The sequence below is a fragment of the Aurantimonas sp. Leaf443 genome (assembly GCF_001425575.1).
Lineage (GTDB): Bacteria > Pseudomonadota > Alphaproteobacteria > Rhizobiales > Rhizobiaceae > Leaf443.
This window is the reverse complement of sequence record NZ_LMRD01000001.1, coordinates 339,981-453,187: the sequence shown is the minus strand read 5'-3', so window position 1 is coordinate 453,187 and position 113,207 is coordinate 339,981. Positions and strand designations below refer to the sequence as shown.

102 protein-coding genes, 2 tRNA genes and 2 riboswitches (2 of these 106 cut by a window edge) are annotated in these 113,207 nt (G+C 70.1%); of the genes, 34 read left to right on the top strand and 70 right to left on the bottom strand.

The window, feature by feature from the left end; translation table 11 throughout:
* The 4 genes from ASG48_RS01980 to ASG48_RS01965 all read right to left on the bottom strand — a co-directional run.
* A protein-coding gene (locus tag ASG48_RS01980) for a hypothetical protein (RefSeq protein WP_055844377.1) crosses the window boundary here: on the bottom strand, positions 1-15 show its beginning. Its footprint begins 453 nt before the window's first position; 15 of the gene's 468 nt are visible here — the first part of the coding sequence; its start codon is at positions 13-15; the stop codon falls past the left edge of the window.
* Positions 16-121: 106 nt separating this feature from the next.
* Positions 122-1,342 carry a terminase family protein gene (locus tag ASG48_RS01975; RefSeq protein WP_244486733.1) on the bottom strand — a complete coding sequence of 407 codons (1,221 nt, stop codon included), beginning with the start codon at positions 1,340-1,342 and terminating at the stop codon, positions 122-124.
* A 92-nt stretch (positions 1,343-1,434) separates the two neighbouring features.
* A complete protein-coding gene (locus ASG48_RS01970; protein ID WP_055844371.1) occupies positions 1,435-1,848 on the bottom strand; it encodes a hypothetical protein in 414 nt (137 codons plus the stop codon).
* A 169-nt stretch (positions 1,849-2,017) separates the two neighbouring features.
* On the bottom strand, positions 2,018-2,512 hold the full coding sequence (locus ASG48_RS01965) for a YcgN family cysteine cluster protein (protein ID WP_055844369.1): 495 nt from the start codon (positions 2,510-2,512) through the stop codon (positions 2,018-2,020).
* Between the two features lie 159 nt (positions 2,513-2,671).
* On the opposite strand from ASG48_RS01965, the gene ASG48_RS01960 reads away from it, so the two are divergent.
* The 4 genes from ASG48_RS01960 (at position 2,672) to ASG48_RS01945 (ending at position 7,346) form a co-directional block, all read left to right on the top strand.
* On the top strand, positions 2,672-4,819 hold the full coding sequence (locus tag ASG48_RS01960; RefSeq protein WP_055844366.1) for a PBP1A family penicillin-binding protein: 2,148 nt from the start codon (positions 2,672-2,674) through the stop codon (positions 4,817-4,819).
* A gap of 140 nt (positions 4,820-4,959) precedes the next feature.
* A complete protein-coding gene (locus ASG48_RS01955) occupies positions 4,960-5,544 on the top strand; it encodes a DUF1214 domain-containing protein (protein ID WP_055844362.1) in 585 nt (194 codons plus the stop codon).
* A complete protein-coding gene (locus ASG48_RS01950) occupies positions 5,537-6,157 on the top strand; it encodes a hypothetical protein (RefSeq protein WP_055844358.1) in 621 nt (206 codons plus the stop codon). The genes ASG48_RS01955 and ASG48_RS01950 overlap by 8 nt, the downstream gene beginning before the upstream one ends.
* Positions 6,158-6,341: 184 nt before the next feature.
* The gene (locus ASG48_RS01945) at positions 6,342-7,346 is read left to right on the top strand and encodes a hypothetical protein (RefSeq protein WP_055844355.1); all 1,005 of its coding nucleotides are present in this window, start codon (positions 6,342-6,344) and stop codon (positions 7,344-7,346) included.
* A gap of 28 nt (positions 7,347-7,374) precedes the next feature.
* Here the strand turns inward: ASG48_RS01945 and ASG48_RS01940 are convergent, their stop codons facing one another.
* The 3 genes from ASG48_RS01940 to ASG48_RS01930 all read right to left on the bottom strand — a co-directional run bounded on the left by ASG48_RS01940 (position 7,375) and on the right by ASG48_RS01930 (position 10,343).
* Positions 7,375-7,710: a DUF1491 family protein gene (locus tag ASG48_RS01940; protein ID WP_055844351.1), complete on the bottom strand. Its 336-nt coding sequence runs from the start codon at positions 7,708-7,710 to the stop codon at positions 7,375-7,377.
* A gap of 94 nt (positions 7,711-7,804) precedes the next feature.
* A complete protein-coding gene (locus ASG48_RS01935; RefSeq protein ID WP_055844348.1) occupies positions 7,805-8,515 on the bottom strand; it encodes a peptidoglycan-binding protein in 711 nt (236 codons plus the stop codon).
* Positions 8,516-8,531: 16 nt separating this feature from the next.
* Entirely contained in the window at positions 8,532-10,343 is a 1,812-nt protein-coding gene (locus tag ASG48_RS01930) for a HAMP domain-containing sensor histidine kinase (RefSeq protein ID WP_055844345.1), read from the bottom strand.
* A 396-nt stretch (positions 10,344-10,739) separates the two neighbouring features.
* On the opposite strand from ASG48_RS01930, the gene ASG48_RS01925 reads away from it, so the two are divergent.
* A complete protein-coding gene (locus ASG48_RS01925; RefSeq protein ID WP_055844342.1) occupies positions 10,740-11,513 on the top strand; it encodes a DUF5330 domain-containing protein in 774 nt (257 codons plus the stop codon).
* Positions 11,514-11,610: 97 nt separating this feature from the next.
* Positions 11,611-12,033: a SufE family protein gene (locus tag ASG48_RS01920; RefSeq protein ID WP_055844339.1), complete on the top strand. Its 423-nt coding sequence runs from the start codon at positions 11,611-11,613 to the stop codon at positions 12,031-12,033.
* A gap of 3 nt (positions 12,034-12,036) precedes the next feature.
* Here ASG48_RS01920 and ASG48_RS01915 read toward each other — a convergent pair whose 3' ends face one another.
* Both ASG48_RS01915 and ASG48_RS01910 read right to left on the bottom strand, forming a co-directional pair.
* A complete protein-coding gene (locus ASG48_RS01915) occupies positions 12,037-12,540 on the bottom strand; it encodes a DUF6456 domain-containing protein (RefSeq protein WP_055844336.1) in 504 nt (167 codons plus the stop codon).
* On the bottom strand, positions 12,537-13,001 hold the full coding sequence (locus tag ASG48_RS01910; RefSeq protein ID WP_200939553.1) for a helix-turn-helix domain-containing protein: 465 nt from the start codon (positions 12,999-13,001) through the stop codon (positions 12,537-12,539). Before ASG48_RS01910 ends, ASG48_RS01915 begins: the two co-directional genes overlap by 4 nt.
* 207 nt (positions 13,002-13,208) lie before the next feature.
* Here ASG48_RS01910 and ASG48_RS01905 point away from each other — a divergent pair, with 207 nt between their 5' ends.
* The 8 genes from ASG48_RS01905 (at position 13,209) to ASG48_RS01870 (ending at position 23,294) form a co-directional block, all read left to right on the top strand.
* Positions 13,209-13,655, top strand: coding sequence for a hypothetical protein (locus tag ASG48_RS01905; protein ID WP_055844329.1), 447 nt, complete (start codon positions 13,209-13,211; stop codon positions 13,653-13,655).
* A gap of 135 nt (positions 13,656-13,790) precedes the next feature.
* Complete coding sequence (locus tag ASG48_RS01900; RefSeq protein WP_055845374.1) at positions 13,791-15,008, top strand: ABC transporter substrate-binding protein; 1,218 nt, start codon at positions 13,791-13,793, stop codon at positions 15,006-15,008.
* 224 nt (positions 15,009-15,232) lie between these two features.
* The gene (locus ASG48_RS01895) at positions 15,233-16,441 is read left to right on the top strand and encodes an ABC transporter substrate-binding protein (protein ID WP_055845372.1); all 1,209 of its coding nucleotides are present in this window, start codon (positions 15,233-15,235) and stop codon (positions 16,439-16,441) included.
* A gap of 79 nt (positions 16,442-16,520) precedes the next feature.
* Positions 16,521-17,285 carry an ABC transporter ATP-binding protein gene (locus tag ASG48_RS01890; RefSeq protein WP_055844326.1) on the top strand — a complete coding sequence of 255 codons (765 nt, stop codon included), beginning with the start codon at positions 16,521-16,523 and terminating at the stop codon, positions 17,283-17,285.
* Positions 17,278-17,991, top strand: coding sequence for an ABC transporter ATP-binding protein (locus ASG48_RS01885; RefSeq protein ID WP_055844323.1), 714 nt, complete (start codon positions 17,278-17,280; stop codon positions 17,989-17,991). Before ASG48_RS01890 ends, ASG48_RS01885 begins: the two co-directional genes overlap by 8 nt.
* Before the next feature lie 4 nt (positions 17,992-17,995).
* Complete coding sequence (locus ASG48_RS01880; RefSeq protein WP_055844319.1) at positions 17,996-18,883, top strand: branched-chain amino acid ABC transporter permease; 888 nt, start codon at positions 17,996-17,998, stop codon at positions 18,881-18,883.
* A gap of 2 nt (positions 18,884-18,885) precedes the next feature.
* Positions 18,886-19,878: a branched-chain amino acid ABC transporter permease gene (locus ASG48_RS01875; protein ID WP_082529166.1), complete on the top strand. Its 993-nt coding sequence runs from the start codon at positions 18,886-18,888 to the stop codon at positions 19,876-19,878.
* Positions 19,879-20,039: 161 nt separating this feature from the next.
* The gene (locus ASG48_RS01870) at positions 20,040-23,294 is read left to right on the top strand and encodes a DEAD/DEAH box helicase (RefSeq protein WP_156381400.1); all 3,255 of its coding nucleotides are present in this window, start codon (positions 20,040-20,042) and stop codon (positions 23,292-23,294) included.
* Positions 23,295-23,410: 116 nt separating this feature from the next.
* On the opposite strand, the gene ASG48_RS01865 is transcribed toward ASG48_RS01870, so the two are convergent.
* A complete protein-coding gene (locus ASG48_RS01865) occupies positions 23,411-24,055 on the bottom strand; it encodes a hypothetical protein (protein WP_055844313.1) in 645 nt (214 codons plus the stop codon).
* 141 nt (positions 24,056-24,196) lie between these two features.
* Positions 24,197-25,144 carry a ring-cleaving dioxygenase gene (locus tag ASG48_RS01860; protein ID WP_055844309.1) on the bottom strand — a complete coding sequence of 316 codons (948 nt, stop codon included), beginning with the start codon at positions 25,142-25,144 and terminating at the stop codon, positions 24,197-24,199.
* A gap of 126 nt (positions 25,145-25,270) precedes the next feature.
* Between ASG48_RS01860 and ASG48_RS01855 the strand changes: the two genes are divergently transcribed.
* Positions 25,271-25,903, top strand: coding sequence for a nucleoside/nucleotide kinase family protein (locus ASG48_RS01855; protein WP_055844307.1), 633 nt, complete (start codon positions 25,271-25,273; stop codon positions 25,901-25,903).
* Positions 25,904-26,063: 160 nt separating this feature from the next.
* Here the strand turns inward: ASG48_RS01855 and cobO are convergent, their stop codons facing one another.
* The 12 genes from cobO to ASG48_RS01800 all read right to left on the bottom strand — a co-directional run bounded on the left by cobO (position 26,064) and on the right by ASG48_RS01800 (position 37,892).
* Positions 26,064-26,696, bottom strand: coding sequence for a cob(I)yrinic acid a,c-diamide adenosyltransferase (gene cobO / locus ASG48_RS01850; RefSeq protein ID WP_055844304.1), 633 nt, complete (start codon positions 26,694-26,696; stop codon positions 26,064-26,066).
* Positions 26,693-30,463 (bottom strand): cobaltochelatase subunit CobN, encoded by a 3,771-nt coding sequence (cobN, locus tag ASG48_RS01845; protein ID WP_055844302.1) that lies wholly within the window; start codon positions 30,461-30,463, stop codon positions 26,693-26,695. The genes cobO and cobN overlap by 4 nt, the downstream gene beginning before the upstream one ends.
* A gap of 5 nt (positions 30,464-30,468) precedes the next feature.
* On the bottom strand, positions 30,469-31,548 hold the full coding sequence (cobW, locus tag ASG48_RS01840) for a cobalamin biosynthesis protein CobW (RefSeq protein WP_055845367.1): 1,080 nt from the start codon (positions 31,546-31,548) through the stop codon (positions 30,469-30,471).
* Between the two features lie 27 nt (positions 31,549-31,575).
* Positions 31,576-32,106, bottom strand: a complete 531-nt coding sequence (gene cobU / locus ASG48_RS01835; protein ID WP_244486690.1) for a bifunctional adenosylcobinamide kinase/adenosylcobinamide-phosphate guanylyltransferase — start codon at positions 32,104-32,106, stop codon at positions 31,576-31,578.
* Positions 32,103-32,867 (bottom strand): CbtA family protein, encoded by a 765-nt coding sequence (locus ASG48_RS01830; protein ID WP_055844300.1) that lies wholly within the window; start codon positions 32,865-32,867, stop codon positions 32,103-32,105. The genes cobU and ASG48_RS01830 overlap by 4 nt, the downstream gene beginning before the upstream one ends.
* Before the next feature lie 257 nt (positions 32,868-33,124).
* Positions 33,125-33,313 (bottom strand): CbtB-domain containing protein, encoded by a 189-nt coding sequence (locus ASG48_RS01825; RefSeq protein ID WP_055844298.1) that lies wholly within the window; start codon positions 33,311-33,313, stop codon positions 33,125-33,127.
* A 51-nt stretch (positions 33,314-33,364) separates the two neighbouring features.
* Positions 33,365-33,585: riboswitch (cobalamin riboswitch) on the bottom strand.
* Positions 33,586-33,737: 152 nt separating this feature from the next.
* On the bottom strand, positions 33,738-33,887 hold the full coding sequence (locus ASG48_RS18495; RefSeq protein ID WP_200939552.1) for a hypothetical protein: 150 nt from the start codon (positions 33,885-33,887) through the stop codon (positions 33,738-33,740).
* Positions 33,888-33,951: 64 nt separating this feature from the next.
* Positions 33,952-34,215: a cell division topological specificity factor MinE gene (gene minE, locus ASG48_RS01820; RefSeq protein WP_055844296.1), complete on the bottom strand. Its 264-nt coding sequence runs from the start codon at positions 34,213-34,215 to the stop codon at positions 33,952-33,954.
* Complete coding sequence (gene minD, locus ASG48_RS01815) at positions 34,212-35,027, bottom strand: septum site-determining protein MinD (RefSeq protein WP_055844293.1); 816 nt, start codon at positions 35,025-35,027, stop codon at positions 34,212-34,214. Before minD ends, minE begins: the two co-directional genes overlap by 4 nt.
* Before the next feature lie 53 nt (positions 35,028-35,080).
* Positions 35,081-35,854, bottom strand: coding sequence for a septum site-determining protein MinC (gene minC / locus ASG48_RS01810; protein ID WP_055844290.1), 774 nt, complete (start codon positions 35,852-35,854; stop codon positions 35,081-35,083).
* A gap of 302 nt (positions 35,855-36,156) precedes the next feature.
* Positions 36,157-36,972, bottom strand: a complete 816-nt coding sequence (locus ASG48_RS01805; RefSeq protein ID WP_055844286.1) for a ferredoxin--NADP reductase — start codon at positions 36,970-36,972, stop codon at positions 36,157-36,159.
* A gap of 191 nt (positions 36,973-37,163) precedes the next feature.
* Entirely contained in the window at positions 37,164-37,892 is a 729-nt protein-coding gene (locus ASG48_RS01800; protein WP_156381399.1) for a TetR family transcriptional regulator, read from the bottom strand.
* Positions 37,893-38,005: 113 nt separating this feature from the next.
* Here ASG48_RS01800 and ASG48_RS01795 point away from each other — a divergent pair, with 113 nt between their 5' ends.
* The 3 genes from ASG48_RS01795 (at position 38,006) to ASG48_RS01785 (ending at position 42,976) form a co-directional block, all read left to right on the top strand.
* Positions 38,006-39,352: an efflux RND transporter periplasmic adaptor subunit gene (locus ASG48_RS01795; protein WP_055844284.1), complete on the top strand. Its 1,347-nt coding sequence runs from the start codon at positions 38,006-38,008 to the stop codon at positions 39,350-39,352.
* On the top strand, positions 39,349-42,504 hold the full coding sequence (locus ASG48_RS01790) for an efflux RND transporter permease subunit (protein ID WP_055844280.1): 3,156 nt from the start codon (positions 39,349-39,351) through the stop codon (positions 42,502-42,504). Before ASG48_RS01795 ends, ASG48_RS01790 begins: the two co-directional genes overlap by 4 nt.
* Positions 42,505-42,643: 139 nt before the next feature.
* Positions 42,644-42,976 (top strand): hypothetical protein, encoded by a 333-nt coding sequence (locus ASG48_RS01785; protein ID WP_055844277.1) that lies wholly within the window; start codon positions 42,644-42,646, stop codon positions 42,974-42,976.
* 3 nt (positions 42,977-42,979) lie between these two features.
* Here ASG48_RS01785 and metH read toward each other — a convergent pair whose 3' ends face one another.
* A complete protein-coding gene (gene metH / locus ASG48_RS01780) occupies positions 42,980-46,774 on the bottom strand; it encodes a methionine synthase (RefSeq protein ID WP_055844276.1) in 3,795 nt (1,264 codons plus the stop codon).
* 217 nt (positions 46,775-46,991) lie between these two features.
* Between metH and ASG48_RS01775 the strand changes: the two genes are divergently transcribed.
* Complete coding sequence (locus ASG48_RS01775; RefSeq protein WP_055844273.1) at positions 46,992-47,471, top strand: hypothetical protein; 480 nt, start codon at positions 46,992-46,994, stop codon at positions 47,469-47,471.
* Between the two features lie 129 nt (positions 47,472-47,600).
* On the top strand, positions 47,601-48,083 hold the full coding sequence (locus tag ASG48_RS01770; RefSeq protein ID WP_055844270.1) for a DNA starvation/stationary phase protection protein: 483 nt from the start codon (positions 47,601-47,603) through the stop codon (positions 48,081-48,083).
* Positions 48,084-48,273: 190 nt separating this feature from the next.
* Here ASG48_RS01770 and ASG48_RS01765 read toward each other — a convergent pair whose 3' ends face one another.
* The 18 genes from ASG48_RS01765 to ASG48_RS01685 all read right to left on the bottom strand — a co-directional run bounded on the left by ASG48_RS01765 (position 48,274) and on the right by ASG48_RS01685 (position 66,082).
* Entirely contained in the window at positions 48,274-48,573 is a 300-nt protein-coding gene (locus ASG48_RS01765; RefSeq protein ID WP_055844267.1) for a DUF1289 domain-containing protein, read from the bottom strand.
* A gap of 81 nt (positions 48,574-48,654) precedes the next feature.
* The gene (gene rirA / locus ASG48_RS01760; protein ID WP_055844264.1) at positions 48,655-49,116 is read right to left on the bottom strand and encodes an iron-responsive transcriptional regulator RirA; all 462 of its coding nucleotides are present in this window, start codon (positions 49,114-49,116) and stop codon (positions 48,655-48,657) included.
* A gap of 125 nt (positions 49,117-49,241) precedes the next feature.
* Positions 49,242-50,261, bottom strand: a complete 1,020-nt coding sequence (locus ASG48_RS01755; RefSeq protein ID WP_055844261.1) for an energy transducer TonB — start codon at positions 50,259-50,261, stop codon at positions 49,242-49,244.
* Positions 50,262-50,271: 10 nt separating this feature from the next.
* Entirely contained in the window at positions 50,272-50,694 is a 423-nt protein-coding gene (locus tag ASG48_RS01750) for a hypothetical protein (RefSeq protein ID WP_244486687.1), read from the bottom strand.
* Positions 50,695-50,783: 89 nt separating this feature from the next.
* Positions 50,784-51,800 carry a quinoprotein relay system zinc metallohydrolase 2 gene (locus ASG48_RS01745; RefSeq protein ID WP_082529163.1) on the bottom strand — a complete coding sequence of 339 codons (1,017 nt, stop codon included), beginning with the start codon at positions 51,798-51,800 and terminating at the stop codon, positions 50,784-50,786.
* A gap of 232 nt (positions 51,801-52,032) precedes the next feature.
* Positions 52,033-52,206: a hypothetical protein gene (locus ASG48_RS18105; protein WP_156381398.1), complete on the bottom strand. Its 174-nt coding sequence runs from the start codon at positions 52,204-52,206 to the stop codon at positions 52,033-52,035.
* 148 nt (positions 52,207-52,354) lie between these two features.
* Entirely contained in the window at positions 52,355-53,428 is a 1,074-nt protein-coding gene (locus tag ASG48_RS01740) for an aldose epimerase family protein (RefSeq protein WP_055844254.1), read from the bottom strand.
* Positions 53,425-54,366, bottom strand: a complete 942-nt coding sequence (locus ASG48_RS01735) for a Gfo/Idh/MocA family oxidoreductase (protein ID WP_055844250.1) — start codon at positions 54,364-54,366, stop codon at positions 53,425-53,427. Before ASG48_RS01735 ends, ASG48_RS01740 begins: the two co-directional genes overlap by 4 nt.
* A gap of 59 nt (positions 54,367-54,425) precedes the next feature.
* A complete protein-coding gene (gene mmsB, locus ASG48_RS01730; RefSeq protein WP_055844247.1) occupies positions 54,426-55,625 on the bottom strand; it encodes a multiple monosaccharide ABC transporter permease in 1,200 nt (399 codons plus the stop codon).
* Positions 55,622-57,160, bottom strand: a complete 1,539-nt coding sequence (mmsA, locus tag ASG48_RS01725) for a multiple monosaccharide ABC transporter ATP-binding protein (protein ID WP_055844244.1) — start codon at positions 57,158-57,160, stop codon at positions 55,622-55,624. The genes mmsB and mmsA overlap by 4 nt, the downstream gene beginning before the upstream one ends.
* Before the next feature lie 117 nt (positions 57,161-57,277).
* A complete protein-coding gene (chvE, locus tag ASG48_RS01720; protein ID WP_156381430.1) occupies positions 57,278-58,327 on the bottom strand; it encodes a multiple monosaccharide ABC transporter substrate-binding protein in 1,050 nt (349 codons plus the stop codon).
* A gap of 72 nt (positions 58,328-58,399) precedes the next feature.
* Positions 58,400-59,176 (bottom strand): FadR/GntR family transcriptional regulator, encoded by a 777-nt coding sequence (locus ASG48_RS01715; RefSeq protein WP_055844231.1) that lies wholly within the window; start codon positions 59,174-59,176, stop codon positions 58,400-58,402.
* A 125-nt stretch (positions 59,177-59,301) separates the two neighbouring features.
* The gene (locus tag ASG48_RS01710) at positions 59,302-60,042 is read right to left on the bottom strand and encodes a FadR/GntR family transcriptional regulator (protein ID WP_055844230.1); all 741 of its coding nucleotides are present in this window, start codon (positions 60,040-60,042) and stop codon (positions 59,302-59,304) included.
* A gap of 106 nt (positions 60,043-60,148) precedes the next feature.
* On the bottom strand, positions 60,149-61,123 hold the full coding sequence (gene yjfF, locus ASG48_RS01705; RefSeq protein WP_055845357.1) for a galactofuranose ABC transporter, permease protein YjfF: 975 nt from the start codon (positions 61,121-61,123) through the stop codon (positions 60,149-60,151).
* Complete coding sequence (locus tag ASG48_RS01700) at positions 61,123-62,169, bottom strand: ABC transporter permease (RefSeq protein WP_156381397.1); 1,047 nt, start codon at positions 62,167-62,169, stop codon at positions 61,123-61,125. The genes yjfF and ASG48_RS01700 overlap by 1 nt, the downstream gene beginning before the upstream one ends.
* Positions 62,169-63,692 (bottom strand): sugar ABC transporter ATP-binding protein, encoded by a 1,524-nt coding sequence (locus tag ASG48_RS01695; RefSeq protein ID WP_055844229.1) that lies wholly within the window; start codon positions 63,690-63,692, stop codon positions 62,169-62,171. The genes ASG48_RS01700 and ASG48_RS01695 overlap by 1 nt, the downstream gene beginning before the upstream one ends.
* A gap of 357 nt (positions 63,693-64,049) precedes the next feature.
* A complete protein-coding gene (gene ytfQ, locus ASG48_RS01690; RefSeq protein ID WP_055844226.1) occupies positions 64,050-65,009 on the bottom strand; it encodes a galactofuranose ABC transporter, galactofuranose-binding protein YtfQ in 960 nt (319 codons plus the stop codon).
* 146 nt (positions 65,010-65,155) lie between these two features.
* The gene (locus tag ASG48_RS01685; RefSeq protein WP_244486685.1) at positions 65,156-66,082 is read right to left on the bottom strand and encodes a D-alanyl-D-alanine carboxypeptidase family protein; all 927 of its coding nucleotides are present in this window, start codon (positions 66,080-66,082) and stop codon (positions 65,156-65,158) included.
* Positions 66,083-66,360: 278 nt separating this feature from the next.
* On the opposite strand from ASG48_RS01685, the gene ASG48_RS01680 reads away from it, so the two are divergent.
* From ASG48_RS01680 to ASG48_RS01665, 4 genes are all read left to right on the top strand, one after another.
* Positions 66,361-67,560, top strand: a complete 1,200-nt coding sequence (locus ASG48_RS01680; RefSeq protein WP_055844223.1) for an aminotransferase — start codon at positions 66,361-66,363, stop codon at positions 67,558-67,560.
* Complete coding sequence (speB, locus tag ASG48_RS01675; RefSeq protein ID WP_055844219.1) at positions 67,557-68,591, top strand: agmatinase; 1,035 nt, start codon at positions 67,557-67,559, stop codon at positions 68,589-68,591. The genes ASG48_RS01680 and speB overlap by 4 nt, the downstream gene beginning before the upstream one ends.
* Positions 68,592-68,652: 61 nt before the next feature.
* A riboswitch (SAM-I-IV-variant riboswitch) is annotated at positions 68,653-68,760 on the top strand.
* A 43-nt stretch (positions 68,761-68,803) separates the two neighbouring features.
* Complete coding sequence (locus tag ASG48_RS01670; RefSeq protein WP_055844216.1) at positions 68,804-69,109, top strand: hypothetical protein; 306 nt, start codon at positions 68,804-68,806, stop codon at positions 69,107-69,109.
* A 205-nt stretch (positions 69,110-69,314) separates the two neighbouring features.
* A complete protein-coding gene (locus ASG48_RS01665) occupies positions 69,315-70,064 on the top strand; it encodes an aspartate/glutamate racemase family protein (protein WP_055844213.1) in 750 nt (249 codons plus the stop codon).
* Positions 70,065-70,092: 28 nt separating this feature from the next.
* On the opposite strand, the gene ASG48_RS01660 is transcribed toward ASG48_RS01665, so the two are convergent.
* Both ASG48_RS01660 and ASG48_RS01655 read right to left on the bottom strand, forming a co-directional pair.
* On the bottom strand, positions 70,093-73,221 hold the full coding sequence (locus ASG48_RS01660; RefSeq protein ID WP_055844208.1) for an efflux RND transporter permease subunit: 3,129 nt from the start codon (positions 73,219-73,221) through the stop codon (positions 70,093-70,095).
* Complete coding sequence (locus tag ASG48_RS01655; RefSeq protein ID WP_055844205.1) at positions 73,218-74,375, bottom strand: efflux RND transporter periplasmic adaptor subunit; 1,158 nt, start codon at positions 74,373-74,375, stop codon at positions 73,218-73,220. Before ASG48_RS01655 ends, ASG48_RS01660 begins: the two co-directional genes overlap by 4 nt.
* Before the next feature lie 307 nt (positions 74,376-74,682).
* Between ASG48_RS01655 and ASG48_RS01650 the strand changes: the two genes are divergently transcribed.
* Both ASG48_RS01650 and ASG48_RS01645 read left to right on the top strand, forming a co-directional pair.
* A complete protein-coding gene (locus ASG48_RS01650) occupies positions 74,683-75,720 on the top strand; it encodes a fatty acid desaturase (protein WP_244486683.1) in 1,038 nt (345 codons plus the stop codon).
* Between the two features lie 122 nt (positions 75,721-75,842).
* Positions 75,843-77,468: an alpha-amylase family protein gene (locus tag ASG48_RS01645; RefSeq protein ID WP_055844202.1), complete on the top strand. Its 1,626-nt coding sequence runs from the start codon at positions 75,843-75,845 to the stop codon at positions 77,466-77,468.
* Positions 77,469-77,502: 34 nt separating this feature from the next.
* Here the strand turns inward: ASG48_RS01645 and fixJ are convergent, their stop codons facing one another.
* The 3 genes from fixJ to ASG48_RS01630 form a co-directional block, all read right to left on the bottom strand.
* Positions 77,503-78,144, bottom strand: a complete 642-nt coding sequence (fixJ, locus tag ASG48_RS01640) for a response regulator FixJ (protein WP_055844197.1) — start codon at positions 78,142-78,144, stop codon at positions 77,503-77,505.
* On the bottom strand, positions 78,137-80,125 hold the full coding sequence (locus tag ASG48_RS01635; RefSeq protein ID WP_055844194.1) for a PAS domain S-box protein: 1,989 nt from the start codon (positions 80,123-80,125) through the stop codon (positions 78,137-78,139). The genes fixJ and ASG48_RS01635 overlap by 8 nt, the downstream gene beginning before the upstream one ends.
* A gap of 361 nt (positions 80,126-80,486) precedes the next feature.
* Positions 80,487-80,563: transfer RNA gene (locus tag ASG48_RS01630), tRNA-Met, on the bottom strand.
* A gap of 258 nt (positions 80,564-80,821) precedes the next feature.
* Here ASG48_RS01630 and ASG48_RS01625 point away from each other — a divergent pair.
* Entirely contained in the window at positions 80,822-81,772 is a 951-nt protein-coding gene (locus ASG48_RS01625) for a Gfo/Idh/MocA family oxidoreductase (protein ID WP_055844191.1), read from the top strand.
* 61 nt (positions 81,773-81,833) lie between these two features.
* Here ASG48_RS01625 and mnmA read toward each other — a convergent pair whose 3' ends face one another.
* Entirely contained in the window at positions 81,834-83,012 is a 1,179-nt protein-coding gene (gene mnmA, locus ASG48_RS01620; protein WP_055845346.1) for a tRNA 2-thiouridine(34) synthase MnmA, read from the bottom strand.
* Positions 83,013-83,317: 305 nt separating this feature from the next.
* Here mnmA and ASG48_RS01615 point away from each other — a divergent pair, with 305 nt between their 5' ends.
* Complete coding sequence (locus tag ASG48_RS01615) at positions 83,318-83,608, top strand: DUF1153 domain-containing protein (RefSeq protein ID WP_055844188.1); 291 nt, start codon at positions 83,318-83,320, stop codon at positions 83,606-83,608.
* Between the two features lie 268 nt (positions 83,609-83,876).
* Here the strand turns inward: ASG48_RS01615 and ASG48_RS01610 are convergent, their stop codons facing one another.
* Complete coding sequence (locus ASG48_RS01610) at positions 83,877-84,248, bottom strand: flagellar export protein FliJ (protein ID WP_055844183.1); 372 nt, start codon at positions 84,246-84,248, stop codon at positions 83,877-83,879.
* A 371-nt stretch (positions 84,249-84,619) separates the two neighbouring features.
* Here ASG48_RS01610 and ctrA point away from each other — a divergent pair, with 371 nt between their 5' ends.
* Positions 84,620-85,312, top strand: a complete 693-nt coding sequence (gene ctrA / locus ASG48_RS01605; RefSeq protein WP_055844181.1) for a cell cycle two-component system response regulator CtrA — start codon at positions 84,620-84,622, stop codon at positions 85,310-85,312.
* 98 nt (positions 85,313-85,410) lie between these two features.
* On the opposite strand, the gene ASG48_RS01600 is transcribed toward ctrA, so the two are convergent.
* Both ASG48_RS01600 and ASG48_RS01595 read right to left on the bottom strand, forming a co-directional pair.
* Entirely contained in the window at positions 85,411-85,791 is a 381-nt protein-coding gene (locus tag ASG48_RS01600) for a response regulator (RefSeq protein WP_055844179.1), read from the bottom strand.
* Positions 85,792-85,865: 74 nt separating this feature from the next.
* Positions 85,866-86,561: a histidine phosphotransferase family protein gene (locus tag ASG48_RS01595; protein ID WP_082529161.1), complete on the bottom strand. Its 696-nt coding sequence runs from the start codon at positions 86,559-86,561 to the stop codon at positions 85,866-85,868.
* A 451-nt stretch (positions 86,562-87,012) separates the two neighbouring features.
* Here ASG48_RS01595 and ASG48_RS01590 point away from each other — a divergent pair, with 451 nt between their 5' ends.
* Positions 87,013-87,597, top strand: coding sequence for a DUF1134 domain-containing protein (locus ASG48_RS01590; RefSeq protein ID WP_055844176.1), 585 nt, complete (start codon positions 87,013-87,015; stop codon positions 87,595-87,597).
* A gap of 281 nt (positions 87,598-87,878) precedes the next feature.
* A complete protein-coding gene (locus tag ASG48_RS01585; RefSeq protein WP_055844174.1) occupies positions 87,879-88,820 on the top strand; it encodes a hypothetical protein in 942 nt (313 codons plus the stop codon).
* Here the strand turns inward: ASG48_RS01585 and ASG48_RS01580 are convergent.
* The 3 genes from ASG48_RS01580 to ASG48_RS01570 all read right to left on the bottom strand — a co-directional run bounded on the left by ASG48_RS01580 (position 88,796) and on the right by ASG48_RS01570 (position 90,278).
* Positions 88,796-89,611 (bottom strand): RNA methyltransferase, encoded by an 816-nt coding sequence (locus ASG48_RS01580; protein ID WP_055844172.1) that lies wholly within the window; start codon positions 89,609-89,611, stop codon positions 88,796-88,798. The two genes, ASG48_RS01585 and ASG48_RS01580, sit on opposite strands and share 25 nt — an antisense overlap.
* A gap of 187 nt (positions 89,612-89,798) precedes the next feature.
* Positions 89,799-89,873 (bottom strand) — tRNA-Glu (locus ASG48_RS01575).
* A 63-nt stretch (positions 89,874-89,936) separates the two neighbouring features.
* Entirely contained in the window at positions 89,937-90,278 is a 342-nt protein-coding gene (locus ASG48_RS01570; RefSeq protein ID WP_055844170.1) for a hypothetical protein, read from the bottom strand.
* Between the two features lie 54 nt (positions 90,279-90,332).
* Between ASG48_RS01570 and ASG48_RS01565 the strand changes: the two genes are divergently transcribed.
* Both ASG48_RS01565 and rpoH read left to right on the top strand, forming a co-directional pair.
* Positions 90,333-91,349, top strand: a complete 1,017-nt coding sequence (locus ASG48_RS01565; protein ID WP_055844168.1) for an RluA family pseudouridine synthase — start codon at positions 90,333-90,335, stop codon at positions 91,347-91,349.
* A 137-nt stretch (positions 91,350-91,486) separates the two neighbouring features.
* On the top strand, positions 91,487-92,395 hold the full coding sequence (gene rpoH / locus ASG48_RS01560; protein WP_055845343.1) for an RNA polymerase sigma factor RpoH: 909 nt from the start codon (positions 91,487-91,489) through the stop codon (positions 92,393-92,395).
* A 146-nt stretch (positions 92,396-92,541) separates the two neighbouring features.
* Here rpoH and ASG48_RS01555 read toward each other — a convergent pair whose 3' ends face one another.
* Both ASG48_RS01555 and ASG48_RS01550 read right to left on the bottom strand, forming a co-directional pair.
* Positions 92,542-94,305 (bottom strand): hypothetical protein, encoded by a 1,764-nt coding sequence (locus tag ASG48_RS01555; RefSeq protein WP_156381395.1) that lies wholly within the window; start codon positions 94,303-94,305, stop codon positions 92,542-92,544.
* Positions 94,306-94,360: 55 nt separating this feature from the next.
* Positions 94,361-95,653, bottom strand: coding sequence for an adenylosuccinate synthase (locus tag ASG48_RS01550; RefSeq protein WP_055844164.1), 1,293 nt, complete (start codon positions 95,651-95,653; stop codon positions 94,361-94,363).
* A gap of 245 nt (positions 95,654-95,898) precedes the next feature.
* Here ASG48_RS01550 and ASG48_RS01545 point away from each other — a divergent pair, with 245 nt between their 5' ends.
* Complete coding sequence (locus tag ASG48_RS01545; RefSeq protein ID WP_156381394.1) at positions 95,899-96,831, top strand: DMT family transporter; 933 nt, start codon at positions 95,899-95,901, stop codon at positions 96,829-96,831.
* 60 nt (positions 96,832-96,891) lie between these two features.
* On the opposite strand, the gene serA is transcribed toward ASG48_RS01545, so the two are convergent.
* The 14 genes from serA to ASG48_RS01475 all read right to left on the bottom strand — a co-directional run.
* Positions 96,892-98,496, bottom strand: a complete 1,605-nt coding sequence (serA, locus tag ASG48_RS01540; RefSeq protein WP_055844159.1) for a phosphoglycerate dehydrogenase — start codon at positions 98,494-98,496, stop codon at positions 96,892-96,894.
* Positions 98,497-98,725: 229 nt separating this feature from the next.
* Positions 98,726-99,901, bottom strand: coding sequence for a phosphoserine transaminase (locus ASG48_RS01535; RefSeq protein ID WP_055844158.1), 1,176 nt, complete (start codon positions 99,899-99,901; stop codon positions 98,726-98,728).
* 199 nt (positions 99,902-100,100) lie between these two features.
* Entirely contained in the window at positions 100,101-100,967 is an 867-nt protein-coding gene (locus ASG48_RS01530) for an outer membrane protein (protein ID WP_162243890.1), read from the bottom strand.
* 221 nt (positions 100,968-101,188) lie between these two features.
* On the bottom strand, positions 101,189-102,109 hold the full coding sequence (locus tag ASG48_RS01525) for an outer membrane beta-barrel protein (protein ID WP_055844154.1): 921 nt from the start codon (positions 102,107-102,109) through the stop codon (positions 101,189-101,191).
* 127 nt (positions 102,110-102,236) lie between these two features.
* Positions 102,237-103,583 carry a phosphoglucosamine mutase gene (gene glmM / locus ASG48_RS01520; protein WP_055844152.1) on the bottom strand — a complete coding sequence of 449 codons (1,347 nt, stop codon included), beginning with the start codon at positions 103,581-103,583 and terminating at the stop codon, positions 102,237-102,239.
* 216 nt (positions 103,584-103,799) lie between these two features.
* Positions 103,800-105,728, bottom strand: coding sequence for an ATP-dependent zinc metalloprotease FtsH (gene ftsH / locus ASG48_RS01515; RefSeq protein ID WP_055844150.1), 1,929 nt, complete (start codon positions 105,726-105,728; stop codon positions 103,800-103,802).
* Between the two features lie 161 nt (positions 105,729-105,889).
* On the bottom strand, positions 105,890-107,185 hold the full coding sequence (gene tilS / locus ASG48_RS01510; RefSeq protein ID WP_055844148.1) for a tRNA lysidine(34) synthetase TilS: 1,296 nt from the start codon (positions 107,183-107,185) through the stop codon (positions 105,890-105,892).
* Between the two features lie 41 nt (positions 107,186-107,226).
* Positions 107,227-108,135, bottom strand: a complete 909-nt coding sequence (gene ybgF / locus ASG48_RS18900; protein WP_055844146.1) for a tol-pal system protein YbgF — start codon at positions 108,133-108,135, stop codon at positions 107,227-107,229.
* Between the two features lie 199 nt (positions 108,136-108,334).
* On the bottom strand, positions 108,335-108,901 hold the full coding sequence (pal, locus tag ASG48_RS01500; protein ID WP_055844144.1) for a peptidoglycan-associated lipoprotein Pal: 567 nt from the start codon (positions 108,899-108,901) through the stop codon (positions 108,335-108,337).
* A 212-nt stretch (positions 108,902-109,113) separates the two neighbouring features.
* A complete protein-coding gene (gene tolB, locus ASG48_RS01495) occupies positions 109,114-110,394 on the bottom strand; it encodes a Tol-Pal system beta propeller repeat protein TolB (RefSeq protein WP_244486725.1) in 1,281 nt (426 codons plus the stop codon).
* A gap of 187 nt (positions 110,395-110,581) precedes the next feature.
* Positions 110,582-111,730 (bottom strand): hypothetical protein, encoded by a 1,149-nt coding sequence (locus ASG48_RS01490; protein ID WP_055844140.1) that lies wholly within the window; start codon positions 111,728-111,730, stop codon positions 110,582-110,584.
* 7 nt (positions 111,731-111,737) lie between these two features.
* Positions 111,738-112,187, bottom strand: coding sequence for a protein TolR (gene tolR / locus ASG48_RS01485; RefSeq protein WP_244486724.1), 450 nt, complete (start codon positions 112,185-112,187; stop codon positions 111,738-111,740).
* 39 nt (positions 112,188-112,226) lie between these two features.
* Entirely contained in the window at positions 112,227-112,943 is a 717-nt protein-coding gene (tolQ, locus tag ASG48_RS01480) for a protein TolQ (RefSeq protein WP_055844137.1), read from the bottom strand.
* A 262-nt stretch (positions 112,944-113,205) separates the two neighbouring features.
* A protein-coding gene (locus ASG48_RS01475) for a YbgC/FadM family acyl-CoA thioesterase (protein ID WP_055844135.1) crosses the window boundary here: on the bottom strand, positions 113,206-113,207 show a 2-nt sliver of it. 460 nt of this gene lie beyond the right edge of the window; a 2-nt sliver of its 462-nt coding sequence is all that appears in the window; the start codon falls outside the window, past its right edge; the stop codon is cut by the window's right edge — 2 of its three bases fall inside, at positions 113,206-113,207.

The window sequence follows — 113,207 nt, the reverse complement described above, 5'->3', positions numbered from 1 at the left end:
GTCCAGTGTGTCCATTTCCGTCAGGGCACAACGAAACATTCGATCCCGACGTCCAGCCTCTGGATGTTCGCATTCTCACCCCGGCAGATAGAGCACTCTCCCTTAGGTTGCAACAACCCGCTCAAAGTCCCCGCACGCGCGGCTCGGGGACAAGTCCGGTCAGCGCCGTCACGGCCCAGACCAGGGCGTCGAGCCGGTCCGGCGAGCGGCCGCCGCTGAGGCCGTCGGGGCCGAAATCGGCCATTTCCTCCTCGAGTTCGGGAAAGGGCCCGACATGGCGCACGCGTCCCTGCTCGTAGAGCGCGGCCACCGGCTCGGCGCGCAGCCACTTGCCGCGCGTCGCCCGCACGGCGCGCACGGGCACGTCGGCGGCCCGCGCCCGGATCACCGCCTCCACCATGTCGCCGCCCTGGTTCACCTCGGCGACGATCCGGTCGGCCTGGAACTCGCGATAGAGCGCCACCGCCGCGTCCGCCCATTCGTGCGGCTTGGCCCGGGCCCGGCTGCGATCGGCCAGGACATGCGCCACGCCCTGCGCGCACAGGCCGGCGGCGACGATGCCGCAGGCGTCCGAGCGCGCCGTGGCGCTGGCCGGCGGGTCCACCGCCACCACGATGCGCCGGAGCTCGGGCGCCGCGCGCAGGCGGCGTCGCTCGATATCGGCGATGTCGAACAGCGCGTCCTCGCGCGCCTCGATCATCGCCCCGTCGAGTTCCTGGCGCCCGAGCCGCGTGCCGCCGTAGCGCGCCTCCATGGCGGCCACGAAGCCGCGGCCGAGATGGGCGGCGTTGTCGGCCGTGCGCATGCGCGTCACCGCCGTCGCCGGGTCCGAGAGGAGCCGGCGCAGCAGCGGCACGGCGCGCGGCGTCGTCGTGAACAGGGCGCGCGGACGCTCGCCCAGCCGCAGCGCCAGCTGCAGATTGTCGAAACAGTCCTGCCCGTGCACCCACTTGCCGAGTTCGTCGCCCCAGGCGGCGTCGAACTGGTAGCCGCGCAGCGCCTCCGGGTCTTCCGAGGAGAAGATCTGCGCGATCGCCCCGTTCGGAAACACCAGCCGGCGCCGGCTCGCCTCGAAGCTGGGCCGTCCCGGCCCTTCGAGCCCGAGGAGCCCGCTCTCGCCGTCGACCATCACCTCGCGCGCGTCGCCCAGCGTCTCGGCGAGAAGCGCGATCCGCCCGTGCGCGCGCTCGGCGAGCGGCGCGGCACCGAGCGCCAGCGCCCGGATCCATTCCGCCCCCGCCCGCGTCTTGCCCGAGCCGCGCCCGCCCAGGATCAGCCACTGCCGCCAGTCGCCCGGCGGCGGCAGCTGCTCGCGCCGCGCCAGCACCGGCCAGTCCGGCACCGAGCGCGCGACGACCGGGGCGGGATAGTCGTCGAGGACGGCCCGCACATCCGGCCAGAACCGGCCGGCGTCCTCTCCGGCCTCCGGCCCGCTCAAGCGCCCTCGCCCGTCTCGGCAGCCGCCGGGCCGAAGAGGCCCTGCGCCCCGCCGCGCTTGGCGTCGAGGCTGCGAAGGCGCGCCATCATCTCCTCGCGCAGCCGCTCCAGCGCGTCGGCCTCGCCGTCGGGCGAGGCGGTCCGGCGCTCCAGCCCGACGAGTTCGAGGAGCTTCTCGAGCGAGCGCGTCATCTGCCCGAGGGTCTCGATCCGCTCCTTGCTGCGACTCGCCGCGGTGCTTGCCGCCACCCTGGCGCCCTTGCGGGTGACGACCGTGTCGTCGTCCGGCGAGGCGCTCCCCGCCGCGTCCCGATCGCCCGCCCGCCGTCGCGGACTGAATTCCTTGCTCTCGGCCTCCAGATGCCCGATCTCGCGCTTCAGCACCACCATCAGGCGTTCGGCGAGCAGCATGGCATCCCTCCTCGATCCCGCCGGCCACCACGCTGAAAGGCCTCGCCTTCCGTCGATGGAGCCCTCGAAACGCGAGAGCGGCGAAGCACCGCTCTGCCGCTCTCGCAAGTCTCCGACTGTGGCTGAACCCTACCCGAGCACCGTCACGGCGTCAAGGAATATTTTCATATCAGCGATGTTTCCCGATCCTGCCGTCCTCACGGCCGCCCTCCATCGGGTCCTCGCCGGGCCAGGGCGCGAGGTGGTCCTCGAGCGCCTCGGGGTCCATGCCCTCTTCCGAGATCGTGCGCCCGCGCACCGAGATGCCGGCCTGGTGCACGGTCTCGGCGTCGCCCGAGACGAGATGGTGCCACCAGTAGAGATCGCGCCCCTCGCGCACGAGCCGGTAGCCGCAGGTCGGCGGCAGCCAGGTCAGCGCGCGCACCGCCGCCGCGTCGAGGCCGATGCAGTCGGGCACGGTGGCCTGCCGGTTGGCATAGTCCGAGCAGCGGCAGCTGTCCCCGTCGAGCAGCCGGCAGGCGACGTTGGTCCAGGCGATCTCGCCCGTGTCCCAGTCCTCCAGCTTGTTCAGGCAGCAGCGGCCGCAGCCGTCGCAGAGCGCCTCCCACTCGCCGGGCGTCATCTGTTCGAGCGTCTTCGTGCGCCAGTAGGGACTGTGGCCCAATTCACTCATCCATCTGTGAGATCATGCGAAAGGAGGGTGCTTTTTCAACCCTCGCGCCTATAGATTAAGACTGGCCGTCGCTGAAGGGAAATGGTGGCCGCTCTCTTTGGCAAAGCGCGGAGGCGCCACCGGTCGGACCGGCGGCGGCAGACAACGACCTTGGCAGACAAATCCCGTCCCCTTCCCCGCCGTCCCCGGCCGACCCGCCTCATCGAGGTGGATGCCTGGATCGATTCGAGCCTCTGGCGCTTCTTCCACGCCTTTTCCGGCTGGTGGGAGGGCGTCACCGTCTTCTTCCGGCGCTTTCGCGTGCGCGGCTTCAACCGCGCCCTCGTCGAACTCTCCTGCGAGGGTCTGACGCTCGGCCTCGTCGGCTTCGTGGTACTCCTGGCCGCCGCCCAGCCCGCCATGCGCATGACGCAGAACGGGCTCCCCGCGCAGGCCGACTATTCCGTCCTCTTCCTCGATCGCCATGGCAACGAGATCGGCCGGCGCGGCATCCTGAAGGCCGACGCCGTCCCGATCGACGAATTGCCGGACCATTTCGTGAAAGCCGTGCTCGCCACCGAGGACCGGCGCTTCTTCGAGCATTGGGGCATCGACTTCTACGGCCTCGCCCGCGCCATGAGCCAGAACGCGCGCGCCGGCGGCGTGGTGCAGGGCGGCTCGACGCTCACCCAGCAGCTCGCCAAGAACCTCTACCTGTCCAACGAGCGCACCTACGACCGCAAGATCAACGAGGCCTTCATCTCGCTCTGGCTGGAGACCCACTTCTCCAAGCGCGAGATCCTCTCGATGTATCTCGACCGCGCCTATATGGGCGGCGGCACGTTCGGCGCGGCGGCGGCGGCCCATTTCTACTTCGGCAAGGACATCCGCGACGTCTCGCTCGGCGAGGCGGCCATGCTGGCGGGCCTGTTCAAGGCGCCCTCCAACTACGCCCCGCACAAGAACCTGCCGGCGGCGCGCGCGCGCGCCAACGTCGTCCTCAGCGCCATGGTCGATTCCGGCCTGATGACCGAGGGCCAGGTCGTCGCCGCCCGCCGCAACCCGGCCGTGGCGGCCGACCGCTCGATCACCCAGTCGCCCGACTACTTCCTCGACTTCGCCTTCGACGAGGTGCAGCGCATCGCCCGCAAGCTGCCGCAGCGCACCTTCGTGGCGCGCACCACGCTCGACATCGGCCTGCAGCAGCTCGCCGACGAATCCGTGGAATACCACCTGCGCCAGTTCGGCAAGAGCTACGACGTCCAGGAGGGCGCGATGGTCGCGCTCGACGACGAGGGTGGCGTGCGCGCCATGGTCGGCGGGCGCGACTACGGCGTCTCGCAGTTCAACCGCGCCACCAAGGCGCTGCGCCAGCCCGGGTCGTCCTTCAAGGTCTATGTCTACGCCGCCGCCATGGCTGCGGGCATGAAGCCCTCCGACACGATCGTCGACAGCCCGATCTCCATCGGCGGCTGGTCGCCCCAGAATTACGGCCGCTCCTTCGCCGGCAAGGTGAGCCTTTCCTCCGCGCTCGCCCGCTCGCTCAACATCCCGGCCGTGCGCCTCGGCCTCAAGGTCGGCATGAGCAACGTCACCAAGCTCGCGCACGAGATGGGCGTCGAGTCCTTCCTGCGCGGCGACAAGACCATGCCGCTCGGCACGAGCGAGGTCACCGTGCTCGACCAGGCCACCGCCTATGCCGTCTTCGTCAATGGCGGCATGGACTCGCACCGCCACGCGATCGTCCAACTGACCGACGCCTCGGGCGCCGTCCTGTGGGACTGGCAGCGCGACATGCCGCCCCGGCGCCGCGTCCTGTCCGAGGAGGCCACCAAGTCGATGAACGAGATGCTCGTCGGCGTCACCGAGAGCGGCACGGCCCGCCGCGCGCAGCTCTCGATGACCCGCGTCGGCGGCAAGACGGGCACGACGCAGGGCTATCGCGACGGCTGGTTCGCCGGCTTCACCGGCAACTTCACCGCCGCCGTCTGGTTCGGCAACGACAGTTTCAAGCCCACCAACAAGCTCACCGGCGGTACGCTGCCGGCCATGACCTGGCAGCGCTTCATGCAGGCCGCCCACCAGAACATCGAGCTCAAGCCCATCCCCTATATCGAGAACCCCTTCCCGGAGAAGCCGGCCGAGGTCGCCAAGGCCGAGGACGGGGCGCCCCTGCCCCAGCGGCCCGCCACCATCACCGCGGCCACGCAGGCCGTGCTCGCCTCGATCGCCGAGCTGATGGAGACCACGCCCCCGCTGGAGGGCGAACAGCTCGCCTCCGCCGCGAAGGCCCCGCCCGCCGGCACGGCCCGGCCGTGAGCCGGGCGCCCCTGCCGGGCGTGTCCTCGCGCGTCGGCATCGTGTAGAAGCCGCCCTCGACGCTGAAGCCGGCACTGCCGGCGCCGCCCTCCACCCCGCCCGTCCTTCGGCAGGCGCCCAGATCGATCGAGTGCCGGCGAATGCGCCTTGCCTTCCTCGTCTTCCTCACGCTCTCGATCGCGCTGGCCCTGGGCGGCTGGACGGCGAAGCTGGCGCTGGAGGAATCCTCCGAGATCGGCACGGTGCGCGTCGGGCCGTGGAACGCCAAGCCCTTCGCCGGTGCGCCGGGCGCCGATCCCTATTCCAAGGCCTTCCTCTCGCGGGTCGGCAATCTCACGCTCGGCATCGGCGAGGGCATCGTCTTCCTCGCCGAGCGCGACAGTGCCGGAGCCGAGCTCAGGCGCGAATGCAACTACCGCATCGAAGGGCAGACACCGCTCGCGCGGGTCTTCACGCTCGTGCCCTATACCGACGACGGGCGCCTGATCCAGCCGGGCGAGGGCCGCGCCGGCTGGCTTCTCTCCGGCGACCTCCTGCGTGCCGAGGACAATGGGTTCCGGATCGCGCTGGGGCCGCAGGCCCGTCCCGGCAACTGGCTGGCGACGGCGGGGGACGGCGGGTTCATCCTGGCGCTGACGCTCTACGACACGCCCGCCAGTTCGGCGAGCGGCGTGGCGAGCCTTGCCCTGCCCACGATCCAGCGGGAGACCTGCGTCAATGGCTAGGCTGCTCCTCGCCCTCGTCCTCGGCCTTCTCGGGGCGGTCGTCGTCCATATCGCCGTGATCTTCACGGTGCCGGACGTCGCCCGCAACAACGCCTGGGGCCGCCTGTCGCGCGTCGGCGCGATGTACGAGGTGGTGCGGGTGGAGCCGCTGCGCTCGCAAAGCGATTCCCCGGCGGCCCAGCCCGCCGGCTCGCGGCTGCAGAACTTCGCCTTCGTCGATCCCGCCTTCATCACGGCGAGCTGCCGCTTCTCGCTCGCCGACGGTCCGGTGCGCATCTATGCCGGCCAGCCCACCGACTTCTGGTCGGGCTCGATCTATTCGCGCCAGGGCGACAACCTCTATTCCATCAACGACCGCGCCTCGGTCGACGGCGCGTTCGACCTTCTCGTCGGCACGCATGACGAGATCGTCGACGCCCGCGCCTCGGCGCTGGAATCGCAGAGCGAGACCTCGATCCCCGTCGAGATCGAGACGCTCGAAGGCTATCTGACGGTGCGCGCCCTCGTCGCGCAGGAGAGCCTGCGCCCTTCCGTGGAAGCCTTCCTGCGCTCGATCCGATGCGAGCCCTCCGCCCCGCCGGCCGCCGCGCTCACCGGCGCGCGCGCCGGCTGACGACGCTTCGCGGCGCCCGGCGAACCCGAGTTGCCGGCCGGCAACAGTGCCGCGCACTGCGCTTTCTCCGTGGCGGCTTCGGGGCGGCGGGGCCCGTTCCGGCCGGGGCGGTTAACAGCTTGCTAAGACCTCTTGCCTAATCCTTCACATCAAGGAAACGAACCGCAAACCATTCGGGATCACCATGACGGACGCCCAGCCGCGCCTCTACCGGTCTCTGGAAACGAATGCGGGCCGCGACGGCTTCGATACGATCGTCGCCGCGGCCGCCGCCACCTACGCCTCGCTGCGCAATCCCTCCGAAGCCCAGGCCCGCGACTTTGGCCGCCTGGCGGCCCCCTTGTGGAGCCGCATCGCGCCGGAAACGCAGCGCACGCTCGCCGCCGCCCTCTCCCGTTCGCCGCGCGTGCCGCGCGCCCTCGTCGAGCGCTTGCTGGCCGCGCCCGTCGAGGTCTCCGCCCCCTTCCTTCTCGCCAGCCCCTGCCTCACCGCGACGGACCTCGCCACGATGGCGATCGAGGGCGACGCGCGCCATGCCGAGATCGCCGCCCGCCGGCGCTCGGGCCGCGCCGGGCTCGCCAACGCCCCGCAGGCGACGGGCGACGTGGCGCCCCCGCTCCCCGAGGCCGTCGAGCCGTCGCAGCCGCCCGTCTCCGAAACCCTGCAGCCCGCGCCCCAGACGGCCGCCGAGACGCGCGAGGCGCTGCGCCGCATGGTGCGCCCGGGGCGTCTGTTCCTCGATCCGGGCGCCGTGCAGACGATCGGCGACCTCGTGGGCCTTGCCCGCTCAGGCGACGGCGAAGGCGTCTATCGCGGCATCGCCCATCTCCTCGCGGTCCCCGAACAGAGGATCGCGGCCATGCGCGAGGAGGCGGAGGGACGGCTTCTCGCCTTCGCGCTGAAGGCGCTCCATGCCGGTCCCGCCGACGCGCTCACCATCGTGATGCTCATGAAACCGAGCGTCGGCCGCGACGTCGAGGCCTTCGAGGCCCTGCGCCTCGCCTATCGCACCCTCGAGATCGACGCCTGCCGCGCGGCGCTGTCGCTGCCCGCCCGCCCCGCCGGTCCCGCGCCCTCGCTCGCGCCCCGTCTCGACGATCTCGGCTCCCGCGAGCGCCATCCCCATCGCCGCGTCTTCGGCCGGCGGCCGGGCACGGGCCAGGCCGACGGCAACGCCCGCTCGGCCTGACGCGGCCCGGTTCGATCCGGCGTAAGGCTCAGCCTTCGGCGATCTCGATATAGCGTTCGGGCGCGTCCGTCTCGATCTCCACCACCCAGAAATCCGGGTCGAAGCGCGCCTCGCGCTCGAAGCGCGCCGACAGGGCCGCGTCGTCCCCGGCCGCTTCGCGCATGAAGCGGCGGCCCTCCTCGCGCTCGCCGGACATCGACTGCACGGCCGGCCCGTAGAGCTGCACCGCCCCCCCTCGCCCGCGCACCACCACGAAGATCGCGCCGGCCGCTTCCGCGCCGCGCCGTTCGACGGCGGCAAAGCCCCCGTCCGAAAAGAGGCGGCGCAGGAGCTGGGAGACATAGAGGTCGCTGGTGATGCGCAAGGCGCCTGGCTCCTGTGCTCTTCGGTCGGCCCCCCCGAAGGACGAAGGGGCGCCGGTTGCCCGACGCCCCTTTGGCATGGCGATGGTCTCGGCGCTACTGGACCGCGCCGATCTCGATCAGCCGCTCCAGGATGCGCGGCTCGGGCGAGCCCGTCACCGTGAGCCCCTCCAGCGCCTCGAAGGTGCGGATCGCCGCGCGCGTCTTCTCTCCCATCACGCCGTCCGGATTGAGGTCGGCCACCTGCGCGGCCGTCAGCCCGGCCTGGATGCGCCGTACCAGATCCTCGCGGTCGAGCGCGCCGACATCGGGCTCGACGCGAGCGGCCTTGGCCGGCACCGGCGCCACGCTTCCCGTCTCCTCCAGGCCGCCGAGCCGCTGCGAGAGGCTCGCGCTTTCCTGCAGGTCGCGCCCGCCCTTGGAAGGGGCGCGCTCGCGCAGGGCCGCCAGCAGGGCCTCGCTCGCCTGCCCGTCGACGGTGAGGTTGCGCTCCTTCTGGAACACGCGGATGGCCGCCTCCGTCAGGATGCCCGGCCGCCCGTCCACCGCGCCGCCATAGAGGCCGATCTCGGCGAGCTCGTCCTGCACCGCCTGCACGAGCGGCATCGGCACCGCGGCGGCCGTCGCGGTCTCGGCCGTGCCGCGCGTCGTCATCATCGGGTGCGGATGGGGCCCCTTCTGATAGTAAAGCGCGTTGGCGCTGAGGCCGCCGGCGAGCGCGGCGAAGCCGGCGACGCCGAGCGAGAGCGCCGGGCGTCGCAGCACCGCCAGGGCGGCGCGCAGGGCGACCAGTTTCACAAGTCCCATGAAGCGGCGACGCGGGCTAAGCCGTGCGGCGGGCTTCCTGGAACGGCGAGTCGATGGGGGGGTTCGATCTTGCATCGTTCAGCGCTACGACGTTTTCCTTGACGCTTCGTTTGCCATGAGACGGTTCGGAGCCGTCCAGCGGAAGTGTGACCGTCACCATCGTCCCGATTCCGGGCTGGCTGCGGATGCGCATGTCGCCGCCGTGGAGTTCGGCGAGTCCCTTCACCAGCGAGAGGCCGAGGCCCGTCCCCTGGTAGCGCCGGTTCGCGCCCGACGAGAGCTGCGTGAACGGGCGGCCCAGCCGCTCGATGTCGCTCTCGCTGATGCCGATGCCGGTGTCGCTGACGCAGATCTCGACGCTCGCGCCGACGAGGCGCGTCTCCAGCGTCACGACGCCGGTCTCGGTGAACTTCACGGCGTTGGAGAGAAGATTGAGAAGGATCTGGTGGCAGGCCCGCTGGTCGGCGTTCAGCCGCAGCCCGGCGGCGCAGCTGCGGATGTCGAGACGCAGGCCCTTGGCGCGGGCCGCCTCGCGCATCGTGTCGCCGGCGCTGGCGAGCGCGGTCTCGAGCGCGAAATCCTCGCGCGTCAGCTCGTAGCGCCCGGCCTCGATCTTGGAGACGTCGAGAAGCGTGTTGACGACGTCGAGGAGATGGCGGCCCGACTGGCGGATGAGACCGACATATTCCTTCTGCCGCGGCGTCTCGAACCCGCCGAAGATCTCCTGGTCGAGAATGTCGGAGAATCCGATGATGGCGTTGAGCGGCGTGCGCAGCTCGTGGCTGACCGCCGCCAGGAACTGCGTCTTGGCCGCGCTCGACTGCGTGGCGACTTCGAGCGCCGCGCGAAGCTCCAGCGAGGCGGAGCCTTCCGAGGTCCCCGCGTGAAGGCCGACGAGGACGCAGGGAGGGTTCCGTCCGTCGTCCTCGCGCACCATGCGCAGCACGAAGGGTTCGTGGCCGAGCCCGCGCCGCAGCCGCGCCTCGACCTCGCGGGCGGGCCCGCCGGCCAGAACCGAGCGCAGTGCCTGCAAGAAGAGGACGCGGTCGTTGAGATGGACGAGATCGGTGAAGGAGGCTCCCGGCGCCGCCGCGGCGCGCAGGTCGATCAGCGCGGCGGCCTCGGCGGAGGCCGAGATCACCTCCTCGGCGCCCGAGAGCGCGACGCGCGGCAGGCGGGGCGCTGGCATCCTGTCCGACGTCTCGCTGGCAGGACGGCGCGGGCCGCCGGCGATCCGCGGCCGGGCGCCGGCCCGCAGCGCCAGCGTGGCGGCATGGAGGAGAAGGGCGCCCGCCGCGAAGGGCATCGGGGACAGATCGGGCGCCGAGCCGAGACCGGGCAGGAGCGCCAGGGCCGCGGGCACGAGCGCCGCGCCGGCTGCCAGTTGCAGCGCCAGCCGGCGTCGGCCCGCGACGACCGCCTCGAGGGGCATCGCGGCCAGGAGAAGGAGGAGCGGCGAGGAGAGCCCGCCGGTGGCGCTCGCGGCCCAGCCGAGGCCGGCCGTCACCACGAGCCCGGCCGTCAGGGCGGCCGCCTCCAGCGCGCCCGTCAGCGACAGGCCCGCCGCCGCGCAGAGCAGAAGCGCCGCCACGATGAGGGGCGCCGCGATCGGCGCGACGCCGTGTCCGAGCATCAGGAGAAGCGGCGACAGAAGCGCGGCACCGAGCGCGGCGGCGAGAAGCCCGGCGAGGACCCGGCCCTGCAGGCGGCGTTCGCCCTCGTCGTCGATGCCGGCCGAGACCAGGGCGTCGAGGCGCGCGGCGGGACGGGCGTCCTGCCGGCGGGCCTTCGCGTCGTCCCGTCCCTTCGCGCCGTCGAACTCGTCCATGCACCCGCTCTCGTCTGCCGACCGTCCGGGACGTCTCGCCCGGGGGCGGCGCCTTTCAGGTCTTGGCCGTCATGATGGGCGCGACGCTTTAAGGAAGGCATAAGCTTGGCAAAGGGTGAACGGCGCCAAGTGCCTCCAAACACTGGCCTTGTGCCTTTGGCGCTCAAATTGCGCCTATTCATGGTTAACGATGTCCTACCGCCCCGCGAGACCTTGCGGGACAGGGCTTCGATGCCTCCGGAGCGCCCGTCGGCCATCCCGGATGCCGACAATTCGAGACAAATTGCCGGCATCCCCTGAACGCTGCTTTGGAAAGGGCGTGCCACTCTCCTTGCCAACGACACCGCCAGCGTCCACGCTTCGCCGAAAGGCGCCGCCCGTGCCAGCCGAGGCTTCATGATCCGCTTCCTTCTGAAATCGGCCTTCTTCCTCGGTCTCGCGGCGATGATCCTGCCGCGCGGCACGACGGCGCCGTCGAACGGCGCGCCGGCGGCCGAGGACGTGTCGATCTTCACCACGCTCATGGGCGCGCAGGCCGCGCTCGCCGATCTCGGCGGCCTGTGCGAGCGCGCGCCCATGGCCTGCCATGCCGGCACCGCCCTCGTCGCCTTCGCGGGCGAGCGGCTCGGCGAGGGCGTGGCGCTCGCCTCCTCCCTCGTCTCGGGCGAGAAGCGGCCGCCGCAGACGAGCGAAGGCGCCACCACGGGCCGCGAGCGTCTCTATGTCCGCCCGCAGCAGCCCGTGGCCGCCGAGGCGGCCGCCGCCTTCGTCGAGGGCTCGAGCCGCGCCTTCCCGACGGGGGCGATCCAGCGCAGCCAACCCATGCCGGGCCCGGTCTCTGCCGCGCGCCCCGGCGTCGAGACTCCCCCGCGCGCGGCCGCCGGCCCGCGCCCCGAGGCACCCGCCCCGAAGCCGAGGACGCCCCTCCCCGCTTCCGACGCGAAGGCCGCGATCGCGGCGGCGCCCCGCCCCGACGTCGCCCGGCGCTTCGCCTCCGCCGACCGCCCGATGGAGCCGCAGGCCGCCGTGCCGGCCAAGCCCCTCGCCACCGGTTCGGTCCCGCCGGACGGCGCGCGCCGCTACGGTGCCCGTCCGGTGCCGCCGGCCGCCATCCCGCCGGCGCGCCGCGTCGTCAAGCTGCCGATCCCGCGCCCGGCCCCCCGGGCCTGACAAGCGCGGAAACCGCGCCTATATCCCGTGCGGCAGGCCGTTCCTCGCAGCGGCCGCATCGCCCCATCTTCATGCGCGGGGGCGCACCGGAGGCCGGATGCAGACGTTCGAAGAGATCACGGCGGATTTCGAGTATCTCGACGACTGGGAAGACCGCTACCGCTATCTCATCGAGCTCGGCCGGGCACTGCCGCCCATGCCCGAAGGCACGCAGGACGAGGCCCACAAGGTGCGCGGCTGCGTCAGCCAGGTCTGGCTCGACAGCGTGAGCGACGGGGCCAGCCCGCCCCGCCTCACCTTCACCGGCGAATCGGACGCCCATATCGTGCGCGGCCTCGTCGCCGTGGCGCTCGCCCTCTTCTCCGGGCGCAGCGCGCCGGAAATCCTCGCCGTGGATGCCGAGGCCGCCTTCGCGAGGCTCGGCCTCAAGGAGCACCTGACGCCCCAGCGCTCCAACGGCCTGCGCTCGATGGTCGGGCGCATCAAGGCAGACGCCGAGCGGGCGCTCGCCGCCGCCTGAGCCTCACCCTTCGGGCCGCCCGTTCGGGCTCGGGCGCGCGTCGGGCGCCGCCCAGCGCCGGATATGGCCCTCGCGCCGGGTGGAGCGGCCCAGCCCGTAATGGCGGGCGAGCACGCCGAGCCCCGCCTTCAGGAGAAGCTTGGCCGAGCGGACCGGCCATTGCCGCTCCCGCTCCACCGTCTCCAGCCCCTTGAGGAAGCAGCAGACGTCGAGGAGGACGCCGGAGAGTTCGGGGCCGACCGCCGCGATCGCGGCGTCCACCCGGCGGCGCGCGTCGAGCGCATTGTCGGACAGGTCCCGTGCGCCGCCGGAGGGACCCCTGGCGCGCGGCGTGCCGTCCCAGCGTTGGGTGATGCCCGGCATCAGATTGCCGCGCGTGAAGTCGGCGCGCAGCCGCTCGCCCGCTTCCGCCTCCTCCGCCGAAAGGAAGGGCGCGCCCCCGCGCACGGGCCGCGTGGCCAGCCGGTAGAGCGGCGATTCCTCCTCGTTGAAGCCGGGCGCGCTCATGGCCGGTTCCGCCCCATCGATTCGCGCAGCGCGCCGGCCAGGTCCTCGATCCGCGTCAGCAGCGCGTCGAAGGCCGCGTCGTCCCGCCGGTCCTCCACCCGCCGCACGGCATATCCGACGCTCGTGCGGTCGCGCCCGAAGAAGCGTGCGACATCCTCCAGGCGCAGCTGGAAGGCGACATGGGCGAGATACATCGCCACATGCCGCGCCTCGCAGATCGGCCGCCGGTCGCGGCGAATGCCTTCGAGCGCGCGAATCGGCACGTCGAGGAAGATCGAGGCGAACTCGCGCGAGAGCCGGCAGGGCAGATCGACGGCCCGGCCCGTGCCCGCGTCGCGTTTTCCCCGGCTTTGCGTCGCCTGCGTGAAGGGCGGCCGCGACGAAGAAACGAGGCTTGGCGGCCGCGGCGGCATGGGCCGCGGCAGGGTCGCGGATGATGGAACGAACGGGCCTGGCTGCATCTGGGCTCTCCGAAAGCATTGCACGACAAGCGAGCAATAGCGCAGATTCGCCATAATAGGAAATGTTTCTTATTCCACTCTTGTCCGAACGCTGTGCCTGAACTTTTATAGGCGCCATGGGCCCAGAGATGCGAGTCCGATACGGTATTTTTTCCTCATGCCCGTCGAGCCACGCCAATCTTCTCCGGTCAACCGGAGACACAGGCCATGCGCGCGACCCCTTCAGCGACCTCGATCGAGATCCTCCTGCAACTTGAGGCGGCGGCGCTGCGGCGCGAGCGCGAGGCGGGACGGGAGGCCGCCGTCGAGGCCGCCCGCCGCCGCGGGCTGCTCCTCATGGCCGGCTTTGCGGCGTCCGACTGCGAAAGGGCGGCCGTCGATCCCGACGGCCGGGCGCTGGCGCCGTCGCTGAGGGTCGCGGTCGCCGCCTTCCTCGCCGCCGCGCTCGCCGGGCAGCGCCGTCTCGCGCGGCGCCGCGACGCGCGCTACGACCTGTCGCGCCACATCCTCCTCGCCCGCTGGGATCGCGCCCTTTCCGGCGAAGACGACGCGCCCGGCGACGCGCCGGACATGGCCCGCCTTCCCGGCCGGGTTGCGAACCGCTCCCGCCACCGTCGCCCCCCGCCGCGCCGCGACCGCGAAAGGACCGGTTGAGCGTTTCGCAGCTGCGCTTGACCCCTCGCGCCGGCTGCGACAAGGTCCGCACTCGATAAGGGGGACGAGGGATCGAACGGTGCTGGGAGGCGCCGCCCTGGACGCCCCTCGCGATCTCGGGAGGATCCCTTCATGATGCGCAGCGCATCCCTCGTATCGGCCGTCGCGGCCTTGGCTCTCACGTCGAGCGCGGTCCGCGCCCAGGAGGTCTCGGGCGACACCGTCAAGATCGGCATCCTGAACGACCAGTCGGGCGTCTATGCCGATTTCGGCGGCACCTGGTCGGTCGAGGCCGCGCGCATGGCGGTCGACGATCGCGGCGGCACCGTGCTCGGAAAGAAGATCGAGATCGTCACGGCCGACCACCAGAACAAGGCCGACATCGCCTCGAACGTCGCCCGCGAATGGTACGACGTGCAGGGCGTCGACGCCATCATGGAGCTGACGACCTCCTCGGTCGCGCTCGCCGTGCAGGGCCTGTCGCGCGAGAAGAAGAAGATCACCGTCACCACCGGCGCGGCGACGACGGAACTGACCGGCAAGCAGTGCAGCCCCTACGGCTTCCACTGGGCCTACGACACGCACGCTCTGGCCGTCGGCACCGGCGGCGCCCTCGTGAAGGCTGGCGGCGACACCTGGTTCTTCCTCACCGCCGACTACGCCTTCGGCTATTCGCTGGAACAGCAGACCGGCGACTTCGTGAAGGCCAATGGCGGCACGGTCGTCGGCTCCGTGCGCCATCCGCTCGCCACCAACGACTTCTCCTCCTTCCTCCTGCAGGCGCAGTCCTCCGGAGCCAAGGTCATCGGCTTCGCCAATGCCGGCCTCGACACGGCCAACGCCATCAAGCAGGCGGCCGAGTTCGGCATCGTGCAGGGCGGCCAGAAGCTTGCCGGCCTCCTCTTCACGCTCGCCGAGGTCCAGGGCCTCGGCCTCGAGGCCGCGCAGGGGCTGAACCTCACCGAAGGCTGGTACTGGGACCAGAGCGACGAGAACCGCGCCTTCGCCCAGCGCTTCATGGAGCGCACCAAGCGCATGCCGAACATGATCCAGGTCGGCACCTATTCCGCCGTCTCGCAATACCTGAAGGCCGTCGAGGCCGCCGGCACGGACGAGACCGACGCCGTCGCCAAGAAGATGCACGAACTGCCCGTCGAGGACGTCTTCGCCAAGTCCGGCAAGGTGCAGGCCAACGGGCGCATGGTCTACGATATGTATCTCTTCCAGGTGAAGACGCCGGCCGAGTCCAAGGCGCCCTGGGACAATTACACCGAGGTCGCCAAGGTGCCGGGGGCCGAGGCCTATCTCTCGGTCGAGCAGAGCGGCTGCGACGTCGCCGCCTTCGCCAAGTAGGCGCCTCGCCGATCCGTCGTCCAGCAAGCGCCCCGCGCCTGCCGCGCTCCGTGCCCGTCCGCCCGCCTTCTCGGGCGGGCGGACGGGCGGGCGCGCCCGACGAAAGTCTCATCTTGAGTAATCGCCGCACCCGCGGCCAAACTGCCTTGACCCGCGCGCACGGATCGCCCGTCGCGCGTGCAACGATCCCGGGAGGACCGTGCATGACCTTCGAGAAATTCCCCCTGAAGAGCCTCGCCCTCGCCTTGTGCGCGGGCGTCGCCGCCCTGCCCGCCAAGGCCCAGAGCGTCAGCGACGACGTCGTCAAGATCGGCGTCCTCAACGATATGTCCGGCGTCTACGCCGACATCACCGGCAAGGGCTCGGTCGTGGCGGTGGAGATGGCCGCGGAGGAATTCGGCGGCAAGGTCCTCGGCAAGCCGATCGAGGTCGTCTCGGCCGACCACCAGAACAAGCCCGACGTCGGCTCCTCGATCGCGCGCCAGTGGTACGATGTCGAGAAGGTCGACACGATCATGGACCTGACGACCTCCTCGGTCGCCCTCGCGGTCCAGGGCCTGTCGCGCGAGAAGAAGAAGATCACGATCACCACCGGCGGCGGTTCCACCGAGGTCGTGGGCAAGCAGTGCAGCCCCTACGGCTTCCAGTGGGCCTACAACACGCGCGCCCTCTCGCAGGGCACGGCCGGGCAGCTCGTCAAGGACGGCGCCGACACCTGGTTCTTCGTCACCGCCGACTACACGTTCGGCGACTCGCTGCAGGGCCAGGCGACCCGCGTCGTGGAGGCCAACGGCGGCAAGGTTCTGGGCGCCGTGCGCCACCCGCTCGCCACGCAGGACTTCTCCTCCTTCATGCTGCAGGCCCAGGCCTCCGGCGCCAAGGTCGTGGCCTTCGCCAATGCCGGCCTCGACACCGCGAACGCCGTGAAGTCGGCAGGCGAGTTCGGCCTCGTCCAGGGCGGGCAGAAGCTCGCCGGCCTCCTCTTCACCCTCACCGAGGTCGCAGGCCTCGGCGCCGAGGTCTCGCAGGGCCTCTACCTCACCGAGGGCTGGTACTGGGACCAGAGCGACGAGAACCGGGCCTTTGCCGAGAAGTTCATGGCCAAGCACGGCAAGATGCCGAACTCGCTGCAGGTCGGCACCTATTCGGCCGCGCGCCAGTACCTCAAGGCCATCGAGGCCGCCGGCACCGACGAGACGGAGGCCGTCGCCAGGAAGCTGCACGAGATGCCCGTCGAGGACGTCTTCGCCAAGAACGGCCGCGTCGAGGCCAACGGCCGCATGGTCTACGACATGTTCCTCTTCCGCGTGAAGGCGCCCTCCGAGATGAAGGGCGAGTGGGATTTCTACACCGAGGCCGCCAAGGTTCCCGGTGCCGAGGCCTACGGCACGGTCGAGGAATCGGGCTGCGACGTCTCGAGCTTCCCGAAATAACCCGTTCTCCGGGCGGGAGGGCCATGCCCCTTCCGCCCGCTTCGCCTCTCGACCGCAGCCAGAACGATCGGAGTCGATCATGAGCGCTTCCCCGTCCGACGCCATTCTCTCGGCGCGCGGGCTCACGATGGAGTTCTACGGCTTCAAGGCCGTGAACAACGTCGATCTCGACGTGCACCGGAACACGATCCACGCGCTGATCGGCCCGAACGGCGCCGGCAAGACCACGTGCTTCAACCTCCTCACCAAGTTCCTGACGCCGACCGCCGGCACGATCCACTTCATGGGCCGCGACATCACGCGCATGAAGCCGGCCGACGTCGCGCGCCTCGGGCTCGTGCGCTCCTTCCAGATCTCGGCCGTCTTCCCGCACCTGACCGTCCTCGACAACGTTCGCGTCGCGCTGCAGCGCAAGGCCCATCTCGGCACGCAGTTCTGGCGCTCCAACAAGCTCCTGCACCGGCTGGACGAACGGGCGCGCGAACTGATCGAGTCCGTCGGCCTCGGCCCCTATGCCGATCTCGACGCCGCCGACCTCTCCTACGGGCGCAAGCGCGCGCTGGAGATCGCCACGACCCTCGCGCTCGACCCGCCCGTCCTCCTCTTCGACGAGCCGATGGCCGGCATGGGCGTGGAGGATATCGGCCGCGTCTCCGACCTCATCCGCGCCATCGCGCGCGACCGCACGATCGTCATGGTCGAGCACAATCTCAACGTCGTCGCCGACCTGTGCGACCGCGTCACCGTCCTGGCACGCGGCGAGATCCTTTCCGAAGGCGACTACGCCACCGTCTCCTCCGATCCGCGCGTGCGCGAGGCCTATATGGGAAGCGAGCATGACTGAGACGGGCGCCCCTCTCCTCGAAGTGCGGGACCTCAACGGCTGGTACGGCGAAAGCCACGTGCTGCACGGCGTCTCGCTCGACATCCGCGAAGGCGAGACGATCACGCTCGTCGGCCGCAATGGCGCGGGCAAGACGACGACGCTGCGCGCCATCATGAACCTCCTGCCGCGCCGCTCCGGCTCGATCCGCATCGCCGGCCGCGACATGATGAAGGTGCCCGTCCACAAGACCGCCTATGCCGGCATCGGCTACGTGCCGGAGGAGCGCGGAATCTTCGCCACGCTCTCGGTCTCCGAGAACCTGATGCTGCCGCCCAAGGTGGCGGAAGGCGGCATGAGCGTGGAGGAGATCTACCATCTCTTCCCGAACCTCGCCGAGCGCCGCAACTCGCCGGGCACCAAGCTCTCCGGCGGCGAGCAGCAGATGCTCGCCATCGCCCGCATCCTTCGCACCGGGGTGAAGATCATCCTCCTCGACGAGCCGACCGAGGGCCTCGCCCCCGTCATCGTCCAGCGCATCGGCGACGTCCTGATCGAGCTGAAGCGCAAGGGCATGACGCTGCTTCTCGTGGAGCAGAACTTCCGCTTCGCCCGCAAGGTCGCCGACCGCTTCTTCCTGATGGAGGACGGGCACATCCTCGAAAGCTTCCCGACCTCGCAGCTGGACGCCAAGATGGACCGTCTCCACGAAGTGGTGGGAGTCTGACGCCATGACCATGATCTTCGGCGTGCCCCTGCCCGCCCTCCTCGGCCAGCTTCTCATCGGCCTCATCAACGGCTCGTTCTACGCGCTGCTCAGCCTCGGCCTCGCGGTCATCTTCGGCCTCCTGCGCGTCATCAACTTCGCGCATGGCGCGCAGTACATGCTGGGCGCCTTCGTCGCCTATCTCCTCCTCCAGCACACCGGGCTCGGCTTCTGGCCGGCGCTGGTCGTCGCGCCGCTGGCGGTCGCGGCCGTCTCGGCCGTGATCGAGCGCACCATGCTGTCGCGCCTCTACGATCTCGACCATCTCTACGGCCTGCTCTTCACCTTCGGCCTCGCGCTGATCCTGGAGGGCACGTTCCGCTACTATTACGGCGCGGCCGGCCAGCCCTATGCGACGCCGCCGCTCCTGGCGGGCGGCACCAATCTCGGCTTCATGTTCCTGCCCAACTATCGCGGCTTCGTCGTTGTCGCCTCGCTGGCCGTGTGCCTCGGCACCTGGCTCCTCATCGAGAAGACCAAGCTCGGCGCCTATCTGCGCGCGGCCACCGAGAAGCCGCAGCTGGTCCAGGCCTTCGGCGTCAACGTGCCCCTTCTCCTCACCCTGACCTACGCGCTCGGCGCCGGGCTCGCCGCGCTCGCCGGCGTGCTCGCGGCGCCGATCTACCAGGTCTCGCCGCTGATGGGCTCCAACCTCATCATCATCGTCTTCGCCGTCGTCGTCATCGGCGGCATGGGCTCGATTCTGGGCGCCATCGTCTCCGGCTATCTCCTCGGCATTCTCGAGGGGCTGACGAAGGTCTACTATCCGGAGGCCTCGAACATCGTCGTCTTCGTCATCATGGCGATCGTGCTCCTCGCCCGGCCCGCCGGCCTCTTCGGAAAGGAAGCCTGACCATGGCGAGCGTCTCCACAGCCCCCGGGCATGGCGCGGCCGAGGCCGCGCCGCCGCGCAGGTCCGGCCGCACCCGCCTCAACGCCATCGGCCTCGTCGTCGCGATCCTCGCGCTGGCCGGGCTCATCGCGGTGCCCTTCTTCGTCTATCCCGTCTTCGTGATGAGCGTCCTGTGCTTCGCGCTCTTCGCCACGGCCTTCAACCTCCTGCTCGGCTTCGCCGGCCTTCTGTCCTTCGGCCACGCCGCCTTCTTCGGGGGCGCGGCCTATTTCACCGCCCATGCGGTCAAGGAATGGGGCCTGGAACCCCTGACCGCCGTCCTCTTCGGCACGATCTGCGCCGGCCTCATGGGCCTTGCCGTCGGCTTCCTCGCCATCCGCCGCCAGGGCATCTACTTCGCCATGGTCACGCTGGCCCTGTCGCAGATGATCTTCTTCATCTTCCTGCAGGCGCCCTTCACCCATGGCGAGGACGGCATCCAGAACGTGCCGCGCGGCCATCTGCTCGGCGTGATCGACCTCTCGAACACGCTCAATATGTACTACTTCACCCTGGCGATCTTCGTGCTCGGCTTCCTCGCCGTCTGGCGCATCGTCCACTCGCCCTACGGCCACGTGCTGCAGGCCATCCGCGAGAACGAGAACCGCGCGATCTCGCTCGGCTACCGGGTGGAGCGCTACAAGCTCGGCGCCTTCGTCATGTCGGCGGCGATCGCCGGGCTTGCGGGCGCGGTCAAGGCGCTGGTCTTCCAGATCGCGACCCTCACCGACGTCGCCTGGCAGATGTCGGGCGAGGTGGTGCTGATGACGCTTCTCGGCGGCATGGGCACGATCCTCGGCCCCTCGCTGGGCGCGGCCCTCGTCATCACCATGCAGAACTACTTCGCCACCTCCAACGTGCCGGTCACCGTCATCATCGGCGTCATCTTCGTCCTGTGCGTGCTCCTCTTCCGGCGCGGCATCATCGGCGAGGCGAACCGGCTCCTGAAGCGCTGATCTGCCGAGCGGCGGGGGCGCCGGCGCGCCGCCGCCGTTCCGTTCCCGGCCACGCAGTGCGGCCAAGGGTCCGAGAAACCGCGGCGCCCCTCGCCCGTTCTGGGAGGAGCGCCGCACACACTCTCGTCCGGCGTCTGTTTGGCGTTACGGACGGAGGAACGATGCGCAAGACCGCTGAGCGGCGAAAGCCCCACGAGATGGCCGGCCCGGTCGACCTCCCCCTCCTCGGCTCGGTCGGGGCCATCGCCGCCGACCTCGTCGCGCGCATCGCGGCCGATCCCGCGCCCATCCTCTACATCGCCGCCAGCGAGCGCTCGGCCGCCGCGCTGAACCGCGTTCTGCAGGCCATGCTCGGCCCCGAAGGCTCGGCGCATTTCCCCGCCTGGGACGTCCCCCCGCTCGAAAGCGACGCGCCGAGCCGCGCCGTCGCCGGCCGGCGCATGAGCGTCCTGCGCTGGCTCACGAATCGCGACAAGCGCCCCGCCATCCTCGTCACCGCCCCGGCGGCGGCCCTGCGCCGCGTGCCGCCGCGCGCCGTCTTCGCCGATGCCCATGTCGAGCTGAAGCGCCGCGCGCCCTTCGACCCGCAGGCCTTCGCGACAAGCCTCGAACGCCTCGGCTACAGTTTCGACGGGCGCGTGGACGAAGCCGGCGAGATCGCCCGCTCCGCCCGTATCTTCGACGTGTTCCCCGCCGCCGCTTCCCATCCCTGCCGCATCGAGCATGCCGAAGGCCAGGTGATCTCGATCGCCTCCTACGACCCGGCCACCCAGCGCTCGCTGACGCAGACCGACCACCTCATCGTCGATGCCGCCTCCGAGACCATCGGCGAGGAAGGGGACGCGCCGCGCGAGACCCTCTTCGACTACCTGCCCGACGCCCGCCTCGTCCTGGAGGAGGGCGCGCAGGCCCGGGCCGAGATCGTGCGCGACATCATCCGCGAGTCGCGCGAGGCCATCGAACTGCGCCGCGGCCACTGCCCCGCCGACCCGCGCCGCCTCTTCCTCGACCCCGAGGAATGGCAGGCGGCGACGCGCGCGCCGGCCCTTCGCATCACCGGCCCTGACGACGACGAGGCGGCCTCGCGCCGCGTGCCCCGCTTCTCGCTCGATCCCCGCCCCGCCCGGGCGCTCGCCGATTTCGTCGGCGAGAATCCCGCGCTCCGCGTCGTCCTTTCCGCGCCGAGCGAGGCGCTGGCGCAGGAATTGCGCCGCAGAGCCGCCCGCCGGCTCGACGGGCCCGTGCGATCCGTGCCGTCCTGGGCCGAAGCGCTCGACGGCGAGCCCGGCACGCTTCCCGTCCTCGTCCTGCCGCTCGCCCACGGCTTCGTCTCGCCGGAGCTGAAGCTTGCCGTCGTCACGGCCGGCGACGTCCTCGGCTGGCGGGCCGAAAGCGGCGGCGAGACCGTCTCGGCGGACCCGTTCGGCAACGACCGCCTGCGAATCGGCGATCTCGTCGTGCATTTCGACCACGGCGTCGGGGCGCTCGAGGCCATCGAGACGCTGGAGATCGCCGACGGCACGCGCACCGACGTCCTGCGCCTCGGCTACAAGGACGGCGCGACGCTGATGGTGCCGGTCGCCGAGATCGACGCCCTCTCGCGCTATGGCGGCGACGCGGCCTCCATGCCGCTCGACAAGCTGAACGGCAAGCGCTGGACGGCCAGGCGAAACGCCATGGTGCAGGAGGTGAAGACCCTCGCCGAAGGCATGCTGGAACTCGCCAAGGCCCGCGCCAAGGGCTCGGCCGAGACCGTCGTGCCGCCCGCGGAGCCGTTCCAGCGCTTCTGCGACGCCTTTCCCTTCGAGCTCACGCCCGACCAGGGCGCTATCGTCGAGACGATCCTGACCGACCTCGGCTCGGGCCGGCCGATGGACCGGCTGGTCTGCGGCGATGTCGGCTTCGGCAAGACCGAAGTCGCGCTGCGGGCCATCGCGGCCGTCGTCCTCTCCGGCGGACAGGTCGCGCTCGCCGCACCCACCACCGTCCTCGTCAAGCAGCACCTGCGCAACCTGCGCCGGCGCCTCGCGCCCTTCGGCATCGAGGTCGGCGAACTCTCGCGCATGGCGAGCGCGCGGGAGATGAAGGCGACCCGCGCGGGCCTTGCCGACGGCAGCCTGAAGGTCGTCGTCGGCACATCCGCCATCGCCACCAAGGCGACGCGCTTCAAGGACCTGCGGCTCGTCGTCCTCGACGAGGAACAGCGCTTCGGCACGCGCGACAAGGAATCCCTGCGCGCCCGCGCCCGGCACTGCCATCGCCTCGCGCTGACCGCGACGCCCATTCCCCGCACGCTGGAGGCCGGCTTCGTCGGCCTCTGCGACCTGTCGATCCTGGCGACGCCGCCCTCCAACCGCCAGCCGGTCTACACGGAGGTGCGCGCGCTCGACGAGGATCTCGTGCGCGACGTCCTCACCCGCGAGAAGCGCCGCGCCGGGCAGAGCTTCGTCGTCGTGCCGCGCGTGAGCGACATCGAGCCGACGCGCGCCCTCCTGCAGCGCCTCGTGCCGGATCTTTCCTTGCGCGTCGCCCATGGCCGTCTGCCGGCCGAGGAGATCGACGCCGTGATGCTCGGCTTCGGCGAGGGCGAGGGCGACGTCCTTCTGGCCACCAACCTCATCGAGAGCGGCATCGACGTGCCGCGCGCCAACACGATGATCGTGCTCTCGCCCGAACTCTTCGGCCTGTCGCAGCTCCACCAGCTGCGCGGCCGCGTCGGCCGCAGCGCGCGGCGCGGATACGCCTATCTCCTCACCGAGGAGGTGCTGGAGAAGGACTCGACCGCCGCCCGGCGCCTTCGGTGCCTCGCCGAACTCTCCGGGCTCGGCTCGGGCTTCCTCATCTCCGCGCGCGACCTCGACATGCGCGGCGCCGGCGATCTTCTCGGCGAGACGCAGGCCGGCCACATGAAGCTCTTCGGCATCGATCTCTACCGGCAGATGCTGGAACGCGCGCTCGCCGAGGCGGAGGGCCGCGTCGTGGAGGAGCGCCGGCCGGAAATCTCGCTCGGCACCGAAGGCTTCATCCCGCCGGACTATGTCGGCGACCCCGAGACGCGCATCGACCTCTACTTCCGCCTCGCGCGGCTGACCGACGCCGCCGATCTCAGCGCCTTCGAGGAGGAACTCGCCGACCGATTCGGCACCATGCCGGCGCCCGTGAGACGGCTCGTCGGCGTCACCCGCCTGCGCATCGCGGCGAGCGCCGCCGGCCTCGGCCGCATCGAGGCGGGCCCCGGCGGCATCGCGCTGGCCTTTGCCGGCGGCGCGATCCCCGACTGCGCGCGGGCTCTGGAAGGCGGAGAGGAGAAGAAGGGCCGCCTCGTCTTCAAGCGCGCGCTGGAGGATGTCGGCGCGCGGATCGCGGCGGTCGAGGATCTGGTCGCCGATCTCGACGACAGCTGCGCGGCCGCCTGACGGGCCCTGTCGCCCGCCCGAACAGGCGATGGGCACTCGGTTCCACGAGCACGGACGCCGTGCATCCTCCAGGATGCACGGCGTTTCCATGAGCACGCGTCGAGGACAGCGCCTTATCAGGAGAAGAGGCTGCGCACCGCCGCGATCTCGTCGCCGTTCACCGTATGGCCGGGCTCGGGATAGAGGCGCATCGTCACGTCCGCCCCGCGCTCGCCGAGAAAGGCCGCGCTCTCCCGCACCCGAACGGCGGGGATATGCGGGTCCATCAGGCTGCAGCCCAGGAACACGTCCAGCCCGTCGTGGCGCCCCGTTTCGAGGCGGCCGGAGACGCTCGGGCCGATCAGCCCGCCGCTGAGCGCGGCGACGCTCGCCACCGAGCCCGGCCGGCGCGCGACCGATTCCAGCGCCAGGCAGGCCCCCTGGCTGAAGCCCATCAAGGCCGTGCGCGCGGGCCCGAAGCCGCTCTCCTTCAGCGCCTCCAGCACCTGCCCCACCCGCGCCAGCGCGCGGCCGAGAAAGGGCTCGTTCGCCTCCAGCGGTTCCATGAAGCGGTTCGGATACCAGGCCCCGCCCGCAGCCTCCGGCGCCAGATAGGCGACGTCACCCAAGCCGATCGCCTCGCCGAGCGGCAGGATGCCGGCCGCATCCGCGCCCCGGCCGTGCAGGGTCACCACGCAGAGCCGCGCCGTCTCCAGCGGCGCCCCGGCATGGGCGAGCCCGAGGCGCCGTGTGAACGCGGCCGTGTCGATCGTGGTCATCATCGTCTCCTTGTCGTGCGGACGGACGTGTGTCGCAGGCGCGGCGCCTTTCCCTTTCGGCGGAGCGCCGCGCGATGAAGCCGGTCTCAGACCAGCGGCTTGAGATTGGCCTCGATGCTGGCGCGCCGCGCGATGAAGCCGGTCTCAGACCAGCGGCTTGAGATTGGCCTCGATGCTGGCGCGCCGCGCTTCCAGGAAGGGCGGGAGGGAGAGGCTCTCGCCCAGCGTCTCCATCGGTTCGTCCACGGCGAAGCCCGGCCCGTCCGTGGCGATCTCGAAGAGGATGCCGTTCGGCTCGCGGAAATAGAGCGAGCGGAAGTAATAGCGCTCCACCTCGCCGCTGGAGGGCACGCGATAGTCCTTCAGCCGCGCCGTCCACTCGTGCAGCTCCTCGACATTGGCCGCGCGGAAGGCGACGTGGTGCACGCCGCCCGCCCCCTGCATCGCCTGCCCCAGCGCGGGATCGACGCTGACATGGAGTTCGGCCGCCGGTCCGCCCTCGCCCATCTCGAACACGTGCACCTTGGCCGCGCCCTCCTCGTAGAGGCGCACCTTGCGCATCTTCATGAGGACGGTCAGCACCGGCTCGGAGCGCTCCAGCGCCGGCACGGCCATCACGATGGGCCCGAGGCCCCGGATCTGGTGCTTGGCCGGCACGTCGCTGCCGTCCCAAGGGTTGGCCTCGCCGCGCCCGCCATCGTCCACGAGCCGCAGCCGCTGGCCCTCCGGGTCCTCGAAATCGAGACTGTCGCGCCCGTCGAGCGCCCGGATCTCGCCCGTCGCGACGCCGTGCGCGGCAAGGCGCGCGCGCCACCATTCGAGGCTCGCCCGGCCGGCGACGCGCAGAGAGGTGCGCGAGACGGCATGGTTGCCGCGCCGCTCGGGCGCCGCGGGAAAGTCGAAGAAGGTCAGGTCCGTGCCGGGCGCCGCCTTCCCGTCGGCATAGAAGAGATGATAGGCGCTCGTGTCGTCCTGGTTGACGGTCTTCTTCACCAGACGCATGCCCAGAACCTGCGTGTAGAAGCGCAGGTTGGCCGGCGCGTCCGCGGTGATGGCGGTGAGATGGTGAATGCCCTTGAGTTCGGCGGCCATGCTGGTCTCCCCTGTCTGGCGTTGCGGCCAAGATAGGGTGCCGGGGCCGCCCGTCACAAATCCCCTCGCCGGCGACCGATCGTCAACATTCATCGAACGGCCGTAACGCCAATCCGAGACGAACCGATGATCCGAACCGACCTCGCCGGCCTTGCCGCCGCCCTCCTCGCCCTGCCCGGCGAGACGCGCCATCTCGTCGCCGTCGCCGGGGCGCCGGGCTCGGGCAAGACGACCTTCACCGAGCGCCTCGCCGCGGCATTGAACGAGGCCCGCCCCGGCTGCGCCGCCGTCGTCGCCATGGACGGCTTCCATTACGACGACCGGGTTCTCGAGGCGCGGGGCCACCGCCCGCGCAAGGGCGCGCCCCACACGTTCGACGTCGACGGCCTCGCGTCCCTTCTCGACCGGCTGCGCGCCGACGACGGCCGCGCCATCGCGGTGCCCGTCTTCGACCGCGACCTCGAGATCGCCCGCGCCGGCGCCCGCATCGTCGATCCCGCCGCGCGCCTCGTCCTCGTCGAGGGCAACTATCTCCTCCTCGACGACCCCGCCTGGACCCCGCTGCGCCCCCGCTTCGACGCGAGCGTCCTCCTCGACGTTCCCGCCGCGATCCTCGAGGAACGCCTCACCCGCCGCTGGCAGGGCTACGGGCTCGAGGGCGAGACGATGCGCCAGAAAATGGAAGGCAACGACCTGCCGAACATGCGCCTCGTCCTGGAGCGGAGCGCGGCGGCGGATTACGCGGTGGAGAATTTCTGAGGCGCTGAGGACGTTTCCGCCCCGTCGACCGCGCGACGGCGCCGACCGGGACGCCCCGTCATGACCGACGTCATGACCATTGCCGGGCCGGACAGCGGCGCGACCCGGAATCGACCCGGCATCGGAACGAAGGTCCCGATGGCGTCCGAGGAAACGGTGCCTAGAACTCGATCCCCTTCTGCGCCTTAACCCCTGAGCGGAACGGGTGTTTCACCGCCTCCATCTCCGTCACGAGGTCGGCGAGTTCGATCAGTTCCTCGCGCGCGTTGCGGCCGGTGACGACGACGTGCTTCATCGCCGGCTTGTCGCGCAACACGGCGAGCACCTCGGCGAGGTCGAGATATTCGTAGCGCAGGACGATGTTGAGTTCGTCGAGCAGCACCATGTCGTGCTCCTCGTCCATGATGAGCGCCTTGGCGCGCTCCCAGGCGGCCTTGGCGGCGGCGATGTCGCGCTGGCGGTCCTGCGTCTCCCAGGTAAAACCGTCGCCCATGGCGGTGATCGTCACCTCGTCGGGAAAACGCTCCAGGATATGGCGCTCGCCCGTCTCCCACTTGCCCTTCACGAACTGCACCACGCCCACCTTGAAGCCGTTGCCGAGCGCGCGGAAGACGAGGCCGAAGGCGGCCGTCGTCTTGCCCTTGCCCTTGCCGGTATGGACGATGAGGAGGCCCTTCTCCACCGTCTTGGTGGCGAGGATCTTGTCGCGCGCGGCCTTCTTCTTTCGCATCTTCTCGGCGTGGCGCGCGTCGAGCTCGGCCTCGCTCATGCCATCGGTGATCTTCTCGGTCATCCTCGGTTCCCCTCGCCCGTTCGCCTCGTGCCGGACAGGTCCGACAGGTCCGCCCGCGCCGCGTTGGAGCGCGGCACCCAGAGCCCCCGGTCGATCGCCTCGGCCAGCCGCTCGGCGATCTCGGCGAGCGCCGGCGCGTTGTGATCGGCGATGAAGGCGCGCACCGCCTCGTCGCCGAGCGTGGCATAATACACCGCCTCGAAATGGTGGTCGCGCACCGCGCCGGTCGTGGCGGCGAAGGCGAAGAGATAATCCACCGTCGCGGCGATCTCGAAGGCGCCCTTGTAGCCGTGGCGCATGACGCCCGCGAGCCATTTCGGATTGGTCGCGCGCGCGCGCACCACGCGGCCGATCTCCTCCTCCAGCGTGCGGATCACCGGGCGCTCGGGGCGCGAATGATCGTTGTGGTAGAGCACGGGACGGCGCCCGTTAAGATGCTCCGCCGCCGCGCTCATGCCGCCCTCGAACTGGTAGTAGTCGTCCGAATCCAGGAGATCGTGCTCGCGGTTGTCCTGGTTCTGCACGACCGCCTCGATCCTGGAGAGCCGTCGCTCCAGCCCCGCGCGGTCGCCCTCGCCCTCGCCGTCCGCGCCGTAGGCATAGGCGCCCCAGACGATGTAGGCTTCGGCCAGATCGCCGCGCTCGCGCCAGCCGCGTTCGTCGATCAGCGCCTGGAGCCCGGCCCCGTAGGCGCCCGGCCGCGAACCGTAGACGCGCCGTCCGGCGAGGCGCCCGGCCACGTCGCCGGCCATGCCCTGCCGCACCAGAAGCTGCGCCTCCTCCGCCATGCGCTGGGCCAGTGGATTCTCCGACCCCTCCTCGCGCAGCGCTCCGACGGCGCGCGAGGCGCGGTCGAAAAGCGCGATCTGGTCGGGAAAGGCGTCGCGGAAGAAGCCGGAGATGCGCAGGGTCACGTCGACGCGCGGCCGGCCGAGTTCGGCGAGCGTCAGAACCTCGAAGCCCGTCACGCGCCCCGAGGCGCGGTCCCAGGCGGGCCGCGCCCCGATCAGCGCCAGCGCCTGCGCGATGTCGTCGCCGCCGGTGCGCATGTTGGAGGTGCCCCAGGCGGTGAGGCCGATCGCCTTCGGCCAGTCGCCGTGATCCTGCAGGTGACGCGTGACGAGGAGTTCGGCGGAGCAGCGCCCGAGCGTCCAGGCCGCTTCCGTCGGCACGGCGCGCGTGTCGACGGAGAAGAAGTTGCGCCCCGTCGGCAGCACCTCGGGCCGTCCGCGCGTCGGCGCGCCGGAGGGGCCGGGCGCCACGAAGCGGCCGGAAAGGCCGGTGAGAAGTCCCTCGATCTCGGCCGCGCCGCAGGCGTCGAGCGCGGGGCCAAGCCGCGTCTCGACGGATTCGAGCACGGCCTGTGCATGGGAAAGACCCGTCGCCGCCCCCGCGCCCTCCTCCACCAGCTTCGCCGCCAGGAGTTCCAGCCGCTCCACCGTGTCGCCCGCGCTGCGCCAGGGATCTGTTGATATCCTGTTGAGAACCTGTGGACGCGCGCCGGTCCAGGGCGCGGCCATGTCGCAGTCGAGCGGGTCGAAGGCGCGCCCCTCGCCCTTCGCCGCGTCGAGGCCGAGATCGTCGGCGAGCGCCCTGAGGATCGAGGCCTCGCCCGGGGCCTCGCCCCGCGGCAGGCGGGCGAGCGCGACGACGAGATCGCGGCGCAGGCGCCCCTCCGGCGAGCGGCCGAAGACGTGCAGCCCGTCGCGGATCTGCATCTCCTTCAGGTCGCAGAGATAGGCGTCGAGCCGCTCCAGCGCCGCGGCCGCGTCCGGCGCGGCGTCGAGCCCGGCGTCGAGATCGAGCCCGGTGTCGCGCACCAGATCGAGGATGCGCGTCTTGAGGAGCGCGGCGCGCGGAGCGTCGCCTTCGCTGGCGGCATAGAACTCGTCGACCAGCGCCTCGAGGTCGCGCAGGATGCCGTGGTTCTCCGCCCGCGTCAGCGGCGGCGTCAGGTGGTCGATGATGACGGCCGAGGCGCGGCGCTTGGCCTGCGTGCCCTCGCCGGGATCGTTGACGATGAACGGATAGAGATGGGGCACCGGGCCGAACACGGCTTCGGGGAAGCAGGTCCGCGAGAGCGCCAGCGCCTTGCCGGGCAGCCATTCCAGATTGCCGTGCTTGCCCATGTGGACGATCGCGTCGGCGTCGAAGGCGGTGCGCAGGAAGGCGTAGAAGGCGATGTAATTGTGCGGAGGCACGAGGTCGGGAGAGTGATAGGTCTCCTTCGGATCGATATTGTAGCCCCGCGCCGGCTGGATGCCGACCATCGTGGCGCCGAACCGGGCGAGCGGCAGCGCGAAGCAGAGCGCGCCGGCGCGCCGCACCATGAACGGATCCGCCTCGGGCGCTCCCCAGCGCTGCGTCACCGCCTCGCGCATGCCGGCCGGCAGCGTGTCGAAGAAGGCGCGATAGGCGACAAGCGGCAGCGTCTCGCGGATCGTGCGACGGGCCGTGCCGGCATTGGTGGGCCCTTCCATGAGATGGGCGATCAGCGCGTCGCCGTCCGCCGGCACCGTCCCGACGTCGTACCCCGCCCGGCCCATCGCGGTCATGACCTCGATCGTGCCGGCCGGCGTGTCGAGCCCGACGCCGTTACCGAGCCGCCCGTCGCGATTGGGATAGTTGGCGAGAAGGATGGCCACGCGCCGCTCGGCCGCCGTCCTGGCGCCGAGCCGCAGCCAGCGGGCGGCGAGTTCGGCGACGAACGCCACCCGGTCCGCGACGGGCGCGTGGGCGACGAGGTTGGTCTGCGTGGCCGCGTCCCATGCGGCCGCCGCCTTAAAGGCGACGGCGCGCGTCATCACGCGCCCGTCCACTTCCGGCAGGGCGACGCTCATGGCGAGGTCGCGCGCCGAGAGGCCGCGCGCCGAGGCCTCCCAGGCCTCCCGCCCCCCGCTCGAAAGCACCGCCTGCAGCACCATGGCGCCCGTCTCGTCGAGGACGGTCGGCACGCGTCCGGCGCCCGGCGAGGAGACGGCAAAGCCCGTGAGGTTCACGACGAGGCCCGGCGCGCGCGCCGAGAAGAGGCGCCGCAGCGTCGCCACGGAGACGGGGTCCTTCAGCCCGGAGACGAAGAGCCGCGCCACGTCGCAGCCGCGCCGTTCCAGCGCCTCGGCCAAGGCTTCGACGGCCTGCATCTGCCCGCTCTGCAGGAGCGCGCGGTAGAAGACCAGCGCGACGAGCGGGCGCGTGCCTTTCGCCCCGTCCGCGAACATGGCCTCGCCGCCGAGAACGCCGGCGCGCGCCAGCGGCTGCGCCGCGTCCGGCCAGGCGCCGCCGTCGATCAGCGCCCGTCCGGCGAGGAGGAAGCGCTCGGCATTGTCCGCGCCCCCCTCCAGGAGATAGCGCCACAGCGCGATCCGCTCGGCCTCGGGCACGGTGTTGAACCGGTCCAGCCCCGCATCCGGCCGGTCGTCGCCCGGCAGAACGACGAGCCCGGCACCGCTGCGCCGGGCGTTCGCGAGAAGCGCCTCCAGACCGTAGGGCCAGTAGGACGCGCCCCCCAGAAGCCGCACGACGACGAGCCGCGCATGGCGCGCCGTGCGCTCGACATAGGCGTCGACCGACATCGGGTGGCGCAGCGACAGGAGGTTGGCGAGGCGAAGCTCCGGCGCCCGGGCGCCGAGCCGCCGCTTCGCCTCTCCGAGCGCGGCGATCTCGGTGTCGGCGGCCGAGAGGACCAGCATCTGCGCCGGCGACTGGCCGAGATCGATCGCCTCGCCGCCCTCGTCGAGCGCGCCCTGGCGGGCGAGAAGAAGATGCAAGCGCCCTACTCGGCCGCCGCGCCGAGCGCTTCGCCGGCGGCGAGCGCTTCGATCCGGGCGACGATGCGCGCCTGCGCTGCCGCGTCCAGCCCGTCATGCAGGCCGATCACGACGAGGCGCGAGCCCCGCGCCTCGCCGGGCGCGAAGGGCCGGTCGAAATAGGTCTCGATCCGCGTGCCGACCGCCTGCACCACGAGCCGCATCGGCTTGTCCGCGACGGCGGCGAAGCCCTTCACGCGCAGGATATCCTCCTCCGCGATCAGTTGCTTCAGCCCGGCCACGAAGGCGTCCGTATCGGCGAGCGGCCCGGCCTGCGCGACGAAACTCTCGAAATCGTCGTGGTCGTGCGGCGCGCCGCCCTCGTGCTCGATCTCGTGATGCGAGCGGCGGCCGGCGATGAGGTCCTCGGTGCCCGCGCCGATGCCGAGCAGAACCTCGGCCGGCAGGCGGCCGCCCTGCGAGACGACGATCTTGGCCGAACCGTGCTCCGAAACCTGTTCGCTCACGCGTGCGAGCGTCGCCGCGTCCACGAGATCGGCCTTGGAGAGGACGATCATGTCGGCCGCCACGATCTGGTCCTCGAAGAGTTCCTCCAGCGGGTCGTCGTGGTCAAGGCTCTCGTCGGCCGCGCGCTGGGCGGCGAGCGCCGCCTCGTCATGGGCGAAGCGCCCCGCGGCGACCGCCGCCGCATCGATCACCGTCACCACGCCGTCCACCGTCACGCGCGCCTTGACCTGCGGCCAGTTGAAGGCGGCGACGAGCGGCTGCGGCAGGGCGAGGCCCGAGGTCTCGATGACGATGTGGTCGAGCGGCCGGTCGCGGTCGAGAAGCATCGTCATGGTCGGCACGAAGTCGTCGGCGACGGTGCAGCAGATGCAGCCATTGGTCAGTTCCACCACGTCGTCCTCGCGGCAGGCCTCCACGCCGCAGCCCTTCAGGAGGTCGCCGTCGACGCCGAGATCGCCGAACTCGTTGACGATGAGGGCGATGCGGCGCCCGCCGGCATTCTGCAGGAGGTTGCGGATCAGCGTCGTCTTGCCGGCGCCGAGGAAGCCGGTGACGATCGTGGCGGGAATCTTCTGCATGGTATCCATCCGGGAGCGTTCGGGCGCTCAGCCCTTGAGGGTCAGCGGCAGTCCGGCCGCCACGAAGATGACGCGGGCGGCGATGCGCCCGACATCCTGGTGCAGCCGGCCGGCATGGTCGCGGAAGGCGCGGGCCATGGCGTTGTCGGGCACGATGCCGAGCCCGACCTCGTTGGAGACGAGGACGATGGGGACCGCCCCCAGCGCCTCCAGCGTGCGGCACAGCGCGGCGCTTTCGGAGGCGACGTCGCGCCCCTCCATCATCAGGTTTGTCACCCAGAGCGTCAGGCAGTCGACGAGAACCGCGCGGCCTTGCCCCGCCTCGCGCGCCAGCGCCGGCCCGAGGTCCAGCGGGGCCTCCACGGTGCGCCAGCCGCTTCCCCGGCGCTCGCGATGGGTCGCGATGCGCGCGTCCATCTCGCCGTCGAAGGCGCGGCCCGTGGCGAGATAGACCGGCTGGAGGCCGCTTTCCTCCACCAGCCGTTCGGCATGAGCGCTCTTGCCCGAGCGCGCGCCGCCGAGAACGAGCGTGACGCCCGGCGCCAGGGCCGCCGTCACGGCCGCGCGGCCAAGCGGTCGAAGGCGCGGCCGAGGCCGGCGCCGAGCAGGGCCCAGAACACGGCGCCGGTCGCGAGCGAGGCGACCGCGAACTCGGCCGCGAGCGTCGGCGGGATCGGGCTCGCCAGCTCGTCCGGCGCCGGCGCGCCGACGACATGCGGCAGCGCGAGGAGGCCGAGGCCGAGCGCCCGCAGGAGCGCCGCGCGCGGCAGGAGCAGAAGCGCGAGGCCCCCGGCCGTGCAGGCGGCGGCCAGCGCCCACCAGGCCTGCCGCGCGCCGAGATCGGCGGCGGGCATGGCCGGGAGTTCCGGCGGCAGGCCGAGAGCGGGGGCCAGCGCCACGGCGGCAAAGCCGGCAAGGCCGAAGGCGAGCCCGTTCGCCGCCGTCAGCGGACGGTTCAGGAGAAGGCTGGCCGAGAGAAGAACGAGCGCGAAGCCGGCACCCGTCACGACATTGGCCGCGAGCGTTCCGGCAAGGCGCGAGCCGAGCGGAGCGCCGGCTTGCCCCTCGGCGTGATGCTCGTCCGCATGCGCGCCGGAATGGGCGAGACGCAGCGTCTCGCCCGCCCCTTGCGATGCCGCGGTGCCGGCGAGCGCCGCGCCGACGAAGCCGGCATGGTCGTGGCCGGCGCCCCCGCCGCTCTCGTAGCGCTCGGCGCTCTCGATCAGCGGGACGACCCGCAGATACTGAACGGGCGTCATCAGGACGCCGACGAAAAGGCCGACGCAGAGCGCGGCCAGGAAGGATCGGGCGATCGTCATTTCCATCTCTCCAGGATTCGGCCCGCCACAGGCCGTCGCCAAGGCACCGTCCGCGACGGCCCCGTCGCGCCGCGCCGCGGCGCGAGCGAACTTGCCGACGGCGCAGAACGCAGACTGCGCCTCGCAGCCCTGCGGCACCCGAAGGCTCGGCGAGGCGCGAACGGCATCGTGCGACGGCGGCATCCCGCGACGAACGGCGCGACCGCCCCGCCCTTCGTCGGGGCCGAGCGGCGGCGGGGTGCGGCGGGCCTATCGCGTCAGTGGCAGGGGAAGCCGTAGGAATGGCGCAGGTCGTGCGCGGCGTCGTGCAGCGCGTCGGCCTTGGCGAAGCCCGCGCCCCAGACGAGGAACGCGCCGCAGGCAAGGGCCAGAAGCCCCGTGGCGATGCGCGTGGAGAGATCGGCTTGCGCGGCCCGTTGCGGCAGCGCGCGGCTGGACTGGATCATGGGTCAACCTCCGTGACGGCCGCGCGAGGAGCCGCGCGGTCCGGGTCTGCGGATGGCAGGTCTCCTGGCTCGCGGGTCATCGGCCCTCCCCTCGCCTTCCCGGTTTCCCAGTGGCTTTTCCTTGCGATTTCCCCGCGCGGCGGGGTCGTCGAAGGCGGTGAGATCCTCTCCGCTCTACAGTCGCGGGGTCGGCTGCGATGAAGACCCCCTGATTGGGTCGGTCCGTCGCATTCCCTTTTCGTCCTCGGCCGCGTCGCGGCTCCGGAACCATCCTGGCGAAGGGCGGGAATCGAGCCTGCCCTTCGCCCCGCAGTCTACAGGCGGCCCCGGTTTTGACAAGGCGGGCCTTCGAAACGGGAAACGCCCGGCCGCGCGTCTGGCGGCCGGGCGTCGGAATGTCTCGCCTTCGAGAAGGCGTCGTCGTTCAGCGGGCGACCGCCTGCTCGCACACTTCGACATGGCGCTTCAGCGCCTCGAACGACAGGACCGCGCTGATGGTGCGGATGTCGCGCTTCTCGAACTTCGGGCTCGTCTGCAGCTCCTGGAGCCGCCGGATGAGATCCGCTCGTGTCATGGTCAGTCCTCCTTCTTTGCAAAGACCGGCGCTCGGACGGGCGCCGGCTCTTCGCGCGGGTGCCTCAGGCCGCCCGCACGCTCGCGGTCACGGGGATCTCGATATCGACCTCGAGGGTCGAGACCTGATCGCCGCGGTCCATCTTGACGTTGACCTTCTCGCGGTCGATCGGCACGTGGCGCGCGATGACGGAGAGGATTTCCTCGCGCAGCAGCGCCACGAGGTCGGAATGGCCGACGACGGTGCGCTCGTGCGCGAGCAGGATCTGCAGGCGCTCGCGCGCCATGGGCGCGGTGGAGCGCCGGTTGAAGAAGGCGAAGAGGCTCATGCTGCCCTCCGCGTGAACAGCTTCCCGAACAGGCCGCGCTTCTCGCCCGGCACGGTCATGGGCACGCTCTCGCCGGCCAGCCGCCGGGCCGCGTCCCGGTAGGCGGTCGCCGGCGCGCTGTTGGTGTCGGAGAGCGTCACCGGCGTGCCGAGATTGGAGGCGCGCAGGACTTCCGTGCTCTCGGGAATGATGCCGACGAGCGGGATGGAGAGGATCTCCAGGACGTCCTCGACCTTCAGCATGTCGCCGCGCTCGGCCCGCACGGGGTCGTAGCGGGTGAGGAGAAGGTGCTTCTCGATCCGCTCGCCGCGCTCGGCCTTCTGCGTCTTGGCGTCGAGCAGGCCGATGATGCGGTCCGAGTCGCGCACCGAGGAGACTTCCGGATTGGTCACGACGACGGCGATGTCGGCGTAGCGCATGGCGAGCGTCGCGCCGCGCTCGATGCCGGCGGGGCTGTCGCAGATGATCCAGTCGAAGGTCTTGCGCAGCTCGTTCATGACGACCTCGACGCCCTCGGGGGTCAGGTTGTCCTTGTCGCGCGTCTGCGAGGCGGGCAGGAGGTAGAGCGTCTCCAGCCGCTTGTCGCGGATCAGCGCCTGCTGCAGCTTGGCATCGCCCTGCACGACGTTGATGAGATCGTAGACGACGCGGCGCTCGGCGCCCATCACGAGGTCGAGGTTGCGCAGTCCGACGTCGAAGTCGACGACGACCACCTTCTCGCCGCGCTGCGCGAGGGCTGCCCCGAGCGCTGCCGTCGATGTCGTCTTGCCGACGCCGCCCTTGCCGGACGTCACCACGATTACCTTCGCCATCCCTGTTCTCCTTGTCTGTCCGCCGGGCATCATCTGCAGGCCATCATGGCCGCTCAGGCGAGTAGTTCCGCTTTGATCGTGTCGCCGTCGAGCCAGATCTGAACGGGCTGGCTACGGAATTTCGGGTCCATGTCGTCGACCATCTTGTAGAGGCCGTCGATCGCCACGAGCTCGGCCTCGAGCTTGCGGCAGAAGATGCGCGAGGCCGAATTGCCGATGGAGCCTGCCATCGCGCGCCCTCGCAGCGTGCCGTAGATGTGGATCGAGCCGCCGGCCACGACCTCCGCGCCCGAGGCGACGGAGCCGAGGATGGTAACGTCCCCTTCCGGGAAGATCACCGACTGGCCCGAGCGCACCGGCTCGGAAATGATCACCGAGGGCTGCGCCTTCAGCGTCTGCATCTCGATGCGCGCCGGCTCGGCGGGCGCCGCCTTCGGCGCGCCCTTGCCCTTGGCGCCGGCCTTCTGCGCCGGCTCGGGCGCGGCTTGCGCTGCCGGCGGCTCGAAGTCGGCGACCGGGCGCCCGCCCTTCATCGCCGGCGGCATGCCGATGCCCAGGATCGAGGGGCGTGCGCCCTCGATGCCCATCACGCGCACCGAACGCTCGCCGAGCTCGCCCAGAAGCTCCTTCAGGCTCGCCTGATCGATCTGCAGCCCCTCGACGTCGAGCACGATCGGGCGGCCGAGGAAGAAGCCGGTCGACCGCGAGGCCAGATCGTCGAGCCGCGCCAGCCAGTTGTCGAGCGGCATCTCCGGCGAGAGGACCAGCGCGAGGAACGAACGGCCCTTCAGGCGAATGGGGCGGGTGTCGGTGAGCGTCTTGGTCATGAGGGTTAATTTTCGCTTACGGCTCGATCTAAACGACGGCGGGTTAAGCGAAGGTTAAGGACCGGAGCTAGCGTGTGGCTGACGCCGGGACCGGACGGGCGCTCGCGGGGCGTCGCCGTGCCCCGGACGACGCGAGCGCCGACGCGGCATCGTCAGGCCGCTCTCGTCCGGGGCGGACGCCGGCGCGTGCGGGAGGCTTGCGGGCTCCTTCGCCGCGGGCGAGAGCCGAGAGAGCCCCTCAAACGCGAGAGCCCGGCCGCCGTGGGGCGACCGGGCTCTCGAAGAACCGACTGCGGCCTCGTTCAGTCGACGAAGGAGCGCTCGACCACGTAGGTGCCGGGCTTGTTGTTGGCGCCCTCCTCGAAGCCGCGGGCCTTCAGGAGGCTCTCGGTCTCGCGCAGCATGGCCATCGAGCCGCAGATCATCGCGCGGTCGGTGGCGGGGTCGAGGGCGGAGATGCCGAGATCGGCATAGAGCTTGCCGGTCTCGATCAGCGTCGTGACGCGCTCGCCCCTTGCGGCGCCCTCGCGGGTCGCGCTCGAATGCAGCTTGAGCTTGCCGGCGGCAAATTCCGACATCAGCTCGTCGGCCTCGATCTCGGCGACGAGCGCCTTGCCATAGGCGAGCTCGGCTTCCTCGCGGCAGGTCTGCGTGAGATAGACCTCCTCGAACTTGTCGTAGGTCTCGGGGTCGCGGATGACGCTGGCGAAGGGCGCGATCCCCGTGCCCGTCGAGAAGAGGAAGAGCCGCTTGCCCGGCACCAGCGCGTCGTGGACGAGCGTGCCGGTGGACTTCTTGCGCATCAGCACCGTGTCGCCGGCCGCGATCTTCTGGAGATGCTCGGTCAGCGGGCCGCCGGGCACCTTGATGGAGAAGAACTCCAGTTCCTCGTCCCAGGCGGGGCTGGCGATGGAATAGGCGCGGAAGACCGGCTTCTCGGCATTGGGCAGGCCGATCATCACGAACTCGCCGGAGCGGAAGCGGAAGCCGGCCGGGCGCGTCATGCGGAAGGCGAAGAGGCGATCGGTGTAATGCGTCACCTTCGTCACCGTCTCGGCGAAGACGCCGGCGGGGATCGGGAAGGCCTTCGGCTCGTCCTGGAGGGCGAGAGAGTTCATCGATCGCAATCCTTGTGCTTCGGTCATGGCCGGCGGACGTCGCGCCGGCGGGAACGGGCGAGCGTCCCGGCGACTGGTCGTGGCAAGGCCGGCCGATGGTCGACCGCGCCCTCTTTCGCGCGGGAACATAGGCCGGTTCGTCCCGCTTTGCACCGTTCGCCATTCCAAATCGCCGCATCGCGGGAGGAGATTCATCCCCGGCGCGCCCGCGTCGCAGGAAAGGCGCCGGGCTCCTCGCCCGGCGGCGATCCGCAACAGGCCTGCGCCACCGTCACCGTCGTCTGCGCGTCTCGGCCCCGCCCGGCCGCGCCCTTGCACACGAAGCCGGCGATGACGCTCTCGAGGAGCCGCCCGCCCGCGCCCACGAGATCGAAGCGTCCGTCGCTGCGCAACCATTCCTGGATGAGCCCGCCGACGGCCGCGATATAGACCGTCGCCGCCTCGGTGGCGCTCCAGGCGCCGTCCAGTTCGCCGCTGCCCTTGGCATTGGCGAAGATGGAGACGAGCGTGCGGTGCATCAAATCCTCGGCATCGCAGCGGCGCGTCATCGCGCCCTGCATCTCGCCGACATATTCGCAGCGCAGCATCAGGATCGTCATCACGCGCCGCGTCCGCTCGTCGCGGCGGATGAAGTCGAGCGCCTCGATCGTGTGCGCATGAAGTTCCTGCAGCGTGCGCTCCGGCCGACCCTCCATCGGCAGGAAAAACTCTTCTTGAGGCAGGCGTGCACGGCTTTGCATTGCCAGGAACAGTTCTAGCTTGTTCTCGAAGTGCCAGTAGATGGCGCCGCGCGTGAGCCCCGCCGCCTGGGCGATCTGGGTCAGCGTCGTGGTCGCCACGCCGCGCTCGAAGAACAGCGTCTCGGCAGCATCCAGGATCGCCTCGCGCGTGCGCTGGGCGTCCTCCTTGGTTCGCCTCATGGACGGTGGGCCTTTCGGGACGGAATGGCGGGCATGGCGGCGCTTGTCGAGATACATTTATGAATGTATGTATGCTGCATTGCAAGACTGTCCGCCGCGCAAGAGGCCATTCCATGCCGACGATCTCCTCGCTCCGCCGTCTCGCCGCGGCCTTCGTCGCGACGGTTCTCCTCCCCGCGGGACAGGCCTTCGCGCAAGGGCCCGGCCAGGCCCCGCCGCCGCCCGCCGTCACCGTGATGACGGTCGCCCCGCAGACGATTCCGGTGACCTACGAATATGCCGGCCGCGTCGAGGCCTCGCGGCTCGTCGAAGTGCGCGCGCGCGTCGCCGGCATCCTCCTGCAGCGCACTTTCGAGGAGGGCGCGCGCGTCCAGCAGGGCGACGTCCTCTTCCAGATCGACAAGGCGACCTACGAGGCGCAGGTGGCGCAGGCGCAGGCGCTCATCCTGCAGGCCCAGGCCCAGCTCGGTCAGGCCCGGCTGAACGAGGAGCGCGCCCGCGCCCTCGCCCAGCGCGGCGCCTCCAGCCAGGCCAATCTCGACGACGCGGTCTCCGCCCGCAAGCTCGCCGAAGCCCAGCTCGCCGCGCAGGAGGCCAATGCCCGCACCTCCGCCCTCTCGCTCGAATACGCGACGGTGAAGGCGCCCGCGAGCGGCATCACCAGCCTCGAACAGGTGCCCGAGGGCAGCCTCCTGGCGGTCGGCGACCTCCTTACCCGCATCACCCAGCTCGATCCCGTCTACGTGAACTTCTCGGCCGCCGACACCGAAGCGCGCTCGATCCGCCAGCTCGTCGAGAACGGCACGCTGCAGGGCGCCTCCAAGCCGGAGGACCTCTCCGTCGAGATCCTGTTCGGCGACGGCACCACCTATCCGCAGAAGGGCACGATCGACTTCACCTCCACCTCGATCGACGCGACGACCGGCACGATCCTGTCGCGCGCCGTCCTGCCGAACGGCGAGAGCCGCCTCCTGCCCGGCCAGTTCGTGCGCCTGCGGCTGACGGGCCTTTCCATCGAGAACGCCGTCGCGATCCCGACCGAAGCGCTCATGCAGGGCCCGCAGGGCACGTTCGTCTACACGATCGCCGAGGGCAACGTCGCCAAGGTCAAGCCGGTGGATATCGGGCGCGAGCTGGAGGGCGGGCGCCTCATCGTGCGCAGCGGCCTGTCGGCCGGCGACAAGGTCATCACCGAGGGCGTCGTCAAGGTGCGGCCGGACGCGCCGGTGCAGCCGAGCGAGGCGCCCGCCGCAGCCGCCCCGATGGCCGCGGGCGAGCCCGCCGGCACGCAGCCCGCGCCCGCTTCCGGAGAGACGCCCGCCGGCGCCCCGGCGGCGGCACAGGCCGGCGAGCGGCGCAGCGAGGCCGGCCCGCCGGTGCCGCTGGAATCGCTGCCGAGCGGCAGCGACGCGCGCGAGGCCGCCGCCGCCGGCCGTCGCACCGCGGAGGCGGCGCGATGAATCCCCGCTTCTTCGTCGACCGTCCGATCTTCGCGACGGTCATCTCGCTCGTCATCTTCCTCGGCGGCATCATGGCGATGACCGCTCTGCCGATCGAGCAATATCCCGAGCTCGTTCCCCCGCAGGTCCAGATCCAGGCGACCTATCCCGGCGCCAGCGCCGAGACGATCGCCCAGACCGTGTCCGCTCCCATCGAGCAGCAGGTCAACGGCGTCGAGGACATGATCTACATGCAGTCGACGAACTCCTCGACGGGTTCGGCGACCATCACGGTCACCTTCGCCAGCGGCACCGATCCCGACCAGGCGACGATCAACGTCAACAACCGCGTGCAGCAGGCCGTGCCCTCGCTGCCCGAGGAGGTGCAGCGCCTCGGCGTCACCGTCGCCAAGCAGAACTCGTCGATCCTTGCCGTCATCACCATGTCGTCGGACGACCCGCGCTACGACGCGACCTACGTCTCGAACTACGCCCTCCTCTACGTCCTCGACGAATTGAAGCGCATTCCCGGTATCGGCGAGGCGCAGCTCTTCGGCGCTCGCGACTACTCGATGCGCATCTGGCTGCGGCCGGACGCGCTCGCGCAATACGGCCTGACGCCGACCGACGTCGCCACCGCCATCCGCGAGCAGAACGCCCAGTTCGCCGCCGGACAGTTCGGCGCCGAGCCCAATTCCAATCCCCTCGCCTTCACCTATTCGGTGACGACGGCCGGGCGCCTTCCGGACGCGCGCGCCTTCGAGGACATCATCCTGCGCTCGGACGCCAACGCCTCCCAGCTCAAGCTCGGCGACGTCGCCCGCGTCGAGCTCGGCGCGCAGGATTACAGCTTCAACGCCACGTCCAATGGCAGCCCCACGGTGCCGATCGGCATCTATCTCCAGCCGGGCGCCAACGCGCTCAACACGCTGGAACTCGTCAACGCGCGCATGACCGAGCTGCAGGCGCAGTTCCCGCAGGGCCTGCGCTGGGCCATCCCCTACGACACGACGAAGTTCATCAAGGTCTCGATCGAGGAGGTCATCAAGACCTTCATCGAGGCCATGGTCCTCGTCTTCATCGTCGTCTTCGTCTTCCTGCAGAGCTTCCGCGCCACGATCATCCCGATGATCGCCGTGCCCGTGTCGATCGTGGGCACGTTCGGCATCCTCCTCGCCCTCGGCTTCTCGATCAACCTCCTGACGCTCTTCGCGCTCGTGCTGGCCATCGGCATCGTGGTCGACGACGCGATCGTCGTCCTGGAGAATGTCGAGCGCATCATGACGCAGGAGGGCCTGCCCGCGAAGGAGGCGACCGCCAAGGCGATGGGCGAGGTCACAGGGCCCGTCATCGCCATCGTGCTCGTCCTGTGCGCCGTGTTCATTCCCGTCGCCTTCCTCGGCGGCCTTGCCGGCACCATGTACCGGCAGTTCGCCGTCACCATCGCCGTGTCCGTGACCATCTCGGGCATCGTGGCGCTGACGCTGACGCCGGCGCTGTGCGGCCTCATCCTGCGCCCGAGCCACGGCACGCCGAGATTCGCGCCCTTCCGCTGGTTCAACAGCGCCTTCGACAAGCTGACCAACGCCTATGGCGCGGGCGTCTCCTTCCTCATGCGGCGCGTCTTCGTCGCGCTGGTCCTCGTCGCCGCCATCTGCGGCGGCGCGGCCTATCTCTTCACCTCGATCCCGGGATCCCTCGTGCCGAACGAGGACCAGGGCACCAATCTCGCCGTCGCCATCCTCCCGCCCGCCGCCTCGCTGGCGCGCACCACGGAGGTGATGAGCCAGCTCTCCAACAACGTGAAGGACCATCCGGCCGTCGAGAACGTCGTCGCCTTCGCCGGCTTCGACCTTTTGGCCGGCACCTCGAAATCGAGCGCGGGCGCGGCCTTCATCACGCTGAAGGACTGGAAGGACCGGCCGGGCGCGGACCTCGACGCGCGCAACCTCACGGGCACGTTCATGGGGCTCAATGCCGGCATCAAGGACGGCATGGTGCTGGCCTTCTCGCCGCCCCCCATCCAGGGCCTGTCGACGACCGGCGGCTTCGAGCTCTTCGTGCAGGACCGCACGGGCGGCGGCAGCCAGAAGCTGATCGAGGCGACCAACGCGCTCGTCGCCGAAGCCTCCAAGCGGCCGGAGCTTGCCGGGGTGCGCACCACCTTCTCGGCCAGCGTGCCGCAGTACCGGATCGACGTCGACCGCGAGAAGGCCAAGGCGCTGGACGTTCCCATCGCCTCGATCTTCGAGACGATGCAGGCGACCTTCGGCTCGCTCTATGTCAACGACTTCACCCTTCTCGGGCGCAACTACCGCGTCTCCCTGCAGTCGGAAGCGGCCTTCCGCGAGAAGCCGGACGACCTGCGCTTCGTCTATGTGGAGGCGACCAACGGCTCGATGATCCCGCTGGATTCGCTCCTCAAGGTCGAGCGCGTCGTCGGCCCCGACCTCATCGAGCGCTTCAACGCCTTCAACGCGGCCAAGGTCTCCGGCGGCCCCGCCCCCGGCTACTCCTCCGGCCAGTCGCTGACGGCGATGCAGGAGGCGGCCGCCGCCGCCCTTCCCGAGGGCTACGAGGTCGCCTGGACGGGCTCGGCCTATCAGGAACTCACCAATGCCGGCACCGGCGCCATCGCGATCGGCTTCGGCATCCTGATGGTCTTCCTCATCCTCGCAGCCCAGTACGAGCGCTGGTCGCTGCCGATCGCCGTCATCCTGGCGGTGCCCTTCGCCGCCTTCGGCGCGCTCGTCGCGATCTGGGCGCGCGGGCTGGAGAACGACGTCTACTTCCAGATCGGCCTCGTCACGCTGGTCGGCCTTGCCGCCAAGAACGCGATCCTGATCGTGGAATTCGCGGTGCTGAAACGCGAGGAGGGTCTCTCGGCCTTCGACGCCGCGCTCGAAGGCGCCAAGCTGCGCTTCCGGCCGATCATCATGACCTCGCTCGCCTTCATCCTCGGCGTCGTGCCGCTGGCGATCTCGACGGGCGCGGGCTCGGCGAGCCGCCACTCCATCGGCACCGGCGTCATCGGCGGCATGCTCGCGGCGACCTTCATCGCGATCTTCTTCATCCCGCTCTTCTACAAGCTCCTGTCACGCGACAAGAAGAAGCCGAAGGACGCGAGCCCGCAGATCGCCGCGGGCGGCGCCCACCCCGCCCCGGCCGAATAGCGTCGGGCGACGGTTCGCAGACGACGAAAGGGGCCCGCGGGCCCCTTTTTCGTGCCTTCGTTCAAATTGAGGGATCTGGCTCCAGCGTTTCCTCAGAGCCTTGCTTGCACCGTTCCGGCAGGACGAAGGGAGACGGGCGATGCCGCAGATCTGGGTGACCTACGAGGAGGCGGGCGCGCTGCTCGAATGCCTGCCCACGGTGGCGCGCGTCCATTCGATCGCCGCGAACTGGGACCGCCGCAAGAGTCTCGACGGTCGCACGCGCGTCAAGCTCCCGCCCGCCGAGATGCAGATCTTCCTCGACCGCTACGTGGCGGCGGCGCAGCGCCCGCAGATGCCCGCCCCGCCGCTCGACGCGGCGTCGAGCGTCGCGCGCACCGCTCCGCCGGCGCAGGCGCGGGCGGAGCGACCGGGCGAGACCTTCGGCATGCCGGCGGCCGGCCGCTTTCCCGTCGCCGGGCTCTTCGGCTGAGCCCTATTCGGCGGCGGCCTGCGTCGCCGCCAGGGGCTTCTGCGGCACGTAGTTGAGGATCGGCGAGAGCCAGCGCTCCACGTCGGCGACGGCCATGCCCTTGCGGCAGGCATAATCCTCGACCTGGTCGCGCTCGACCTTGGCGACGCCGAAATAATAGCTCTCGGGATGGCCGATATAGAGGCCCGAGACCGAGGAGCCCGGCCACATGGCGTAGCTCTCCGTCAGCGTCACGCCGATCGCCTCGCTGGCGCCGAGAAGGCGGAACAGCGTCTCTTTCTCGGTATGGTCGGGCTGGGCGGGATAGCCGGGCGCGGGCCGGATGCCGGCATAGGGTTCGCCCGCCAGATCCTCCGGCGAGAAGCTCTCGTCCGGCGCCGTGCCCCAGAACTCGCGCCGCACCTTCTCGTGCATGGCCTCGGCGAAGGCTTCCGCGAAACGGTCAGCCAGCGCCTTGACCATGATGGCGGCGTAGTCGTCATTGGCCTTGGCGAAGCGGTTGGCGATCGCCTCTTCCTCGATGCCGGCCGTCACCACGAAGCCGCCGACATAGTCGGCAATGCCGGAGCCGGCAGGCGCCACGAAGTCGGCGAGCGCCACGTTCGGCCGGTCGCCGCGCTTGGAGAGCTGCTGGCGCAGGGTGAAGAAGGTCGCAAGCTCGTGCTCGCGCGTCTCGTCGGTGAAGAGGCGGATGTCGTCGCCGACGGACGCCGCCGGCCAGAAGCCGATGACGGCCTTGGGCCGGAACCACTTCTCCTCGACGATCTGCGCCAGCATGGCCTGCGCGTCAGCGAAGAGCCCGCGCGCCGCCTCGCCCTGCGCCTCGTCCTGGAGGATCGCGGGATAGCGGCCCTTCAGCTCCCAGGTCTGGAAGAAGGGCGTCCAGTCGATATAGCGGGCGAGTTCGCGCAGATCCCAATCGTCGAAGACGCGCGTGCCGAGGAAGCTCGGCACGACGGGCCTCGCCGTCCGGAAATCGGCCTTGAACGCGTTGTCGCGCGCGCCCTTCAGCGACAGGCGCTGCTTGTCGCGCTCGCCCTTCTCGTGGGCCTCGGCCACCTTCACGTATTCGGCCTTGATCTTCTCGATATAGGGGCCGCGATTCTCCGGCGACAGGAGGTTGGAGACGACGCCCACGGCGCGCGAGGCGTCGGTGACGTAGATCGTCTGGCCGGCCGTGTAGTTCGGGTCGATCTTCACCGCCGTGTGGACGCGGCTGGTCGTCGCCCCGCCGATGAGGAGCGGGATGTCGAAGCCCTGGCGCTCCATCTCGGAGGCCACGTGCACCATCTCGTCCAGCGAGGGCGTGATGAGGCCGGACAGGCCGATCACGTCGACGCCGTGCCTGCGCGCCTCCTCGAGAATCCTGGGCGCCGGCACCATCACGCCGAGGTCGATCACCTCGTAATTGTTGCAGGCGAGGACGACGCCGACGATGTTCTTGCCGATATCGTGCACGTCGCCCTTCACGGTCGCCATCAGCACCTTGCCGGCCGCCTGGCGCGTCTCGCCGCTCGCCTTCTTCTCCTCCTCCATGAAGGGCAGGAGATAGGCGACGGCCTGTTTCATCACGCGCGCGGACTTCACGACCTGCGGCAGGAACATCTTGCCCGCGCCGAAGAGGTCGCCGACGACGTTCATGCCGTCCATCAGCGGGCCCTCGATGACGTGCAGCGGCCGCTCGGCCGCCGCGCGCGCGGCCTCGGTGTCCTCCTCGATGAACTCGGTGATGCCGTTGACGAGCGCATGCGCGAGGCGCTCGCCGACCGGCTTCTCGCGCCAGGAGAGGTCGCGCGCCTGCGCCTCGCGGCCGGCGATGCCGCGATAGGCCTGCGCGATGTCGAGGAGGCGCTCGGTGGCGCTCCCCTCGCCCGCCGGGCGACGGTTGAGCACCACGTCCTCGCAGGCCTCGCGCAGCCTGGCGTCGATCGTGTCGTAGACGGCGAGCTGGCCGGCATTGACGATGCCCATGTCCATGCCCGCCTGGATGGCGTGGTAGAGGAACACGGCGTGCATCGCCTCGCGCACGGGCTCGTTGCCGCGGAAGGAGAAGGAGAGGTTGGAGACGCCGCCCGAGATATGGGCGTGCGGCAGCGTCTGCCGGATGGTGCGCGTGGCCTCGATGAAGGCGACGCCGTAGCCGTCGTGCTCCTCGATGCCGGTGGCGACGGCGAAGACATTGGGGTCGAAGACGATGTCCTCCGGCGGGAAGCCGGCCTCCTTCGTCAGGAGCTCGTAGGCCCGCGTGCAGATCTCCACCTTGCGCTCGTAGGTGTCGGCCTGGCCCGCCTCGTCGAAGGCCATGACGACGACGGCCGCGCCGTAGGAGCGCACGAGCCGGGCGACCTTGAGGAAAGCCTCCTCGCCCTCCTTCATCGAGATGGAATTGACCAGCGGCTTGCCCTGGACGCATTTCAGCCCGGCCTCGATCACCTCGAATTTCGAGGAGTCGATCATCACCGGCACGCGCGCGATGTCGGGCTCGGCGGCGACGAGGTTGAGGAACTCGACCATCGCCTTCTTCGAGTCGATCAGGCCCTCGTCCATATTGACGTCGATAATCTGCGCGCCGTTGGCCACCTGATCGCGCGCGACATCGAGCGCGGCGGCATAGTCGCCGGCGGTGACAAGCTTCCTGAACTTCGCCGAGCCCGTGACGTTGGTGCGCTCGCCGACATTCACGAAGGGGATGTCGGCCGTCAGCGTGAAGGGCTCGAGACCCGACAGGCGCATCAGCGGCCTGACGCCCGGCACCTTGCGCGGCGGGTATTTCGAGAGGACCGAAGCGATCGCCCTTATGTGGTCGGGCGTCGAGCCGCAGCAGCCGCCGATGATGTTGACGAGCCCGTCCCTCGCGAAGGCCTCGACCTCCCGCGCCATGGCCTCCGGGCCCTGGTCGTATTCGCCGAACTCGTTGGGAAGGCCGGCATTGGGATAGGCGCAGACGAGCGTGTCGGCGATGCCGGCGATCTCGGCGAGATGATCGCGCATGGCCGAGGCGCCGAGCGCGCAGTTGAGGCCGATGGTGAAGGGCCGGGCATGGCGCAGCGAATACCAGAAGGCCGTCGGCGTCTGGCCGGAGAGCGTGCGGCCGGAGAGATCGGTGATCGTGCCGGAGATCATCACCGGCAGGCGCACGCCCGTCTCCGCGAACACCTCCTCGCAGGCGAAGACCGCCGCCTTGGCGTTCAGGGTGTCGAAGATCGTCTCGATCAGGATCGCGTCGACGCCGCCGTCGATCAGGCCCCGCAGCTGCTCGCCATAGGCGATGCGCAGGTCGTCGAAGGAGGTGGCGCGGAAACCGGGATTGTTGACGTCCGGAGAGATCGAGGCCGTGCGGTTCGTCGGCCCGAGCGCCCCGGCCACGAAACGGCGGCGCCCGTCCTCCTTCTCGGCGCGCAGCACGGCGCGGCGGGCGATGCGCGCGCCCTCGAAATTGAGGTCGTAGACCTCGGCCTCCATGCCGTAGTCGGCCTGGGCGATCGAGGTAGAGGAGAAGGTGTTGGTCTCCACGATGTCGGCGCCGGCGATGGCGTAGGCGTAGTGGATGTCCTCGATCGCCTTGGCTTGGGTGAGGTTCAGGAGATCGTTGTTGCCCTTGAGGTGGCATTCGCAGCCCTCGAAGCGACGGCCGCGGAAGTCCTCCTCGCCGAGCCCGAGCAGCTGGATCTCGGTGCCCATCGCCCCGTCGAGGATGAGGATGCGCTCGGCCGCCGCCGCCGCCAGCGCGCGCGCGGCCTCCTCGGGGTTGCGGGTCGCGCCGAGCGGGCCGAACAGCGTGTCGAGCGTATCGTTCATGGCAGGGTCGATCCGATGCGAGGGTCGCGCAGGTGGTCACATAAACATATGCTTATGTCAATAAACCGCGCGGCCGGCCGGGGCGGTCACCTTGTTATAGCCGCGTTCGCCCGCCATTCACGCCTTTGTCTCCGCGATGCGCTTCTGCTAGAACATGATATCGACTGTCATGTTTCTGCCGCGGCCTTCATCCGGCTCCGGCGCGAAGGATCCCTTCATGACGCAGCATGCGCTTCCGATGGCCTGCGCCGTCGCCCTCTTCGATCCCCTACCCTCCGCCGTCCTCGCCTTTCCCGCCCGGGGCTGTCCCACCGTCCAGCCCGTGCGGCCCGCTCTCAGCGATGCCGAGCGCGACGAGCTGAACCGCCTGCGCTGGTTCGCCCTGAAGAGCGCGCTCGCGCCCAGGCCCGATTTCGAGCGCGCCTGCTTCCTCCTCGCCGGCGACGACGACGTGTCGCTGGAGCGCTCGGCCATCGCCTTCTTCCGCGCGCTCTCGGCCAAGAGCCTCTTCGACATGAGCTTCTACCGCCCCGGAGCGAAGGCCGCGTCCGACGACGAGATCTGGCTCCTGCGCCTCCTCGAGGCCTGGCGGGCCGGCAACGACGCGGCGGCGGGCGCGCTCGTCGCCTGGCGCGTGCGGCCCGAGGCCCGGCGCTGGCTGCGCTTCCTTTCGGCCCGCTTCGCGAAGGCTCTTTAGAACCGTTCTAAAGAAATTTTCCCGAACGGGCCTGGACGGCTTGCCGCACCCGCTGCCGGCGTTTATGTTGGAATCATTCTAAAGAAGGGCACGGGAACGATCCGCCGCCCAGTCAGAAGGACATTTCAGATGGCTCTCGTTGCCGCCAAGATCGAACCCGCCGCCAAGGAAGAACTCGTCAACGGCCTGACCCAGGCGCTGGCCGAGACCACCGTCGCCACGCTCAAGGCGCAGAACTTCCACTGGAACGTCACCGGCATGTCCTTCGGCGCCCTGCACGAGCTGTTCCAGGACATCTACGAGGACCATTTCGAGGCGCAGGACACGCTGGCCGAGCGCATCAAGGCCTTCGACGCCCATGCCGAGGGCCGCTACTCGGTCTTCCTCGAGCGCAGCGTGATCGAGGAGCATGACGGCCGCACGGACGCGCGCACCATGGTCGAGGTCCTCATGAAGGACCAGGAGCAGCTCTCCGCCACGCTCTCCTCGCTGGCGCAGGTCGCCGAGGAGCACGGCGACTGGGCGACCAACGACATGGCGACCAACCGCATCGAGAAGCACGACAAGTTCGCCTGGATGCTGCGCGCCCACCTGAAGTCGACCGCCGCCTGATCGTCTCGGTCGAGCGCTGAAACGAAAGGCCCGCCGGATCCACTCCGGCGGGCCTTTTTCATGGTCCCGGCACGCTGTCGCACCGGGCCGGTCCCTGCGGAGCGGCAGGATGATCGAGCGCCGCGCGGCAAAGGCCGGGACAGATCGTTCCGGAGGAAGCGGCGCGGTCCGAACGCGCCGCGGGACGGCCTCAGCCGCGCTCGCCCTCGCCCTCGAAGTCGATGGGACAGGGCACCCCGTCCTTCTCGCATTTGCGGCGGTAGGACATGGCCCAGAAGGCGGGATTGCGCGTCGCCTCCGCCAGCCGCGTCATCAGGCCCTCGATGAAGGCGCGCTTGGCCTCGGGCCCGCCGGAATTGGGGAAGGCCTGCTTCTCCTCCTTCGTCATCGAACAGCCGATGCAGCGGCCCTGGCGCTTGTACTTGCACACGTCGACGCAAGGGGACGGGGCGCTCGCCCAGGCCGCGCGCTCCTCGAGGCTCATTTCCATCTGCGCTCGCTCTCCATCGCTGAGGCGACCGCATATAGGGTCGGGCTCGCGCCTTTGCCGAGGGGGCCGGGCGAAATGCCCTCAGGCGACGGCCGCGTGGGCCTCCACCAGCGGCGGCAGGCCGAGGCGGCGGCGCAGGAAGGGCTTGTCCTGCGTCAGATCGGCGATCGTGTAGGTGCCGAGCACGGAGAGGAAGGCTTCCAGCGCCTGGTGCAACGCGCCGTTCAGCTCGCAATTGTCCATCAGCGGGCAGGCCGCGCCCGATTCGAAGCACTCCGCCAGAGCGAAACTCTCCTCGGTCACCTCGACCACCTCGCGCAGCGTGATGAGATGCGCGGGCTTGGCCAGCCGGATGCCACCGTTGCGTCCGCGCATCGTCTCGATCATGCCCGCCTCCACGAGCGGCTGCAGGATCTTGAACAGGAACAGTTCGGAGGCCGAGTTGGCCGCGGCGATCTCGCGGATCCGGCTGAGCTGCCCGGTGTTCGAGGCGCAGTACATCAGGATGCGAATCGCGTAATTGGTCTGGCGCGTGAGGCGCATGGCATGGACATCCTTCCCCGCCGGCGCGGAAATCCTGCCGGCGCGACGCATATTAGAAGAATTCCAAGCTTTTTGAAGACGCCCGCCCGCAAAATGGGCGTCTCCCTTATCATCTTCGCCACCGCTCATCGAAGCTGGTAGTCCACGGGCACGGTGAAGCTCATCGTGGCGCCCGCCCCGCTCGGCAAGGGCGGGAAGGGCGCGGCGCGGCGGATGAGCGCGACGACGTCGCGGTCGAGCACCGCGCTGCCCGATCCGCTGGCAAGGCGCACCCCCGAAACGGCGCCCGAGGCCGAGACAGTGAAGGAAACCGTCGCCCGCCCTTCCGCGCGCGCGGCCCGCGCGGCGGCGGGATAGCGCTGCGCGCGCCGGATGCGCGCCAGGACCTGGCCCGAATAGTTCGCGCGTGCCTGCTGCCCCTCGCCCGAGCGCCCGGCACCGCCCCGCCGGGCCGCACCGCTGCCGGCCCCGGCAGCCGCGGCCCGCGCATCGCTGCGCGACGAGCCGCGGTTTCCGGCCGAGGCCGCCCGCGTCTGCGCCGGTCGGTCCGGGCGGGGGCGCGTCTCGGCGCGCTCGGCGGGCGGCGGCGTCCGCCGCGCCTCCCGGCGCTCGGGCTTCGGCTCGGCGGGGCTTGGCTCGGCGGGCCGGGGACGGGCCGGGCGGGCCACGGGCACCGGCACGTCCTCGGCCAGCGGTACCACCTCTTCGGGCAACGCCTCCGGCGGGGCCTCGGCGGCGAGAGGCGGCTCGGCGGCAAGCGTCGGCGCGATGGCCGCCACGATCTCGGCGGGCGCCGCCTCGACGGGACTCGCCTCGACCGCCTCGGAAGGCGCCGGGCGCGTCTCGTCCGGCGGCTCGGCACCCTCCGACACCGCCTCGGCTTCCACCGCTTCCGGCTCCAGGCTCGCCACGGTCTCCTCGGGAGCGACGGGCTCCGCGCTTTCGGCGGTCTCGGCCGGGTCGCCCGCCGAAAGCGCGTCGAACGGGTCGCCCTCCAGCGTGAAGTTCACGGCCGGCCCGCCCTCCAGCGCCGCGAGAGGGGCCGGCCTTTCTCCCGAGGGCACGAGCGCCATGGCGAGCCCTGCATGCAGGGCGAGCGAGGCGGCACCGGCGAGCGGCCATTTCAACCGCGCGAGATCGCTCATGGCCGCGCCGTCACAGTTCGAACCGGATGGGCGCGCGCGAGGACAGGGCGAGATCGGAGAGGCAGCGCCCCTCCACGCCCGCGCCGGCGCAGGCCGAGGCGTCGTTGACGAGGACGGAGCCGATCTCCCCGCAGTCGATCGAGGCGAGATCGAACTCGCGCACCCGCGTCTTGCCGGCCGGCATCGCGCCGAAATCGAGCACGAGCATGCGCTTCACGGCGCCGCCCTTGTCGAAGAGCACGATCTCGTAGCCAAGCTTGTCCAGCGCGGTGTCGAACCCGTTGGTGACGACGAAGCCGAAGCGGCAGCCCTTCTCGCTCGGGCGCGCGCCGTTCAGTTCGAGCGTCAGCGGTTTGGCGGCGGGCGCGGCCTCCTGCGCGGCGGCGGCGGACAGGCCCGACACGAGGGCGGCGACGAGGAGAAGCGATTTCACGGCAAAGGCATCCATCGAAAGGAGCGCGAACGTCCCTCCGGGCTACAAAACATGACTTGTGGAGTCAATATTTTACGCCGCGCTCGCGCTCATTCCCATTCCAGTTCGGCAAAGGCGGCCGTGGCGTTGCGGGTGTTGTAGTCCTCGAACAGCTGCCAGCGCGCGGCCTCGGAGGCCGCCGCCGTCTGCGCGGCCTCGCTGAGCGGCACGCCCTCCGCCACCGCCTTGCGCAGGTCCGTCACGAGCGCGTCGAGATAGCGGCGCGTCGGCTCGATCGCGTCCGGCCAGGGCGCGCTGGCCGGGCCGTGGCCGGGCACGACGCGGGCGGCCGGCAGCGCGGCGAGAGCGTCCAGAACCTTCTGCCAGCCGAGCACGCTGCCGTCGAGCGTCGGGCAATGGTCGAGAAAGACGAGGTCGCCGCAGAACAGCGTGCCCGTCGCCTCGTCGAGAAGGGTGAGGTCGTTGTTGGTATGCGCCGTCGGCCAGGCTTTTACGATCAGCCTGCGGTCGCCAAGATCGAGCGAGACCTCTCGCTCCACCGCCAGCGTCGGCGCCAGGAGGACGACCTCGTCCATCAACGCGCCCATCAGTTCGCGATTGGAGGCGAGATAGGACGCGCGCCGCGCGTCGAGCGCCGCGGCGAGATTGCGATGGCCGACGAAGACCGCGCCGCTCGCCGCGAAGGCGGCGTTGCCGAAGACGTGGTCGGGATGCATGTGCGTGTTGAGGACGTAGAGGATCGGCCGGTCCGTCACGGCGCGGATCGCCGCGAGAATCCGCCGCCCTTCGGCGACGCTGCCGCCGCTGTCGATCACCGCCACACCCTTCGCGCCGACGACGAAGCCGAGATTGGCGATCGCCCCCTCGTTCGACGCGCGCATCAGGTCGATGGCGCCGCGATGGACGAAGACGCCCGGCGCGATCTCCTCGAAGGGCAAGGGGTCAGGCGCCTCCTCGGCCCCGGCCGCCAGAACGACGCCGGGCAACCAGGGAAGCGCGACGAGCGGAAGAGCGAGGCAGGCGAAGCGACGTCTCGTCAGGTCCCGCCCGGTCTTCAGATCGAGACGAGCAGGCTCCGGCCGGTCGGGATCGAAACGTCGGCACATGGTTGCCCTCCCCTGTCGCGGCAGCTCTTGGCGGCGGCCTCGACGGCGAGGATGGACCCGGGCGGGTCGGCTGTCACGCGCCTCGGCTCGAAGACGCGACCTGCAGATCGAAGGCGGCCTTCGGCGGGCCGCCTCGTGTAGGGTTCAGACGGTCCCGGCCTCTGCCAGCTCCCGTCCCGACACCCGGTCCGGGCGCCGTCGACCGAGCGAAACCGCCCGATCGTCGGGTGTCTCAGGAGCGGCCGATATTGTCGAAGGCGACCGGGTCGATGCCGAGCGTCTTCAGCGCCTTCGTCGAGGGACGACGGCCGGCCTCGAGAGCGGACGCGGCCTTGTTGGCGCTGGACATGATGTCGGCGATGCCCATGACGCGGGCGGCGAAAGAGCGGCGGGTCGAAACAGCCATGATGGCCTCCTTTGTTCTGACCCCAATATCGCGATGCGACCCCTGCGCTTGTAGGCCCGCGATGGAATGCCCGCCTTGCACCCAGCGTATGGGTCGACCCGCCTGCTTTCGGCCGGCGCCCTTAACGAAACCCGAACGCGCCGCCCGCTCAGGCCGGCGTCACGTCGTAGACCGAGACATGGCGATAGGTCTCGCCCGGCGAGAGACGCGCGCTGCCGAGCGCGGGCTGGTTCGGCGTGTCGGGGTGGCGTTGCGGCTCGAGGCACAGCCCGTCGCCCTGGCGGTAGATCGTGCCGCCTTTGCCCGTCACCGTCGCGTCGAGATAGTTGCCGCTATAGACCTGCAGGCCCGGCTCGGTGGTGGAGAGCGTGAGGCGGCGCCCGCTCGCCGGTTCGCGCAGCGTCGCGGCGCGGCGCGGCGCGCCCCCGGAAGGACCGTCGAGCACGAAGTCGTGGTCGTAGCCGCGGCCGACGCGCATCTGCGCGTCCCGGCCGTCGCGCAGCCTTTCGCCGAGCGTGTGGAAGTCGCGGAAGTCGAAGGGCGTGCCGGCCACGTCGCGCATCTCGCCGGTCGGGATCCAGCCCCCGTCCACCGGCAGGAAGCGCGAGGCGTCGAGCCGCAAGTCGTGGTCGAGCGCGCTGCGCCCCGCCGTTGCGCCGTGAAGGTTGAAGAAGGCGTGATTGGTGAGATTGACGATCGTCGGCGCGTCGCTCGTCGCGCGGTAGGTGACCGTCAGTTCGCAAGGTCCGGTCAGGCGGTAGGTCGCCTCCGTTTCGAGCGTGCCGGGATAGCCGCCCTCCCCGTCCGGGCTGATGCGCCGCAGGACCACGGCGGGCGTCTCGCCCTGCTCGATCCCGGCGATCTCCCACAGGCGCCGGTCGAAGCCGGACCGGCCGCCATGCAGGTGGTTGGCGCCGTCATTGGCCTCGAGCGTCACCGCCCGCCCGTCGAGCTCGAACCGCGCGCCCGCGATGCGGTTGGCGTAGCGCCCGACGCTCGCGCCGAAAAATTGCGGCTGCGCCTCGTAGAGGTCGGCGCCGTCGTAGCCGAGCACGATATCGGCGAAGCGGCCGTCCCGGTCCGGCGCGCAGAAGCTCTGGAGCGTCGCGCCGAAGGCGAGGACGCGCACGAAGAGGCCGGAGGAGTGGTAAAGCTCCACCGCCTCGGCCATGCGCCCGTCGGCAAGCGTGCCGAAGGCGAGGCGCGTCGCGGTCCCGCTCATGCGCCGGCCGGGCCGTCGTGGAAGGCCTCGGTCTCGTGGCGCCGGCCGGCCATGAAGGCGTCGGCGACGTGGCGCAGCGGCGTCAGGTCGGCATCCGAGCGCCCCGCCCGCACGAGATCGGCGAAATGGCGGTAGATGCCGGGATATTCGGCCTCGGTCTCGTCCACCAGACTGCGCCCGTCGAGGCTGGCCCTGGCGCCGCCGCCCGAGATCAGGAGCCGGCCCTTGTCGCTCGCAACCTCCACGTCCCAGGATTGGGGCCCGGTCTGGCGCCAGTCGAACTCCATGCCGACGGGCACGTCGGCCGTGTCGCGGAAGGTGAGGCTCGCCGCGATGGGCTGGGCGCGGTTCCGCGGGAAGGTCAGGTCCGCGGAAAGCAGCATCAGCGGGCGCGGCAGGATGGCGGTGACGATCGACAGGGCGTTGATGCCGGGATCGAAGACGCCGAAGCCGCCGGGCTCCCAGATCCAGTCCTGACCGGGATGCCAGCGGCGCACGTCCTCCTTCCAAGTGACGGCGACGGCCTCGATGTTCGCATCGGCAAGGAGATCCCTCGCCGTCTCCACGGCCGGGGCGAAGCGCGAATGCCAGGTGGCGAAGAGGGTCACGCCCGCCTCCCGCGCCAAGTCGATCAGGTGCTCGACCTCGCTCAAGGTGGCGCCAGGCGGCTTTTCCAGGAGCACGTGCTTGCCCCTGGCGATGGCCAGTTCCGCCATGGCCCGGCGCGGCTCGGGCGGCACGCAGAGCGCCACCGCCTCGATCGAGGGTTCTGTCTCCAGCATCTCGCCGAAATCGGCGTAGGAGGGCACGCCCTCCACGCCGGCATGCCGGCTCGCGGCGGCCACGAGTTCGAAATCGGGGTTGGCGGCGATCGCGGGCAGATGCTGGTCGCGCGCGATCTTTCCGACGCCGGCGATGCCGAGCCTGATGGGTGTCATGGGAGGATCCGGTGCTGTGCGCGGAGCCGGCCGGCGGCGCGGGCCGCCGGCCGCGCCCGTCAGGCCTTGTTGCGGTTGTAGACGTCGAAGCAGACGGCGGCGAGGAGGACGAGGCCCTTGATGAGCTGCTGGTCGTCGATGCCGATGCCCATGATCGACATGCCCATGTTCATCACGCCCATGATGAAGGCGCCGACCACCGCGCCCACAACCTTGCCGACGCCGCCATAGGCGGAGGCGCCGCCGATGAAGCAGGCGGCGATGACGTCGAGTTCCAGCGAGGCGCCGGCCTTGGCGGTCGCCGAGCCGAAGCGGGCGGCGAAGACGAGGCCCGCGAGCGCGGCGAGGAAGCCCATGTTGACGAAGGTGAGGAAGACGAGCCGCTCGGTCTTGATGCCCGAGAGCTTGGCCGCCTTCTCGTTGCCGCCGACCGCGTAGATGCGCCGGCCGACGGTCGTGCGCGTGGTGATGAACCCGTAGACGGCGATCAGGACGCCCATGATGATGAGCACGATCGGCAGGCCGCGATGCTCGGAGAGCTGCAGCGTGATGAGCACGATGGCCGCCGCCACGATCGCGTTGCGGGCGACGAAGATGCCGAAGGGCTCGTCGGCGCGGCCGAAGCGGGCCTGCTTGGCGCGCTTGCGCATGGCGAACCAGAGCATGAGCGCGGCGACCGCGAGGCCGAGGACGAGCGTCGTCATGTGCAGGCCGTAGCCGGGCAGCGCGTCCGGGATGTAGCCCTTGGAGAGGAGCTGGAACTCGTTGGGGATCGGGCCGACGGAGGTCGAGCCGAGGACCTTCAGCGTCAGGCCGCGGAAGACCAGCATGCCGGCCAGCGTCACGATGAAGGACGGCACCTTGAAATAGGCGACGAGCCAGCCCTGGGCGGCGCCGATCAGCGCGCCGACGGCGAGGCAGATGCCGGCCGCCAGGAACGGGTCCATCTTCTGGTTCACCATCAGGACGGCGCCCAGGCCCCCGATGAAGCCGGCGACCGAGCCGACCGACAGGTCGATATGGCCCGTCACGATGACGAGCAGCATGCCGATCGCCATGATGATGATGAAGGAGTTCTGCAGGAAGAGGTTGGTGACGTTCTGCGGCGCCAGGAGATTGCCCGTCATCGCCTGGAAGAAGACGGTGATGAGCACCAGCGCGACCAGCATTCCGTATTCGCGGATATGGGTCTTGAAGAAGTCGAGATTGGCGTTGCCGGGGGCGGCGCCCTTCGGGCGTTCGATCGATTGGGTGCTCATGCCGCGTTTCTCCCTGCGGACCGGATGATGGCGCGCATGATGGTCTCCTGCGTCGCCTCGCCTTTGGGCAGCTCGGCGACCAGCCGGCCTTCGTTCATCACGTAGATGCGGTCGCACATGCCGAGGAGCTCGGGCATTTCCGACGAGATCATCAGGATGCCGCGCCCTTCCGCCGCCAGGCGGTCGATGATGGAATAGATCTCGAACTTCGCGCCCACGTCGATGCCGCGCGTGGGCTCGTCGAGGATCAGAAGATCGGGGTTGGAGAAGAGCCACTTGGAGAGAACCACCTTCTGCTGGTTCCCGCCCGAGAGGTTCAGCGTCTTCTGGAAGATGCCGGGCGAGCGGATGCGCAGCTTGGTGCGGTAGTCCTCCGCCACCTCGCGCTCGCGGTGCTCGTCGATGATGCCGCCCTTGGCCACGCCCGAGAGATTGGCGAGCGAGATGTTCTGCCGGATGTCGTCGTCGAGGATCAGGCCGTAATGCTTCCGGTCCTCGGTGACGTAGGCGATCTTGGCGTCGATCGCCTTGGAGACGGTCGACACGTCGACCGGCCTGCCGTGCATCGACACCTCGCCCGAGATGTGGCGGCCGTAGGACTTGCCGAAGATGCTCATGGCGAGCTCGGTGCGCCCTGCCCCCATGAGGCCCGCGATGCCGACGATCTCGCCCTTGCGCACGTTGAAGGAGACGTCCTTCACCACCTGGCGCTGGGTGTTGAGGTGGTGGAAGGCGTTCCAGCCCTTCACCTCGAACAGAACCTCGCCGATCTTCGGGCTGCGCGGCGGGAAGCGGTCGTCGAGGGCGCGGCCGACCATGTCGCGGATGATGCGGTCCTCGGAGATCGCCTCGGCGCGGCAGTCGAGCGTGGAGACGGTCGTGCCGTCGCGGATGACGGTGATCTTGTCGGCGACGCGGCTGATCTCGTTCAGCTTGTGGCTGATCATGATGGCCGACATGCCCTGCTTGCGGAACTCGATCAGGAGATCGAGGAGCGCCTGGCTGTCGCTCTCGTTGAGGCTGGCGGTCGGCTCGTCGAGGATGAGGAGCTTGACGCGCTTCGACAGCGCCTTGGCGATCTCGACGAGCTGCTGCTTGCCGACGCCGATGTCCTTGATGAGCGTCGTCGGCGATTCCGATAGGCCCACCTTGGCGAGAAGCTCGGACGTGCGCTGGAAGGCCTCGTCCCAGTCGATGACGCCCATGCGGGCGACCTCGTTGCCGAGGAAGATGTTCTCGGCGATCGACAGGAGCGGCACGAGGGCCAGTTCCTGGTGGATGATGATGATGCCCAGATGCTCGGAATCGCGGATGTCGCGGAAGGCGCGCGTCTCGCCCTCGTAGACGATGTCGCCCTCGTAGCTGCCATGCGGGTAGACGCCCGAGAGCACCTTCATCAGCGTGGATTTTCCCGCGCCGTTCTCGCCGCAGATGGCGTGGATCTCGCCCGCTTCCACCACGAGATTGACGTTGTCGAGGGCGCGCACGCCCGGAAACGTCTTGACGATGCCGCGCATCTCAAGGATCGGCGCCATGCCCGCGTTCCTCCGCCTTCGATGAAGGGAAACCGGCCGCGGCTTGGCGCCGCGCCGGCCCTTTTTTCATTCTCGAAGGCCATGCCGGCACGCCGGCATGGCCTTGCGACGAGACCGTTACTTGATCTGGTCGGCCGTGTAGTAGCCGCCGTCCACGAGCGTCTTCTCGATATTCTCCTTGGTCAGGAGCACCGGCTTCAGCAGGTAGGCCGGAACGACCTTCACGCCGTTCTCGTAGGTCTTGTCGTCGTTGATCTGCGGCTGGCCGCCCGTGCCCATGGCGTCGATCATGTCGACCGTGACCTTGGCGAGTTCGCGCGTGTCCTTGTAGATCGTCGAATACTGCTCGCCGGCGAGGATCGACTTGACCGACGGGATCTCGGCGTCCTGGCCGGAGACGACCGGCATCTTCATGTCGCCGGAGCCGTAGCCGACGCCCTTCAGCGACGACAGGATGCCGATCGACAGGCCGTCATAGGGCGAGAGCACCGCGTCGACGCGCTTGTCGGAGTAGAAGGAGGACAGGAGGTTGTCCATGCGCGCCTGCGCCACGGCGCCGTCCCAACGCAGCGTGCCGACCTTGTCCATGCCGGTCTGGCCGGACTGCACGACCAGCTTGCCGGAGTCGATGTAGGGCTGCAGGACGCTCATCGCGCCGTTGTAGAAGAAGAAGGCGTTGTTGTCGTCCGGCGAGCCGCCGAAGAGCTCGATGTTGAACGGGCCCTTGCCGTCCTTCAGGCCGAGGCCGGTCTCGATCGACTGCGCCTGCAGCACGCCCACCTGGAAATTGTCGAACGTGGTGTAGTAGTCGACATTGGGCGAGTTGCGGATGAGGCGGTCGTAGGCGATGACCTTGATGCCCGCGTCGTGGGCCTGCTGCAGCACGTCGGCGAGCGTGGTGCCGTCGATGGAGGCGACCACGAGATACTTCACGCCCGACGAGACCATGTTCTCGATCTGGCTGAGCTGGGTCGGGATGTCGTCCTCGGCATATTGCAGGCTCGCCTTGTAGCCCTTGGCCTCCAGCGCCTTGACCATGTTGTCGCCGTCCGCGATCCAGCGGGCGGAGGACTTGGTCGGCATGGAGACGCCGACGGCGCCCTTGTCCTGCGCGAAGGCGGGCATGGTCAGCGTCAGAGCCACGGCGGCGGCCAGGCCGCCCATCATCCGTCTGGTCAGTTTCATGTGTCGTTTCCTCCCGGAACCCAGTTCAATTCCGGCCGCCCGAGCGGCCGATCCTCACGTCGCGGCGCGCGCCTCTCGGGCGGGCTCCGTGTCGTTCTCGCCTGAGCGCGCCCCCTGGAAGAGGGCCGCGCTGACATCGTCATAGGCGCTCTCGATGAGACGCCTCATGAAAAGGGACGCCGCCTCCCCGTCTCCGGCCAGGATCGCGTTCATCACGCGCTCGTGCTGGCGGATCGTCTCGTCCTGCGGATTGCGCCGCCAGGAGAGCGAGAAGGAGACCTTGAGACTGCGCTCGATCATCGCGCCGAGCGAGACGAGGATCGGATTGCCCGTCGCCTCCAGGATGACGCGGTGGAAGTCGAGATCGGCGGCGATGAGCTCGGGCGAGCCGCGCTCGTTCTCGGCCATGCCCGCCAGCGCCCGGCGCAGGCGCGCCGCCGTCGGCTCGTCGATCCGCCGGGCCGCCAGCCGCGCCGCCGCCGGCTCGTTGATGAGCCGCATCTCGTAGAGCGCGTCCACGAAGCCGCGCCGCACCGGGTCGCTCATGTGCCAGTTCATCACGTCCGCGTCGAGCATGTTCCACTCGAGCCGGTCGCGCACCTTGGTGCCGACCTTGGGCCCGACGGTCACGAGACCCTTGGCGGCCAGATGCCGGATCGCCTCGCGGACGACGGTGCGCGAGACGCCGTGCGAGACCTGCAGTTCCTTCTCCGTCGGCAGGACGGCCCCGGCCTCGATCTCGCCGGAAGCGATCCGGCGACCGAAGTCGGAGGCGAGCGTCATCGTCCGGTTGGACCGCTCGCCCTCTGGGGCGAGGGCCTGGTACAGCATGAAAGGTCGAAACTCTCCCGACCGGATCTCCCAACCCGGCAATGGTCGGATCATTGCACCGGGCAGATGCGGATGCAAGATGCATCACGCAAGCCGGAACCGCTTTCATACGATGTTTGTGGATATCAGGCCGCCTGCAGCGGCAGGACGCGGCGCACGCGCTCGGCGCCGATATCGATGACGCGCACCATCGCCGCCCGCGCCCCCGCCCCGTCGCCCGCCTCGATCGCCTCCACGATCGCCCGGTGGAGGGCGGCGGTGCGGCTCAGCGATTCGAGGTCGGCGGCCGGCGAGGACAGCTTGAAGGAGATGAGGAGCGCGGCCTCGATCAGGCTGGTGATCGAGCGCATGAACGGGTTCTGCGAGGCCTCGGCGATGGCGAGGTGGAACTCGAGATCGACGCCGGCAAAGCTGCCGAGCGTGTGGCCGGGATCGGCGAACCGGTCGGCGATCTCGTAGAGCCGTGCGACGTCGGCGGGGCTCGCGCGCTGGGCGGCGAGTTCGGCCGCCGCCGGCTCGAAGGCGAGGCGCATGACCGCGAGATCGGTGAGGAACGTCTCGTCGAGCCCCGCCTCCACGCGCCAGCGCAGGATGTCGGGATCGAGGAGGTTCCAGCACGAGGCCTCGAGGACGCGCGTGCCGACCCGCGCCTTCGGCTGGACCAGCTTCTTCTCCTGCAGCGTCTTCATGGCTTCGCGCAGCACCGTGCGCGAGACCTCGAATCGGGCCGAAAGCTCCTTGTCGTTCGGCAGGATCGAACCGACGGCGAACTGCCCCCCGACGATCTCGCGGCCGAGCGCGCCCACGACATGGGCGTGCCGATCCTTCGGGGCGCGTCCGCCAAGGGCCGATGCCAGCAGTCCCATCAGCGCATCCTTCGCCTCGCCCTCGTGCCCATGCCGTTCCCGCCCTTCGACGCCCGCGCCTCTCCCGTGCACGAGGCGCCCCGCCGCGCCGGGAGAGCGGCGCTTCTCACGCCCTCGCCTCGGCCGCCTTTCGCTCCGACAGCCAGACCGTCATGCGCTGGAGGACGATGAAGGCGAAGAGAAGTAGGCCGATGACGATCTTCGTCCACCAGCTCGACAATGTTCCGTCGAAGACGATGTAGGTCTGGATGAGGCCCTGGATCAAGATGCCGAGCAGCGTGCCCGCCACGAAGCCCGAGCCGCCGGTGAGCAGCGTGCCGCCGATGACGACCGCGGCGATCGCGTCGAGCTCCACGCCCACCGCCGCCAGCGAGTAGCCGGCCGAGGTGTAGATGGAGAAGACGATGCCGGACAGGGCGGCGAGAAGGCTCGACAGGGCGTAGATCATGATCGTGGTGCGGGCCACCGGCACGCCCATCAGCTCGGCCGACTGCTCGCTGCCGCCGAGCGCGTAGACATTGCGCCCGAACCGCGTGCGATGGGCGATCAGGATGCCGAGCGCGAAGACGAGGAGCATCAGGATGCCGATGAAGGTCAGGCGCCCGCCGCCGGGCATGCGGTAGTAGAGGCCCTGCAGCGTCTCGTAGAAGGGATGGGTGATGGGCACGCTGTCGGTGGAGAGCAGGAAGGCCATGCCGCGCGCGAAGAACATGCCGGCCAGCGTCACGATGAAGGCCGGCATCTTCAGATAGTGGATCATCGCGCCCATCGTCGCGCCGAAGGCCGTGGCGAGCGCCAGGAGGATGGCGAAGGCGAGAATCGGGTGCAGGCCCCAGGACCCCATGGCAAGCGCCAGGAAGACGCCGGAGAAGGCGATGACCGAGCCGATCGACAGATCGATGCCGCCCGACAGGATGACGAAGGTCATGCCCACCGCGGCGATGCCGAGGAAGGCGTTGTCGGTGAGGAGGTTGCCGAAGACGCGCGTCGAGAGCATCGCAGGAAAGCTTGCCGCGCAGATGGCGTAGGCGACGAGGAAGATGACGAAGGTCGTGGCGAGCGTCAGGTAGCGCGAGCGGATCATCGGGCGGTCTCCTCCTTCGCGGTCGTCTCACGTGCCGCCTTCTCGCGGCGCCGGCCGGCCGAGTGCCCCGCGAAGGACAGGAACTGGCGGCTCGCCGGCGACTGGACGACGAGGATGACGACGATGATCGCGGCCTTGATGATGAGGTTGAATTCCGGGGGGAAGCCGGCGATCAGGATGCCGGTGTTGACCGACTGGATGATCATCGCCCCGATCAGCGACCCGGCGATGGAGAAGCGTCCGCCGAGCAGCGAGTTGCCGCCGACGACGACCGCCAGGATCGCGTCGAGCTCCAGCCAGAGGCCCGAATTGTTGGCGTCGGCGCCGCGGATGTCGGCGGTCACGATGATGCCGGCGATCGCCGCGCAGAGCCCGGAGGCGATGTAGACGGCGAGCACCAGGCTGCGCGTGTGCACGCCGGCCAGGAGCGAGGCGCGGCGGTTGACGCCGATCGCCTCGATCAGCAGGCCGAGGGCGCTCGAGCGCACCAGCAGCGCGGCGAGGATGCCGACCGCGAGCCAGAGGAGGATCGGCACCGGCAGGCCGAACAGCGCGCCCGAGCCGAGGAAGACGAAGCCCGGATCGTTGAAGGTGAGGATGACGCCCTCGGTGACGAGCTGCGCGATGCCGCGCCCGGCGACCATCAGGATCAGCGTCGCGATGATCGGCTGGATCTCCAGAAGCGCGACGAGGACGCCGTTCCACAATCCGCACAGGAGGCCGACGGCGAGCGTGGCGGCGAGCGTCGTGGCGAGCGGCGTGCCCTCGGCGATGAGCGAGGCGCCGGTCGCCCCGCAGATCGCCATGATGGCGCCGACCGAGAGATCGATGCCCTTGGTGGCGATGACGAGCGTCATGCCGACGGCGAGAAGGGCCACCGGCGCGCCGCGGTTGAGGACGTCGATCAGCGAGCCGTAGAGCCGGCCGTTCTGCATCGTCACCGTCAGGAAGCCCGGCGAGATCGCGGCGATGAGGGCGAGGATGACGAGAAGCGCGACGATCTGCGGCGCGAGGCGCCGCGCGAGGGGAGCGAGCGCGGCCATCAGGCGGCGTCCCGCGCGGCGCGCCCGGTCGCCATCGCCGTCATGATGGCGTCGGCGGTGACTTCGGCGCCCTTGAGCTCGGCGACATGCGTGCGCTCGGACAGGATGACCACCCGGTCGGAATAGGCCACCAGTTCCTCCAGTTCGGACGAGACGACGAGGAGCGACATGCCGTCCTGGCAAAGGCGCTCGATGAGGCGGATGATCTCGGCATGGGCACCCACGTCGATGCCGCGGGTCGGCTCGTCGAGGATGAGGACGCGCGGCTGGGTGGCAAGCCAGCGGGCGAGGATCGCCTTCTGCTGGTTGCCGCCGGAGAGGAACTTGATCGGCTTCTCGCGGTCGGAGGTGCGGATGTCGAGCGCGGCGATGTAGCGGTCGGCGAGCTCCACCTGCGCGCGCCGCGACAGGGGCTTGGCCCAGCCGCGCCGCGCCTGCAGGGCCAGCACGATGTTCTCGCGCACCGAGAGGTCGCCGACGATCCCGTCGTGCTTGCGGTCTTCCGGGCAGAAGCCGAGCCCGGCCTTGATCGCGTCGCGCGGCGAGGCGACGGAGACGCCCTGCCCCTCGATCTCGGCGCTCCCGCTGTCCGCCTTGAGGACGCCGAAGATCAGCTCCGCCGTCTCGGTGCGGCCCGAGCCGAGGAGGCCGGCGATGCCGACGACCTCGCCGCGCTTCAGTTCGAGGTCGAAGGGCTCCACCTTGCCGCGCTTGCCGTAGTCGCGCAGCGCGAGCGCCACCGGCGCGCCGGCGGGCGGGGCCTTGGCGTGGTCCTTGGCGACCGCCGCGTCCAGCGCGCGGCCGAGCATCATGGAGACGAGATCGAGCCGGTCGAGGCCGGCCAGCGGGCGCGAGGCGACGAGGCGCCCGTTGCGCAGGACCGTCACCCGGTCGGCGATCTCGTAGACCTGGTCGAGGAAGTGGGTGATGAAGACGATGCCGAGGCCCTTGTCGCGCAGCCGCGAGACGGCGGCGAAGAGCGTCCGCACCTCCGCCGCGTCGAGGCTCGCCGTCGGCTCGTCGAGGATGAGGACCTTGCCGGAAAGATCGACGGCGCGGGCGATGGCCACGAGCTGGCGCACGGCGACCGAATAGCTGCCGAGCGGCGCCGTCACGTCGATGGACAGGCCGTAGGGCGCAAGCAGCGCGCGGGCGCGGCGGTTGATCTCGCCGCTGCGCAGGAGGCCGAAGCGGCGCGGCTCGCGGCCGAGATAGAGATTCTCGGCGACCGTCAGGTTCTCGAGGAGATTCACCTCCTGGAACACGGTGCCGATGCCGAGCTGCTGCGCCTCGGTCACGTCGCGCGGGTCGATCGGCACGCCGCCGAGCAGCATCTGCCCGCCGTCGCGGCGATAGGCACCGGAGAGGAGCTTGATGAGCGTCGACTTGCCCGCCCCGTTCTCGCCGAGCAGGGCATGGACCTCGCCCGCGCGGAGGGTGAAATCGACCCCGTCCAGCGCCTTCACCCCAAGGAAGCCCTTGGTGATGCCGGTCGCGGCGAGAAGAATGGGACGGTCTGTCATGCCAGGGCGCCATTTCGAGGATCGAACGAGGGGAGCGGCACGGCGCTGCAGCGGTGGGAGTGGCAACGCGCGCACCGTGCCGCCACGGAACGCCGCTCGCGGGCACAAGACCCGAAAGCCAACGCTCCGAACTGTGGAAGGCCGTCGAGCACGGGACTTGCGGCGCCGTGCCCGCGCGGGCAGGGGCGACGGACGCCGAGGCGCAGGACGCCGGCGAACGTCTTTCGACCCGGCGGACCCGCCCGGCCTCGAGAGGTTCGGCGACCGCCGGCCGCCGGAGCCCCACCGGGGCTTCAGGCGGCCGACGCCGCTGCGCAAGGCGGGGCTCCCCGGGAGAGGGCCCCGCCGGTCACAGGCTCAGTAGCCGAGGCCCTTCTTGGCCTCGTAGACCTTCATCGGCTCGTCGGCCTGGGTGTAGAGCTTCGACTCGGTCTGGATCCACTTCGGCGGCTGGGTGCCGTCGGCCTTGAACTTCTCCAGCGCGTCGAAGGCGGGACCGGCCATGTTCGGCGTCAGCTCGACCGTGGCGTTCGCCTCGCCATTGGCCATGGCCTGGAAGATATCCGGCACGGCGTCGATCGAGACGACGAGGATGTCGGTGCCCGGCTTCAGGCCGGCTTCCTTGATCGCCTGGATGGCGCCGACGGCCATGTCGTCATTGTGGGCGTAGAGGGCGCAGATGTTCTTGCCGCCGTTCTCGGCCTTGATGAAGCTCTCCATGACTTCCTTGCCCTTGGTGCGGGTGAAGTCGCCGGTCTGCGAGCGGGTGATCTTGAGGTTGTCGTGGCCCGCGATGCCTTCCTCGAAGCCGGCCTTGCGCTTGATCGCCGGCGAGGAGCCGGTCGTGCCCTGGAGCTCGACGATGTTGCAGGGCTTGGAGCCGACGGTCTTGGCCAGCCACTCGCCCGCCACCTTGCCCTCGTGGGTGAGGTCGGAGGTCACCGCCGTGAGGTAGAGGTCCTCGGGCGCGTCGATCGTGCGGTCGAGCAGGACGACCGGGATCTCGGCTTCCTTGGCCTCTTCGAGGACGCCGTTCCAGCCCGTGGCGACGACGGGCGCCACCAGGATCGCGTCGACGCCCTGCGCGATGAAGGAGCGGATGGCCTTGATCTGGTTTTCCTGCTTCTGCTGGGCGTCCGCGAATTTCAGGTCGATGCCGCGCTTCTCGGCCTCCTGCTTGGTCACGCTCGTCTCGGCCGCGCGCCAGCCCGATTCCGACCCGATCTGGGAAAAGCCGACCGTCATGTCCGCGGCATGGGCGGACGCAGATGCCATCAGGACGCCGGCGAGCGCGCCGACAATGCTACGAAGTGCCATGTTATCTCTCTCCCCAGGCGCGGTTTCACGACCTCCCGTCGCCGCGCCATGGGAAAAGTAATATTATATGATCCAGGCTGTCCAGAGCGGATCGTCGCTGCAGCGCATCAATGCATGCTGCATCGCACATTCCCCTGGAGACCGGGCTATTCCAGGCCGGCGGCCACCAGATCTGCCGGCATCGGCGCCAGCGGCGCGGGCCCCAGGAATCGGTCGACGAGGGCGGTGACCTCGGCATTGCGCTCGGCGCCGGTGCGCCCGCCGATGACGGTCACCAGGATCCGCCGCCCGCCCCGCTCGGCGGTCGCCACGAGGTTGAAGCCGGCATCGCGGATGAAGCCGGTCTTCAGCCCGTCGACGCCCGGCACGGTGCCCAGAAGCTTGTTCGTCGCCCGGTGCGTGCGCCCGGCATAGGCGAACTCGCGCGCGGCGAAGAGGGGCGCGTATTGCGGGAAGCGGCCGCGCAGCGCCTGTCCGAGGATCGTCATGTCGCGCGCGGTGGAGACCTGGCGCGGATCGGGCAGGCCCGAGGCGTTAACGAAGCGGGTGCGACGCATGCCGAGCGCCTGCGCCTTGCGCGTCATGGCGAGCGCGAAGGCCGCTTCCGTCTCGCCGAGATTCTCCGCGATCACGGTCGCGATGTCGTTGGCGGACTTGACCGCCAGCGCCTGCGCCGCGTCCCGCGCGGCGATGGTCGAGCCGGGCGCGAGGCCGAGCTTGGACGGCGGCTTGGAGGCTGCGTTCTGCGACACGACGAGCGGCGTGTCGAGCGACAGGCGGCGCTGCTCGATCGCCTCGAAGAGGAGATAGAGCGTCATCATCTTGGTCAGCGAGGCGGGATAGCGCAGCGCGTCCGCATCCTCGGCCAGGAGCGTGCGGCCGGTCGCGAAATCCATCACATAGGCCGAATGGGCCCGAACCTCGGCCTCGCCCAGACTGTCCGTCAGCCCCATCGCGTCCCGGCGCGACAGGTCGGTCGAGCGGCAGGCCCCGAGCGTGGCGAGCGAGATCATCGCGAGGGCGAGCGCGAGGCGAAGCGGCCGGCGCGGCGAGGCGGAGAAGGAAAGGGGCAAGGCGCGAAAGGTCCGGGCGGATCGGAAGGGTCGGGCCATGAGACTTGCCACGGCGCCCTTGTCAAAACGGTTAAGGCTTTCGGACCGCCTTCGCCGGATCGGCGTGACGGTTGCGCCACAGCGCCCCTGCCGCCGTCTCCCCGCCGCTGCGTGCCCGCGCCCTTGGCGCGCCCGCGCGGCTGTGAGAAGACGGAAGGCCGAAAAGCCCGCGCTCGTGTCGGCCCGCCTTGCCCGGCCGGCGGCGGCGCGCCGCACGAGCCAACGGAAAGGCCCCGCCCTTGACGCCTGCCGCTTCCCGCCTCGCCCGCATCAGCGCGCCGCCGATCGCCCGCGCGGCCCGCTGGGTCGCCAGCTACGACGGCCGGCACGGGCCCCTCGTCGACTGCAGTCAGGCCGTGCCGAGCGACCCGCCGCCGCCGGCCTTCGCCGAGCGCCTGGCGCTCGCCGCCGCCGAACCCGCCGCCGCCCGCTACGGGCCGGTCCTCGGCGATCCGGTGCTGCGCGCGACTTATGCCGGACACGTGTCGGCGCGCTACGGCGCGCGCGTTCCGGCGGCGCATGTGGCGATCACCGCCGGCTGCAACCAGGCCTTCTTCGCCGCGATCCTCGCCCTTGCCGGCCCCAGCGAGGCGGTCGTCCTGCCGACGCCCTGGTACTTCAACCACCTGATGAGCCTCGAAATGCTCGGCGTCGAGGCGCGGGCGCTGCCGACGCGGGCCGAGGACGGGTTCCTGCCGACGCGCGAGGGTCTGGCGGGCGTCCTCGACGAGAGGGTCCGCGCGCTCGTGCTCGTGACGCCGAACAACCCGACCGGCGCCGTCTACCCGCCGGCGCTGATCGAGGACCTCTTCGAGCTCTGCGTCGCGCGCGGCATCGTCCTGGTGCTCGACGAGACCTATCGCGATTTCCTGGAGGGCGAGGCCGCCCCCCACCGCCTCTTCGCCCATCCGGCCGCCGAGACCCATCTCGTCAGCCTCTATTCCTTCTCCAAGGCCTATGCGATCCCGGGCCACCGCGTCGGCGCGCTGATCGGCGGACCCGCCTTCGTGGCACAGGCCGAGAAGGCCATCGACTGCGTGCAGATCTGCGCCCCGCGCCCGCCTCAGGTGGCGCTTCCCTGGGCGATCGAACATCTGGCCGACCACCGCCGCGAGGCGGCCGGGCGCATCCGGCGCCGGGCCGAGCTCTTCGTGCGCACGCTCGCCGCCGTGCCCGGCTGGCGGCTCGAACAGATCGGCGCCTATTTCGCCTATGTCGCCCATCCCTGCAGGGGCGTCGCCTCGGAGACGGTGGCCGAGACGCTGGCGCGCGAGCTCGGGCTCCTCGTCCTGCCCGGTTCCTTCTTCGGGCCGGGCCAGGAGGGACATCTGCGCATCGCCTTCGCCAATGTGGCGGATGCGGCCATCGTGGAGCTCGGCCGGCGCCTGTCGCTCGGCTTCTCCCTGTCCCCGGTCTCGCGCGAAGGAGAGGCGGCATGACGCCGGACGAGCTGAAGGCCCTCAACGATCGCTTCGCCGGCGAGAACGAGCGGCGCATCTACGACGAGGGCTTTGCCCGCGTGGCCGACCGGCTCTTCGACCCGAAGGGCACGCGCGTCGCGCCCTATGCGGGCCTGCCGACGCTGCTCGACGTGCCCTATCGCGCGGTGGACTGGAGCGCCCCGGACCTTGCCGGCCTCGACGTCGCGCTGATCGGCATGCCGATGGATCTGGGCGTCACCAACCGCAACGGCTCGCGCTTCGGCCCGCGCGCCCTGCGCGCCATCGAGCGCATCGGCCCCTACAACCATGTGCTGAAGACCATGCCGGCGGCGGAGCTGAAAGTCGCCGATATCGGCGACGTGCCCTTCCGCAGCCGCTTCGACCTCGCGACCTCGCACGCCGATATCGAGGCGACGATCGCCCGGATCGTCGCCGCCGGCGTGACGCCGCTCTCGGTCGGCGGCGACCATTCGATCTCCCTGCCGATCCTGCGCGCCATCGGCGCGGAGCGCCCGGTCGGCATGATCCATGTCGATGCCCATTGCGACACGTCCGGCCTCTTCGACGGCTGCAAGTTCCACCATGGCGGCCCGTTCCGGCAGGCGGTGCTGGAGGGCGTGCTCGACCCGCGCCGCACGATCCAGATCGGCATCCGCGGCTCGTCGGAATATCTGTGGGAGTTCTCCTACGAGAGCGGAATGACGGTGATCCACGCCGAGGAGGTCACCGGGCTCGGCATTGCCGCGATCGTGGAGAAGGCGCGCGCCGTCGTCGGCGACGGGCCGACCTATCTCTCCTTCGACGTCGACAGTCTCGATCCGGCCTTCGCGCCCGGCACGGGCACGCCCGAGGTGGGCGGGCTGACGACGCGCGAGGCGCAGGCGCTGCTGCGGGGCCTCGCCGGTCTGAACTTCGTCGGCGGCGATCTCGTCGAGGTGGCGCCGCAATACGACGCGACGACCAACACGGCGCAGGCCGGCGCGCAGATGCTGTTCGAGATCCTGAGCCTCCTGCCGCTCCGCCCCTGACGCGGCATCCGCCGGCGGCGCGCCCTGCCCTTGCGCGCCGCCGGCCTCTGGCTTATGGCACGGGCGACATCAGGAGTTGGGCCGCGGCCCGACGCCAACCTGCCTTTCCGGGCAAGGTGGCGCTCCCGCAAGGGAGGATGTGGCCGTTCCGGCAACCAAGCGGATCATGCGCCCCATCTCGTCGCGACCCGGCACAAGCCACGGATCTCGACATGGGCGACACGCATCCCGATCTCCTCTCCCGCCTGCCGCTTCGCGCGGGCGACACGGTGTCGATCCTGGGCACCCGCGCCCTTCGCAAGGGGCCGGGAAGCGGGCTGCATCACGTCGCGCTCGTCACGCATCGCGGCGCCGGGATCCACTGTCACGTCTATCTCGTGCCCGCCGAACTGCGCGCCGGCCGGGCGGAGGTGCGGCTCGCCGCCGTCTTCCCCGCGGCCGCCTTCGCGGAGGCGGAGCGCTACGCCCGCGGCCTTGCCGACGCGCCTGCGGAGGCGCGCGCGGCGCTGGCGGCCTGAGACGCAACGCTCGAAGAGCGATCGGGATCGATCGTATCGCCATTTTCTATTATACGACTGATTTATTCTTCTTAATGCCGTTTATATAGATTTTTCTTATCGTTTTTGCATTGTTTTGTAGCAAATACGCACACACCTTCCCCGCCGTTTCCGCTAGGCTCCGTCCCGGGGTTCCAAACGGGCCGGACGGGCGAAGGAGCGGGTCATGAAGTGCATCGGTTTGATCGGCGGCATGAGCTGGGAGAGCACGGCGGTCTACTATCGCCGCATCAACGAGAGCGTGCGCGCGCGCCTCGGCGGCCTGCACTCGGCCGAGATCCTGATGCGTTCGGTGAACTTCCACGAGATCGTCGCCCTGCAGAAGGCCGCCGACTGGGACGGCGCGGCGCGGCGCCTTTCGGCCATCGCGGCCGATCTCGAGGCGGCGGGCGCCGACCTCGTCCTCATCTGCACCAACACGATGCATCTTCTCGCCGAGCCCGTGCAGGCCGCAATCTCCGTGCCGCTCGTGCATATCTGCGACACGACCGGCGCGGCGGTGAAGGCCGCCGGCCATCGCCGGCCGCTGCTTCTGGCCACGCGCTACACGATGGAGGAGCGCTTCTACCGCGACCGCCTCGCCGAGCGCCACGGGATCGAGGCGCTGGTGCCCGACGCCGCCGACCGCGCGACCGTCCACGACATCATCTTCGACGAACTGTGCCGGGGCATCGTGACGCCCGCGTCGCGCCGCGCCTATCTCGACATCGTCGCGCGCGGCCGGGCGGCGGGCGCCGACAGCGTCATCCTCGGCTGCACCGAGATCGGGCTCCTCATCGACCCGAGCGACTGCTGCCTGCCGGCCTTCGATTCCACGCTGCTGCATGCCGACGCCGCCGTCGTCCTGGCGCTCGCGCCGGCAACGGCGCGGACCGCGCGGCCTCTTCCGGCGATGCCGATGGCGATCGCCGTCTGAGACCTGCTCCGCGCCGACGCCCGCTCCGCTATTCGGCGGGCGCGGGCGCGGCCTCGGGCTCGTGTCCCGCCGCCGCCTTGTCGAGGGCGGCGTCGAGCTCTCCGGCCACCGCGCTGCGCGGGCTCGTGAAGCGCGCCAGGAGATCGTAGATCACGGGCGTCACGAAGAGCGTCAGCACCGTCGCCACCGTGAAGCCGCCGACGATGACCGCGCCGATCGCCGCGCGGCTCTCCGATCCCGCGCCGCCCGTCAGCATCAGCGGCACGGCGCCGAGGACGGTCGCCACCGTCGTCATCAGGATCGGCCGCAGGCGCACCACCGATCCTTCCAGGATCGCCTCGCGCACCGAGCGCCCCTCGTCGCGCAGCTGGTTGGCGAATTCCACGATCAGGATGCCGTTCTTGGCCATCAGCCCGACGAGCAGGATGAGCCCGACCTGGCTGTAGATGTTCAGCGACTGGCCGGTGAAGAGGATCGTGGCGAGCGCCCCCGCGATGCCGAGCGGCACGGTCAGGAGAATGATGATCGGGTGCACGAAGCTCTCGAACTGGCCCGCCAGCACCAGGAACACGATGAGAAGCGCGATGCCGAAGACGACGAGGATGCCGCCGGACGTGTCCAGGAACTCGCGCGCCTGGCCCTTGTAGGCGATCTGCGTGCCGGCCGGCAGCTTCTCGGCCGCCGCCGCATTCACGAAGTCGATGGCGCGGCCGAGATCGTAGCCCTCCGCCAGTCCCGCCGAGACCTCCACCGAGGGCAGCCGGTCGTAGCGGTTCAGCGCCCGCGGCGTCGCCGTCTCGGCCACGTCCACCAGTCCGTCCAGCGCCACGAGCCCGCCCTCGGCATTGCGCAGGAAGACGTTGGAGAGGTCGCGGGCGCTGTTGCGGTCGTCGGTGCGCGCCTGCACGATCACCGGATATTGCCGGCCCCGGTCCTCGTATTCGGTCACGTCGTTGGAGGCGAAGAGCGTCTGCAGCGCCTCCGACACGTCGCGCACCTCCACGCCCAGATCGCGCGCCCGGTCGCGATTGACGGAAATCTCGTAGCCCGGCTGGTTGTTGTCGGCGACGACCTCGATGCCGGTAAGGCCCTCGTTGGCGCGCATCGCCTCGGCGAGCGTCTCGGCCGAGGCGTTCACCTCGTCGAACTGCGGGCCGCCGACGGAGATCTGCAACGGGTTGTTGGAGCCGCGAAGGCCGAGGCCCGCGGGCGCGCCGAGCCGGGCCTGCGCGCCCGTGATGCGCGCGATCTGGGGCCGCAACCGCTCGATCAGCGCCTGCGTGCTCTCCTCGCGCTCGGCCCAGTCGGACAGGCGCACGATGACGAAGGCACGGCGCAGCTCGTTGTACTGCCCGACGATCGACAGGACGTTGGTGACGAGCCCCGCCTCGCGCAGCGGCTGGAGGATCGCCTCCACCTCGCCCGTCGCCTTGTCGGTATAGGCAAGGCTCGAGCCGAGCGGCGCCTCGATGCGCACGAAGAACTGCCCCCGGTCCTCGGGCGGCGTCAGCTCGTTGGGAAGGCGCTCGTAGAGGGCGACGGAGCTCGCCGCGATGAAGACGGCGATCGCCAGGACGAAGGCGGGAAAGCGCAGGGCGCGTGAGAGCGCGGCGCGGTAGAGCCGGTTGAGCCCCTCCAGCCGGCGTTCGACGAAGCGCTCGAACCGGCTCTTGCCGGCGCCCGGCTCCTGCAGCACGAAGGCGCAGAGCATCGGACAGAGCGAGAGCGAGACGAAGGTCGAGATCGCCACGGCGACGCCGAGCACGAGACCGAACTCGGAGAAGAGCCGCCCCACCTGCCCTTGCAGGAATGAGAGCGGCACGAAGACGGCGATCAGCGTCCCCGAGGTCGCGAGCACGGCGAAGGTCACCTGGCTCGCGCCCAGCGAACTTGCCGCCAGCCGGCTCTCGCCCTCGTCGATGCGCCGCTGGATGTTCTCCAGGACCACGATCGCATCGTCCACGACGAGGCCGATGGCCAGGATCAGCGCGAAGAGCGTCAGGATGTTGATGGAGAAGCCGAGAAGCGCGAGCCCCGCGCAGGCGCCGATCAGCGAGATCGGAATGGTGACGGCCGGCACGATCGTGGCGCGCAGCGAGGCGAGGAAGAGGAAGTTCACCGCCACGACCAGCGCGATGGCGATGACGAGCGTGACGACGACCTCGTGGATGGACGAGCGGATGAAGACCGCGTCGTCGCTGGAGACGGCGATCCGCGTGCCCTCCGGCAGCGTCTCGGCGAGGCGCGCGACCTCCGCCTGGACGGCGTCGGAGATCTGCACCGTGTTCGACTGCGACTGGCGGATGACGCCGAGGCCGACGGAGGTGACGCCGTTGGCGCGGAAGATCGTGTCGTCGTCCTCCACGCCGACTTCCACTTGCGCCACGTCGCCGAGGCGGATCGGATAGGCCTCGGTCTGGCGCACGATCAGCCGCTCGAACTCGGCCGGCTCGCGGAAACGCGTCGTCGTGCGCACCTGGAACTGGCGGTCGGCGGTCTCGATCTCGCCGGCCGGCAGCTCGACATTGTTGTTCTCGAGCGCCGTCGTCACGTCCGAGACGGTGACGCCGCGCGCCGAGAGCGCGCGCCGGTCGAGCCAGACGCGCATCGCATAGGCGCGCTCGCCGTTGATCTCCACGCTCGCCACGCCCTCGATCGTCGCCAGCTGGTCGACGATGTAGCGGTCGGCATAGTCGGTGAGGTCGGCCGCGCTCAGCCGGTCGCTGGTCATCGACAGGCGGATGACGGGATCGCTCTCGCTGTCGTTCTTCTCGATCAGCGGCTCGTCCGCCTCCTCGGGCAGGTCCTGCGAGACGCGCGCCATCTCCGAGCGCACGTCGTTGGCCGCGTCGTCGATGTCGCGGCTCGTGTCGAATTCGATGACGGTGCGGCTCTGCCCGCGCTCGGCCTCCGAGGAGACCGAGCGGATGCCCGACACGCCGGAAATGGCGCCCTCCACGATCGTGGTGATCTGCGCGTCCACGACCTCCGGGGCGGCGCCCTCGTAGGCGACGGTCACGGTGATCTGCGCGGTGTCGATGTCGGGCAGTTCGCGCACGGGAAGCGTCAGGAGCGCCGCCGCGCCCCCGACGAGCACCAGGACGTTCATGACGATGGCAAGGACGGGCCGGCGCAGGCAGAGATCGGAAAGGGTCATCCCAGACCCCCGCCGGCGGCCGACGCCGTCGGCGCGGGCGGCGCGCCCTCGTCCCGCGGCGGCGCGTTTTTCCCGTCGCCACCGGCCGGCGCGACGATCTCCACGGCCGCGCCGTCCTCGACGCCCTGAAGGCCGCTGACGACGACGGGCACGCCCTCGTCCAGCCCCTCCAGGATCTCCACCCGCCCGTCGCGGCGAAGGCCGATGCGCACCTCGCGCCGCTCCGCCTTGTCGGCCGTCGCCGCAAAGACATGCGTCCGGTCGCCCTCGTTGACCACGGCGACCTCCGGCACGGTCACGGACTGGCGCTCCTCGATGACGAGCGCGATCTGCAGGAACATGCCCGTCACGAGCGAGCGATCGGCATTGGGGATCGTGGCGCGCACCGCGAAGGCGCGCGAGGCCGCGTCGACGCGCGTGTCGATCGTCTCGACCTTTCCCTCGAAGGGCCGGTCGGGGAAGGCGTCGCTGCGGGCGACGACGACCTGGCCGGGCCGCACCTGCGCCAGATAGGCCTCGGGCAGAGAGAAGGTCACCTCGATGCGGGAGAGATCGTCGAGCGTCGTGAGGATGCTCGCCGTCGTCACGCGCTGGCCGACATCGACCTCCGAAAGCCCGACGCGCCCGTCGAAGGCGGCGATGGCCTGCCGGTCGGCGACGGCATTGGCGGCCTGCTCGCGCACCGCCTCGGCGCGCAGCACCTGCGCGCGCGTCGATTCCAACGCAGCATCGCTCTGCACGTTGCGCTCGGCGAGCGAGAGCGAGCGCTGATAGGCGCTGCGCACCTCGGCGAGCGAGGCATCCGCCTCCTTCAGCGCCGCCCGCTCGGCGCGGTCGTCGAGCTGGACGAGGACGGTGCCGGCGCGAACGTCCGACCCTTCCTCGATATTGACCGCGACCACCCGCCCGTCGGCCATGGGCTGGACATCGATGGACTGGATCGCCTTGGTGGAGCCGATGGCCTCGGCGGTGAGGCGCACGGGCTCGCGCCTCGCCTGCGCCACTTCGACGCGGGCACGGCGCTCGGCCCTCGGCGCGGCCGACGCCTCGTCCTGCGGCATGAAGCGATCGAGAAGGAAGCCGGAGCCGTAGAGGCCGCCGACGCCGGCGGCCGCGACGAGGAGACCCGCGATGGCGATGCGAACAGGCTTCATCGAACCCCTTCTCTCGGCATCGCCAAAACCTGAGCCCGGCCGACCGGTGACCGCGCGACGCCGGGCGGTCCTGCGATGACGCGCCACCGCTGCGCCGGTTCCGGCAGGTCTTCCGGGCCGCGATCACCATCGCGTCAGGAGCGACGTGAAACGGCCCTATCGCGACGCGAAAGCCCGTCCCGTCCCGCAGTCGCCGCTCCGGGGTCATGGAGCCGCCGCTCTTTCCCTGTATAGAGTCCGGACGGCCGCGCCGAAGCGTGCCCTGCCCCGGCGGCGCCTGCCGCACGCTCTTCTGAACGGACCTTCCTTGAACAACCTGTCACCGACGCCGTACGAAGCGGCGCCAGCCGCCCTTCTCGACGATGCGACCGTGCGCCGTCTGGCCCGCCATTGCATGGCCTATCGCGATCCCGACGACCGCTTGGCGGCGTTCCAGCTCGCGACGGCGCTCCTGCCCTTCCTCGGCCTCTGCGCCGTGCTCCTGTGGAGCGTCTCGGCCGGCCTCTGGTGGCCGCTCGTCCTCGCCGTTCCCGCCGGCGGCTTCCTCGTGCGCCTCTTCGGCATCCAGCACGATTGCGGGCACAATTCCTTCTTCTCCTCGCGCCGCGTGAACAAGGCGACCGGCCGGTTCCTCAGCCTGCTGACGCTGACGCCCTTCGGCTACTGGAGCCGCTCGCACACGCTGCATCACGCCAGCGCCGGCGATCTCGGCCGGCGCGGCATCGGCGACGTCGACACGCTGACGGTCGAGGAATATCGGGCGCTGTCGGCCGGCGCGAAGCTGCGCTACCGGCTCTACCGCCATCCGCTCGTGCTGCATGTCGTCGGACCGCCGCTCTACTTCGTCTTCTTCCAGCGCTCGCCCTTCGGCCAGGCGCTCCCGGCGCGCGAGGCCTGGCGCTCGATCATGGCGCTGAACGTCTCCATGCTTCTCGCCTATGGCGGCCTCGCCCTCCTCGTCGGGCCCGTGACCGTCCTCGTCGCCCTCCTGCCGGCGGCGCTCGTCGCCTCCTGGGTCGGCGGCTGGCTGTTCTTCGTGCAGCACCAGTTCGAGCACACGCATTGGGACGAGAGCTGCGACTGGAACCTGCAGCAGGCGGCCCTCGGCGGCAGTTCCTATTACGTCCTGCCCAAGGTGCTGCAGTGGTTCACCGGCAATATCGGCCTGCACCACATCCATCACCTCAACAGCCGCGTGCCGAACTACCGGCTGCAGGCCTGCCTCGACGCCGAGCCGCTGCTCGGCTCGATCTCGCGCCTGTCGCTCGGCGAGAGCCTGCGCTGCATCGGCCTCTCCCTGTGGGACACCCGCACGCGCCGTCTCGTCTCCTTCGCCGCCGCCTGACGAACCGCGGCCGACGGGCTCCGGCCCGTCGCCCCGCGCGGCGATCTGCACGCTGCGCCATTCAAACCCGCGCCGGCCCCGCTAGGTCTCGGGGACAAGCGGAACGGCGGGGCGAGAAGCGGATGCGCAATCTCTGGTACAAGAACGCGGTGATCTACTGCGTGGACGTCGATTCCTTCCGGGATTCGGACGGCGACGGCATCGGCGACTTTCGCGGCCTCACCGACAGTCTCGACCATATCGAGGCGCTCGGGGCCACCTGCATCTGGCTCCTGCCCTTCTACCCCTCGCCCGACCGCGACAACGGCTACGACATCTCGGACTACTACAATGTCGATCCGCGCTACGGCACGCTCGGCGACTTCGTGGAGTTCATGCGCGCCGCCGCGGACCGGGGCCTGCGCGTCATCGTCGACCTCGTGGTCAACCACACGTCCGTCGACCATCCCTGGTTCCGGGCGAGCGCCGGCGATCCCGCCTCGAAATACCGCGACTGGTACGTCTGGCGGAAGGACAAGCCGAAGGACGCCGATAAGGGCGTCATCTTTCCGGGCGTGCAGAAGAGCACCTGGACGCGCGATCCGCGGCGCAAGGAATACTACTTCCACCGCTTCTACGAGCACCAGGCCGACCTCAACATCGCCAATCCCGAGGTCCGCGAGGAGATCGAGCGCATCATGGGCTTCTGGCTGGAGCTCGGCGTCTCCGGCTTTCGCATCGACGCGGCGCCCTTCGTGCTCGAAGACCTCGCCAAGCTCGAGGACGGCACGGACCCGCACGCCTATCTCGCCGAACTCCAGGGCTTCCTGTCCTGGCGCCGGGCCGAGGCGATGCTTCTCGCCGAGGCCAACATCACGATGGACGAGGCCGACGAGTATTTCGGCAGCGGCGACCGGCTCCACGTCATCTTCAACTTCCCGCTGAACCAGAAGCTCTTCCTGGCGCTCGCGCGCGGCGACGGCGAGCCGGTGCGCGCCCAGCTGAAGGCGCTGCCGGCGCTCCCGGCGGTCGGCCAATGGGCCACCTTCCTGCGCAATCACGACGAGATCGATCTCGGCCGGCTCGCGGAGGACGAGCGCCAGGAGGTCTTCGACGCCTTCGGGCCGGACAAGTCCATGCAGCTCTACGAGCGCGGCATCCGCCGGCGCCTGGCGCCCATGCTGGGCGGCGACGAGCGGCGCATCGCCATGGCCTTCAGCCTGATGCTCTCCCTGCCGGGCACGCCGGTGATCTGGTACGGCGACGAGATCGGCATGGGCGAGAACATGGACCTGCCCGAGCGCCACCCCGTGCGCACGCCCATGCAATGGTCGGCGGACGGCCATGGCGGCTTCTCCACGGCCGCCCCGAAGGACTGGATCCGCGCGCCGGTGCTCGACGGGCCCTTCGGCCCGCTCTTCGTCAATGCGCAGGGCCAGAAGACGGACGAGACCTCGCTCCTCTCCACGGTGCAGCGCCTCATCCGCGTGCGCCGCGCCTGCCGGGAGATCGGCTGGGGCGAGATGGAGGTGCTCGATCTCGGCGTTTCCAGCGTCGTCGCGCTGCGCTTCGAATGGCGCGGCGGGGTCGTCGTCGTCCTCAACAATCTCGCCGACGCGCCGGTGACGCTCGATCTCGGCGCGGTCGTCGGACCGGCGCACGCGCGCAACCTCCTGCGCCGCGAGGCGGATCTGCGCCCCGACGCGTCGGGCGCCTGCGCCCTGCGCCTCTCGGCGCACGGGTTCGAATGGCTGCGGCTGCAGGGCTGAGAGACCGTAGGGGCCCGCCTACGGCGGGCGTTCCTCAGGCCCGCTCGCCCGACCGCAGCGCCGCCGCCTCGCCCGCCGGGTCCAGCACCAGGCCGACGAGTTCGGACAGCGCCCGCACGCCCATCTTCGCCATGAGATTGGCGCGGTGGATCTCGACCGTGCGCGGGCTGAGCTTCAGATCCTGCGCGATGGCCTTGTTGGGCTTTCCCGAGACCAGCCCGTCGAGCACCTGGCGCTGGCGGTCGGTCAGGCTCGCCAGGCGGCTGCGCACGCCGTCCACCCGCGACAGGCGCTCGCGCCGCGCCGTGTCGGCCGCGATGCCCGCGCGGACGGCGCCGAGAAGCTGCTGGTCCTGGAAGGGCTTCTCGATGAAGTCGAGCGCGCCGCGCTTCATCGCCTCCACCGCCATCGCCACGTCCGCGTGGCCCGTCATGACGATGAAGGGCACGAGGATGCCGCGGCTGCGCAGTTCGCCGAGAAGGGTGATGCCGTCCATGCCCGGCATGCGCATGTCGCTGACGACGCAGCCGCGCAGGCCCTTGCCGGACTTGCGCAGGAGCTCGTCGGCCGAGGCGTAGAGGCGGCTCGGCAGACCCGCCGAGGCCAGGAGGAAGGCGACGGCGTCGCGCACCGGGGCGTCGTCGTCGATGAGGTGGACATGCGGCTCGTCAGACATGGCGGGTTTCCCGCTCCTTGGAACTTTGGATGGTGAAGCGGAAGACCGTTCCGCCTCCCTCCGCGGGGCCGGCGGAGATGCGCCCGCCATGCGCCTCCACGATGGTGCGGCAGATCGACAGGCCGACCCCCATTCCATGTGGCTTGGTGGTGACGAAGGGATCGAAGAGGCTCGCCGCGACCCGCGGGTCGAGCCCCGTGCCGCTGTCGCGGACCGAGAACTCGACGAAGCCGGGCACGCTGTCGCCGCGGGTGGCGATGACGAGGTCGCGCCGGCGCCCGTCCATCGCCTCGATGGCGTTGCGCAGGAGATTGAGAAGGACCTGCTGGATCTGGATCCGGTCGGCGAAGATGTGGCCGGCGGCCGGGTCGAGATCGAACATGACGCGCACGCCGCGCTCGCGCGCCCCGACGAGGGCGAGCGCGCTCGCCTCCTCCACGAGCTTGGCGACGGCATGGACCTGCCGCCGGCTCTCGCGCCGCGAGACGAACTCGCGCAGCGAGCGGATGATCTCGGCGGCCCGCACCGCCTGCGCCGAGGCGCGGTCGATCGCCGTTGCCATCAGCGCGGCCTCCTGCCCGGGCATGCCGTCGGCGATGCGCCGGCAGCCCTGCAGGTAGCTGGAAATGGCCGTCAGCGGCTGGTGCAGCTCGTGGGCGAGCGCGGAGGCCATCTCGCCGAGCGCGGTGAAGCGCGACATATGCAGGAGCTCGCCCTGGATCTCCTGGACGCGTTCCTCGGCCTTCCAGTTCTCGGTGAGATCGCGGATGAAGCCGGTGAAGTAACGCTCCTCGCCCGAGCGCATCTCGCCCACCGAAAGCTCCATGGGAAAGGTCGAGCCGTCCTTGCGCTGGCCGCGCACGACGCGGCCGATGCCGATGACGCGGCGAATGCCGGTGGCGCGGTAGGCGGCGAGATAGTCGTCATGGGCGCGCCGGTAGGGATCGGGCATCAGCGCCTTGACATTGCGGCCGACGATCTCGGCCACGGAGAAGCGGAACAGGCGCTCGGCCGCCTTGCTGAAGGACCGGATCGTGCCCTTGTCGTCGATGACGATCATCGCGTCGGGCACGGTCTCGAGGATCGAGCGCAGGTGCTCCTCGCCGAGTTTGCGCTCGTGGATGTCCTCGGTCGATCCGTACCAGCGCAGGATGCGGCCCTGCCGGTCGCGGCGCGGCTCGGCGCGCGAATGCATCCAGCGATGGGTGCCGGCCTCGACGCGGATGCGATGCTCGACCGAATAGGCCTCGCCCGTCGCGATCGACCGGCGCCAGGCCTGATGGGAGCGCTGGCGGTCGTTGGGATGGATGGCGTCGAGCCAGTCGGTCCGGTCGGGATCGAGCCGCATCAGCGTGCCGAAGCGGCGCACGACCGTCTCCACGGTGCCCCCCGCCGTGGAGTTCCACAGGATCTGCGGGTTGGCCCGCAGCGCCTGGAGATAGTCCTCCTCGATCGCATGGCGCTTTGCGGAGGTGCGGCGCGCGGGCGGCATGCGGGCGGGGCGCTCCGCCCCTTCCGTCGCCACGCACAGGGCGCCGACCACCGCGCCGTCCTCGGCCCGAAAGGGGCTGCAGGAGAAGACGGACGCCGGACCGGACCCGTCCGGCGCGCGGGGCAGCTCGATCAGGCGCTCGCCCGGCGCGGGCCCCTCGCCGGCCGGAGCGCGGCGCAGGAGCGTCTCCACCGCCCCACCCGCCTCCGGCCAGACCTCGCGCAAGGCCCGGCCCGGACCGAATCCGGCCGTCGCGTCGAAAAGGGCGGCCGCGGCCGCATTGGACACGATGCGGTGCTCCGGCCCCAGAAGAAGCATCATGGGATGGGCACTGTCGTGCATGGCCGCGGCCAGCACCCGGGCGGCCTCCGGCCACGAGCCCGGCGCCCCGAGCGGCGTGCCGCTCCAGTCGAAGGGCTCGACCGCGCCGACGCCGCCCCCCTCGCCCGTTGCCCCATCCGTCAGGAGCGTCGCTCCCGCCTCACCCATCTGTCCGAAGGTTCCTCTCGTGCCAACTATAAGTCGCACGAACCAATAGACAGGGAACAAGTGACGAACACAAGTCAAAGATATATAGAATACAGATAGACGTCGAACGCATGGCGTGACGGAATGCGACAGAGCCCGTCAGGGAAGCGTACCGAGTGCGGCGCTCTCACGCGGGAAGTCGGAAGGTCAGAGCGGCCGCGGGTGGCCGATCAGGTTCGGATGCGGGCCGCCGCGGCCTTCGAGCGTCGTCCCGCGCGCCGATCGGCCCAACGCGATGACGGATCGCCCGGCGCGAAGCCACATCCGCGTTGCAAGGCTCGAACAGGTTTCGAGCGCGCACCGTGTTCTGATTCTCGGAAGATGGTAGCGGGAGAGGGACTTGAACCCCCGACACGCGGATTATGATTCCGCTGCTCTAACCAACTGAGCTACCCCGCCCCGCGCATCGGGTTCGATGCGGCGACGGGGGCGATATAGGGTGGGGCCGGGGGATGTGTCAATCGGCTTGGCGCCTTCGGGCGAAGACAAGTGCGATCCGAGCGCCCTGTTGCCGGACGGGCGATGTTTCGATAGGTCCAACGGGCTTTCGGTCCACGCGGTGGCGGTCCGGGGGCGAATTCGCGGCAGGACGGTCGCGGCTGGCCGAAATGCCGTTCTCGGCTTCGCCCGCGTCCGTGCGCATGGAACGAGTGCTTCATGACACCCAGAATCGCTGTCGTCGGATGCGGGCAATGGGGGCGCAACCATATTCGCACGCTCGACGGGCTCGGTGCCCTCTCGGGCGTCGCCGATGTCGATACGGCGCGTGCCGAAGCCTTCGCGGCGCAGTACGGCGTCCCCGCCTACACCGCCGAGGCGGCGATCGCCGCGCCCGATCTCGACGCGCTGGTTCTGGCCATGCCCGCCCATCTCCACGGGGAGACGGCGCGCGCCGCCTTCGCCGCCGGCAAGGACGTCCTGATCGAGAAGCCGATCGGCCTCGACGCGCGGGACGCGGCGGTGACGCGGGCGGCGGCGGCCAAAGCCGGGCGCATCCTCATGGTCGGGCATGTCCTGCGCTTCCACCCCGTGTTCCAGCGCCTGTGCGGGCTGGTGCGCGAGGGGCGGATCGGCACGCTGCGCCACATCGTCTCGAACCGGATCGGGCTCGGACGCTTTCCCACGATGGACGCGGTCTGGGATCTGGCGCCGCACGATCTGTCGCTGGTCCTGCATCTGGCCGGCAGTCACCCAGTGGAGGTCAACACGCTGCGCCGCACGGTGCTGAGCGACGAGACGGACGTCGCCGACATCGCGCTGCGCTTTGCCGACGACATCACCGCGCAGATCCATATCTCGCGCGTCTCGCCCTATCGCGACCGGCGCTTCTCGGCCATCGGCACGGCGGGCATGCTGGTCTTCGACGACATGGCGCCGGACGGGCAGAAGCTGGCCTTCTACGGCCATACGCTGTCGCGCGCGGCGGCCGGGTTCGACTTCGTCCATGCCGAGCCCGTCTTCGAGGAGACGCAGACGGGCCTGCCGCTCGAACGCGAGCTCGCCCATTTCATCGACTGCGTGACGACGCGCCGGCCGCCCGAGACGGACGGCGACGAGGCGGTGGAGACGGTGCGCATCCTGCAGCTGGCGTCCCCGCTCAAGCGCTGAGGCCGGCTGCGAAGACGTGTGCCGCGCCGGCGACCGACGGCGCGGCTCCGAGAATGCAGGATCAGGATGCGGCGCGCAGGTCCATCGGGGCCGGCACGGCGATGGCCTCGCCGACGCGCATCGCGCGGTCGACGATGCCGCCGCCCAGAAGCTCCGCCCCCTCGCCCGGCGCGTCGTAGAAGACGCAGGCCTGGCCTCGGGCGACGCCGTCCTCGCCGTCCACCAGTTCCACCTCGAAGCCGTCCGCGGTCGCCACGAAACGCGCGGCCGCGGGCGGGCGGGTGGAGCGCACCTTCACGTGGATCTCCACGCCCTCTGCCGCAAGTTCGGCCGGCGAGCGCGCGCCCAGCCAGTTGACCGCGCGCAGCGCCAACCGCCGGGTCGCGAGCGCCTCGCGCGGGCCGACGGTGACGCGGGCGGTGCGCGGATCGAGGCCGACGACATAGAGCGGCTCGCCCGCCGCGATGCCGATGCCGCGACGCTGGCCGACGGTGAAATGCAGGATGCCGTCATGCCGGCCGAGCGTGCGCCCGTCCACATGCACGATCTCTCCGGGCGCGCCGGCGCCCGGATGCAGGCGCTCGATCACGTCGCTGTAGCGCCCCTTGGCGACGAAGCAGATGTCCTGGCTGTCGGGCTTGGCCGCGACCTCCAGCCCGTGGGCGGCGGCCAGCGCGCGCGTCTGCGCCTTGGTCAGGCGGCCCAGCGGAAAGCGCAGGTAATCCACCTGCCGGTGCGTCGTGGCGTAGAGGAAATAGCTCTGGTCGCGGTCGAGATCGGCCGGGCGCAGGAGCGCGCGGCGTCCGTCCACGAGCCGGCTGTCGATATAGTGGCCGGTCGCCAGCGCGTCGGCGCCGAGATCCTGCGCCGTCGCCAGGAGGTCGCGGAACTTGACGGTCTGGTTGCAGGAGACGCAGGGGATCGGCGTCTCGCCGGCGAGATAGCTCTCGGCGAAGGGCTCGATGACGCTGCGCCGGAACACGTCCTCGTAGTCGAGGACGTAATGCGGGATGCCGAGCGTCTCGGCCACCCGGCGCGCGTCGTGGATGTCCTGGCCCGCGCAGCAGGCGCCCGCCCGGCGCGGCCCCTCGCCGGCATCGTAGAGCTGCAGGGTGATGCCGACGACGTCGTAGCCTTCCGACTTCAGGAGGGCGGCCACGACCGAGGAATCGACGCCGCCGGACATGGCGACGACGACGCGCGTGTCGGCCGGGGCCCTCGGCAGATCGAGGCTGTTCAGCATGGGCTTCGTCCCTGTCCTTCCTTCCCGACCCGATTCGCGGCGCGCGGTCGATGAGGTCTCGGGCGTCGCGTCTTCCACGGGGATGACGGCGAGATTGGGTCTTGCGGCAGCCGGCAGCCCCTGGCCTCCGGCCTGTCTCCCCTTCCCTAACGTCTCGCGCGGCCGCTTTCCAGAGCGGCCGGGCGCCGCGCCGGAGGGGCTTCGGGCATCGCCGCGGATTGTTCGCGGAAGCTTGACGGTTTTTTTAGAAGCCGGCGGCTACGGTTCGGGACGATTAGGTCTTGAGTTTTGTAGAGAGTGCAATGACCGATCAGGTAAGGCCAAGAGTGAAATACGTCATCGGGCCGGACGGGAGCCCGTTGACGGTGGCGGATCTTCCGCCGCCCAACACCCGCCGATGGGTCATCCGCCGAAAGGCCGAGGTGGTCGCCGCCGTTCGCGGCGGCCTCCTCAGCCTGGACGAGGCTTGCTCGCGCTACACGCTGACGGTGGAGGAATTCCTCTCCTGGCAGGCGTCGATCGACAGCCATGGGCTGGCGGGTCTTCGGACCACCCAGTTGCAGGAATACAGAAAGAAGCTGGATCTGCACTGACCAGCCTCGAACGGTTCCCACAGATCAGCCGGCCTCGCGCCGGCTTTTTTGTTGTCCGCTTCCGGGCGGGGCGCGACCGATCCGACGCCGCCTTCGCGGCCCGCCCGGCAAAAGGCGGCGCATGGAAAAGCGACGCCAGGGCCGGCCGACTTATCGGCAGGTCATGGCGTCGCTCCAGAGTCTCGATCCAGGACGCCGCGTCAGGCGCGGCGGCGATCGCGCGCGGCGGGTGGCCGCGACGGCTTGGCCTCGTGCGGACCGCCGGCCCTCAGAGGCTGGCGACCCGGCGCTCGTCGCTGTCGTCGCGGGCGTTGTCGCGCTGCTCGAGCTTTTCGGCATTGGCGAGCTCGGCTTCCGATTCCTCCAGCGAGAGGCGCGCGGCGTTCATCTGGACCTTCAGGTCCTTCACCGAGTTCTGAAGGTTGTCGCGACGGGCGCGAGCGGCCTTGGCGAAGGTCGGATAGGCGAAATGGGCGACGTCCGTGATGCCGCTCTTGCGTTCCTCGTTGCCGATCTGCGCGTCGAGTTCGGCGGCCATGCGCCCGAACTCGCCCATCATCATCTCGAGCTGCTCTACCTGACGCCGCTTCTCCAGCATCTTGAAACGAGCGACGCGTACGAGATTGTCCCGCTTCATCATGTGCTCCACCTCCGGGCGCCGCCTTATGCGGGCCACTTTCACGTCGCGTCTGACGGCTTCGGGCAAGGCTCGCGCCTTAAGCACGTTAACCGTCCGTTTACGCGCAATGTTAATCATAGAGACCAGGATTTAAGGCCGGGTAAACCGGCTCGAAGACAGGAAGCGCCCCTCGAACCGGAGGGCGCCTCCCCTCCCCGATCGCCTTCGATACCAGGCGTCCGGGGATGGATGACCGGAAGACTGGCGACGAGGGTCCATGACGGGCTGGAGCTTTTGTTAACCATTTCGTGCCAAGTTTCGGCCGAACTTCAGACAAACTTGTGCCTTGCCAGGTGTGCGGACCCGGCGGAGCCGGTGGAGAGGAACTCCAAATGCGCGTTCTTTTGATCGAAGACGACAGCGCGGTAGCGCAGAGTATCGAGCTGATGCTCAAGTCCGAGAGCTTCAACGTCTACACGACGGATCTCGGCGAAGAGGGCGTCGATCTCGGCAAGCTCTACGACTACGACCTGATCCTGCTCGACCTCAACCTTCCCGACATGTCCGGCTACGAGGTGCTCCGCACGCTGCGCCTCTCCAAGGTGAAGACGCCGATCCTCATCCTCTCCGGCATGGCCGGCATCGAGGACAAGGTTCGGGGCCTGGGCTTCGGCGCCGACGACTACATGACCAAGCCCTTCCACAAGGACGAGCTGGTCGCGCGCATCCACGCCATCGTGCGCCGCTCCAAGGGCCATGCCCAGTCGGTCATCCACACGGGCGACCTGACGGTGAATCTCGATGCCAAGACCGTCGAGGTCAACGGCCAGCGGGTGCACCTGACGGGCAAGGAATACGCGATGCTGGAGCTGCTCTCGCTGCGCAAGGGCACGACGCTGACCAAGGAGATGTTCCTGAACCATCTCTACGGCGGCATGGACGAGCCCGAGCTGAAGATCATCGACGTCTTCATCTGCAAGCTGCGCAAGAAGCTCGCGACCGCCACCGACGGCAAGAACTACATCGAGACGGTCTGGGGCCGCGGCTACGTGCTGCGCGAGCCCGAAGAGATGCGCGCCGCCTGAGGGCGGGCGGCCTCCGCACGACGCCGCCGCACGACCAGAGCCCGCCCGCGCCCCAGCGCCGGCGGGCTTTCTCGTGTCGGGCCGGACATATCGGGCGGTCAGGCCGCTCGGATCGCCGGCGCGCCGGATTTCAGCCCCGCCAGAAGCGTGCCGCGGTTGAAGGGCTTGTAGACGATGTCGTCGGCGCCGGCCCGCTTCAGGCGCGTCAGAAGCCCGAGATTGGCCTCCACGATGGCCGCGAGCACCAGCGGGCGGTTGCCGCCCTCGCTCTTGCGGATGGCGCGCATGAGTTCGATTCCGGCGGGCTCGCAGAGCGAGGCGCTGACGAGCGCGACGTCCGGCACGCCCTCGGCCTCGATGAGCGCCAGCGCCGCCTCGGCATTCTCGGCGGGGCAGGCCGCGAAGCCCTCCTGTTCCACGATGCGCGCCGCGATCTTTCGGATGACGGGCGATTCGTCGACGATGAGGCAGGTCTTCATGTCCCGGCTCCGGTCAGGGGCGGGCGGAACGTCAGGTTCCGCCGTCCCCCAAGCCTTAGAGCCGGAGTCTCGACTTACCGTTCAGAAACAGGGGAAAGATTGGATGAAACGGCCCCGGCGGCCGCAACCGGCTCGGCGGCGGCCTTCGGCGCGACGAGGAAGGTCACGCTCCCCTCGCCCGGCTGCATCGTCACCTGAAGGCCCGCCTGGTCGGCGAGGAAGAGCGTGTAGTAGGGCTGGATCGCCTGCGCGTCGATCTGCTCGACGCTGGTGCCCTCGAGCAGCGCGATGAAGCGCGAATGCACGCGGATGCGCTCGCCGGTCGCCTTCACGCGGATCAGCGGCGGCTCCAGCTGCTCGACGCTGACGCGCACCTCGCCGCCGCGGCTGATGGCCGTGCTCGCCAGGACCACGAGATTCAGCACGATCTTCGCGATGTTCTTGGGCACGTAGCCGTGCTGGCCCTCCCAGACGAGGCTGGCCTTCTCGTGCTCCATGTAGCCGCTGGCGGCCTGCTTGGCCTCGTTCAGATCGAAATTCGAGGTCTGCGCGCCCGCGGCGCCGAAGGCGATGCGTGCCATCTGCAGCCGCGCGACGGCGCATTTCAGCGAGGAGCGCATCAGCCCATGCGCCTCCTTGTCGTCGGGCATGTCGTCGAGAAGCTCCAGGCCGCTCTGGATGCCGAAGACGGGCGAGATGATGTCGTGGCACAGCCGGCTGGCCAGGAGGGCGGCGAGATCGGCGGAGGACAGGTCTGGCAGCTTCGTCATTTCCGGATCCGTTGGCTCGGCGTCGCGTAGCGGCACGGGCGAATCGCCCGTCCCGAATTGAGACGGACAATGAGTCTGCGGTTCCACCCCGTCAACCGACATGGGGCGCAGGCGCGCGTCTCGTCGGAGCGATTTCGGCCTTTGTGTGGCACAAGTCGCATTCGAGCGGGGCGCAGACGGGGTATTCCGCAAGGCCCTGCCCGGCCCTTTCCGAATGGCGGCCGCCGTGGGGCGACGAAGGGCGTTCGCGCCCTTCGAGCCGGCCGCCATTCTGGACGTGGCGTGGTCGGCGGCGGTCCGCAGTCCGCAGCCGCTTCGGGAGACGCGCTCGAGCTTTCCCGTTCCTCTTAAGCAATCGGAAAGCATGATTTGGTTCACTGCCTTTCTGGCGCCGTCTCGGCGCCGAGCGGAGCGGCCAAGGCCGGCCGCTCGTTCGGGGAAGGAGACTCCCATGAAGGACATCGCAGCTTCGGCGCGCGCGCTCTACGTCGCCGCCTTCGCGCTTCTGGCCTGCCTGTCCGGCGCCGTCCCGGCCGCCGCGCAGGAGAAGACGAGCGGCTACACGTCGAGCGAGATCATCACCGCCGGGCACCAGTTCTTCGGCTCGACCGCCGGAGGCCTCGCCCAGCTCATCGAACAGGCCTTCGAACGCTACGGCCTGCCGAACGGTTACATTCTCGGCGAAGAGGCGGCCGGCGCCTTCTTCGGCGGCCTGCGCTTCGGCGAAGGCACCCTGTTCACCAAGAATGCCGGCGAGCACCGCATGTTCTGGCAGGGCCCCTCGCTCGGCCTCGACGTCGGCGGCGACGGCGCTCGCACCATGATGCTCGTCTACAACCTGCCCTCGGTCGAAGGCGTCTACGGGCGTTTCGCGGGCGTGACGGGCAGCGCCTATCTCGTCGGCGGCATGGGGATGACGGTCCTGAAGAAGAGCGACATCGTCATCGTGCCGGTGAAGACGGGCGTCGGCGCCCGCCTCGGCCTCAATCTCGGCTATCTCAAGCTGACGCCGATGCCGACCTGGAATCCCTTCTGATCCCCCACCGGCCATCGCCCTGCCGTCCCGGCCCGGCGCGGCCGCGGATCGGCACAGGAGCCACAGATCGAAGGCGAGCGGCCTCTCCCGCTCGCCTTTCGCGTTCCACCGCCCCACTTGAGGGGAACTCTACCGGGGTCTAGAGCCTGTCGGCCGGGGCGAACGCGTGGCGGTCTCGCAGGAGGCGCTCTCGTCATCCTGCGGCCGAGATGCTTCGGATCTTACGGATCGCGGGCGTCCGCACGGACGAGACGGGCGCGCGGCGCCTTCGAGGATGCTTCATGATCGCGACCGGCCTCATCTTCCTTCTCGGCTTCTGCGTCGCGCTCATCGCCGCGCTCATCGCCGCGCCGCTCGTCGTGCGCCGCGCCAAGCGCCTCGCCCGGCGCGAGTTCGACGCCACCCTCCCCGCGACGGCGCGCGAGATCCGCGCGAGCCTCGATCAGGTGCGCGCCGAGGCCGCGCTCGAAGTGCGCCGCCGCGAGGTCGCCGCGATGGAGATGCGCGAGCGCGCGGCGCTGGAGCGGGCCGATGCCGGGCGAATCGCCCGAGAGAACGCCCTCCTGCGCTCGCAGGAGCGCCTTTCCGGCGAGGCGATCCGCATGCGCGACGAGGCCTTCGCCGATCTCGCCCGCCGCCACGAGGAGCGCGGGGCCGAGATCGCCGAACTCCAGTCGCTCGTCGCGCAGGCCGACCGCGCGATCGAGCAGCTGACGCTGGAGGTCGCGGCCCTGTCGCAGGGCCGCGTGGTCGAGATCGTGGAGTTGGGCGACGAGGACGGCGAGACGGCCCGCGAGAGCCTCGGCGACGCGGACGAAGGCCGCAGCCGCGCTCCGAAGGCCCTGCCCGTGCCCGTCGCCCTGCGCGCGCCGGAGGCGGAGCCCGCCGCCGAACCGCGGCGGGCGCCCGATTCGGACGAGGCCCCGGCACCTGAGGCCGCCGACCCCATCGCGGCCGCGCTCGGCTACCGCGCGGGCGATGAGCCGCTGTCGCTCGCGCAGGACGATGCAAGCCTTCGCGAGAGCGTCAGCGACATGGCCGCGCGCATGCTGGCGCTCGCCAGCCGCGAGGGCCCGGCCTCCGAGCGTATCCGCGAGATCCTCGCCTCGGCCCCGCAGACGCCGGAGGCCGATGGGGCGGGCGGACGCAGCCTCGCGGACCGCGCGCGCGACCATGCAGGCGCGCAGGCCGGCGAGCGTCAGCCGGAGCGTCTGCCGCAATAGAGATGGTGCAGAACGATCGCGGCGGTCGTCGCGACGTTCAGGCTGTCGAGCCCGGGCGCCATGTCGATGGCGAGCGTCTCGTGGCGGGAGAGAAGCGCCGGCGGCAGGCCCTCGCCCTCGGTGCCGAGCACCAGCGCCGTCGCGCCGTCCGGCGCCAGCGCCTGCAGCCGCGTGCGCCCAGCGGGCGAGAGCGCCAGCGTGCGGAAGCCCGCCGCCGCCAGCGCCGAGAAGAGATCGCCCACCCTGGCGAATCGATGGAAGGGCAGCGTCAGCACCGTGCCGACCGAGACGCGGATCGCCTTGCGATAGAGCGGGTCGCAGGCCCGGTCGTCGAGAAGCACCGCGCCGGCGCCGAAGGCGGCGGCGTTGCGGAACAGGGCGCCCATATTGTCGTGGTTGGACAGGCCGAGCGCGGCCACGACCGTGCCGCCCGACGCCGCGATCTCAGCGAGACGGGCCTCGATCGGGCGCTCGGGCGCGCGCCGCACCGCATGGGCGAGAACGCCGCGATGGACGTGGAATCCCGCGATCCCGTCGAACACGTCCTGCTCGGCCACGTAGACCGGCACGTCCGGCGCCAGATGCGAAAGGCGCGGCATCAGCCCGGCGAGGCGGTTGCGCAGGACGAGAAGCGAGACGGGGCGAAAAGCGCGCGAGGCGAAGAGCTGGTCGAGAACGACCGTGCCCTCGGCGATGAAGGCCCCCTCCCGCGCCAGATCGCGCTCGCGCACGTCGCGGAAGGCCTCGAGTCGAGAATCGGTCGGATCGGTCAGGTCGACGAGATCGGGCATGGTGGTCGTTCCAGGAATGATGCGGCCGGCGCATGCCGATCGCGGGTCACGGAACGAGCCGAGACGCGACGCCCTCTCGCCTTGCCCTCGCCGCCGGACCCCTGACATCGGACCTTGGGCCCGAGGCTTGTCACGGCACAGAGATCGGCGGAGCCGCCTGTGTCGTTCAGTCGAAGGGAAAGAGAACTGGTACGCCCAAGGGGAATCGAACCCCTGTTTGCGCCGTGAGAGGGCGCCGTCCTAACCGCTAGACGATGGGCGCGTGCCAGTGAGGAGCCGTATAGCCGGGGGTCTTCGGCTTGGCAAGAGCGTTTCTGCACGAAGCTCAGCGGATTTCGCCGAGGTCGTAGCGCGCCAGGATCGCCCCGTCCGAAAGGGCGACGAGATAGAGCGCCTGGCGACCGTCCAGGCTGAGGCGCAGGAGCGCGCGGTCGCCGTCCAGCGCGCTTTCCAGCACCTGCGCGCCCTGCGGCAGCGCGAGGGCGAGCGGCGGGGCGCCGGCGGCCGGCAGATCGGGCGCGGAGCTTTTGTAGACAATGGCGGCGAGCACGGCCATAACGCCGAGGATCAGGGTCCCGACGGAGAGCGCCAGAAGGCGCAGCATCTTGCGGCGCAGACGTTCGGTCGCCGGGTCGAGCGGCGCGTCTTCTTCGTCTTGGATCGTCATGCCGGAAGGGCCCGCCTGCAGGTTTAAAGGCCCGTCCCTACAGGCGGAACAGCAATGCAGACAAGACGCTTCGTCGTGCCGCAGGACAGGAGCGGCGAAAGGCTCGACAAGTTCCTGGCCGAGGCCACGGGCGGCGACCTCTCGCGCAGCCGCCTCCAGGCGCTGATCGCGGACGGGTGCGTCCGCATCGACGAGAGTCCCGTCCGGCTCGCCAAGCGCAAGCTCGCTTCCGGCGAGAGCATATCCTTCGAGATGCCCCCGCCCGACGAGCCCGATCCCGAGCCGGAGGCCATCGCGCTCAGCATCGTCTTCGAGGACGCCCATCTCGTCGTGGTCGACAAGCCGGCCGGTCTCGTCGTGCATCCGGGCCCCGGGAACTGGACGGGCACGCTCGTCAACGCCCTCCTCCACCATTGCGGCGACAGTCTCTCGGGCGTCGGCGGCGTGAAGCGGCCGGGCATCGTGCATCGGCTCGACAAGGACACGAGCGGGCTCCTCGTCGTCGCCAAGGACGACATCGCCCATCGCGGTCTCGCCGCGCAATTCGCCGCGCACGGGCGCGACGGGCGCCTCGACCGGGCCTATCTCGCCGTCACCTGGGGCGTTCCGCCGCGAGTGCGCGGGCGCGTCGAGGCCTCGCTCGGGCGCTCGGGCAGCGACCGCACCAAGCGCGCCGTGGTGCCGGACGGGCGCGCGGACGCACGCCACGCGGTCACCGACTACACGGTGCTGGCGCGCCGCGCCGACGAACTGGCCGCGCTCGTCGAATGCCGGCTGGAGACGGGCCGCACGCATCAGATCCGCGTCCACATGGCCCATGTCGGCCATCCGCTGATCGGCGACGACCTCTATGCCGGCGGGTTCCGCACCAAGGCCGCGCGCTTCGAGGAGCCCCTGCGCGGCGCCGTCGAGGCCTTCCCGCGGCAGGCGCTGCACGCCGCGCGCCTCGGCTTCGTGCATCCGGCGACCGGCGAGGTGCTGAGCTTCGCCTCCGCCCCGCCCCCGGACCTCCAGGGGCTCGTCGACGCGCTCGACCTCACGGTGCCCGCGACGCGGCCGCAAGTCTCATAATTTCGTAATCCGCCTTCGCCGGTCATGAAATCGGCGAACGCATATCCCATATGAAACGTTGGTGTGTCGGCAATTTGCGGCACGCTTGTGAGGCCGGCCCGGGGATGGGCGGCCCGTTCGAAACGGAGGGCGCGACGATGGCCCAGACTAACCTGCCGAGCATCGCCTCGGGCGAAGGCGGCCTCAGCCGCTACCTGGAAGAGATCAGGCGGTTCCCGATGCTGGAGCCGCAGGAAGAATACATGCTGGCCAAGCGCTATGCCGAGCACGACGACCGCAAGGCCGCCCACAAGCTCGTCACCAGCCATCTGCGCCTCGTGGCCAAGATCGCCATGGGCTATCGCGGCTACGGCCTGCCGATCGGCGAGGTGATCTCCGAGGGCAATGTGGGCCTCATGCAGGCGGTGAAGCGGTTCGAGGCCGACCGCGGCTTTCGCCTGGCCACCTATGCCATGTGGTGGATCAAGGCCTCGATCCAGGAATATATCCTGCGCTCGTGGAGCCTCGTGAAGATGGGCACCACGGCGAACCAGAAACGCCTGTTCTTCAACCTGCGCAAGATGAAGAGCCGCATCCAGGCGCTGGAGGAAGGCGATCTGAAGCCCGATCAGGTGCAGCAGATCGCCACGCAGCTCGGCGTCAGCAACGACGAGGTCATCTCGATGAACCGCCGCCTGTCGGGCGACGCCTCCCTCAACGCCCCCATCCGGGCGACGGAGGGCGAATCCGGCGAGTGGCAGGACTGGCTCGTCGACGATTCGGAGAGCCAGGAGGACATGCTCGTGCGCGAGGACGAGCTCGACCAGCGCCGCGGCATGCTGCGCCAGGCGATGGACGTGCTGAACGACCGCGAGCGCCGCATCTTCGAGGCGCGGCGCCTGTCGGAGGAGCCGCTGACGCTGGAGGCCCTGTCCGGCGAGTTCGACATCAGCCGCGAGCGCGTGCGCCAGATCGAGGTGCGCGCCTTCGAGAAGGTCCAGAAGGCGGTGCAGGACACGGCGGAGGCCGCCACGCGCGCGCTGCGCCCGGTCGCCCAGCACGCCTGAGCCTCAAGGCGGTCAGCAAGACGGAACGCACACGGCCGCCCGCAGCGATGCGGGCGGCCGTTGTCGTTTCGAACCCTCGGCCCGTCGCATGCCCGCATCGACGCGCGGCAAGGCGGGTCCGCCTTGCCCGGCCCCATGCGCTCCCGTCAGGTCTTGGACGACCAGGCGGCGATCGCCTCCTTGAAGGCGCGGTCGCCCGGAATGCCCTTCTCGATGGACATCAGCGCCCGGCGGCCCGTGGCGTAGGCCAGCGGAATGTCGATCCACTGCTCGCGCTCGAGCAGGGCGAGATTGTTCTGCGTCGCCTGATCGAGATTGTTCAGCGCGATGATGAAGAACCCGTCCGAGATCTTGCCGGCGACGCCGATCAGCGGCTCGCCGCGCGCCTGCTCGCTCGGCTTCAGCGCAAGGCGCTGCACATTGGCGACGCCGCCGCCGGTGAAGCCCGGCGGGGTCTGGAACTCCAACTCGATCACGTGGCTCGCCGGGAGCGTCGGGTCGACATTGCGCCGGATGGTCATCACCAGCTTGATGTTCTCGTCCGGCACCTCGGCGACGGCGCGGATGGCCGGCTCGCTCGCCTGTCCCTCCATCGGCGGCTCGTTGACCACCGACCAGACGACGCTGCCCGTCTCCTGCGTGCCCGGCGCGTTGGGCGTGCGCTCCTGGTAGAAGACCGCCTTCTGGCCGACGGCGACCGAGGGCTCGGCCGGATCGACGGCGGCCGTGTCTGTGCCTTCGGCGCTCTCGCCGCTCGCCAGATCGCCCGGCGGGGTCGCGGCCGGGCCGCCCTGCGTGCCGACGGCCGCGGGCGCCTGCCCGATCTCGGCGGAGACGGTCGGGCTCTGGCCGGGCTCGGCCGGCGCTCCGTCCACCGGAGAGGCGGGGGCGACGTCGGTGCCCTCGTTGAAGGCGTTGCTGGCGCTCTCGCCCGGTCCCATCTCGGTCTCCGAGCCGTCCGGCAGGAGACGCTGCGTGTAGCGGCGGGTGGATTCGCGCGCCGCTTCCGCGGCGGTGGTCGGCGCGGTGCCGGCCTGCGGCGCGGCCGTGCCATCGGCTTGGGTCGAGCCCGGCGCGGTGGTCGCGACGTCGCTCGGCTCCACCGTGGAGGGATCGACGAGCATCGCCTCGATGTCGGCGCGATAGGTCCAGCCGAGCGCGCCGAGCCCCGCCAGCACCGCCACCGCGGCGATGCCGGCCGCGAGCGGGGCGAGCCGCCGCTCGGTCTTGGAGCGCGGACGCCCGCCGGCATAGCGCGGCGCGGAGAGGTCGGGCGCGGGAATGGCGCTGTCGTCGAGATGGGAGACCGGCGTGCCGGCCCCGTTACCGGCGCCCGCATCGAGGCTCGCCTCGCGGCGCGGATCGCCGCGTGCCTCGGCGGCCGGCAGGATGAAGGGCGCGCCGAGGGCGGCCGGGCGCTGCACCTCGTCCGGCTCCTCGGCCGAAGGCGGCAGGAAGGGCTGCGGGTCGCGGCGCATCGAGCCGCCCGGCGGCGGACGCAGGCGCCCGTCGGCGCCCGGCACGGTCGCCTTCGGCATGGCGGGGCCGGCCGGCCCCTCGTCGGAGCGTGGAGGCGGCGGGCGCAGGCGCTGGTCCGCCATGTCCGGCATCGGGCCACGGGCCGGCGCGGCGGGCGATGCCTGTGCCGGCCCCTGGGGCGGCGGGGCGAAGCCGTCCGGCGCCTCCTCCGCGCCTTCCTGCGCCAGATAGTAGCGCTCGGTGCGCTCGATCGCGTCCTCGAGCGAGGTGCGACGGGCATCGGCCACGTCCTCCGGCAGAGGCGGGTTGGCCGCCTGGATCTGCCGCTGGATCGCCGCTCTCGCCTTGTCGTAGACTTTCGAACGCATCTGCGGCGTGGCGCGCGGCAGTCCGTCGATCGTCTTACGCAGTACCGCGCTCAAGTCCGCCATGGATCGCAGTCACTCAATCAGATCTGGAAGTTGCTCGTGTCCCGGCCTCAAAACCCTAGTCTTGAAAGGGGTCCCGGACAAGGATCGTGTCGTCGCGCTCGGGAGAGGTCGACAGGAGCGTGACGGGTGCGGAGACGAGCTCCTCGATATGCCGCACGTATTTCACCGCCTCGGCCGGAAGATCGCTCCAGGAGCGGGCGCCGGCCGTGGTGCCCTGCCAGCCCTTGTAGGTCTCGTAGACGGGAACGACGCGGCGCTGGTCGGCAAGGCTCGCCGGCAGGTAGTCGATGCGCGTGCCGTCGAGCTCGTAGGCGACGACGACCTTGATCTCCTCCAGCCCGTCGAGGACGTCGAGCTTGGTGAGGGCGAGGCCGTGGATGCCGTTCAGCGCCACCGCCTGACGCACCAGCACCGCGTCGAACCAGCCGCAGCGGCGCTTGCGCCCGGTGACGGTGCCGAACTCGTGACCCTTCTCGCCGAGGAAGCGGCCGACCTCGTTGTCCTGCTCGCTCGGGAAGGGTCCTTCGCCGACGCGCGTCGTATAGGCCTTGGTGATGCCGAGCACGAAGCCCATGGCGGAGGGGCCGAGGCCCGAACCCGCCGCCGCCTGCCCCGCCACCGTGTTGGAGGAGGTGACGAAGGGATAGGTGCCGTGGTCGATGTCGAGCAGCGTGCCCTGCGCGCCCTCGAAGAGGATGCGGTCGCCGGCCTTTCGGCGCTCGTCGAGAAGGCGCCACACGCGGTCGACGTAAGGCACGATCTCGGCCGCCACCGAGGTCAGTTCCTCGAGGATGACGCTCGCCTCCACTTCCGGCACGCCGAGGCCGCGGCGCAGCGGGTTGTGGTGGGCGAGAAGCCGATCCACGCGCTCGGGCAGGTCGTCGAGGCTGGCGAGGTCCATCACGCGGATGGCGCGGCGCCCCACCTTGTCCTCGTAGGCCGGGCCGATGCCGCGCCCCGTCGTGCCGATGCGCGTTCCCGTCGAGGCGTTCTCGCGGATGGCGTCGAGCTCGCGGTGCAGCGAGAGGATGAGCGCGGCATTGTCGGCGATGCGCAGCCGCTCGGGCCCGATCTGCAGCCCCTGCCCCTCGAGCCGCTTGCGCTCGGCGACGAAGGCGTGCGGGTCGAAGACCACGCCGTTGCCGATCACCGAGAGCTTGCCCGGCCGCGCGACGCCGGAGGGCAGGAGCGAGAGCTTGTAGGCCGTCCCGTCGATAACGAGCGTATGGCCGGCATTGTGCCCGCCCTGGAAGCGCACCACGACGTCGGCCCTCTCGGAGAGCCAGTCGACGATCTTGCCCTTCCCCTCGTCTCCCCACTGGGATCCGACGACGACGACATTGGCCATGAACTGTCCTTTCGATCACGTCTGCGCAGGCGGGCGCGAAGCGCGGCGGACTATAGTGAGGCGTCCGCCAGGATGCGAGGCCGCCCGCCGTTTCGCATCCGGAATACGCCTGAAGCTTGCGAGGCCCCTTCGCATGGCGCGGGCGCAAACGGAACAGAAAACTCGATGCCTCGCCTCCCCTCGCGCCGCCGCCTCGTGAAGCTCCGCCCTTTCGCGCACGCGGCTTTGGGTTCTATAGGAGGCCGATGCCGCGTTTGCTCTCCCATCCTTACGTTCTCCTGACGATCACCGCCTTCTTCTGGGGCGGCAATGCCGTGGCGGGCAAGCTCGCCATCGGCCATGTCTCGCCCATGGTCATCACCTGCCTGCGCTGGCTCATCGCCTGCGCCATCCTCGCGCCCTTCGCCCTGAAGGACGTGCGGCGCGACTGGGACCTCCTGCGGCCGAAGCTCCTTCTCCTCTTCGTCCTCGGCGCGATGGGCTTCACCGTCTTCAACGCGATCTTCTATGTCGCGCTGCAGCACACGACGGCGATCAACGTCCTCATCGAACAGTCCTCCATGCCGCTCGTCGTGTTCCTGGCGAGCTTCCTCCTCTTCGGCACCAGGGCCCATCCGGCCCAGATCCTCGGATTCTCGCTGACCCTCGTCGGCGTTCTCCTGACGGCGACGCATGGCGACCTCTCCACCCTCCTCTCGCTCGACCTCAACCGGGGCGATGCGATGATGATGGCGGCGGTGGTCATCTACGGGCTCTACACGGTGGCGCTGCGCTACAAGCCGGCGCTGCACTGGCGCTCGACGATCTTCGTCCTCTCCGTCTCCGCGCTTCTCGCCTCACTGCCCTTCCTCGGGGCCGAGGTGGCGCAGGGGGCGGCGCAGTGGCCCGACCTCGAAGGGGCGCTGATCGTCCTCTATATCGCGCTCTGCCCGTCGATCGCGGCACAGTCGCTCTATATCAGAGGCGTCGAGATGATCGGCCCGAACCGGGCGAATCTCTTCATCAACCTCACGCCGATCTTCGGCACGGCCATGGCCGTTCTCGTCGTCGGGGAGGATCTCTTCGCCTATCACATCCTGGCGCTGGTCTTCGTCGTCGGCGGCATCGCGCTCGCCGAGCGCGGCGGGGCGAAAGGCGCGGCCGAGACGGAAACCGGGGCGGTCTCGGCCAAGGGCTGAGGCGCCAACGAAAACGCCCGGCGCGAGCGCCGGGCGTCGGTTCGGTCGGGGCGTCGCGGTTCAGGACGCGGCGGCGACGTCGAACTGCAGCGGCTTGGCGCTGGCGATCTCGGCATGGGCGCGCACGGCGGCGAGCACGTCCTCGGGCACGGGCGAGTCGAGGTAGAGCAGCGCGATGGCGTTGCCGCCGGGATGGTCGCGGCCGAGCTGGAAGTTGGCGATGTTCACGCCCGCCTTGCCGAAGGTGGTGCCCAGGAGGCCGATGATGCCCGGCGCGTCGTTGTTGGTCGTGTACAGCATGTGCTGGCCGACCTCGGCGTCGAGATTGATGCCCTTGATCTGGATGAAGCGCGGCTTGCCGTCCGAGAAGCAGGTGCCGGCCACCGAGCGGGTCTGCCGGTCGGTCGTCACCGTGATCTTGATGTAGCCGTCGAAGACGCCCGACTTGTCGCGGCGCGATTCGGTCAGCTGGATGCCGCGCTCCTTCACCATGATGGGCGCCGAGACCATGTTGACGTCGGCGACCTGGCTGCGGATGAGCCCGGCGAGCGCCGCGCTCGTCAGGGCCTTGGTGTTCATCTGCGCGGTCGCGCCGTCATAGACGATCTCCACCGCCTGGATCGGCTCCTCCGTCACCTGGCCGACAAAGGCCCCGAGGCATTCGGCGAGCTTGACGAAGGGCGTCAGCAGCGGCGCCTCCTCGGCGGTGATCGAGGGCATGTTGATGGCGTTGGAGACGGCGCCCTTCACCAGGTAGTCCGACATCTGCTCGGCCACCTGCAGCGCCACGTTCTCCTGGGCCTCCGAGGTCGAGGCGCCCAGATGCGGGGTGCAGACGACGTTCTCGAGGCCGAAGAGCGGCGAGGCGGTCGCCGGCTCCACCTCGAACACGTCGAAGCCCGCGCCCGCGACCTTGCCCGACTTGATCGCCGCGGCGAGATCGGCCTCGACGACGAGACCGCCGCGCGCGCAGTTCACGATGCGCACGCCGTCCTTCATCTGCGCGAGGGCGGCGGCGTTGATAATGCCCTTGGTGCGCTCGGTCATCGGCGTATGGAGGGTGATGAAGTCGGCGCGGCGCAGGAGCTCCTCCAGCTCCACCTTCTCGATGCCGAGCTGGGCGGCGCGCTCGACCGAGAGGAACGGGTCGAAGGCGACGACGCGCATCTTCAGTCCGACGCCGCGCGAGGCGACGATCGAGCCGATATTGCCGCAGCCGATGACGCCGAGCACCTTGCCGGTGATCTCCACACCCATGAAGCGGTTCTTTTCCCACTTGCCGGCCTGGGTGGACGTGTCGGCGGCGGGCAGCTGGCGGGCGACGGCGAACATCAGCGCGATGGCGTGCTCGGCCGTGGTGATGGAATTGCCGAAGGGCGTGTTCATCACGATGATGCCGCGGCGCGAGGCGGCGGGAATGTCGACATTGTCGACGCCGATGCCGGCGCGGCCGATGACCTTGAGATTGGTCGCGGCGGCGATGATCTTCTCGGTCACCTTGGTGGCCGAGCGGATGGCGAGACCGTCATACTGGCCGATGACCTCGAGAAGCTTGTCCTTGTCCTTGCCGAGATCGGGCAGGTAGTCGACCTCGACGCCGCGGTCGGTGAAGATCTGGACGGCGGTCGGCGAAAGCTTGTCGGAAACGAGAACGCGGGGTGCCATGGGGAGGCTCCGTTGAGCTGAAAGGGGAGATCGGGAAGCGGCGCCTGCGGGACGCGGGCCTCTCCCGTTCGGAGAGACGAGCCCGGCAGGGCGGAGAGGGGTCTGCGTAACCGGGCGCCATCCCGACGCCGCCGTTTCGCTCACCCTCACCCGGTTCGCTCGCGCGAACCAGCCTCTCCCCGCGGGGGAGAGGAATGGCGCCTCGTCCGGCGCCGTCATAGACAGGAGGCTAGGCCGCCTCGGACAGCGTCGCCTTCTGCGCCTCGTAGGCGTAGGCGAGCCAGGGCATCAGTGCCTCGAGGTCGGACGCCTCGACCGTCGCGCCGCACCAGATCCGCAGGCCCGGAGGAGCATCGCGATAGGCGCCGATGTCGAGGGCGACGCCCTCCTTCTCCAGAATCGCCACGACGCCCTTGGCGAAGGCCTCCTGCGCGTCCGCGCCGAGCGCGGCGACGGCCGGGTCGACGAATTGCAGGCAGACCGACGTGTTGGAGCGGATGTCCTTCGACGTCGCCAGGAAGCCGAGCCAGGGATTGGCGTCGACGAAGCGCTCGACCACGGCGAGATTGGCGTCCGCGCGGGCCTTCAGCCCCTCCAACCCGCCGATCGACTTCGCCCAGGCGAGCGCGTCGAGATAGTCCTCCACGCAGAGCATGGAGGGCGTGTTGATCGTCTCGCCCTTGAAGATGCCCTCGATCAGCTTGCCACCCGAGGTGAGGCGGAAGATCTTCGGCAGCGGCCAGGCCGGCTTGTAGGTGAGCAGCCGCTCGACGGCGCGCGGGCTGAGGATCAGCATGCCGTGCGCGGCCTCGCCGCCGAGCACCTTCTGCCAGGAGAAGGTGACGACGTCGAGCTTGTAGTAGGGCAGGTCCTGCGCGAAGGCCGCCGAGGTGGCGTCGCAGATCGTCAGGCCCTTGCGGTCGGCGGGAATGGCGTCGCCGTTCGGCAGGCGAACGCCCGAGGTCGTGCCGTTCCAGGTGAAGACGACGTCGCGGTCGAAGTCGAGCGTGGCGAAGTCGACGATCTCGCCATAGGCCGCCTCGAAGACGCGGGCGTCGGCAAGCTTCAGCTGCTTGACGGCGTCCGTCACCCAGCCGGCGCCGAAGCTTTCCCAGGCCACCATGTCGACGCCGCGCTCGCCGAGCAGCGACCACATGGCCATCTCGACGGCGCCGGTGTCGGAGGCGGGAACGATGCCGATCCGGTAGTCCGCGGGAACGCCGAGGACCTCGCGGGTCTCCTCGATCGCCTGCGCGAGCTTGGACTTGCCGGCCTTGGCGCGGTGGGAGCGGCCGAGCGGAGCATCGCTCAGGGCCTCCAGCGACCAGCCGGGTCGCTTGGCGCAGGGGCCGGACGAGAAACGGGGATTGGCCGGACGCGAGGTCGGCTGTGCGGTATTCGCCATCTGAAGCTACCCTTACAGATAGAAGCGCCTCGTTGGGGAGGCGTGTCCCGCTGGCGGTGCTATTCGCTGGCGCAGGGCCCGTCAAGAGCCCGGAGGGCCGATCGAGCGAGCGCTCGGGCGGCGGGCGGGGCGCTTCAAACGCCGATGGCGGGCCTTTCGGCCCGCCATCGAATCCCGTTTCCCGTTGGATCGGAAGGACCTACCAGAGCGCGTAGCGCAGGCCGGCCCGGACCTGATGCATGTCGAACCCCTCGTCGAAGGTCGCGCCGAAGGCGTCATATTCGGGGACCGCGAGATAGCGGTAGCCGAGATCGACCGTCAGGTTGCGCGAGACGGCATAGCCGACACCCGCCATCAGCGAGTAGGAGAGCTGCCAGGTCGAATCGTCGGCGTCGGCATAGGTCCGGGTCTGCGCGGTGCCGTAGATCGGAACGGAACTGTCGAGGGCGCAACCGACATTCGGATCGCCGCCTTCGTTGCAGGCCAGCGTGCCCGTATAGGTGCTCTGCACGTTGGCGACGCCGATACCCGCACCGACATAGGGCGTCAGGCCGACAAAGGTGCCGAGATCGGCATAGGCGTTGACCATGTAGTTGTAGATGTCGAGGTCGCTCCCCTCGCCGATGCCGCAGCTCGAGCGGAAGGCCTCGTCCGCCTGGACGGTGCCGACGGTGACGCGCCGGTAGTTCGTGCAGTCCACGCTGCCTGCGAAGGAGGCGTCGGCGGTGGCGAGCCACTCGGCCGTCGCGTCGGCGCGGAACCAGTCGGTGAAACGGTAGCCGGCACCGATGCCCCCGCTCCAGTCTTCGGTCCCGTCCTCGTCGAGAACACCGAAGATGCCGTCGCCGTCGAGAAGCGTGCGACGATTGACGGAGTCCTGGCCGAAGGCATAGCCGAGATCGCCGCGCAGGTACCAGCCGTTGCCGATCTCGACGGGGGTGAGCTCGGGGGCTTCCTCCACGATGGGCGCGTCGTAGATCGGAGGGAGCACGCCGTAGTCGGCCGAGAGGGCCGGCGTGGCGCACAGGAGCGCGAGGGCGGATCCGGCCATCGCAAGGTCACGCATGTTCATTCGTCCTCTCCGCAGTCCCCGGGCCGGCTCGGCGCGCGGGGGCGCGGGCGGCTCTCTCGTTCGGACTCTGGCAAGAGTTTCTTAACGCGCGATTAACCCTGTTCCTTAACCTGTCGCAGGGCTTGCGGGCCCGCTCACGCCCCCTCCTCCCGAACGCGAAAAGGCCGCCGCCCGTGCGGGCAGCGGCCTTGCATGCGTCGCGCGATGCGAGGGTCCTACTTGAAGACGGGCTCCGGCAGGTAGGCGGGCTCGGCCGGGGCCGCCGCGTAGATCGGCTCGGGCGCCTTGCCGAAGCCGCCGCCGCCGAACTCGTAGCGAAGGCCCGCGCGCACCGTGTGGATGTCGAAGCCGTTGTCGTGGCCCTGCGCGCCGCCGGCGCCGCGGGCGCGGTCGGTGGAGTCCCAGCCGAAGGCCTCGCCCTCCGCGATGCGGGTGTACTTGTAGCCGGCGTCGAGCTTCAGGCGGGTGGTGAGGTCGAACGTGGCGCCCGCCATCAGCGAGGCGGCGAAGCGCCAGGAGCTCCGGCCCTCGTGTTCGTAGGTCTCGCCGCACAGGTTGCCCGCGCCGAGATAGCCGGCATCCGGGCACTTGAACTTGTTGCGCAGCGTCCCGTAGTCGACATAGGCGCCGCCCGCGCCCGCGCCGCCGTAGAAGGACACGGCGCCGTAATGGAAGAGATCGACATAGGCATTGGCCATCAGGAGCCAGATGTCGACGTCGGACTTGTCGTCGTAGCTGCAGTAGCGCGAGTCGATATCGACGCAGTTCGACGAGCCCTTGAGGTCGGACGAGAACCAGTCGGCCGTCACGTCGACGCGGGCGAAGTCGTTGAAGCGGTAGCCGAGGCCGCCGCCGACCATCACCGCGCTGTCGGTCTCGAACTTGTCGTAGTGGTATTCCTGGATGAAGTCGTAGGACGCGTGGTCCTTGCCGGCGCCCTTGAGATATCCGTAGCGGCCCGAGGTCTCGGACGAGGCGACATAGCCGACGTCGCCGCGCAGGTACCAGCCGGCCGTGGAGACCGGAACGGGCTCGACATAGACCGGCTCCTCGACGATGTCGGCCGCCCGCGCCAGGCTGGTGAAGGACAGAAGGGCGGCGCCGACAACCGCGACGGCCGGCAGAAACTTGGACATCTCACGTCTCCGGTTCGTTCGGCCGCCGGAATTGACGAAGCCGTAACCTTGACCGGAACGGTAAACGGGAATGGTTAATCAAGCGTTGATCGCAAGCTTCCCTAACGGTCGCCGACGGGTTCGCCCATCAGGCGGCGACCTTGCGCAGCGCCCCGATGATGTCGTCCACGACGGTCGAGACGAGCGTCAGGTCGTCGCCCTCGGCCATGACGCGGATGAGCGGCTCGGTGCCCGAGGGGCGGATGACGAGGCGCCCGCCCTGCCCCAGGCGCTCGCGCCCGAGCGCGATGGCGTCCTGCACGGACGGGCGCTCCAGCGGCTCGCCGCCGGCGAAGCGGATGTTCTTGAGCACCTGCGGCACCGGCACGAAGCGCCGGCACACGTCGGACACGGTGCCGCCCTGCCGCTTGACGACGGCGAGGATCTGCAGCGCCGAGACGAGCCCGTCGCCGGTCGTGCCGAAGTCCGACAGGACGATGTGGCCGGACTGCTCGCCGCCGACATTGTAGCCATGCTCGCGCATATGCTCGACGACGTAGCGGTCGCCGACCTTGGTGCGGGCGAGCTCGATGTTCTTCGAGCCGAGATAGCGCTCCAGGCCGAGATTCGACATGATCGTGGCCACGATGCCGCCGGCGGCGAGGCGCCCGTCCTGCTGCCAGGTCTCGGCGATCATGGCCATGATCTGGTCGCCGTCGACGATCTCGCCCTTCTCGTCGACCACGAGCACGCGGTCGGCGTCGCCGTCGAGGGCGATGCCGATATCGGCGCGCACCTCGTTGACCTTGGCGATGAGGGCCTTCGGCGAGGTGGAGCCGCAATTGGCGTTGATATTGATGCCGTCGGGATCGACGCCGAGCTTGACGACCTCGGCGCCCAGTTCCCAGAGCACTTCGGGCGCGACGCGGTAGCCCGCGCCGTTGGCGCAGTCGATGGCGACGCGCAGGCCCTCCAGCGAGAGGTCGCGCGGCAGGGTGCGCTTGGCGAACTCGATATAGCGGTCATGCACGCCGTCGACGCGCTTGGCGCGGCCGATCCGGTCGCCAAAGGCGAGGCGCGCGGAGAGATCCTCGTCCAGCAGCCGCTCGATCTGCAGCTCGATCTCGTCCGACAGCTTGTAGCCGTCCGGGCCGAACAGCTTGATGCCGTTGTCCTCGAAGGGATTGTGCGAGGCGGAGATCATCACGCCGATATCGGCGCGCAGCGAGCGCGTGAGCATGGCGACGGCGGGCGTCGGCATCGGCCCGAGAAGGAAGACGTCCATGCCGGCGGCGGTGAAGCCCGCCACCATGGCGTTCTCGATCATGTAGCTGGAGCGGCGCGTGTCCTTGCCGATGACGACGCGGTGCCGGTAGCTGCCGCGCTGGAAGGCGATGCCGGCGGCCATGCCGACCTTCATCGCGACCTCCGCCGTCATCGGATGCCGGTTGGCCGCACCGCGAATACCGTCCGTGCCGAAATACTTGCGCGCCATGATGCCCCTTGAGATCCCGCGTGTCGCGCCAGCGGTAGACGCTGCACCGGTCACGGACCAAGTAAAAAAGCGTATCCATCCGGCGTAAAGAGTGTGTTCACGCCTGTCGGGCGCCTGTGCCGGCCCGCTCGGCACGATGCCGCGCGACCCGCAAACGCGAGCGGGCGGCCCGAAGGACCGCCCGCTCGTCGTCTTGCATCCGTGCGTCGCAGCGCCTCAGATCGAGGGCTGCGGCTCCAGCCCGTCCTCGCGGCTGCCCGAGGGGCGGGCGGACCCTGCCTTCGGCACGGCCGAGCCGCGCGAAGGCGGCGTGTCGTCGCCCATGTCGCGGGCCAGCGTCTTGCCGGCCAGGAGATCGCGCACCTCGTCGCCCGAGAGGGTCTCGTATTCGAGGAGGCCCTTGGCGATGATGTGCAGATCCTCGATCCGCTCGTTGAGGATCTTGCGAGCCTTGTTCTCGGCCACCTCGATGATCGCGCGCACTTCCGAATCGATCAGGCGGGCGGTGTCCTCGGACATGTTCTGCTGCTGCGAGACGGAATGGCCGAGGAAGATCTCCTCCTGGTTCTGCCGGTAGCGCAGGCGGCCGAGCTTGTCGCTCATGCCGTATTCCATGACCATCGCGCGGGCCATGTTGGTGGCCTGCTGGATGTCGTTGGAAGCGCCCGTCGTGACGTTGTCGAGCCCGTAGATGATCTCCTCGGCCGCGCGGCCGCCGAAGATCATGGCGAGGCGCGCCTCCATCTCGTTCTTGCGCATGCCGTAGCGGTCGCGCTCGGGCAGGTTCATTGTCACGCCCAGCGCGCGGCCGCGCGGGATGATCGTCACCTTGTGCAGCGGATCGTTGAAGGGCTCCACCAGACCGACGAGGGCGTGGCCGGCCTCGTGATAGGCGGTGAGCTTCTTCTCCTCCTCGGTCATGGCCATGGAGCGTCGCTCGGCGCCCATCATGACCTTGTCCTTGGCATCCTCGAACTCGAGCATGGTGACGAGGCGCTTGGAGCGGCGCGCCGCCATCAGGGCCGCCTCGTTGACGAGATTGGCGAGATCGGCGCCGGAGAAGCCGGGCGTGCCGCGCGCGATGGTCTTGAGATCGACATTCGGGGCCAGCGGCACGTTGCGCACATGAACCTTCAGGATCTTCTCGCGGCCGCCGACGTCCGGGTTCGGCACCATGACCTGCCGGTCGAAGCGGCCCGGACGCAGGAGCGCGGGGTCGAGCACGTCCGGACGGTTGGTCGCGGCGATGAGGATGACGCCCTCGTTCGCCTCGAACCCGTCCATCTCGACCAGGAGCTGGTTCAGCGTCTGCTCGCGCTCGTCGTTGCCGCCGCCGAGGCCCGCACCGCGATGGCGGCCGACCGCGTCGATCTCGTCGATGAAGATGATGCAGGGCGCGTTCTTCTTGGCCTGCTCGAACATGTCGCGCACGCGGCTGGCGCCCACGCCGACAAACATCTCGACGAAGTCTGAGCCCGAGATGGTGAAGAAGGGCACGTTGGCCTCGCCCGCGACGGCGCGCGCCGTCAGCGTCTTGCCGGTGCCCGGAGGGCCGACGAGGAGCACGCCGCGCGGAATCTTGCCGCCGAGGCGCTGGAACTTCTGCGGCTCGCGCAGGAACTCGACGATCTCCTCCAGGTCCTGCTTGGCCTCGTCGACGCCCGCCACGTCCGCGAAGGTCACGCGGCCATGGGCCTCGGTGAGGAGCTTGGCCTTGGACTTGCCGAAGCCCATCGCCTTGCCTCCGGCGCCGCCCTGCATCTGGCGCATCAGGAAGATCCAGACGCCGAGGATGAGAAGGATGGGGCCGAAGGAGAGCAGCATCGACCAGATGGGGTTGACGTTGTCGTTCGGCGGGCCGGCCGTGATCTGGATGTTCTTGGTCTCCAGACGCGAGACGAGCTGCGGATCTTCCGGCGCGTAGGTCTGGAAGGGGCTGCCGCCGTCGGTATACTTGCCACCGATGCGCTGGCCCTGGATGGTCACCGACTGCACGCGGCCCGCGTCGACATCCGACAGGAACTGCGAATACGGAATCTCCCGTGCGCCGGCGCCCTGCGAGCCGTTCGAGAACAGCTGGAACAGCGCGATCAGGAGGAGCGCGATGATCGCCCACAGCGCGAAATTACGAAAGTTCTGATTCATCACTCGTCCTGGGAAGGGCGTCCAAACCCGCTCGGTCGCGTGCAGGCAAGATAGGTGCTTGCGCCAGGCTTGCCAACCATATGCGACGCTTTTGACGCCGCCGCGCCAAAGCTTGCGCCCGAACAGTTAGCAAGCCGCTCTATGGCGGTTGTGAGGCCCGTTCAGCTGTCCGAAAGGTCGCGCGTCAGATGCCAGACGGCCAGGGCGCGCAGCGAAAGCGCCGGCATCGCGGGCCCGAAGCGGCGCGCGAGCGCCGGATGTCCCGCGACGACGGCGCCCGCCGCGTCGCGGGCGACGGGCAGCGTGCGGGCGGCCGGTCCGCCCCGGCCGAAGGCTTCGATCGTGCGGGCCCCCTGCGCAAGCGGCCCGTCGCGGTCGATCTCGAAGCGACCGTCGAAGGTCACGCACGGGCCGTCTCCCGCGGCGAGGTCGACCGCCGCCGGCCCCGCCCGTCCGAACTCTCGCTCGAAGGCGACGATGTCGTGCGGCAGATCGCGCAGCGCCGCGCCCTGCAGCGTCGCCCCGGCAAAGCTCTCCGCGCCGAGAGCCCGGCGGAGCCGCAGCGTCGGCGCACCCGGCGAAGGCCCCCCGCGCCCGGCGGCCCCCGCGATCAGCCGCGAGACGAGGTCGAAGGCGATGTCGTCCTCGAGACACGCCAGGGCGCGGCGGTCGAGGAGCTGCACGCCGTCGTGGCGGGTCCGCAGGCGCCCGGCGCCGACAAGCGTCGCGATCGCGCCGGCGAGGCGGCGGTCGAGCGAGAGGCGCGCCGCGCCCGCGGCATCGAGGGCCGCGAGCGCCTCGGTCCGGGCGGCCGGGTCGGCTCGGAGCGCGCGGCGAATGCGGATGCGGGCAGCGTCGGCCGCCTCGTTGGTCGGATCGACGACGGCGACCTGGCCGCGCGCGGCGAGATCGGCCTTCAGGCCAGCGCCGTCGAGGTCGAGCAGCGGGCGCAGCAGGACGAGATCCGGCGCGAGCGCCCGCTTTCTGCGCATGGCGGCAAGGCCGCGCGGGCCGGCGCCGCGCTCGCGCGCCAGGATATGCGTCTCGATCTGATCGTCGCGATGATGGGCGGTGAGGATGGCCCCCGCCCCGCGCCGGCGGGCGGCGGCGGCGAGAAGGCGGTAGCGCGCGGCCCGCGCGGCGGCCGAAGGATTGCCGGGCCCGTGCCCGCTCCAGACCAGCGTCTCGTGCGGCACGGCGAGGCGCCGGCAGAGATCTGCGCAGAACCGCGCCTCCTCCGCGGAGGCCGCGCGCAGCCCGTGATCGACGGTCACGCAGGAGACGTCGAGGCCCCGGTCCGCGAGCCGGTCGCGGGCCTCCACGAGGTTCAGGAGCAAGGCGAGGCTGTCGGGGCCGCCGGAGAGGCCGAGCACGGCGCGCCAGGGCCGCGGCATTCCCTCGAAGGCGTCGATCACGCGGTCGGCGACGCGTCCGGCGCCCGGCGGCGCGGCGCCCACGCCGTCTGGCAGCGCGAAGACCGCGCGCTCTGGAAAGCTCGTCAGCAGTTGGCGCTCTTCTCCTCGCCCTTCAGCTTCTTGGCGACATTGGCGGTCATCGAGGGATAGCGCTTCTCGACCTCGCGATAGGTGACGCAGGCCGTCTCGCGATTGTCGAGCTTGGCGAGCGACATGCCGAGCTTGAGCATCATCTCCGGCGCCTTGGCGCTTTCGGGATGGGTCTTCTGGGCGTTGAGGAAGACCTCGGCCGCGTCGGCATATTTCTGCTGCTGGAAGAGGCTCTCGCCGAGCCAGTACTTGGCGTCCGGCGCGTCCTTGGCGGTCGGGTAGGCCTGGCTGTACTGGCGGAAGGAATCCTCGGCAAGGCGGTAGTCGCCGGCCAGGAGGTAGTTGTAGGCCAGATCGTACATCTCGCCCGGCCCTTCCGGCGAGACGGAGGCGACCGTGCCGGAATCGCCGGCCGGCTTGCGGGCGGGCGTCGAGGCCGGGGTGGAGCCGACCGTGCCCGTGTCGAGCCCCGAGCCGAGGATGGCACCGATCTCGTCGCCCCCGGGCGCGGCGGAGGCGGTCTGGCGGGCGGCGGCGGGCGGCGTCGTGGCGGCGGGCGCGGCCTCGGTGCGCTTCTGGCCGGCGGCGGCGGGCTTGGCGCCCTCCAGCTCCTGGAAGCGGAACTCGATGTCCTCCTGCTGCTTGCGCATCTGCTCCTGCGCCTGGAGAAGCTGGAAGCTCAGCTCCTCCACCTTGCCGTTGAGGCGGCGCATCTCCTCCTCGAGCTGGCTCACGCGGCCCGAGGCGTCGCTCGCCTGCGCCATGCGCACGGGTGCCTCCCGCCGGGTCTCGGCCTGCGGCGCGGCGCGGCCGAAGGGCATCTCGAAGGCGGGGGCGATGGTGGGCATGGCGGCGGCGAGCGCGAGACCGGCTGCCGCGGCGCGCAGCGAACGATGGAACATCGGTGGAATCCCTCGTGGCGAAGATCGGGCCGGGCGGGTCTGGCGCGAGGCCCGGTCGTGCGTTGCTAGCATGGACGAAGCGAAGTCGGCCAAAGTTTGACGGGCGGCCGCATTGGATCGGCGCGGGCGGGCTCCGGTCGCGAAGAAGGGCCGGACGTCGCCGCCCGCCCCTTCCCGCGATGGTTCGGAAGCGGCCGGATCAGCTGCCGGCGCCGCCCAGCACCGTGACGGCGCGCCGGTTCTGCGACCAGCAGGAAATGTCGTCGCAGACCGCGACCGGGCGTTCCTTGCCGTAGGAGATGGTGCGCATGCGGTTGGCGGGCACGCCCTGCTGGGCGAGATAGTCGCGCGTGGCGGCGGCGCGGCGGGCGCCGAGCGCCAGGTTGTATTCGCGCGTGCCGCGCTCGTCGGCATGCCCTTCCACGACGATGGAATACTGCGGATACTGGTTCAGCCACTGCGCCTGGCGGGCGAGCGTCTGCTGCGCGTCGCCGCGCACGACGGAGGAGTCGGAGTCGAAGAAGATGCGGTCGCCGACATTGACCGTGAAGTCCTGCGTCGAGCCCGGCGCGCCCGCGCCGCCGCGTCCGCCGGCGCCGTTCGCGCCGTAGCCGCCGGCGCCGCCCATGCCGCCGGCGCCGCCGAGGCCGAGGCCGGCGGCGTTGTCGGGCAGGTTCTGGTTCTTCTTCGCGCAGCCGGCGAGAGCGAGGCTGGCGACGAGGGCGAGTGCGATGCTGCTCTTAACCGTGAGCGCGTTCCGGCGCATGGCCAGCTCCTTCAGGATGATGGAAATTCGATCGACGAAGCTTTACGACGAGGACGGTTAATGGGCGGTAAAACCCGTCCGTCTTCGCAGATGCGAGAGCCCGCCTCAACCCCTTGGAATCGCGACACAATGCGAGATGCCGAAAGACGCACGCGGCTCCGCATCGGGTGATGCGGAGCCGCAACAGTCATGAGCCTCGATGGGTCGGATCCCTATTCCAGGATGGGCGACCAGGCCGGGTCCGAGGCGAAGCCGGGCGTCGCGATCCGCTGCTCGTTGCGGCCGGTGAGGTCGATGGAGAAGAGCTGCGGGCCGCCGCCGCCCTGCCCGTCGCGGAAGAACATGAGCACGCGCCCGTTCGGCGCCCAGGTCGGGCCCTCGTTGTGGAAGCCCGAGGTCAGGATGCGCTCGCCCGAGCCGTCCGGGCGCATGACGCCGATCTGGAACTGGCCGCCCGACTGCTTGGTGAAGGCGATGAGATCGCCGCGGGGGCTCCAGACGGGCGTCGAATAGGCGCCGTCGCCGAAGGAGATGCGCTGCTGGCCGCCTCCGCCCGCGCTCATCACGTAGAGTTGCTGGCGCCCGCCGCGGTCGCTCTCGAAGACGATGCGCTGGCCGTCCGGCGAGAAGGAGGGAGAGGTGTCGATGGCCGCCGTCGAGGTCAGGCGGGTCGTCGCGCGCGAGCGCAGGTCCATCGCGTAGATATTGGCGTTGCCCTCCTGCTGGAGGCTCATCACCACCTTCTGCCCGTCCGGCGAGAAGCGCGGGGAGAAGGTCATGCCCGGGAAGTTGCCGACGATCTCGCGCTGGCCGGTCTCCAGCTGCAGGAGGTAGACCCGCGGCTCGCCGTTGCCGAAGGACATATAGGTGATCTCCTGCCGGTTCGGCGAGAAGCGCGGCGTGAGGACGAGATCGCCCCCTTGCGTGAGATAGCGCACGTTGGCGCCGTCCTGGTCCATGATGGCGAGGCGCTTGACGCGCTTGTCCTTGGAGCCGGTCTCCGACACGAAAACGATGCGCGTGTCGAAATAGCCCTTCTCGCCGGTCAGCCGCTCGTAGATCGCGTCGGCGATGATATGGGCGACGCGGCGCCAGTTCTCGGGCGTCGTGTAGAACTGCTGGCCGTCGAGCTGCTGGCCGGCGGCCGTATCCCAGAGGCGGAACTCGACGCGCAGGCGCCCGTCCGCCTCCGGCGTCACGCGCCCGGCGACGATGGCCTCGGCATTGATGACGGTCCAGTCGGCGAAGTTCGGCGTCTGGTCCGGCGTCAGGCCCTTCTGGATGAAGGCGGCCTTGGCGATCGGCGCGAAGAGGCCGGAGCGCTTGAGGTCGGCCTCGACGACGCCGGAGATCTTGGCGCCGATCCCGTCGCGCGAGGCGAAGTCGGGAACGGCGATGGGAAGCGGTGCGACGTTGCCCTGCGTCACGTCGATCTCGACCAGCGCGTTGGCCGAGCCTGTCAGCGAGAGAAGGGCGCCGGAGGCGAGGAGCATGGCGGCGCAGGCCGTCTGCAGCAGTCGGATCATGATGGGAGCCTTCCGTCGTGGCGACGGCTGACGGCCGTTGGCAACGGCCGCGCCTTTACGTTGAGAGATCGGGCGGGCGACGCGGCGCCGGCCCGCTCCTGGCAGAGGGGGCCGCCGCGGGCGCGGCGATGCCCCGGATCATTCGGGCGATGGGTCAAAACATCTGGCTCGGGTCGAAATTGACCACGACCTCGGCCCAGGTGTCGTACTTGTCGGACGGCAGGTTGTAGGGCGCGCATTTCATCACGGCGCGCCGCGCCGCCTCGCCGGCCGCCCGCTCGATGCCGGCCGAACCGCCGCCCGAGACGATCTCGGGCCGCGCCTCGAGGGCCCCGGTCGGGTCGAGCCGCATCTGGATCGAGATGCGCAGGCTGCCCGCCTCCGAGACGCCGGCGGGCGGCGACCAGCACTTCTGGATCTGGCCGCGCAGCGCGTCCATCTCGTTCTGCGAGAGCTTGGCGCCCGTCGTCGTCTTGCCGCCGAGCGAGGCCGTCTCGGTGGAGCGCTTGGCGCCGCCGCCGGCCGCCTTCTCCTTGTTGAGGAGCGCGGCGATGGCCTCGGCGTCGAAACTCTCCTCCGCCTCGGCCTTGTCGCTCCTGGACTTGGAATCCTTGGCGTCGGCCTTGCCGGTCTCGGTCCTGGCGGTCTGCGTCGACGTCTTCGGCTCGGGCTTGGCCGCTTCGGGCTTCTTGGGCTCGGGCTTCTTCTCCTCGACGGGCTTGGCCTCGGCGACCTCGACCTTCTTGGGCGGCTGCGGCTTCGGGGCGGGCTTGGGCAGATTGCGGGGCGCGGCGATCTCCGCCTCCTCCTTCTGCGGCTCGGCCGCCACGGGCTCGGGCGTCACGTCCTGCGCCTCCTCGATCGCCTGCTCGACGGGGTCGGGCTGCGGCGGCGTCGGCTCGGCGGGCTTGGCCGCCTCCTTCACGGGCTCGGGCTTTGCCGGCTCGGGCACTTTCGCGGGCGCCGGGGGCGGCGGCGAGGGCTTGGCGGCGGCGGCCGTCTCGACCGGCTTCGGGCGCGCCACCGGCGTCGGCGGCGTCGGCAGGTCGACCTCGTTGTCGCCGACATTCTCGGCCGGCATCGGCAGCGTCTGCGGCTTCTTGGTGGGCGCGGGCGCGGGCTTCTCGCTCACCGGCGCCTTCTCGTCGCCGGCGACCGACTGGGAGAATTCCTCGATGGACACGAGATCGACCGGCAAGGCCTCGGTCTCGACCTGAAGCGGAGCGGGCGCGGAAAAGGTCAGCAGTCCCCAGGAGAGGACCGCCGCGTGCAGGACAGCGGAGGTGGCGACGCCGGTCTTCATGGCGCCCTCACACCGACACGTCCGGCGCGGTCACGAGGCCGATATTCTTGAACCCCGCGGAGGAGATCAGCGCCATCACCTTCATCACCGTGCCGTAGTCGGCCGTCTTGTCGCCGCGCACGAAGATGCGCTCCTCGTAGCCGGTCTTGGCGATCGCCTGCAGCTTGGCGACGACCTCCTCGACCGCGATCTCCGATTCCTGGATGAACACGCCGCCGGTCGAGTTCACCGAGATGGTGATGGGCTGCGTCTCCGAATTCATCGCCTTGGCCGCCGTCTCCGGCAGGTCGATGGGCACGCCCACCGTCAGCATGGGCGCGGCCACCATGAAGATGATGAGCAGCACCAGCATGACGTCGACCATCGGCGTCACGTTGATCTCGCTCATCGGCGCGCGGCGCTTGCCGCCGCGCCGGCCGCGGCGCGATCCGCCCCCACCGCCCGAACCCGTGGACATGCCCATGATCGTCGATCCCCTAGCAGCCGCGCGCCGAACTCAGCGGGCGGGCGTCCTCTCGTCGATCTGCCGCGACAGGATCGCGGAGAACTCGTCGGCGAAGGCCTCGAGCCGCAGCCCGATCTTGCCCGCGTCGGCGGAGAGCTTGTTGTAGGCGATGACCGCCGGGATCGCGGCCACGAGGCCGATGGCGGTCGCCAGGAGCGCCTCGGCGATGCCGGGCGCGACGACGGCGAGGTTGGTCGACTTCGAGCCGGCGATGGCCTGGAACGAGGTCATGATGCCGACGACGGTGCCGAAGAGGCCGACGAAGGGCGCGGCCGAGCCGATCGTGGCGAGAAAGCCGAGGCGCGATTCCAGATCGTCCATCTCGCGGGCGAGCGTCACGTCCAGCGCCTTCTCGATGCGCGCCTGCAGGCCGATCGGCGAGCGGGCGCCCTTCTCGAAGGATTTCTTCCACTCGCGCATCGCCGCCACGAACAGGGCGCCCATGCCGGAGGTCTTGCGCTCGGAGAGGTTGTGGTAGAGGTCCTCCAGAGACTGGCCGGACCAGAAATGCGTCTCGAAGCTGTTCAGCTGCCGGCGCACGCGCCCGAAGCGCATGGACTTGTCGACGATGATCGCCCAGGTCCAGACCGAGGCGACGATGAGGCCCATCATCACCAGCTTGACGATGAGGCCGGCCTGCCAGAACAGGTCCCACATCGACACCGATCCGGCGGCGGCCAGGGTTTCGTGAACGACTTCTCCGTTCATCCGTCAAGTTCCTCGGTAAGCGATGCGGGTCGGCTGACGTGCCGAAAGCGGGCATGACCCGAAGGCTCGCCGCGGCTTCGCCCTCTGGCTGTCGACGACCGACACCTGTCGAAGAGACCCGCACCGTCCTTCACGAGTAAATCCGGTGAAAGAATGGCGTGGCCCGACCGCATCGGACGCGCCCCGTTGAAACACGGTTAAGGTTAAGGTTTTCTTAGCGGGACCGCGCGAATCGGCGCGATGCCCGCTGCGGCGCGGGGGCTC

Coding starts and splice junctions, on each gene's coding strand:
- fixJ (WP_055844197.1), bottom strand. CDS start 78,144: ATGTCTGACGAGCCGCATGTCCACCTCATCGACGACGACGCCCCGGTG.
- mmsB (WP_055844247.1), bottom strand. CDS start 55,625: ATGAGCACCCAATCGATCGAACGCCCGAAGGGCGCCGCCCCCGGCAAC.
- ASG48_RS01735 (WP_055844250.1), bottom strand. CDS start 54,366: ATGACACCCATCAGGCTCGGCATCGCCGGCGTCGGAAAGATCGCGCGC.
- cobO (WP_055844304.1), bottom strand. CDS start 26,696: ATGACCGAGAAGATCACCGATGGCATGAGCGAGGCCGAGCTCGACGCG.
- ASG48_RS01955 (WP_055844362.1), top strand. CDS start 4,960: ATGCGCCTTGCCTTCCTCGTCTTCCTCACGCTCTCGATCGCGCTGGCC.
- ASG48_RS01830 (WP_055844300.1), bottom strand. CDS start 32,867: ATGACGATCGCCCGATCCTTCCTGGCCGCGCTCTGCGTCGGCCTTTTC.
- ASG48_RS01610 (WP_055844183.1), bottom strand. CDS start 84,248: ATGATGAAGCGGGACAATCTCGTACGCGTCGCTCGTTTCAAGATGCTG.
- ASG48_RS01490 (WP_055844140.1), bottom strand. CDS start 111,730: ATGAAGACCGGCGTCGCCACCTCCGCTGTCCTGCACGCGGCGGTCCTC.
- ASG48_RS01925 (WP_055844342.1), top strand. CDS start 10,740: ATGATCCGCTTCCTTCTGAAATCGGCCTTCTTCCTCGGTCTCGCGGCG.
- cobW (WP_055845367.1), bottom strand. CDS start 31,548: ATGCAGAAGATTCCCGCCACGATCGTCACCGGCTTCCTCGGCGCCGGC.
- ASG48_RS01910 (WP_200939553.1), bottom strand. CDS start 13,001: ATGCAGCCAGGCCCGTTCGTTCCATCATCCGCGACCCTGCCGCGGCCC.
- mmsA (WP_055844244.1), bottom strand. CDS start 57,160: ATGGCGCCGATCCTTGAGATGCGCGGCATCGTCAAGACGTTTCCGGGC.
- ASG48_RS01710 (WP_055844230.1), bottom strand. CDS start 60,042: ATGGGACTGCTGGCATCGGCCCTTGGCGGACGCGCCCCGAAGGATCGG.
- ASG48_RS01570 (WP_055844170.1), bottom strand. CDS start 90,278: ATGACGATCCAAGACGAAGAAGACGCGCCGCTCGACCCGGCGACCGAA.
- ASG48_RS01715 (WP_055844231.1), bottom strand. CDS start 59,176: ATGCTGTACCAGGCCCTCGCCCCAGAGGGCGAGCGGTCCAACCGGACG.
- ASG48_RS01915 (WP_055844336.1), bottom strand. CDS start 12,540: ATGAGCGCGCCCGGCTTCAACGAGGAGGAATCGCCGCTCTACCGGCTG.
- ASG48_RS01665 (WP_055844213.1), top strand. CDS start 69,315: ATGAAGTGCATCGGTTTGATCGGCGGCATGAGCTGGGAGAGCACGGCG.
- ASG48_RS01785 (WP_055844277.1), top strand. CDS start 42,644: ATGCCGCAGATCTGGGTGACCTACGAGGAGGCGGGCGCGCTGCTCGAA.
- ASG48_RS01885 (WP_055844323.1), top strand. CDS start 17,278: ATGACTGAGACGGGCGCCCCTCTCCTCGAAGTGCGGGACCTCAACGGC.
- ASG48_RS01585 (WP_055844174.1), top strand. CDS start 87,879: ATGATCGCGACCGGCCTCATCTTCCTTCTCGGCTTCTGCGTCGCGCTC.
- ASG48_RS01900 (WP_055845374.1), top strand. CDS start 13,791: ATGCGCAGCGCATCCCTCGTATCGGCCGTCGCGGCCTTGGCTCTCACG.
- rirA (WP_055844264.1), bottom strand. CDS start 49,116: ATGCGCCTCACGCGCCAGACCAATTACGCGATTCGCATCCTGATGTAC.
- ASG48_RS01825 (WP_055844298.1), bottom strand. CDS start 33,313: ATGATCCAGTCCAGCCGCGCGCTGCCGCAACGGGCCGCGCAAGCCGAT.
- ASG48_RS01770 (WP_055844270.1), top strand. CDS start 47,601: ATGGCTCTCGTTGCCGCCAAGATCGAACCCGCCGCCAAGGAAGAACTC.
- speB (WP_055844219.1), top strand. CDS start 67,557: ATGACGCCGGACGAGCTGAAGGCCCTCAACGATCGCTTCGCCGGCGAG.
- ASG48_RS01875 (WP_082529166.1), top strand. CDS start 18,886: ATGGCGAGCGTCTCCACAGCCCCCGGGCATGGCGCGGCCGAGGCCGCG.
- ctrA (WP_055844181.1), top strand. CDS start 84,620: ATGCGCGTTCTTTTGATCGAAGACGACAGCGCGGTAGCGCAGAGTATC.
- ASG48_RS01805 (WP_055844286.1), bottom strand. CDS start 36,972: ATGAACTCTCTCGCCCTCCAGGACGAGCCGAAGGCCTTCCCGATCCCC.
- ASG48_RS01880 (WP_055844319.1), top strand. CDS start 17,996: ATGACCATGATCTTCGGCGTGCCCCTGCCCGCCCTCCTCGGCCAGCTT.
- ASG48_RS01935 (WP_055844348.1), bottom strand. CDS start 8,515: ATGGGACTTGTGAAACTGGTCGCCCTGCGCGCCGCCCTGGCGGTGCTG.
- ASG48_RS01930 (WP_055844345.1), bottom strand. CDS start 10,343: ATGGACGAGTTCGACGGCGCGAAGGGACGGGACGACGCGAAGGCCCGC.
- ASG48_RS01765 (WP_055844267.1), bottom strand. CDS start 48,573: ATGGAAATGAGCCTCGAGGAGCGCGCGGCCTGGGCGAGCGCCCCGTCC.
- ASG48_RS01590 (WP_055844176.1), top strand. CDS start 87,013: ATGAAGGACATCGCAGCTTCGGCGCGCGCGCTCTACGTCGCCGCCTTC.
- minE (WP_055844296.1), bottom strand. CDS start 34,215: ATGAGCCTCTTCGCCTTCTTCAACCGGCGCTCCACCGCGCCCATGGCG.
- ytfQ (WP_055844226.1), bottom strand. CDS start 65,009: ATGGCACTTCGTAGCATTGTCGGCGCGCTCGCCGGCGTCCTGATGGCA.
- ASG48_RS01795 (WP_055844284.1), top strand. CDS start 38,006: ATGCCGACGATCTCCTCGCTCCGCCGTCTCGCCGCGGCCTTCGTCGCG.
- ASG48_RS01800 (WP_156381399.1), bottom strand. CDS start 37,892: ATGAGGCGAACCAAGGAGGACGCCCAGCGCACGCGCGAGGCGATCCTG.
- ASG48_RS01870 (WP_156381400.1), top strand. CDS start 20,040: ATGCGCAAGACCGCTGAGCGGCGAAAGCCCCACGAGATGGCCGGCCCG.
- ASG48_RS01745 (WP_082529163.1), bottom strand. CDS start 51,800: ATGTGCCGACGTTTCGATCCCGACCGGCCGGAGCCTGCTCGTCTCGAT.
- ASG48_RS01865 (WP_055844313.1), bottom strand. CDS start 24,055: ATGATGACCACGATCGACACGGCCGCGTTCACACGGCGCCTCGGGCTC.
- ASG48_RS01525 (WP_055844154.1), bottom strand. CDS start 102,109: ATGTCCAAGTTTCTGCCGGCCGTCGCGGTTGTCGGCGCCGCCCTTCTG.
- ASG48_RS01670 (WP_055844216.1), top strand. CDS start 68,804: ATGGGCGACACGCATCCCGATCTCCTCTCCCGCCTGCCGCTTCGCGCG.
- serA (WP_055844159.1), bottom strand. CDS start 98,496: ATGGCACCCCGCGTTCTCGTTTCCGACAAGCTTTCGCCGACCGCCGTC.
- ASG48_RS01530 (WP_162243890.1), bottom strand. CDS start 100,967: ATGCGTGACCTTGCGATGGCCGGATCCGCCCTCGCGCTCCTGTGCGCC.
- rpoH (WP_055845343.1), top strand. CDS start 91,487: ATGGCCCAGACTAACCTGCCGAGCATCGCCTCGGGCGAAGGCGGCCTC.
- ASG48_RS01615 (WP_055844188.1), top strand. CDS start 83,318: ATGACCGATCAGGTAAGGCCAAGAGTGAAATACGTCATCGGGCCGGAC.
- ASG48_RS01695 (WP_055844229.1), bottom strand. CDS start 63,692: ATGACAGACCGTCCCATTCTTCTCGCCGCGACCGGCATCACCAAGGGC.
- pal (WP_055844144.1), bottom strand. CDS start 108,901: ATGCGCCGGAACGCGCTCACGGTTAAGAGCAGCATCGCACTCGCCCTC.
- ASG48_RS18105 (WP_156381398.1), bottom strand. CDS start 52,206: ATGGCTGTTTCGACCCGCCGCTCTTTCGCCGCCCGCGTCATGGGCATC.
- ASG48_RS01655 (WP_055844205.1), bottom strand. CDS start 74,375: ATGAAGCCTGTTCGCATCGCCATCGCGGGTCTCCTCGTCGCGGCCGCC.
- ASG48_RS01970 (WP_055844371.1), bottom strand. CDS start 1,848: ATGCTGCTCGCCGAACGCCTGATGGTGGTGCTGAAGCGCGAGATCGGG.
- ASG48_RS01700 (WP_156381397.1), bottom strand. CDS start 62,169: ATGGCCGCGCTCGCTCCCCTCGCGCGGCGCCTCGCGCCGCAGATCGTC.
- ASG48_RS01565 (WP_055844168.1), top strand. CDS start 90,333: ATGCAGACAAGACGCTTCGTCGTGCCGCAGGACAGGAGCGGCGAAAGG.
- ASG48_RS01920 (WP_055844339.1), top strand. CDS start 11,611: ATGCAGACGTTCGAAGAGATCACGGCGGATTTCGAGTATCTCGACGAC.
- ASG48_RS01855 (WP_055844307.1), top strand. CDS start 25,271: ATGATCCGAACCGACCTCGCCGGCCTTGCCGCCGCCCTCCTCGCCCTG.
- ASG48_RS01950 (WP_055844358.1), top strand. CDS start 5,537: ATGGCTAGGCTGCTCCTCGCCCTCGTCCTCGGCCTTCTCGGGGCGGTC.
- tolB (WP_244486725.1), bottom strand. CDS start 110,394: ATGCTCCTCGCCTCCGGCGCCCTTCTCTCGCTGACAGGCTCGGCCAAC.
- ASG48_RS01645 (WP_055844202.1), top strand. CDS start 75,843: ATGCGCAATCTCTGGTACAAGAACGCGGTGATCTACTGCGTGGACGTC.
- ASG48_RS01580 (WP_055844172.1), bottom strand. CDS start 89,611: ATGCCCGATCTCGTCGACCTGACCGATCCGACCGATTCTCGACTCGAG.
- ASG48_RS01660 (WP_055844208.1), bottom strand. CDS start 73,221: ATGACCCTTTCCGATCTCTGCCTGCGCCGGCCCGTCCTTGCCATCGTC.
- ASG48_RS01790 (WP_055844280.1), top strand. CDS start 39,349: ATGAATCCCCGCTTCTTCGTCGACCGTCCGATCTTCGCGACGGTCATC.
- ybgF (WP_055844146.1), bottom strand. CDS start 108,135: ATGTTCCATCGTTCGCTGCGCGCCGCGGCAGCCGGTCTCGCGCTCGCC.
- ASG48_RS01740 (WP_055844254.1), bottom strand. CDS start 53,428: ATGAGCGGGACCGCGACGCGCCTCGCCTTCGGCACGCTTGCCGACGGG.
- minC (WP_055844290.1), bottom strand. CDS start 35,854: ATGACCAAGACGCTCACCGACACCCGCCCCATTCGCCTGAAGGGCCGT.
- ASG48_RS01635 (WP_055844194.1), bottom strand. CDS start 80,125: ATGGGTGAGGCGGGAGCGACGCTCCTGACGGATGGGGCAACGGGCGAG.
- ASG48_RS01550 (WP_055844164.1), bottom strand. CDS start 95,653: ATGGCCAATGTCGTCGTCGTCGGATCCCAGTGGGGAGACGAGGGGAAG.
- minD (WP_055844293.1), bottom strand. CDS start 35,027: ATGGCGAAGGTAATCGTGGTGACGTCCGGCAAGGGCGGCGTCGGCAAG.
- ASG48_RS01905 (WP_055844329.1), top strand. CDS start 13,209: ATGCGCGCGACCCCTTCAGCGACCTCGATCGAGATCCTCCTGCAACTT.
- tolR (WP_244486724.1), bottom strand. CDS start 112,187: ATGTCCACGGGTTCGGGCGGTGGGGGCGGATCGCGCCGCGGCCGGCGC.
- ASG48_RS01775 (WP_055844273.1), top strand. CDS start 46,992: ATGACGCAGCATGCGCTTCCGATGGCCTGCGCCGTCGCCCTCTTCGAT.
- ftsH (WP_055844150.1), bottom strand. CDS start 105,728: ATGAATCAGAACTTTCGTAATTTCGCGCTGTGGGCGATCATCGCGCTC.
- ASG48_RS01860 (WP_055844309.1), bottom strand. CDS start 25,144: ATGGCCGCCGAACTCAAGGGCATTCACCATCTCACCGCCATCACCGCG.
- metH (WP_055844276.1), bottom strand. CDS start 46,774: ATGAACGATACGCTCGACACGCTGTTCGGCCCGCTCGGCGCGACCCGC.
- ASG48_RS01600 (WP_055844179.1), bottom strand. CDS start 85,791: ATGAAGACCTGCCTCATCGTCGACGAATCGCCCGTCATCCGAAAGATC.
- ASG48_RS01555 (WP_156381395.1), bottom strand. CDS start 94,305: ATGGCGGACTTGAGCGCGGTACTGCGTAAGACGATCGACGGACTGCCG.
- ASG48_RS18495 (WP_200939552.1), bottom strand. CDS start 33,887: ATGACACGAGCGGATCTCATCCGGCGGCTCCAGGAGCTGCAGACGAGC.
- ASG48_RS01625 (WP_055844191.1), top strand. CDS start 80,822: ATGACACCCAGAATCGCTGTCGTCGGATGCGGGCAATGGGGGCGCAAC.
- ASG48_RS01595 (WP_082529161.1), bottom strand. CDS start 86,561: ATGACGAAGCTGCCAGACCTGTCCTCCGCCGATCTCGCCGCCCTCCTG.
- tolQ (WP_055844137.1), bottom strand. CDS start 112,943: ATGAACGGAGAAGTCGTTCACGAAACCCTGGCCGCCGCCGGATCGGTG.
- ASG48_RS01945 (WP_055844355.1), top strand. CDS start 6,342: ATGACGGACGCCCAGCCGCGCCTCTACCGGTCTCTGGAAACGAATGCG.
- ASG48_RS01890 (WP_055844326.1), top strand. CDS start 16,521: ATGAGCGCTTCCCCGTCCGACGCCATTCTCTCGGCGCGCGGGCTCACG.
- glmM (WP_055844152.1), bottom strand. CDS start 103,583: ATGGCGCGCAAGTATTTCGGCACGGACGGTATTCGCGGTGCGGCCAAC.
- ASG48_RS01535 (WP_055844158.1), bottom strand. CDS start 99,901: ATGGCGAATACCGCACAGCCGACCTCGCGTCCGGCCAATCCCCGTTTC.
- ASG48_RS01545 (WP_156381394.1), top strand. CDS start 95,899: ATGCCGCGTTTGCTCTCCCATCCTTACGTTCTCCTGACGATCACCGCC.
- ASG48_RS01755 (WP_055844261.1), bottom strand. CDS start 50,261: ATGAGCGATCTCGCGCGGTTGAAATGGCCGCTCGCCGGTGCCGCCTCG.
- chvE (WP_156381430.1), bottom strand. CDS start 58,327: ATGATGGGCGGCCTGGCCGCCGCCGTGGCTCTGACGCTGACCATGCCC.